Origin of the sequence: Burkholderia ubonensis (assembly GCF_902833085.1) — a bacterium.
Taxonomy (GTDB): domain Bacteria; phylum Pseudomonadota; class Gammaproteobacteria; order Burkholderiales; family Burkholderiaceae; genus Burkholderia; species Burkholderia ubonensis.
Genome location: NZ_CADFEB010000009.1, coordinates 170709 through 281774, shown reverse-complemented (window position 1 = coordinate 281774; position 111066 = coordinate 170709). Strand labels below are relative to the sequence as shown.

At 67.6% G+C, this 111066-nt stretch carries 105 protein-coding genes (2 of these 105 running past the window's edge); 43 read left to right on the top strand and 62 right to left on the bottom strand.

Features of this window, described 5'->3' with window-relative positions; all coding sequences use genetic code 11:
- The 3 genes in view from HWX31_RS25480 to HWX31_RS25470 are tightly spaced (at most 32 nt apart) and all read left to right on the top strand, a layout consistent with a single transcriptional unit that may run on beyond the window.
- Positions 1-16, top strand: partial view of a cytochrome ubiquinol oxidase subunit I gene (locus HWX31_RS25480; protein ID WP_174965790.1) — the 3' end only. It extends 1397 nt beyond the left edge of the window; the window shows 16 of its 1413 coding nt (coding positions 1398-1413); the start codon falls outside the window, past its left edge; it ends in the stop codon at positions 14-16.
- 32 nt (positions 17-48) lie between these two features.
- Complete coding sequence (gene cydB / locus HWX31_RS25475; RefSeq protein WP_010090109.1) at positions 49-1056, top strand: cytochrome d ubiquinol oxidase subunit II; 1008 nt, start codon at positions 49-51, stop codon at positions 1054-1056.
- Entirely contained in the window at positions 1028-1195 is a 168-nt protein-coding gene (locus HWX31_RS25470; protein ID WP_085955376.1) for a hypothetical protein, read from the top strand. Before cydB ends, HWX31_RS25470 begins: the two co-directional genes overlap by 29 nt.
- Positions 1196-1209: 14 nt before the next feature.
- Here HWX31_RS25470 and HWX31_RS25465 read toward each other — a convergent pair whose 3' ends face one another.
- Positions 1210-1845 (bottom strand): hypothetical protein, encoded by a 636-nt coding sequence (locus tag HWX31_RS25465; protein ID WP_174965789.1) that lies wholly within the window; start codon positions 1843-1845, stop codon positions 1210-1212.
- 98 nt (positions 1846-1943) lie between these two features.
- On the opposite strand from HWX31_RS25465, the gene HWX31_RS25460 reads away from it, so the two are divergent.
- A complete protein-coding gene (locus tag HWX31_RS25460; protein WP_244143845.1) occupies positions 1944-2849 on the top strand; it encodes a LysR substrate-binding domain-containing protein in 906 nt (301 codons plus the stop codon).
- A gap of 15 nt (positions 2850-2864) precedes the next feature.
- Here HWX31_RS25460 and HWX31_RS25455 read toward each other — a convergent pair whose 3' ends face one another.
- The 7 genes from HWX31_RS25455 to HWX31_RS25425 form a co-directional block, all read right to left on the bottom strand.
- Entirely contained in the window at positions 2865-3068 is a 204-nt protein-coding gene (locus HWX31_RS25455) for a helix-turn-helix domain-containing protein (protein ID WP_174965787.1), read from the bottom strand.
- Positions 3069-3403: 335 nt separating this feature from the next.
- Complete coding sequence (locus tag HWX31_RS25450) at positions 3404-4603, bottom strand: porin (RefSeq protein ID WP_174965786.1); 1200 nt, start codon at positions 4601-4603, stop codon at positions 3404-3406.
- 69 nt (positions 4604-4672) lie between these two features.
- Entirely contained in the window at positions 4673-5227 is a 555-nt protein-coding gene (locus tag HWX31_RS25445; protein ID WP_174965785.1) for a TIGR00725 family protein, read from the bottom strand.
- The gene (locus tag HWX31_RS25440; RefSeq protein WP_174965784.1) at positions 5205-6035 is read right to left on the bottom strand and encodes an ABC transporter permease; all 831 of its coding nucleotides are present in this window, start codon (positions 6033-6035) and stop codon (positions 5205-5207) included. Before HWX31_RS25440 ends, HWX31_RS25445 begins: the two co-directional genes overlap by 23 nt.
- 10 nt (positions 6036-6045) lie before the next feature.
- Positions 6046-7134: an extracellular solute-binding protein gene (locus tag HWX31_RS25435; RefSeq protein ID WP_174965783.1), complete on the bottom strand. Its 1089-nt coding sequence runs from the start codon at positions 7132-7134 to the stop codon at positions 6046-6048.
- Between the two features lie 36 nt (positions 7135-7170).
- Positions 7171-8202: an ABC transporter ATP-binding protein gene (locus tag HWX31_RS25430; RefSeq protein ID WP_174965782.1), complete on the bottom strand. Its 1032-nt coding sequence runs from the start codon at positions 8200-8202 to the stop codon at positions 7171-7173.
- A gap of 7 nt (positions 8203-8209) precedes the next feature.
- Complete coding sequence (locus HWX31_RS25425; RefSeq protein WP_174965781.1) at positions 8210-9061, bottom strand: ABC transporter permease; 852 nt, start codon at positions 9059-9061, stop codon at positions 8210-8212.
- 162 nt (positions 9062-9223) lie between these two features.
- On the opposite strand from HWX31_RS25425, the gene HWX31_RS25420 reads away from it, so the two are divergent.
- Entirely contained in the window at positions 9224-10120 is an 897-nt protein-coding gene (locus tag HWX31_RS25420) for a LysR substrate-binding domain-containing protein (protein WP_174965780.1), read from the top strand.
- 99 nt (positions 10121-10219) lie between these two features.
- Entirely contained in the window at positions 10220-11338 is a 1119-nt protein-coding gene (locus HWX31_RS25415; RefSeq protein ID WP_174965779.1) for a hypothetical protein, read from the top strand.
- A gap of 102 nt (positions 11339-11440) precedes the next feature.
- Here HWX31_RS25415 and HWX31_RS25410 read toward each other — a convergent pair whose 3' ends face one another.
- The 4 genes from HWX31_RS25410 to HWX31_RS25395 all read right to left on the bottom strand — a co-directional run bounded on the left by HWX31_RS25410 (position 11441) and on the right by HWX31_RS25395 (position 15028).
- On the bottom strand, positions 11441-13102 hold the full coding sequence (locus HWX31_RS25410; protein WP_174965778.1) for an alkaline phosphatase family protein: 1662 nt from the start codon (positions 13100-13102) through the stop codon (positions 11441-11443).
- 182 nt (positions 13103-13284) lie between these two features.
- Positions 13285-14130 (bottom strand): MBL fold metallo-hydrolase, encoded by an 846-nt coding sequence (locus tag HWX31_RS25405; RefSeq protein WP_174965777.1) that lies wholly within the window; start codon positions 14128-14130, stop codon positions 13285-13287.
- Positions 14131-14148: 18 nt separating this feature from the next.
- Positions 14149-14475, bottom strand: a complete 327-nt coding sequence (locus tag HWX31_RS25400; RefSeq protein WP_174965776.1) for a hypothetical protein — start codon at positions 14473-14475, stop codon at positions 14149-14151.
- Positions 14476-14482: 7 nt separating this feature from the next.
- Positions 14483-15028 carry a sugar ABC transporter gene (locus HWX31_RS25395; RefSeq protein ID WP_174965775.1) on the bottom strand — a complete coding sequence of 182 codons (546 nt, stop codon included), beginning with the start codon at positions 15026-15028 and terminating at the stop codon, positions 14483-14485.
- 145 nt (positions 15029-15173) lie between these two features.
- Between HWX31_RS25395 and HWX31_RS25390 the strand changes: the two genes are divergently transcribed.
- Both HWX31_RS25390 and HWX31_RS25385 read left to right on the top strand, forming a co-directional pair.
- On the top strand, positions 15174-16067 hold the full coding sequence (locus HWX31_RS25390) for a LysR substrate-binding domain-containing protein (protein ID WP_174965774.1): 894 nt from the start codon (positions 15174-15176) through the stop codon (positions 16065-16067).
- 104 nt (positions 16068-16171) lie between these two features.
- Positions 16172-16390 (top strand): hypothetical protein, encoded by a 219-nt coding sequence (locus HWX31_RS25385; protein WP_010097438.1) that lies wholly within the window; start codon positions 16172-16174, stop codon positions 16388-16390.
- 55 nt (positions 16391-16445) lie between these two features.
- On the opposite strand, the gene HWX31_RS25380 is transcribed toward HWX31_RS25385, so the two are convergent.
- From HWX31_RS25380 to HWX31_RS25370, 3 genes are all read right to left on the bottom strand, one after another.
- Entirely contained in the window at positions 16446-20228 is a 3783-nt protein-coding gene (locus HWX31_RS25380) for a DUF748 domain-containing protein (protein WP_174965773.1), read from the bottom strand.
- A gap of 149 nt (positions 20229-20377) precedes the next feature.
- Positions 20378-21814 carry a DUF1254 domain-containing protein gene (locus HWX31_RS25375; RefSeq protein WP_174965772.1) on the bottom strand — a complete coding sequence of 479 codons (1437 nt, stop codon included), beginning with the start codon at positions 21812-21814 and terminating at the stop codon, positions 20378-20380.
- A 536-nt stretch (positions 21815-22350) separates the two neighbouring features.
- Complete coding sequence (locus HWX31_RS25370; RefSeq protein ID WP_244143844.1) at positions 22351-23085, bottom strand: PH domain-containing protein; 735 nt, start codon at positions 23083-23085, stop codon at positions 22351-22353.
- Between the two features lie 184 nt (positions 23086-23269).
- On the opposite strand from HWX31_RS25370, the gene HWX31_RS25365 reads away from it, so the two are divergent.
- The gene (locus HWX31_RS25365; protein WP_175933977.1) at positions 23270-26317 is read left to right on the top strand and encodes a heavy metal translocating P-type ATPase; all 3048 of its coding nucleotides are present in this window, start codon (positions 23270-23272) and stop codon (positions 26315-26317) included.
- A gap of 100 nt (positions 26318-26417) precedes the next feature.
- Here the strand turns inward: HWX31_RS25365 and HWX31_RS25360 are convergent, their stop codons facing one another.
- The 4 genes from HWX31_RS25360 to HWX31_RS25345 form a co-directional block, all read right to left on the bottom strand.
- Positions 26418-26654, bottom strand: a complete 237-nt coding sequence (locus HWX31_RS25360) for a hypothetical protein (RefSeq protein ID WP_059661611.1) — start codon at positions 26652-26654, stop codon at positions 26418-26420.
- A 226-nt stretch (positions 26655-26880) separates the two neighbouring features.
- Complete coding sequence (locus HWX31_RS25355; RefSeq protein WP_174963793.1) at positions 26881-27360, bottom strand: GNAT family N-acetyltransferase; 480 nt, start codon at positions 27358-27360, stop codon at positions 26881-26883.
- A 122-nt stretch (positions 27361-27482) separates the two neighbouring features.
- On the bottom strand, positions 27483-27638 hold the full coding sequence (locus HWX31_RS25350; protein WP_174963794.1) for a hypothetical protein: 156 nt from the start codon (positions 27636-27638) through the stop codon (positions 27483-27485).
- A gap of 175 nt (positions 27639-27813) precedes the next feature.
- Complete coding sequence (locus HWX31_RS25345; RefSeq protein ID WP_341829979.1) at positions 27814-29013, bottom strand: flagellar hook-length control protein FliK; 1200 nt, start codon at positions 29011-29013, stop codon at positions 27814-27816.
- A 452-nt stretch (positions 29014-29465) separates the two neighbouring features.
- Here HWX31_RS25345 and HWX31_RS25340 point away from each other — a divergent pair, with 452 nt between their 5' ends.
- Positions 29466-30575: an AGE family epimerase/isomerase gene (locus tag HWX31_RS25340; protein ID WP_059634854.1), complete on the top strand. Its 1110-nt coding sequence runs from the start codon at positions 29466-29468 to the stop codon at positions 30573-30575.
- Here the strand turns inward: HWX31_RS25340 and HWX31_RS25335 are convergent.
- Entirely contained in the window at positions 30548-32167 is a 1620-nt protein-coding gene (locus HWX31_RS25335) for a methyl-accepting chemotaxis protein (RefSeq protein ID WP_174963796.1), read from the bottom strand. The two genes, HWX31_RS25340 and HWX31_RS25335, sit on opposite strands and share 28 nt — an antisense overlap.
- A gap of 247 nt (positions 32168-32414) precedes the next feature.
- Between HWX31_RS25335 and HWX31_RS25330 the strand changes: the two genes are divergently transcribed.
- A complete protein-coding gene (locus tag HWX31_RS25330; RefSeq protein ID WP_010090127.1) occupies positions 32415-32858 on the top strand; it encodes a PaaI family thioesterase in 444 nt (147 codons plus the stop codon).
- A gap of 53 nt (positions 32859-32911) precedes the next feature.
- Here the strand turns inward: HWX31_RS25330 and HWX31_RS25325 are convergent, their stop codons facing one another.
- The 5 genes from HWX31_RS25325 to prpB all read right to left on the bottom strand — a co-directional run bounded on the left by HWX31_RS25325 (position 32912) and on the right by prpB (position 40094).
- Positions 32912-33973, bottom strand: a complete 1062-nt coding sequence (locus HWX31_RS25325) for a CaiB/BaiF CoA transferase family protein (protein WP_174963797.1) — start codon at positions 33971-33973, stop codon at positions 32912-32914.
- A 124-nt stretch (positions 33974-34097) separates the two neighbouring features.
- Positions 34098-35288, bottom strand: coding sequence for a 2-methylaconitate cis-trans isomerase PrpF (gene prpF / locus HWX31_RS25320; protein ID WP_174963798.1), 1191 nt, complete (start codon positions 35286-35288; stop codon positions 34098-34100).
- Positions 35289-35313: 25 nt separating this feature from the next.
- Entirely contained in the window at positions 35314-37911 is a 2598-nt protein-coding gene (gene acnD / locus HWX31_RS25315) for a Fe/S-dependent 2-methylisocitrate dehydratase AcnD (RefSeq protein WP_174963799.1), read from the bottom strand.
- A gap of 63 nt (positions 37912-37974) precedes the next feature.
- Complete coding sequence (gene prpC, locus HWX31_RS25310; protein ID WP_174963800.1) at positions 37975-39147, bottom strand: bifunctional 2-methylcitrate synthase/citrate synthase; 1173 nt, start codon at positions 39145-39147, stop codon at positions 37975-37977.
- A gap of 53 nt (positions 39148-39200) precedes the next feature.
- Positions 39201-40094 carry a methylisocitrate lyase gene (prpB, locus tag HWX31_RS25305; protein ID WP_059610558.1) on the bottom strand — a complete coding sequence of 298 codons (894 nt, stop codon included), beginning with the start codon at positions 40092-40094 and terminating at the stop codon, positions 39201-39203.
- 171 nt (positions 40095-40265) lie between these two features.
- On the opposite strand from prpB, the gene prpR reads away from it, so the two are divergent.
- Positions 40266-42251 carry a propionate catabolism operon regulatory protein PrpR gene (gene prpR, locus HWX31_RS25300; RefSeq protein WP_174963801.1) on the top strand — a complete coding sequence of 662 codons (1986 nt, stop codon included), beginning with the start codon at positions 40266-40268 and terminating at the stop codon, positions 42249-42251.
- Positions 42252-42303: 52 nt separating this feature from the next.
- Here prpR and HWX31_RS25295 read toward each other — a convergent pair whose 3' ends face one another.
- Positions 42304-42945 (bottom strand): CGNR zinc finger domain-containing protein, encoded by a 642-nt coding sequence (locus HWX31_RS25295; protein WP_174963802.1) that lies wholly within the window; start codon positions 42943-42945, stop codon positions 42304-42306.
- A 99-nt stretch (positions 42946-43044) separates the two neighbouring features.
- Between HWX31_RS25295 and HWX31_RS25290 the strand changes: the two genes are divergently transcribed.
- Positions 43045-43428 carry a VOC family protein gene (locus HWX31_RS25290; RefSeq protein WP_059586518.1) on the top strand — a complete coding sequence of 128 codons (384 nt, stop codon included), beginning with the start codon at positions 43045-43047 and terminating at the stop codon, positions 43426-43428.
- A gap of 102 nt (positions 43429-43530) precedes the next feature.
- On the opposite strand, the gene HWX31_RS25285 is transcribed toward HWX31_RS25290, so the two are convergent.
- Positions 43531-44379 carry an ureidoglycolate lyase gene (locus HWX31_RS25285; protein WP_174963803.1) on the bottom strand — a complete coding sequence of 283 codons (849 nt, stop codon included), beginning with the start codon at positions 44377-44379 and terminating at the stop codon, positions 43531-43533.
- 603 nt (positions 44380-44982) lie between these two features.
- Here HWX31_RS25285 and HWX31_RS25280 point away from each other — a divergent pair.
- Both HWX31_RS25280 and HWX31_RS25275 read left to right on the top strand, forming a co-directional pair.
- Positions 44983-45804, top strand: a complete 822-nt coding sequence (locus tag HWX31_RS25280; RefSeq protein WP_174963804.1) for an IclR family transcriptional regulator — start codon at positions 44983-44985, stop codon at positions 45802-45804.
- A 200-nt stretch (positions 45805-46004) separates the two neighbouring features.
- Positions 46005-46556 (top strand): hypothetical protein, encoded by a 552-nt coding sequence (locus HWX31_RS25275; RefSeq protein ID WP_029226267.1) that lies wholly within the window; start codon positions 46005-46007, stop codon positions 46554-46556.
- Positions 46557-47046: 490 nt separating this feature from the next.
- Here the strand turns inward: HWX31_RS25275 and HWX31_RS25270 are convergent, their stop codons facing one another.
- From HWX31_RS25270 to HWX31_RS25250, 5 genes are all read right to left on the bottom strand, one after another.
- Positions 47047-49407: a bifunctional acetate--CoA ligase family protein/GNAT family N-acetyltransferase gene (locus tag HWX31_RS25270; protein ID WP_174963805.1), complete on the bottom strand. Its 2361-nt coding sequence runs from the start codon at positions 49405-49407 to the stop codon at positions 47047-47049.
- A 561-nt stretch (positions 49408-49968) separates the two neighbouring features.
- Positions 49969-50259 carry an H-NS histone family protein gene (locus HWX31_RS25265; RefSeq protein WP_010090142.1) on the bottom strand — a complete coding sequence of 97 codons (291 nt, stop codon included), beginning with the start codon at positions 50257-50259 and terminating at the stop codon, positions 49969-49971.
- Between the two features lie 104 nt (positions 50260-50363).
- Positions 50364-50651: a hypothetical protein gene (locus tag HWX31_RS25260; protein WP_174963806.1), complete on the bottom strand. Its 288-nt coding sequence runs from the start codon at positions 50649-50651 to the stop codon at positions 50364-50366.
- Positions 50652-50712: 61 nt separating this feature from the next.
- A complete protein-coding gene (locus tag HWX31_RS25255) occupies positions 50713-51255 on the bottom strand; it encodes a BON domain-containing protein (protein ID WP_174963807.1) in 543 nt (180 codons plus the stop codon).
- A 42-nt stretch (positions 51256-51297) separates the two neighbouring features.
- Positions 51298-52755 (bottom strand): sigma-54 interaction domain-containing protein, encoded by a 1458-nt coding sequence (locus tag HWX31_RS25250; RefSeq protein ID WP_174963808.1) that lies wholly within the window; start codon positions 52753-52755, stop codon positions 51298-51300.
- 327 nt (positions 52756-53082) lie between these two features.
- Here HWX31_RS25250 and HWX31_RS25245 point away from each other — a divergent pair, with 327 nt between their 5' ends.
- A complete protein-coding gene (locus tag HWX31_RS25245; protein ID WP_059610564.1) occupies positions 53083-54486 on the top strand; it encodes a GntP family permease in 1404 nt (467 codons plus the stop codon).
- A 114-nt stretch (positions 54487-54600) separates the two neighbouring features.
- Here the strand turns inward: HWX31_RS25245 and HWX31_RS25240 are convergent, their stop codons facing one another.
- A complete protein-coding gene (locus HWX31_RS25240; protein ID WP_174963809.1) occupies positions 54601-54966 on the bottom strand; it encodes a 5-carboxymethyl-2-hydroxymuconate Delta-isomerase in 366 nt (121 codons plus the stop codon).
- A 6-nt stretch (positions 54967-54972) separates the two neighbouring features.
- Here HWX31_RS25240 and HWX31_RS25235 point away from each other — a divergent pair, with 6 nt between their 5' ends.
- The gene (locus tag HWX31_RS25235; RefSeq protein ID WP_174963810.1) at positions 54973-55128 is read left to right on the top strand and encodes a hypothetical protein; all 156 of its coding nucleotides are present in this window, start codon (positions 54973-54975) and stop codon (positions 55126-55128) included.
- Here the strand turns inward: HWX31_RS25235 and HWX31_RS25230 are convergent.
- The 4 genes from HWX31_RS25230 to HWX31_RS25215 all read right to left on the bottom strand — a co-directional run bounded on the left by HWX31_RS25230 (position 55110) and on the right by HWX31_RS25215 (position 62939).
- Positions 55110-56678, bottom strand: a complete 1569-nt coding sequence (locus HWX31_RS25230; protein WP_174963811.1) for a thioredoxin family protein — start codon at positions 56676-56678, stop codon at positions 55110-55112. The genes HWX31_RS25235 and HWX31_RS25230 overlap by 19 nt on opposite strands.
- 514 nt (positions 56679-57192) lie before the next feature.
- Entirely contained in the window at positions 57193-58236 is a 1044-nt protein-coding gene (locus tag HWX31_RS25225; RefSeq protein ID WP_059661730.1) for a helix-turn-helix domain-containing protein, read from the bottom strand.
- A gap of 558 nt (positions 58237-58794) precedes the next feature.
- A complete protein-coding gene (locus tag HWX31_RS25220; RefSeq protein WP_174963812.1) occupies positions 58795-61890 on the bottom strand; it encodes a YadA-like family protein in 3096 nt (1031 codons plus the stop codon).
- 521 nt (positions 61891-62411) lie between these two features.
- Positions 62412-62939 carry a GNAT family N-acetyltransferase gene (locus HWX31_RS25215; RefSeq protein WP_059610678.1) on the bottom strand — a complete coding sequence of 176 codons (528 nt, stop codon included), beginning with the start codon at positions 62937-62939 and terminating at the stop codon, positions 62412-62414.
- Positions 62940-63417: 478 nt separating this feature from the next.
- Between HWX31_RS25215 and HWX31_RS25210 the strand changes: the two genes are divergently transcribed.
- Both HWX31_RS25210 and HWX31_RS25205 read left to right on the top strand, forming a co-directional pair.
- Positions 63418-63690 carry a hypothetical protein gene (locus HWX31_RS25210; RefSeq protein ID WP_010095979.1) on the top strand — a complete coding sequence of 91 codons (273 nt, stop codon included), beginning with the start codon at positions 63418-63420 and terminating at the stop codon, positions 63688-63690.
- Positions 63691-63854: 164 nt separating this feature from the next.
- Positions 63855-64847 carry a DedA family protein/thiosulfate sulfurtransferase GlpE gene (locus tag HWX31_RS25205; RefSeq protein ID WP_059618663.1) on the top strand — a complete coding sequence of 331 codons (993 nt, stop codon included), beginning with the start codon at positions 63855-63857 and terminating at the stop codon, positions 64845-64847.
- A gap of 105 nt (positions 64848-64952) precedes the next feature.
- Here HWX31_RS25205 and HWX31_RS25200 read toward each other — a convergent pair whose 3' ends face one another.
- The 8 genes from HWX31_RS25200 to HWX31_RS25165 form a co-directional block, all read right to left on the bottom strand.
- On the bottom strand, positions 64953-66392 hold the full coding sequence (locus HWX31_RS25200) for an OprD family porin (RefSeq protein ID WP_174963813.1): 1440 nt from the start codon (positions 66390-66392) through the stop codon (positions 64953-64955).
- Positions 66393-66546: 154 nt separating this feature from the next.
- Positions 66547-67566 (bottom strand): ABC transporter ATP-binding protein, encoded by a 1020-nt coding sequence (locus tag HWX31_RS25195; RefSeq protein ID WP_174963814.1) that lies wholly within the window; start codon positions 67564-67566, stop codon positions 66547-66549.
- Entirely contained in the window at positions 67563-68555 is a 993-nt protein-coding gene (locus tag HWX31_RS25190; protein WP_174963815.1) for an ABC transporter ATP-binding protein, read from the bottom strand. Before HWX31_RS25190 ends, HWX31_RS25195 begins: the two co-directional genes overlap by 4 nt.
- A 1-nt stretch (position 68556) precedes the next feature.
- Complete coding sequence (locus HWX31_RS25185) at positions 68557-69459, bottom strand: ABC transporter permease (protein WP_174963816.1); 903 nt, start codon at positions 69457-69459, stop codon at positions 68557-68559.
- A gap of 13 nt (positions 69460-69472) precedes the next feature.
- A complete protein-coding gene (locus HWX31_RS25180) occupies positions 69473-70411 on the bottom strand; it encodes an ABC transporter permease subunit (RefSeq protein ID WP_059610573.1) in 939 nt (312 codons plus the stop codon).
- Between the two features lie 11 nt (positions 70412-70422).
- Positions 70423-72036 (bottom strand): peptide ABC transporter substrate-binding protein, encoded by a 1614-nt coding sequence (locus HWX31_RS25175; protein WP_174963817.1) that lies wholly within the window; start codon positions 72034-72036, stop codon positions 70423-70425.
- Positions 72037-72214: 178 nt separating this feature from the next.
- A complete protein-coding gene (locus HWX31_RS25170; RefSeq protein ID WP_059610575.1) occupies positions 72215-72796 on the bottom strand; it encodes a cupin domain-containing protein in 582 nt (193 codons plus the stop codon).
- A 356-nt stretch (positions 72797-73152) separates the two neighbouring features.
- Positions 73153-73299 (bottom strand): hypothetical protein, encoded by a 147-nt coding sequence (locus tag HWX31_RS25165; RefSeq protein ID WP_174963818.1) that lies wholly within the window; start codon positions 73297-73299, stop codon positions 73153-73155.
- On the opposite strand from HWX31_RS25165, the gene HWX31_RS25160 reads away from it, so the two are divergent.
- Together HWX31_RS25160 and HWX31_RS25155 are read left to right on the top strand one after the other, a co-directional pair.
- Complete coding sequence (locus HWX31_RS25160; protein ID WP_174963819.1) at positions 73298-74821, top strand: peptide MFS transporter; 1524 nt, start codon at positions 73298-73300, stop codon at positions 74819-74821. The two genes, HWX31_RS25165 and HWX31_RS25160, sit on opposite strands and share 2 nt — an antisense overlap.
- A 113-nt stretch (positions 74822-74934) precedes the next feature.
- On the top strand, positions 74935-75138 hold the full coding sequence (locus HWX31_RS25155) for a hypothetical protein (RefSeq protein ID WP_042584799.1): 204 nt from the start codon (positions 74935-74937) through the stop codon (positions 75136-75138).
- Positions 75139-75157: 19 nt separating this feature from the next.
- On the opposite strand, the gene HWX31_RS25150 is transcribed toward HWX31_RS25155, so the two are convergent.
- The 3 genes from HWX31_RS25150 to HWX31_RS25140 form a co-directional block, all read right to left on the bottom strand.
- Positions 75158-76279 (bottom strand): OpgC domain-containing protein, encoded by a 1122-nt coding sequence (locus HWX31_RS25150; protein ID WP_174963843.1) that lies wholly within the window; start codon positions 76277-76279, stop codon positions 75158-75160.
- A gap of 323 nt (positions 76280-76602) precedes the next feature.
- Positions 76603-77499 (bottom strand): EamA family transporter RarD, encoded by an 897-nt coding sequence (rarD, locus tag HWX31_RS25145; RefSeq protein ID WP_174963820.1) that lies wholly within the window; start codon positions 77497-77499, stop codon positions 76603-76605.
- Between the two features lie 7 nt (positions 77500-77506).
- Positions 77507-77803, bottom strand: coding sequence for an acylphosphatase (locus HWX31_RS25140; protein WP_174963821.1), 297 nt, complete (start codon positions 77801-77803; stop codon positions 77507-77509).
- A 153-nt stretch (positions 77804-77956) separates the two neighbouring features.
- Here HWX31_RS25140 and hpnA point away from each other — a divergent pair, with 153 nt between their 5' ends.
- Positions 77957-78964 carry a hopanoid-associated sugar epimerase gene (gene hpnA / locus HWX31_RS25135; protein WP_010090176.1) on the top strand — a complete coding sequence of 336 codons (1008 nt, stop codon included), beginning with the start codon at positions 77957-77959 and terminating at the stop codon, positions 78962-78964.
- A 108-nt stretch (positions 78965-79072) separates the two neighbouring features.
- On the top strand, positions 79073-80485 hold the full coding sequence (locus HWX31_RS25130) for a phage tail protein (protein ID WP_174963822.1): 1413 nt from the start codon (positions 79073-79075) through the stop codon (positions 80483-80485).
- A 94-nt stretch (positions 80486-80579) separates the two neighbouring features.
- Here HWX31_RS25130 and HWX31_RS25125 read toward each other — a convergent pair whose 3' ends face one another.
- On the bottom strand, positions 80580-81767 hold the full coding sequence (locus tag HWX31_RS25125; protein WP_174963823.1) for a glycosyltransferase: 1188 nt from the start codon (positions 81765-81767) through the stop codon (positions 80580-80582).
- A 436-nt stretch (positions 81768-82203) separates the two neighbouring features.
- Between HWX31_RS25125 and ispH the strand changes: the two genes are divergently transcribed.
- The 4 genes from ispH to HWX31_RS25110 all read left to right on the top strand — a co-directional run bounded on the left by ispH (position 82204) and on the right by HWX31_RS25110 (position 85025).
- Positions 82204-83145, top strand: coding sequence for a 4-hydroxy-3-methylbut-2-enyl diphosphate reductase (gene ispH, locus HWX31_RS25120; protein ID WP_059711300.1), 942 nt, complete (start codon positions 82204-82206; stop codon positions 83143-83145).
- Between the two features lie 12 nt (positions 83146-83157).
- Entirely contained in the window at positions 83158-84318 is a 1161-nt protein-coding gene (gene hpnH / locus HWX31_RS25115; RefSeq protein WP_059634895.1) for an adenosyl-hopene transferase HpnH, read from the top strand.
- 103 nt (positions 84319-84421) lie between these two features.
- Positions 84422-84553 carry a hypothetical protein gene (locus HWX31_RS35210; RefSeq protein ID WP_279613159.1) on the top strand — a complete coding sequence of 44 codons (132 nt, stop codon included), beginning with the start codon at positions 84422-84424 and terminating at the stop codon, positions 84551-84553.
- Positions 84554-84659: 106 nt separating this feature from the next.
- On the top strand, positions 84660-85025 hold the full coding sequence (locus HWX31_RS25110; protein WP_174963824.1) for a DOPA 4,5-dioxygenase family protein: 366 nt from the start codon (positions 84660-84662) through the stop codon (positions 85023-85025).
- Positions 85026-85080: 55 nt separating this feature from the next.
- Here the strand turns inward: HWX31_RS25110 and trhA are convergent, their stop codons facing one another.
- Complete coding sequence (trhA, locus tag HWX31_RS25105) at positions 85081-85701, bottom strand: PAQR family membrane homeostasis protein TrhA (RefSeq protein ID WP_174963825.1); 621 nt, start codon at positions 85699-85701, stop codon at positions 85081-85083.
- 196 nt (positions 85702-85897) lie between these two features.
- Here trhA and HWX31_RS25100 point away from each other — a divergent pair, with 196 nt between their 5' ends.
- Entirely contained in the window at positions 85898-87328 is a 1431-nt protein-coding gene (locus HWX31_RS25100) for an MFS transporter (protein ID WP_174963826.1), read from the top strand.
- A 140-nt stretch (positions 87329-87468) separates the two neighbouring features.
- Here HWX31_RS25100 and HWX31_RS25095 read toward each other — a convergent pair whose 3' ends face one another.
- Together HWX31_RS25095 and HWX31_RS25090 are read right to left on the bottom strand one after the other, a co-directional pair.
- The gene (locus tag HWX31_RS25095) at positions 87469-87675 is read right to left on the bottom strand and encodes a YbdD/YjiX family protein (RefSeq protein ID WP_006766647.1); all 207 of its coding nucleotides are present in this window, start codon (positions 87673-87675) and stop codon (positions 87469-87471) included.
- A gap of 12 nt (positions 87676-87687) precedes the next feature.
- Positions 87688-89766, bottom strand: coding sequence for a carbon starvation CstA family protein (locus HWX31_RS25090; protein WP_174963827.1), 2079 nt, complete (start codon positions 89764-89766; stop codon positions 87688-87690).
- A 335-nt stretch (positions 89767-90101) separates the two neighbouring features.
- Here HWX31_RS25090 and HWX31_RS25085 point away from each other — a divergent pair, with 335 nt between their 5' ends.
- Positions 90102-90485 carry an SH3 domain-containing protein gene (locus HWX31_RS25085; RefSeq protein ID WP_174963828.1) on the top strand — a complete coding sequence of 128 codons (384 nt, stop codon included), beginning with the start codon at positions 90102-90104 and terminating at the stop codon, positions 90483-90485.
- A gap of 149 nt (positions 90486-90634) precedes the next feature.
- Positions 90635-91336, top strand: a complete 702-nt coding sequence (locus HWX31_RS25080) for a hypothetical protein (protein WP_174963829.1) — start codon at positions 90635-90637, stop codon at positions 91334-91336.
- A gap of 52 nt (positions 91337-91388) precedes the next feature.
- On the opposite strand, the gene HWX31_RS25075 is transcribed toward HWX31_RS25080, so the two are convergent.
- Positions 91389-91853, bottom strand: coding sequence for an ATP-binding protein (locus HWX31_RS25075; protein WP_174963830.1), 465 nt, complete (start codon positions 91851-91853; stop codon positions 91389-91391).
- 596 nt (positions 91854-92449) lie between these two features.
- Between HWX31_RS25075 and HWX31_RS25070 the strand changes: the two genes are divergently transcribed.
- Positions 92450-92725 carry a hypothetical protein gene (locus HWX31_RS25070; RefSeq protein WP_059955263.1) on the top strand — a complete coding sequence of 92 codons (276 nt, stop codon included), beginning with the start codon at positions 92450-92452 and terminating at the stop codon, positions 92723-92725.
- Between the two features lie 101 nt (positions 92726-92826).
- Positions 92827-93207 carry a DUF6697 family protein gene (locus HWX31_RS25065; protein WP_059618628.1) on the top strand — a complete coding sequence of 127 codons (381 nt, stop codon included), beginning with the start codon at positions 92827-92829 and terminating at the stop codon, positions 93205-93207.
- Between the two features lie 64 nt (positions 93208-93271).
- On the opposite strand, the gene HWX31_RS25060 is transcribed toward HWX31_RS25065, so the two are convergent.
- The 3 genes from HWX31_RS25060 to HWX31_RS25050 all read right to left on the bottom strand — a co-directional run bounded on the left by HWX31_RS25060 (position 93272) and on the right by HWX31_RS25050 (position 96580).
- A complete protein-coding gene (locus tag HWX31_RS25060; RefSeq protein WP_059538017.1) occupies positions 93272-93700 on the bottom strand; it encodes a PRC-barrel domain-containing protein in 429 nt (142 codons plus the stop codon).
- A gap of 167 nt (positions 93701-93867) precedes the next feature.
- On the bottom strand, positions 93868-94998 hold the full coding sequence (locus HWX31_RS25055) for a 3-deoxy-7-phosphoheptulonate synthase (protein WP_244143842.1): 1131 nt from the start codon (positions 94996-94998) through the stop codon (positions 93868-93870).
- Positions 94999-95263: 265 nt separating this feature from the next.
- Positions 95264-96580: a lipase family protein gene (locus HWX31_RS25050; protein ID WP_174963831.1), complete on the bottom strand. Its 1317-nt coding sequence runs from the start codon at positions 96578-96580 to the stop codon at positions 95264-95266.
- A gap of 391 nt (positions 96581-96971) precedes the next feature.
- Here HWX31_RS25050 and HWX31_RS25045 point away from each other — a divergent pair, with 391 nt between their 5' ends.
- Positions 96972-97526 (top strand): hypothetical protein, encoded by a 555-nt coding sequence (locus HWX31_RS25045; protein WP_174963832.1) that lies wholly within the window; start codon positions 96972-96974, stop codon positions 97524-97526.
- 17 nt (positions 97527-97543) lie between these two features.
- Positions 97544-98809, top strand: a complete 1266-nt coding sequence (locus HWX31_RS25040; protein ID WP_174963833.1) for a hypothetical protein — start codon at positions 97544-97546, stop codon at positions 98807-98809.
- 18 nt (positions 98810-98827) lie between these two features.
- On the opposite strand, the gene HWX31_RS25035 is transcribed toward HWX31_RS25040, so the two are convergent.
- Positions 98828-99535, bottom strand: coding sequence for a YceH family protein (locus HWX31_RS25035; RefSeq protein ID WP_174963834.1), 708 nt, complete (start codon positions 99533-99535; stop codon positions 98828-98830).
- Positions 99536-99842: 307 nt separating this feature from the next.
- Between HWX31_RS25035 and HWX31_RS25030 the strand changes: the two genes are divergently transcribed.
- Both HWX31_RS25030 and HWX31_RS25025 read left to right on the top strand, forming a co-directional pair.
- A complete protein-coding gene (locus HWX31_RS25030; RefSeq protein ID WP_174963835.1) occupies positions 99843-100700 on the top strand; it encodes a class I SAM-dependent methyltransferase in 858 nt (285 codons plus the stop codon).
- 160 nt (positions 100701-100860) lie between these two features.
- Positions 100861-101628 (top strand): SDR family oxidoreductase, encoded by a 768-nt coding sequence (locus tag HWX31_RS25025; protein ID WP_174963836.1) that lies wholly within the window; start codon positions 100861-100863, stop codon positions 101626-101628.
- An 18-nt stretch (positions 101629-101646) separates the two neighbouring features.
- On the opposite strand, the gene HWX31_RS25020 is transcribed toward HWX31_RS25025, so the two are convergent.
- Genes HWX31_RS25020 through HWX31_RS25010 form a run of 3 tightly spaced genes read right to left on the bottom strand, consistent with a single transcriptional unit; the run spans position 101647 to position 104074 of the window.
- A complete protein-coding gene (locus HWX31_RS25020) occupies positions 101647-102348 on the bottom strand; it encodes an MOSC domain-containing protein (protein ID WP_174963837.1) in 702 nt (233 codons plus the stop codon).
- Complete coding sequence (locus HWX31_RS25015) at positions 102345-103241, bottom strand: dihydrodipicolinate synthase family protein (protein ID WP_174963838.1); 897 nt, start codon at positions 103239-103241, stop codon at positions 102345-102347. The genes HWX31_RS25020 and HWX31_RS25015 overlap by 4 nt, the downstream gene beginning before the upstream one ends.
- 50 nt (positions 103242-103291) lie before the next feature.
- Positions 103292-104074 carry an aldolase gene (locus HWX31_RS25010; RefSeq protein WP_059711293.1) on the bottom strand — a complete coding sequence of 261 codons (783 nt, stop codon included), beginning with the start codon at positions 104072-104074 and terminating at the stop codon, positions 103292-103294.
- 127 nt (positions 104075-104201) lie between these two features.
- Here HWX31_RS25010 and HWX31_RS25005 point away from each other — a divergent pair, with 127 nt between their 5' ends.
- Both HWX31_RS25005 and hutC read left to right on the top strand, forming a co-directional pair.
- Positions 104202-104741, top strand: a complete 540-nt coding sequence (locus HWX31_RS25005; protein ID WP_174963839.1) for a helix-turn-helix domain-containing protein — start codon at positions 104202-104204, stop codon at positions 104739-104741.
- Positions 104742-104773: 32 nt separating this feature from the next.
- Positions 104774-105511 (top strand): histidine utilization repressor, encoded by a 738-nt coding sequence (gene hutC, locus HWX31_RS25000; protein WP_059610595.1) that lies wholly within the window; start codon positions 104774-104776, stop codon positions 105509-105511.
- A gap of 9 nt (positions 105512-105520) precedes the next feature.
- Here hutC and HWX31_RS24995 read toward each other — a convergent pair whose 3' ends face one another.
- Both HWX31_RS24995 and HWX31_RS24990 read right to left on the bottom strand, forming a co-directional pair.
- Entirely contained in the window at positions 105521-106372 is an 852-nt protein-coding gene (locus HWX31_RS24995) for a phytanoyl-CoA dioxygenase family protein (protein ID WP_174963840.1), read from the bottom strand.
- Positions 106373-106411: 39 nt separating this feature from the next.
- The gene (locus HWX31_RS24990; protein ID WP_059610596.1) at positions 106412-107197 is read right to left on the bottom strand and encodes an ABC transporter substrate-binding protein; all 786 of its coding nucleotides are present in this window, start codon (positions 107195-107197) and stop codon (positions 106412-106414) included.
- A 495-nt stretch (positions 107198-107692) separates the two neighbouring features.
- Between HWX31_RS24990 and HWX31_RS24985 the strand changes: the two genes are divergently transcribed.
- The 5 genes from HWX31_RS24985 to HWX31_RS24970 form a co-directional block, all read left to right on the top strand.
- Positions 107693-108172, top strand: coding sequence for a helix-turn-helix domain-containing protein (locus HWX31_RS24985; protein WP_174963841.1), 480 nt, complete (start codon positions 107693-107695; stop codon positions 108170-108172).
- Positions 108169-108522, top strand: a complete 354-nt coding sequence (locus tag HWX31_RS35270; RefSeq protein WP_341829976.1) for a nucleotidyl transferase AbiEii/AbiGii toxin family protein — start codon at positions 108169-108171, stop codon at positions 108520-108522. The genes HWX31_RS24985 and HWX31_RS35270 overlap by 4 nt, the downstream gene beginning before the upstream one ends.
- The gene (locus HWX31_RS35265) at positions 108522-108860 is read left to right on the top strand and encodes a nucleotidyl transferase AbiEii/AbiGii toxin family protein (RefSeq protein ID WP_232430262.1); all 339 of its coding nucleotides are present in this window, start codon (positions 108522-108524) and stop codon (positions 108858-108860) included. The genes HWX31_RS35270 and HWX31_RS35265 overlap by 1 nt, the downstream gene beginning before the upstream one ends.
- Before the next feature lie 73 nt (positions 108861-108933).
- Positions 108934-110016: an IS630 family transposase gene (locus tag HWX31_RS24975; RefSeq protein ID WP_175933976.1), complete on the top strand. Its 1083-nt coding sequence runs from the start codon at positions 108934-108936 to the stop codon at positions 110014-110016.
- A gap of 411 nt (positions 110017-110427) precedes the next feature.
- On the top strand, positions 110428-111066 hold the 5' portion of the coding sequence (locus tag HWX31_RS24970) for a LysR family transcriptional regulator (RefSeq protein WP_174960860.1). Its footprint extends 225 nt past the window's final position; only the first 639 of its 864 coding nucleotides appear in the window; it begins with the start codon at positions 110428-110430; the stop codon falls past the right edge of the window.

The window sequence follows — 111066 nt, the reverse complement described above, 5'->3', positions numbered from 1 at the left end:
GATCGAGACCGTCTGAACGGCCCACCACACACGCATACGAGGATATTCATGGACGTCACCGTAATCTGGGCCGCGATCATCGCATTGGGGCTCTTCATGTACGTCGTGCTCGACGGTTTCGACCTCGGCATCGGCATCGTCTTCCCGTTCTTCCCGGACGAGAAGGAACGCGACCTGATGATGAACACGGTCGCGCCCGTGTGGGACGGCAACGAGACGTGGCTCGTGCTCGGCGGCGCCGGCCTGTTCGCGGTGTTTCCGGTCGTCTACTCGACCGTGCTGTCCGCGCTGTACCTGCCGCTGATCTTCATGCTGATCTGCCTGATCTTCCGCGGCGTGTCGTTCGAGATCCGCGCGAAGGCGCGCCGCACCAAGCAGCTGTGGGATCTCGCGTTCATCGGCGGCTCGGCCGGCGCGACGCTGTTCCAGGGCATCGCGCTCGGCGCGTTCCTGCAGGGCATCGATGTGAAGGACGGCGTGTTCGCCGGCGACGCGTTCGACTGGCTCACGCCGTTCAGCCTGCTGACGGGCCTCGGCCTCGTCGCCACCTACGCGCTGCTCGGCTGCTGCTGGCTCGTCGCGAAGACCGAAGGCGACCTGCAGCGCCGCCTGCATCGCGTCGTGTGGCCGCTGACCGTCGTGCTGCTCGGCTTCATCGCGGTCGTCAGCCTGTGGACGCCGCTGCAGGACCCGGCGATCGCGCAGCGCTGGTTCGATTCGGGGCTGTTCTGGCGCCTGCTGCCGGTGCCGTTCCTCGTCGTCGGCTGCGCGATGTGGATGCGTCGCGCGGTGCGCGACCGGCACGACACGACGCCGTTCGTGCTCGCGCTGGCGCTCGTGCTGCTCGGCTACGTCGGCCTGCTCGTCACGCTGTTCCCGTATGCGATCCCGCAGAGCATGACGATCTGGGAAGCGGCCGCGCCGCGCTCCAGCCAGACCTTCACACTGGTCGGCGCAGCGGTTATCCTGCCGATCATCATCGCCTACACGACGATGGGCTACTGGGTATTCCGAGGCAAGGTGCGCCATGAAGACCAGCACTACTACCACCACTGAGCACGGCGCCGCGCCGCGCTCGAAACTGCGCGGCTGGATGTGGTTCGTCCTGCTGTGGGCAGGCGGCGTCGCCGGCGCGGTCACGCTCGGCTATGCGTTCAAGATCTTCATGAACCTGACGCTGTTCGCGGTGAAGTAGGCGCGTCGCACCGTTCACCGCCCGCACGGCGTCGCGCACATCGCGTTGTCCACTGCCGCGAAAAACGTCTGATAGAAATCCGGCTCGACGACGGTCTTGGTGCGCGAATCGCCGTTGCTGTCCCACACCGTGCGGTCGAACCGCGCGCGCACGACCGTCTCGCGCGTGCTCGTCACCCGCACCGTCACGATCGCCGCTACGCGCTCGTGATCCGGCTTCGCCGGCAAAAAGCCGATGCGGGCCTTCACCGCGCCGCGCACCAGTTGCCGCCACTTCGGGAGCAGCGTGTCGCTGCGGCCCGCCTCGACCAGCCCCGTGTCGCGATCGACCGTCACCGGCGCGTAGCCCTGCGCGCGCAGCACGCCCGCCACCGCGTCGAGCACATGCGCCTGCGTCGCGCCCGCATAGCTGCGATCGCTCAGCATGCGCAGCGTCTGCCGCTCCGCGTCGGTCAGGTCGACCTCGGTCTGGCTCGAGCTGTAGCGCACCAGCGACCCGCCGCTGCCGATCTGGCGCTCGGTCGCCGGTTGTGCCGCGCATCCGGCCAGCGCCGCGAACAGGCCCGCGCAGGCGAGCGAGCGCGTCCGTCGGGCTCGCCGAAAGCGGCGGATTCCAGTTGATCGGACATCGGGCGGCGCTATGATCGTCATCGGGGCATTCTCCTGTCGGCGCCATGATAGGGAGGCGCCCCGGCCTCGACAAACGACATTTTCTGACCGACTGTGTAGCTTTTCTTCGCGATCGCACGATGCGCCGACTGCCGCCCCTGAACGCGTTGCGCAGCTTCGAAGCTGCCGGACGCCTGCAAAGCCTGACCCTCGCCGCCGAGGAGCTGAACGTGACCCAGAGTGCGGTCGCGCAGCAGATCCGCGTGCTCGAAACGTACTTCGGGCAGAAGCTGTTCGAACGCGACGGGCGCTCGCTGCGGCTCACGCCGCGTGCGCGGCATTATCTCGTCGACGTCGCGAGCTGCCTCGGGCGGCTTGCGCAGGCGACCGGGCAGATGTTCGATTCCGTCGGCAGCCCGCCGATCCGCGTCGATACGACCGCATCGTTCGCGCACGGCTGGTTGCTGCCGCAACTGGCCGCGTTCCAGGCCGCGTATCCGGGCATCGACGTGCAGCTCGCCGCGACGCCCGATGCCGAGCTGGACCGGTTCGACGAGACCTGCGACGTCGTGATCCGCCGCTATACGCCGGAGCTGCGCCGCAAGGGCTTCGTGTCGCGGCCGCTGCTCGCGGGCGTCGCGGTGCCCGTCTGCGCGCCCGGCCATCCGCTGCTCGAGCGCGTGCGCGTGCCGTCCGACCTGCGCCATGTGCCGCTCCTGCACTACGAGGCCGTGCCGCAAGCGTGGCAGTACTGGTTCCATCAGGCCGGCACGGACGTCACCGAGACGCTGCGCGGCCCGTTCTATCGCGATTTCTTCCTGCTGCTCAAGGCTGCCGCCAGCGGGCTCGGCGTATGCCTCGCCACGCGCGCCGTCGTGCGCGACGACCTCGCAAGCGGCCGGCTCGTCGCGCTGTTTCCCGAGGTCCGGCTCGAAGGGCCGCCGTTTCATTGCCTGTATCGCGACGACGACGACCGGCCGTTGCGCACGTTCGTCGATTGGCTGTTCGCGCGGGCGGAGGAAGTGGATGGGCCGGTGGCGGTCTGACGACGTGGGCAGGCGCTACGGCGACTGACGCACCACGCCGAGCTTCAGCCCGAGCATGCCGAAGATGCGGCTCATCGTCTGCACGGTGCCCTCGCTGCGCCCCTGCTCGATATCCTGCATCGTTTTCGTCGACACGCCCGCGAGCTTCGCCATTTCGGCGCTGGTCAGCCACAGCGCCAGTTGATCCGGAAGCGAGAGTGCGGTGTAGCGCTTGTCCATGGTGTCGTCGGTAGGATCCGTGCCATTTCGTTGGTAACGCACGTTCGGCTCTGGGCCAAACCGCAGCATTTCGGCAGAAAACTATACAAGTCATGCCGCTTTGTTCGGATGAACTATATAGAAATCTACCGAATCGGAGACGACTTGGAGGCGTTGTCGAAGGGTCATGCGCGATCAAGATGGCGCTGCGTCCGGCGGAATTCAAGCAAGCCTGACGATACGTGACGCCCGCCAGCCTCCGGCACATTCCGCTCCACCCACACGTCAAAAAAACGGCCCTCGCATCACGCGAGAGCCGCATCGAAATCGCTGGAGAAAGTGCGCGCTCGGAAGGCTCAGAACGTATGCCGCACGCCCACCCGCACGAGCGTCTGCGTATCGCCCGCGGACGAGATGCCATTGCCGACGTCGCCGATCGACGCCGTCGCGTCGACGACGTTGCCGTACGGATCGAGCGTCTTGCCGCTCGCCTTCTGGTAGCCGACGAGGCCGTACAGCGCGGTGCGCTTCGACAGGTAGTAATACGACGCGAGGTTCAACTGGTGATACTTCGGCGCGGCGTCGCCGCCGACCGAGCTGCCGCGCGTGAAATCGTAGCCCGCCGCGACGCGCAGCGCGGGCGACGCCTGCCATGACACGGTGCCGCCGACCGAGTTGTAGGTCGCGTTGCCCTTGAACGTCGAAACCGCGCCCGCGTGGTATTGCGTGTTGCTGTACGACAGGCCCATCGTCACCGCGCCGATCTGGTAGGTCGATGCGACCGCAACGATCTGCATGCTCTTCGACGACGCGAAGCCCTCGTTGATCGACGACGCGAATGTGCCGTCATACGAGCCGGTCCACGCGCCGCCGTTCGCGCCGAACGCGTTCGTCGCGTACAGGTACGCGGCGCCGATCGCGAACGGCCCGTTCACGTACTGGCCGCCGACGCTCCACGTGTTCTGGTTCTTCACGCTGCCGGCCTGGTTGCCGAACCCGTACAGCGCGCCGAACGTGAAGCCGCCGAACTTCGGGCTGACGTACTTGACCGAGTTGTTCTCGCGCGACTGGTTGTCGATGTTGTCGAGATCGCCCGGATGCGCGCCCATCCCGGTCAGGAACGAGCCGGGCCCGATCGAGCCGACGAAATCGACGACCGGATCGTACTGGCGGCCCATCGTCAGCGTGCCGTAGCGCGTGCTCGACAGCCCCATCCACGACTGCCGGCCGAACATGCGGCCACCCTGACCGAGCTGGCCGGTGCCGATGTTGAAGCCGCTCTCGAGCTGGAACACCGCGGCGAGCCCGTCGCCGAGGTCTTCCTTGCCCTTGAGCCCCCAGCGGCTGCCGGACCACGTGCCGCTCGCGAAGCTGTAGCTCGATGCGCCGCGATACGCGACCGGCGAGCCCAGCGAGCCCTTGCTCGTCGCGACGCGCTGGTTGCTCGCGTACCCGAGCCCCGCGTCGACGATCCCGTAGAGCGTGACGGTGCCTTGCGCATGCGCCGCGGTGCAAAGGCAGCCGGCGACGCAGAGCGCCAAAGTGATCTTCTTCATGTAGAGGATTCCTGTCTATTGATTCGATGCCACCCGAAACGATGCATCCCCCCCGAGCGAGATGCCGACCTACGCCGAATCGGACAGCCACCGCGCGACACGCGCGACGAGCGGGTCCGCTTCGTCGAAGCACTCGACGCCCGCCACCTGCGGCGCGTCGCAAATCGTGAACACCGGCTTGCCCCATTGCAGGCCGAGCGCGATCTCGGACAGCGTGCCGAGGCCGCCGCCCACCGCGACCAGGCACAGCGATGCGCGCGCGATCAGCGCATTGCGCGTGATGCCGAGACCGGTCGGCAGCGCGACGCTCAGGTACGGATTCGCCTCCTGCGCATCGTCCTCGGGCAATAGCCCGATCGCGCACCCGCCGGCCGCATGCGCGCCGCGCGCGGCGGCCTCCATCACGCCCTGCTTGCCGCCGCCGACGAGCGCGACGCCCGCCGCCGCGATGCCGTACGCGATCCGCTCGGCGACGCGCATTTGCATTTCCGTCGCATCGCGCGGCCCGATCACGCCGACCGGCATCCGGTGCCGGCGTGCGCCGCGCTGCCGCTGCGCGAGCCGCGCGAGCGCGTCACGCGCGTCCTCCGACCATTCACATTCAATGACGCCGTTGCCGAACAAGGCCTTCCCCCAGTGCAAGAACGCAGGTGCAGAGCGCCGTCAGCACGATCGACAGCACGGCCGCCTGCGAGAAATCGGTTTGCCCGTCCGACAGCTTCAGGTACATCAGCAGCGGCAGGATGTTGATTTGCGTGCCGGCCAGCGCGAGCGCCGTGCCGTAGGTGCCGAGCGCGATCGCCGTCACGAGGCACCACGCGGACGCGACCGACGGCCACAGCTCGCGCCACGCGACGTCGAGCCACGCGCGCCACGGCCGCGCGCCGAGCGTCAGCGCCGCTTCGAGCGGCCTGCGGTCGAGATTCGCGAGCGCCGGATAGATCATCAGCGCGACGCGCGGGATCAGGTAGTACGCGTAGGCAACGGCGAGCCCCGGCATCGTGTAGATCGCGCCGCCGATCACGTTCTGGTCGGCCCCCAGCGACGCCAGCAGCGTGGTGACGAAGCCGGCGCGGCCGAACGCGAGGATGAAGCCGTACGCAATCACCAGCCCGGAGAACGCGAGCGGCACGCCGAGCAGCGCGAGCGACCAGTGGCGGCGGGCGGGCGACTGCCCCGCCAGCGCGAAAGCGACCGGCACGCCGACCCCGACCGACAGCGTGCCGGCGCCGACCGCCAGCGCCAGCGAGCGCGCGAGCGCATCGGCGACGAGCGGATCGCGCAGCACCGCGGCGAACGCGCGGCCGCCGTCCGTGAACGCCGCGCCGACGAGCGCCGCGAGCGGCAGCACGAAGAACACCGCGAGCAATCCCGCAGCCGGCGCCGCGCCGAAACGGCGCAGCGCGCCGCGTTCCGGTAAAGTGGCCTGCATCTCGCGCTCCTTACTTGCCGAGCGTCGCCTGCGACCACAACTGGTCGACCTCGGCCTTGCGCGCCGCCGCCTTCGCGACGTCGAGCGGGCGCACCTGCGGCGCATTCGGCAGCTTCGCCGCGACGTCCGGCGCCACCGGCGTACCGGGCACCGCCGGACGCACGTAGCCTTGCGCGAACAGCGCCTGCCCCGCGTCGCTCATCACCAGGTTGAGCCACAGCTGCGCGGCGGCCGGGTTCGGGCCGTTCTTCACGAGGCTCATCGCATACGGCGCCGACACGCTGCCGTCCTGCGGAATCACCACTTCCGCCGCGTCGCCCATCCCGTCCGCGTATTTCGCCTTGAGCCCGTCGTTCTCGTAGCCGATCAGGATCGGGATCTCGCCTTTCACGAACTTCGCGTAGGGCGTCGTGCCCTCGACGCGCAGCACGTTGCCCGCGTTCTTCAGCTTGCCGAAGAATTCCGCGCCCGGCTTCGGGTTCTCGACGCTGCCGCCGTTCGCGTACGCGGCCGCGAACACCGCGACCTGTCCCTGCCCGGTCGAGCGCGGATCGAGATAGACGACCGCGTTGCGGTACTCGGGCTTCAGCAGGTCGGACCAGCGCTGCGGCGCGTTCTTCACGAGCTTCTTGTTGACGAGGAACGCGATGTTCAGCGAGTGCACCGCGAACCAGCGGCCGTCGGCCGCGCGGAACACCGCCGGCAGCTTGTCGAAATTGAGCGGCTTGAACGGCGCGACCACGTCCTTGCCCGCCGCATCGAGCGCCGACGCGGCAAAGTAGTACGCGGTGTCGGCCTGCGGGCGGCGCCGCGACTTGTCGAGCGCGACGACGGTGGCCGCCGAGCCGATATCGTTGTACGTGATCTCGACCTTCGGATAGCGCTTGCGGAATTCGGCGAACAGCGCCTTCCAGTTCGCCCATTCCGGCCCCGTGTCGAACGACACGACGAGCCCCTCGTCGGCGGCCTTCTCGTACAGCGCGTCTTCGCCGGGATAGAGCGGCGCGGCGTGGGCGCCCAACGGCGCGAGCGTCGCGAGCGCGCAGAGCGCCAGCAGGCGGCGGCGCATCGTATTGAGGAACAGGCGGCGTGCAGACATCGTGAATCTCCGTTGAATGAATGGGGTCGCCCGCGCTTACGCGGCGGGCAGCACGAGCAGATGGCGCGGCTCGATCGCGATGCAGCGCGCGGGCAGTTCGCGCCCTTCGCACAGCAACGCGTCGGTTCCGCCCGCCGGCACGAAGTCGAAACGCTGCGTCGCGCCGAAGTAGCGCACCTCGCCGATCCGGCCATCGATGCGGTTCACCGCGTACGCGGGCGGATCGGGCTGCACGTGCTCGGGCCGCACCAGCACGTCGACCGTGTCGCCCGGCCGGTGCGCGCCCGTTTCGACGCACAGCGTCGTGAAGCGCACGTCGATCGCGCCCTGTGCAAGCACGCGGCCGCGCAGCACCGTCGAATGGCCGACGAAGCGGGCGACCTGCGCGCTCGCCGGACGCTCGTACAGGTCGCGCGGCGTGCCGGCCTGCAGCATGCGGCCGCCGTCGACGATCGCGACGCGGTCGGCCATGCTCAGCGCCTCGTCCTGGTCGTGCGTGACGAGCAGCGTCGTCGCGCCGCACGCGCGCTGCAGCGCGCGGATCTCGTCGCGCAGCTGATGACGGATACCGGCGTCGAGCGCCGCCAGCGGCTCGTCGAGCAGCAGCAGCTTCGGTTCGATCACGAGCGCCCGGGCCAGCGCGACGCGCTGCTGCTGCCCGCCGGACAGCATCGCGATGCCGCGATCCGCATGCGCCGACAGGCCGACCCGCTCGAGCATCTCCCGCGCGCGCCGGCGCCGGACGTCCGCCGCGACGCCGCGCATGCGCAGGCCGTACGCGACGTTGTCGACGACCGACAGGTTCGGAAACAGCGCGTAATGCTGGAACACCATGCCCACCTCGCGCTCCCACACGGGCACGCCCGCCACGTCGTCGCCGCCGATCGCGATGCGGCCGCGATAGCCGTCGAGCAGGCCGGCGGCGAGCCGTAGCAGCGTGGATTTGCCGGAACCGCTGCGCCCCATCACGGCGAGCAGCTCGCCTTGCGCAGCGGACAGCGTGACGTCGTCGACGCCGTGACGCGCGCCGGGATACTGGAAACTGACGTGTTCGAAATCGAGACTCATGACGGACTCACTTCAGACGTTGCACGGTGCTGACGGACACGAGCGTCGCGAGCACGGCGAGGACGAGCAGCACGACGGTCGCCGCGCACGCCATCCCCGACGCGCCGTAGAACGCCTGCAGCAGCACGATCGGATAGTTGCGATAGCGGAAGCCCGCGATCAGGTTCGACACCTGGAATTCGCCGATCGACAGCGCGGCCACCATCACGAGCCCGGAAAACAGGCTGTGCCGCAGGTTCGGCAGCACGATCGTGAAGAACTGGCGCAGCGGCGTCGCGCCGAGCGTCGCCGCGCAGGCCTCGAGACGTTCGAGGCCGAGATGGCGCAGATCGCTGAGCAGGGTCTGCAGCAGGTACGGCAGCGTCAGCACCGCGTGCGCGGCGATCATCAGCGGCAGCGTGCCCATCCACGGCAACGTGTCGCCGCTGAAGATCGCGATGTAGCCGAAGCCGAGCGTCAGCGCCGGCACGCCGACCGGCATCAGCATCACGATGCGCGTCGCGACGCCGCGCCCGGCCTGCGCACGGTGATGCAGCGCATACGCAAGCGGCAGGCCGACCACGGCATTGAGCGCGCAGCACGCCAGCGCGACCATCAGGCTCACGCCGAACGCGCGGGTGAAGCTCCCGTTCGCGGCCAGATCGGCGAACCAGTGCACGGTGAAGCCGCTGGGCAGCAGCGTGTTCGTCCACGACTGGCCGACGGAGCCGATCAGCAGCAGCGCGATCGGCAGCAGCAGGTAGACCCCGAACACCGCGACGAGCGCCTGCAGCACGAAGCGCCATGCGCTCGGGCGCACGGCATTGTTACGACGAATCGGAACACCATCGGCCAGTGCCGGGGCGGTAGACGGATGCATGGGTACGCTCGCTGCCGATGAGGAAAAACGTCGCGCAACGCCCGCCGGGCGGGGCCTGCACGCTTGTTCGAGACAGGCGCAGTGTGCGGTTTCGACATGGCATCGTCATGAAAAAAACGTACAAAGCCCGCATCGATCTGTGCGCGCAAGGAATAGTCGGACATGAAGCACCTGTATCCGAACGTGGCGGAACTGCACGCGTTCGCCAGTTCTGCGAAGTACCTGAATTTCTCGTACGCGGCGCGGGAACTCGGCCTGACGCCCAGCGCGGTGAGCCGGCAGATCGCGAATCTCGAAGCGCTGTTCGGCGTGAAGCTGTTCGTGCGCGAGGGGCGCAATCTCGCGTTGACGCGCGCCGGGCAGGTGTACCACGCACGTGTCGTCGGGCCGCTGCGCGAGATCGGCAACGCATCGATCGAACTGCTGAGCGCACGCGACGACAGCGACCTGCTGACGATCGCGAGCGTGCCGACCTTTACGACCAAGTGGCTCGTGCCGCGGCTCGCGCGCTTTCTCGCCAACGCGCCGAGCGTCACGCTGAGCTTTCGCCGCCATCTCGCGCACGGCGACATGTTCCCGTTCGGGCTCGACGCGGCGATCCGCTACGGCGACGGCGCATGGGAAGGCGTGCGAAGCGATTACCTGGACGGGCGGACCTTCGCGCCGGTGTGCACGCGCGAATTCGCGGACCGGCATGCGCTGCGCACGCCCGCCGACACCGCGGCCGCGCCGCGTCTCGTGCACGAGCAGGCCGAGATCGCGTGGTCCGCATGGGCGGAGCGTCATCGCGCGACGCAGATGAACGCGCTCGCGGGGCCGCGCTTCGAACAGTATTCGGTGCTGATCCAGGCGGCGCAGGCGGGGCTCGGAATCGCGCTCGTGCCGCGCTTCCTGATCCTCGACAATCTCGCGGCCGGCACGCTCGTCGAGCCGTTCGACGCGCCGGTCGACGTCGACGCGCAGGGGCACTACCTGTGCTACGCGCCGGAGCGCCTCGAGACGAGCGACGCGTTGCGGCGCTTCAGGGAATGGATGCTGGACGAATGCGCGAACGGGTAAAGCGAGGCTGCCGGCCGTACGCCGTCACGAAGCCGGCCTGAACGCGCCGGCTATACTTGCCGTCTTCCAAAAATCAACAAAACGAATACGGAGAGGGCAATGAACACGCATCGCGCCGGCGCACGCGGTCCAGTCTGGAAACGCATCGCGGCAACCGCGTTCGCCGCGGCATGCATGGCCGGCATGGCCAGCGCCGCGCAAGCCGCCGACAACGCCGCGCCCCGCCACTATCTGAGCCTGAGCCGCGACGGCGCCGGCAAGCTGCCGTGGAGCGACGAGCCCTATAGCTGGATCACGCACGACGGCAAGGTGCTGCGCGCCGGCGTGACCGACGCAAACGGACGCGCGGTCGTCGCGCGCCAAGCGGGCGAGACGCGCTACGCGCTGGACACGATCAATCTCCGCTGGAACTACACGGTCGACGACGCGTGCTGGGCACGCCAGGGCGCCGACTTCGGGCGCTGCGTCAAGATGGTCGACACGGTGGACAAGGTCTCGCAGCAGCGCGAAGAGGAGGAGCGCGCCGAAGCAGAGGAAGCGAAGACGCGGCGCGATGCGGCGCTGGCTCGCTATCGCAACGCCGCGGCCGCCAACGACGATGAACTCGCGTGGCTTGGCCCGCTGCCGGCCGAGTGGTCCTCCGACGAGGTCAGCCGGCAAATCAAGGACGTCTTCCACAAGATCGAGCACGACCTCGACACGATGAGCGCCGACGACGTCGACGTGACGCGCTTCGTCTGCAAGTCGCCGGACCAGATCGGGCCGGCGCCCGACCAGCAGGCCGTCGTCGATTATCTGGACGGCCTGCGCACGCCCGGCGCGACGACGCGCCAGCAATGGCGGGCGCTCGTCGAGGCCGCGCGCAAGGGCAACTGGCTCGCGCGGCTGCAGCTCTACCTCGCGCTCAACTCGCGGCCGCAGGACGATCTCGTCAGCGCATACCGGCGAACGCAATTGATGACGTGGCTGCAGGCCAACCACGTCGGCGCGCTCTACACGCACTACCTGGGCCTGCTTGCCTCGACCGGCTTTTTCGAGGGCCCGAGCCCGGGCCCCAGCTCGCCGATCTACCTGTACGCGGCGATGCACGGCAGCTACTCGGCGATGAAAAAATCCGGTGACGTGCTGGCCGGCGACGACGACCCGAAAATCCGGGCAAGCGGCGAGCGCATGCGCGACTGTGCGGTGAAGATGATGCCGGTGCTGTTCGCGAAGTAACCGCGGCGCCGCGCGTCGTTCGCCAGCACGAGCGCGGCGCCGTCGACCGCCCGGCGCCGCGCAGTGCGCCTGCCGCGCGCGGGCGGCAGGCAATTCACCCGGTCAGTGCTCGATGCCCAGCCCCGGCAGCACGCGCGTGTGCTCGGCGACGACCGCGTGCAGCCGCTCCGGCTCGACGCCGAGCAGCCCGAGGATCGTCGGCGCGACCTGCTTGGTGCCGACGTAGTCGCTGACCGTGCGCGCGCGATGCAGGCCCGGATACGACACGAGCAGGCCGAGGTGGTTGTCGTCCGGCGCATTGCCGCCGTGCTCCTCGTCCTTCTTCGTGCTCGACGTATAGATCACGCCCGGGTTCGGCTGCACGACGATGTCCGGCGTGCGGCCGTTGGCCGGATCGCCGAACTGCTCGGCGAGCGCGGCGCCGTACAGGATGTACGCCTGCGGGCCGTCCGCGCAGATTCCCGGCGCGTTGCAGCCGAGGTTCGCCTTCAGCGTCTGGACGACGGCGGTGCGCTGGCTGCGGTCGCGCAGCCAGATCAGGCCGACGTCGTCGGTCTGCACGAAGCCCGTGCCGACGAGGCCCGTGCCGTCGTTCAGGTTGCCCGTCGTCGTATTGTTCTGGCCGAAGTTGCCGTTCGGGTCGAGATAGTTGTTCGCTTCGAGCAGCTTCGTCAGCGTGTCGCCGTTCTTCACGAGCTTCGTGTGATCGGTCGGCGACTGGCCATGCTTCGCCGTCACGATCACGGCCGTCGTGTCGTACAGGCTGCGCTGCTTCAGCTCGGCGACGATCCGGCCGATCGAGTTGTCGACATACGTGATCGCGTTCGCGACTTGCCCGTTCGGCGTGAAGTTCGCATCCAGGTAGCCGCCGCCCTTCGTCACCGCCGCCTTCTGCGCGACGCTCAGCGTCTGGAAGTTCGTGCCGAACAGCGTCGGCACCGGCGCGGCCGACTTGCCGGTCGAGTCCAGGCCGTCGATCTGGTTGATCAGCGCCTGCACGTGCAGGTTGTCGAACTGCGCGGTATGCGAATAGACGTCGGTATAGTCCGTCTTCGTCACCGGGTCGATCGAGTTGATCTCGGTGCGCGCGAGATCGTCGACGCCCTTGCCCGACGGGCCATTCAGCCAGTCGTAGCCCCATGCATGCTTGTCGGCCCATGCGGTGCGCGCGTTCGGGATCGCGGACTTCACGGCCTCGAACACGGTGTTCGTCTTCACGTAGTTGTGCGGATAGACCGGCACGCACTTGCCGCCGACGAGCGCGTTCGGGATCGCCTGCGGGTTGAACGCGCCGCCGCCGTCGAGGTGCACGAGCGGGCCGCCGTTCATCGCGTCGATGCCCGTCGTTTCGTCGAACACGACGTTCCAGCCCTGCTTGCCCGAACAGGTCGTGTCGGTCGGCGCGTACAGGTTGCGGTCGTACGACACGTCGTAGAACAGGCCGGCCGTCTTCGGCGAGCCGCCCGTCACGAGCGCCGCGAGGCCCGGGAACGAATCCGACAGGCCCGGCGTGTGCGCATTCGTGTACGTCACGCCGCTTTGCGCGAGCGCCGCCACGTTCGGGCACGTGTTCGCGCCGATGCAGCGCGCGAGATCCTGCTCGTGCAGGCCGTCGATGCTGAGCAGCAGCACGTGCTTCGCCACGCGGCGGCCGTGCTCATGCCGTTCGTTGTCGCCCTGCGCGTGGACGCCCGCGCTCGCGAGCGCCAGCGCGCCCGCCACCATCACCGCCACCTTCCGCTGCTTACCGAAGAACGAATTCATCACCCCACCTCATCGATAGACGTTGAACTGCATGGCCTGCGAAACAGGCGCGTCAATATCGCCGAGCCGTGCGGCGGCTCCGTGAAGCAAGGCTTTCTGTTTTCTGTCAAACGTAACCAATCGCAAGTGACATCAGGGGGTCGTGATGTGATGGGTGCGACCCGTTGCGTCTGCGCGCGGCCTCATGCGTCGGTCTCGTAACGCAGACCGTATTCCCCCCGCGTTCGCCTGATTCGCGCGAAACCGGGTTCCCCCAGATGCATGCCGGCGATCAACAGCCCCTCCGAACTGACCAGGTCCAGAAGCCGTGAGCGTGTGGCGGCTGCCAGGGACGGGTCTTGATCGAATGCAATCGATACGTCCGGCCGCTTGATCTGGACGTGAGGAAAATGAACGATATCGCCCCAGACAAGCAGGCTCCGATCACGGGATTCGACGATATATCCGGTGTGTCCATCCGTGTGTCCCGGCAGCGACATCGCTCTGATACCGGGAAGCACTTCCCCGTCGTCGAAAGTGCGAAGCTTGTCGCCGTAGCCGCCGAACACCTGGCGCGCTATCAGGAAGTTGCCGCGGGCCCGCTCGCTGGCACGACTCAGATTTCCGTCATCCTGCCAAAATTCGACCTCGCGCTGATGAGCCACAAGCTCCGCGTTCTGAAAGGCAATTTGCCCGTCTGCATTCACCAGCCCGCCGACATGGTCGGGATGAGCGTGTGTGAGCAGGATCGTGTCGATCGTGGATGGTTCGATGCCGGCCAGCGATAGATTGGTCTTCAGGCGGCCGCCCCATTGCTTGATCCCTCCAGCCCCACCGTCGATGAGAATCGTGCGGCCCGCTCCGCGCACCACGTAGCAGTTGATATGCACGGCGGTGGGCTGCTCTTGCCCTGCATCACGCTGCATTCCGGCGGCCTCGGACATGTCGATATTCGACAGGAAGTCGAGGCTGGCGGTGAGGTAGCCATCGCTGATGGCGGTAATCGTGAAGTCGCCAGCTTGCTGGCTTGGAAAGGTAACGGTGGACACGACGCTTCTCCAGACCGGCTAGTTTCGGGCGTGAATGTTCGACGCGGCGTAACCGAAGCAACGGATGCGCGCCGTGAGGCCCGTGCAGCGAGCGATGGCGTTCTCCAAGGCTTCCATGAACCGGTTCATTAGCGCGGGCGTGCGCAACGTCTCGACGCGATATTGGACTTCCGCGAAGACGGGATGTCCGTGCCCATGCCGAACGTCGACAAAGTTGACGTGAACGTTCTTGAGTGCCGCTTCAAGGACGCTCGTACAGAGTTTGACGCAGTCGCGGGAAAGCTCCGCAAGCCGCTCATCAGACGGCATTTGCCCCGCAGGAATATAGATCGTGACATTGGGCATCGCGGACCTATTTTTGCTGTTCGGTCGAAGCGGGGCGAAAGCTTGTCAGTTGCTCCGCCATCGGCGAGTAGAGGTGAACGCCTTCGGACATGCTTTCGACAAGCCGAGCATGTTGCCGAGGCAGCGTCGCGAGCCAACGGCGTTCCGGAAATTTCTCCAGCGCAACCGCATGCATGGCCAACGGTGTGAGGCCCATCCGGATCAGGGGTTCGGGGCCGCTTGCACAAAGCGCGAGGAGTTCGTCGGCATTGACCGCCGGCGCAAGGCCGATATCGCTGTAGAGATTTCGATGCCAGTCGGTGATGTGTTGCTGCCACCGAGCGAAATTGCCGCCGCCTTTCCGGCGATATTCGTCTCCCGTCAGGACATCGAGACCGTCAATCGTGTGGACGGCCAAATAGACCGGGCAATCATCGCTCAACGACTTGAAGCGCTGCGACGTATGAAAGCCGGCAACCGATATGAGGGCGGGCAGCTTTTCGTGGCTGTAGAAGTCGTTCCATTCGGCTTCGCTGTCGGGGTCGGCAAAGCTGCATTCCACGGTGTAGATCATCGGATTATCCTTCGCGACGGACGCGCATTCATTGCAGTTATGTAATGCTAGCCGGCTGCATCTCAGTTAGATATCGAATTAAAATCAGCCTTCCGTGACATTTACTCAAGCTGGCGACGAACGCATTCCGATCGGAGAGACTCCAATGCGACGCAAGATTCCAAGCAATTCCGCGCTCCTGGCTTTCGAGGCTGCGGCTCGACACGGAAGCTTCGCCCGCGCCGCCGAGGAGTTGGCCCGGACCGAGGGCGCCGTCAGCCGTCAGATCGGCCGGCTGGAGGCGTTCCTGGGCGTGACCCTGTTCGAGCGCGTTGGAAATCGGGTACGGCTTGCACCCAACGGCACGCGATACGCGGTGCAGGTTCGCGAGATCCTGGATCGGCTGGAACGGGACAGCCTGTATCTGATGGGGCAGCCCATCGAGGGCGCGAGCATTGATATCGCGGCAATTCCGACCTTCGCCACCCGTTGGCTCATTCCGCGACTGAAACATTTTCAAACCCGGCATCCGAACATTACCGTGCATATCGCCGAACGTATGGAGCCCTTCCTTCTTGCCGGCAGCGGTTTCGACGCGGCCATTCATTTTGAGCATCCGGCATGGGCGGGCATGCACCTGCATCCCCTGCTGGAAGAGGTGCTGGTGCCCGTCTGTAGTCCGGCGCTCCTCGCAGACGCCGGTGCGAACACATCGCTGGATGCGCTGCCACGCCTTCACCGGCGGCAAAATCCGGACGCGTGGCAGATTTATGCACAAGAGTCCGGCATCGTGCTGACCAATTCCGCGGTTGGCGCACGTTACGATCTCCATTCCATGCTGATCGAGGCGGCGCTAGCCGGCCTGGGTGTCGCATTGGTGCCGCGTCTTTACGTCGAGACCGAGCTCGAACAAGGCCGCTTGGTCGCGCCTTGGCCGGACGGCAAAGCAATTGCCAAGAACTTCTGCCTCGTTCTTCCCGAGCCGATCGAATTAAGTGAGGGGCCGCTACAGGCGTTTGCGAAATGGATTCTTGACGAAGCCCGAGACTTGGCGCGTTAGCGCCGCCTGACGCTCATCACGAACAGCCATCAGCACTTTTTTTCCACCTTGGCGCCCGACTATTGTCATGCGATAAAGGGTTTTCCCTGACCCGGAGCACGAGAATGTCGACCCTGGAAGCCCTCCGGTTCGTGCTGGACGATGCACGCACCCCTGAAATCATTCGTCATCACGTCGTCGACGCGTTGCAGTACGCGCTGCGCAACTACGGACAGGTGTTCACGGCGAAGGAAGTGCAGTGGCTGACGCAATGGGACGATCCGCGCCTGCCGCTGGCGGCGAGGAAGGAACTGGACAAGCGCGAACCCGAAGTCACGCGCTGAACGTTCCGCTGCCGCGCCCGAACCGACGGACGCGGCAGCGGAAGAACGGCAAGGCTCACTTCAAACCGAAGTCGACGCGCGTCGTCGCGCCCTTGTCGTCGATGCCCTTCGCATCGAGCTTCGGCGCGACGATGAACATCCGGCTCGAATCGATCTTCCCTTCGAGGTACTGACGCACCGACTGCGCGCGCGCCTGCGCGAGCGTGCGCAGGCTGCCCTCGTCGACCGGCGCGTGCTCGGCCAGCGCCTTTCTCATGTCGTCGTCCGGCAGCGTCTTCTGCAGGCCGACCAGGTTGCGCGGCTTCTTGAAGTCGGCGGCCTTGTACGCACGCGTCAGATACGTGTGGTACTCGGCAGGCTCGACCTTCACCGAGCGCGGATCGATGCTCTCGCCCTGCCCGACGACGTCCTTCAGCTTCTGCTGGCGCACGAGCCGGTCGACGTAGGTTTCGCGCAGCCCCGGCATGTCCTTGTCCGGATCGACGCGGCCGATCAGGTCGAGGCGAATCGACGCCTTCTCGTTCAGCATCTTCACGACCGTGTCGAGCTTCTTCTGCTGCGCGTCGGCGAGCTCGTCCGAGCCCGGCGCGAACTCGACGTAGCCGAGCTCCTCGCCGCCGCCGCCGAACGCGTGCGCGAGCAGCGAGAACGGCGACGTGACCGCCTTCGCGATCAGGTTCAGCACCGCGCGCCAGATCAGCCCGCCGACGCTGAACTCCGGATTCGACAGCGAGCCCGACACCGGCAGGCTCACGTCGATCTCGCCGCGCGAATTCTTCAACAGCGAGATCGCGAGCTTCACCGGCAGCTTGGTCGCCGTGTCGTTCTCGACGTGGTCGCCGAACGTCAGCTGGTCGATGAAGATGTGGTTGTTCGCCGACAGCTGGTCGTTCGCGAGCTGGTAATGCAGGTCGACGTTGAGCTTGCCCTTCGTGATCGGATAGCCCGCGTACTTCGCGGAATACGGCGTCAGGGTGGTCAGCTCGATGTCGTGCGCGGTCGCGGTGAGGTCGAGCGCCGGCTTCGCGATCAGCGGATTGACCGTGCCCTTGATCGTGATCGGCCCGTTGCCCGCGAGGTTCGCGGCGACGTCGACCGGCGCGGACGTCGTCGAATCGGTGCCGAACGCGCCGATCGTGCCCTTGATCGCGACTAGGTTCGCCGTGTAGTTCGGCTTGATGAAGTTGTCGGTGTAGTTCACGCGGCCGTTCTGCAGCACGAACTCGCCGAAATGCACCCGCACCGGGTTCTGCGGCGGCGGCGCGGCCTTGACGACCGCCGGCGCCGACGCGGCGGCCGGCGCGGACGCCTGCTGCGCGACCGCGGCCGACGCGGCGGCCGGCGCCGGCTCGCCCTTGCTCGTGTCGCGCGTCAGCGACTGCGCGGGGCCGGATTCCTTCGCGACGATGTCCTTCAGGTTCAGCCGCCCTTGCGCGTCGAGCAGCACGCGGCCGTAGAAGTTCGAGAACGTGACGCGCGCCGCGTCGACGTCGGTGCCCTTCTCGTCGTAGGTCGCCTTCAGGTTCGACAGCGCGAGCGAGCGCCAGCCCGCGAACGGGTCGGACGTCGCCTTGTCGAGCATCCGCACGTCGACGAGCGCGGCGTCACCGCGATACGACGCGCGTGTCGCTCCGTTCGCCTGCGCGAACGCCAGGTTGCCGTTCGCGTTGAGCAGCGCGCTCGCGACGGTCGCGTTCAGCGCGCTGCCGAAATACGGCTCGAATGCGGCCGCGTCGAGGCGGTTGCCGTTGATCTTCAGGCCGAGCTTGAGCGGCTGCGCGGTGACGTCGCCCGACACGTTCAGCGAGCCCTTGCGGTTCAGGGTCGCCGTCAGCTCCACCGGCAGCGGCTTCGTCAGGTCGTCGCTGATCTTCTGGACGGACAACGCCAGCGGCTTGATCGCGAGCTTCACCGGGCGCGGCGTCGACAGGTCCGTGTAGTTCGCCGCCGAATCCTTCACGTTCAGCGCGTCGATCCGGTAATGCCACGACGGCGCGGCGGCCTCCGCCTTGCGCGCAACCGTGCGCGCGGGCAGCGCCTTCTGCTCGGGGCTCGCCAGCGCCGCGAGATCGATCGTGCCGTCCTTCAGGCGCGTCACGTCGAGCGCGAGCCCGCTTGCGTCGACGCTCGCGATCTGCGCGGTGCGCGTCGCGAGATCGACCTTCGCGATCTTCGCGCTCGCGTCGGGCAGCACGATGGCCGGCGTCTTCGCGGCCGGCGTCGCGATCTTCAGCGATTTCAGGCTCACCTCGCTGTCGGCGACCTGCGCGTCGAGCGGCGTCTTGCCCCAGTCGGCCTTCGCGTTGAGCGTCGCGCCGAGCGTGCCGTCGAGCACGCGCGCGCGCGTCGCTTCGCCGAGGTACGGCTGCAGCACGGGCAGCGCGAGCGCATCGACCGTCAGCTTCGTGTCGGCCCGCTTCGCCGCGACGCTGAACGCGCCTTCGGCCTTCACGTCGCCGCCGCGCGCGAGCGACGTCGACAGCGTGTACTTCGCCGGCGTGTTGCCCTGCAGCGTGAAGCCGTCGAGCGTCGCCGCCAGTTTCGTGAGCGACAGCGTGGTCGGCGTCGCGGGCACGCGGTCGTCGAGGTTGATCGTGCCGCCGTCGATCGCGAAGTGGCGGATCGTCAGGTCGAGCGGCGGCGTCTTCGTTTCGGTCGGCGCTGCGGCGCCCGATGCGGCCGATGCGGCCGTCGCCGCGCTCGCCGCGGCCGGCACGGCCACGCCCGACGCCGCCGGCGCGGCCGACGGCGCCTTTGCGTCGGGCGCCGCCGCGGGGTGCGCGGCCAGCTTCTCGACGTTCAGCACGCCCTGCCGGTCGCGCGCGAGATCGACGACCGGCTGGTCGACGCGGATCTCGTCGAAATGCAGCGCGTTGCGCAGCGGCTCGAGGCCGGCCGCCGCGACGTGCACGCCGCGCGCGGCGAACAGCGGCTCGGACGCCGCGCTCGTCACCTTCGCGTCGTTCAGGTCGACGGTGCCCGACACGCGCAGCGCCGGCGTCGCGCCGCTCATCACGAAATTGAGCTTGAGGTTGCTGCTGAGCAGGCCGCTCGTCACCGCGACCGGCAGCTTCGCCGGCACGTACGAGATCAGCTGCGGCACATCGAGCCTGTCGAACTTCAGCTCGATCTCCGATTCGCGCGACTGCGCGAACGGCTTGGTCCGGCCTTCGATCGCGATCGGGCTGCCGTCGAACCGCAGGCGCAGCTTCGGCTGGACGAAGATGTCGGTCTTCGACGGCAGCGTCGCGATGTACGGAATGCCGAGCGTCCAGTTGTCGACGACGTGCTTTTCATTGAGCAGACGATCGTCGAAGTCGATCCGTCCATCGTTGATCTGGATGTTCGACACCGAGAAGTGCGTCGGCTTGCTTTCCGGTTTCGACGGCGTCGAGAACTTCTCGATCAGGTCGGTGAAGTTGAAGCGCTGCGCGTCGTAGCGCACGACGTGAAAGCGCGGCGCATCGACGCGGACTTCGTTGACGATCGGCGCGCCGCGAAACAGCGACGTCCACGACGGGCGCACGACGAGCTTGCCGATGTCGATGAAATCGCCCTGGCCGCCGCGCTCGCCGAGATGGATGCCGTCGGCTTCGAGGTTCAGCGTATACGGATTGAGCGCGATGCGCCGGATGGTCGCGGGACGGTCGAGCTGCCGGCTCAACTGCTGTTCGGCGATGTGACGGATCAGCGGCGGCGCGGCGAAGAACCCGAGCAGTCCGAACAGAACGACGAAGATCAGCACGCCGAGGCCGATGCGCCGGGTCCGGCGCGCGCGCGCAACGTCGCGCAGCGCATGCAGCGTCGAGGAAACGGTGTCTTTGTTGAGGCTTGCCATGCTGGATTGCCTTGGGAGCAATATGTCAGGGAATCCGGGGAATCGAAGCGATCCGGCCCGTTTCCCGCAAGTATAGGCTCAGGGGGTGACGGAACGCAGATGGGGTCGCCGCCGCGCCTGCCGTTCGGACCGGCGCGGCGGCGGTGCGTTCACTTGCGCACGACGACGGGCGGCATCCAGGCGCCGTCGTTCGCCTTCGGCTTCGGCGCGTAGAGCCGCAGCGCCAGCGCGAAGTCCGCGCGCGGCGCCGGCAGCCAGTTCGCCGCGTTCGCGCCGCCCGGCGACGCCGCGGAGACGACGATGTCGATCGAGCCGTCGCGGTTGCGGCGCAGCCGGTCGCGGTCGCCGAGCGAGCGGCGGGCGGCGCCGACGTCGGGCAGCGCGCCGCCCGTCGTGTAGGGCGTGAGCGTCCAGAACGCGCGCACGGGCGGCAGCGCGCCCGCCGCGAAATGCAGCGTGTAGCGGTTCGCGCCGTTCAGCGCATGGCCGTCGCTGTCGACGCGCACGACCGCGAGCGTCTCGTCGTCGCGCGTCGCGGTGCCGAACTGCGTGTAGGCCGCGTAGGCGCGCAGCGCGTAGTCCTGGCCGTACTTGCCGGCGGTGTCGCCGATCCAGCTCCAGCCGTTCGCGTTCAGCAGGTTCGGCGGCGGCGCCGCGAGCCGCGCGCGCGCTTCGGCGACGCCCGCCGTCGCGGCCGTGAGGCGATCGCCCGTCCACAGCACCGGATAGCCGGGCATCACGCCGATTTCCTCGAGCTGCTGCTGCGCGTGCGCGTCGTCGGCGGGCGCCGGGTTGTCCTGCAGCGCCTGCGCGAAGCGCGTGAAGTACGCCTTCGGGTCGAGCGCCGCGACCTGCTCGGCCGGCGTGCCGCCGCTCGCCGCCTCGGCGGCTGCGCTGCCGGCGTGCACCGCGACCGACGCGCCGCGCGCCGCGCCCGTATACACCGACAGCGGCACCACGCGGATCGCGCGCTGCAGTTTCTTCACGGCCGTCAGGTCGCGGCCGCCGCTCGTCTGCAGGCGCACTTCGAGCCACACGTTGCGCGACGGCGCGTCGACGCGCGTCACGCCCTTCGGCAGCGTGCCCTGCCAGTCCTTCGCGGCGAAGGCAATCGTTTGCGATCGGGGGCCGCCGCGCGGGCCGCGCGCGGCCGCATTCGACGACCACAGCACATTGGTCCACATGTCGAGCGCGCGGGCGTCCCAGTAGCGGCCGCGCGTGTCGGGCAGCGTGACGATCACCGGTTCGGCGGCCACGTCGAGCCAGCCGGTCGAATCGAGCGTGTCGACGCCCGGCAGCGGCGGATTGACTGCGCCGACGGGCGGCAGCGCCTGCGCATGGCGCAGCGTGTTGACGGGCGCCTGGCCGGGCTGCGCGCCGTCGCCGCCGGTGGCGGCGTCCTTCGCGACGTCCATCATCACGAGCGGATACGCATATATATAGGCGTCGGCCACTTCGGCACGCATCCAGCCGGTCTTGCGCGGGATCGCGTCGGGCTGGGTGGCGCATCCGGCCAGGAGGGCCGCAATGGCCAGCGACGCGCAGGCGCGCCGCAGAGAAACGGATTCTCGTCGGGTTTTAATCATTGATTCGTGGCCGTATCTAATTCTTTATAAATCAGTGCCTTGTGCGATTCGCAACTTGCGAATCCAAGGCCAAACAAGGTCAATCGAGGCTGCCCCGGCCTCGCCGCGCGGCAATTTCGCTGCAACGGGCGCTATCGTCAGGCCGGTATCATAGCGCCTCGGGGCATTCCCCAATATGCCGGGTGCCTCATATTGCCGCCGTTGGCGGCATGAAGGCTGCGGAAGACTCGCGTTGTTACATGGCCCGCTCCCGCGGCCGGTAATTTTGACAGGGAGTCGTGCTTTTAGAGTGCGTTGATTCGAGGGTGGGGTGACGGAATCGCGCACACGCCGGTCGGCAACGGAGGTTACACGTCGGATCTCGACGTGGAGGTCAAGGCGCGCGAGGTGCCGGAGATTTGACTGTCCGGGCGTGGATTAAAAAGTGCCGCCTTCCCCTATATGGGGTGGAACGGTCGCAGGCGGCGCCGGATTTGAAAAGACCCATCGCTTGCAGGGATGCAATGGGCCTCCATATGTCACCCGCCACGGTGCCTTTACGCCAGGATCTTCGCCTTCTGCTCTGCGAATTCCGCGTCGGTCAGTATTCCTCGCTCTTTCAGCGCTGCGAGTCGCTCCAGTTTCGACACAACGTCGTCCGCGGTCGGCGCGGACGCGGCGGCGGCGGGGGAATTCGATGCGCGCGAGTACTCGTGAATCGCATCTCTCACCTTGTTCGTGAACGGCACGACCGTCTTCTTCCAGACGTTTTTGATGATCCGCTCGCTGGCGCCATCCTCGATGCGAATTTCACCGAGCATCATGCCGGTCTTTCCCGACACCGCATTGATCTTGTTGAGGTTGATCGAGATCTGCTTGAGGCCGTAAATGAACCCCTTGTCGAGGAACAGGATTCGGTGGTCGGTCAGCACGATCAGCCACGTATTGCCATCCATCAGTCCAGACGAGAAGGCCAGCACCTGCTCACCGTCCATCAGGATTTCGGGAAGATGATTCAATTCCTTTTTCGTAAAAAATTGATCGTCTCCGATTTCACGAGCAATGCGGTCATACTCGATCTTCAGTGCTTCTTTGGTGGAATTCTTGAAATCAAACATCCCGCGGCCCTTTTGTTTGTATAAAGCATCGGATTTTACAGCCGGAACCGTTGCACTGCCCTGTTGCGGTGTTGGCCACAACCTGCTCGTGAAGCGGGTGGCGAGCGCAGCGCAAAGGTCAGGAAAAATGCCCGATGCCGTCTGCCCGTCCCCGGCGCCGCGAAGAACGGGCATTCGCCGATAGCGGCTATCTTTGGAATAAGTGGCGTCCGTGACGATTCACCCTCGCCTTGGTCGGACGCGGACTCCCGGCGCGTCGCGCCCGCGACACATCGTCGCTGCCGCTTGACCTTCCCATGATGGGAATGTTGATACTTGACCTGTCTGCGGCTCAGACCGCGCTTTTGGGGAACCCGACATGACAGAACCTCTCGCCTCGGCGGCGCTGAACACGACCGTGCTGACGGTGGAAGGCATGCATTGCGGCGGCTGCACCGGGCGTGTGCAGCGCGCGCTGGCCGGCGTGCCGGGCGTCGTCGACGCCGCCGTCGATCTCGACGACCACTCGGCCACCGTGAGCGCGCACGACACGGTCGATCCGGCCCGGCTGATCGAAGCGATCGGCGACGCGGGCTATCGCGCGACGTTGCGCGAGGCAGTCGACACGGGCGAACGTCGCGCTGACGAGCCTGTGCCGACGTCGCCGGCCGCTCCCGCGACGGCACCGATCGAACTCGAAATCGAAGGGATGACCTGCGCATCGTGCGTCGCGCGCGTCGAAAAGGCGCTGGCCGGCGTGCCGGGCGTCACGCGCGCGTCGGTCAATCTCGCGACCGAGCGCGCGACGGTCGACGCGGCGGGCGTTCCGGCGTCCCGACTGGCGGACGCGGTCAAACAGGCCGGCTATCTCGCGACACCCGTCGCGGAACCGGACGCGGCCGTCGCACCGCCTCCCGCTGCCGTCCATGCCGAACTCGACATCGGCGGGATGACGTGCGCGTCCTGCGTCGGCCGAGTCGAAAAGGCCCTCGCGAACGTGCCGGGCGTCACGCGCGCGTCGGTCAATCTCGCGACCGAGCGCGCGACGGTCGACGCGGCGGCCGGCGTAACGACCGCCCAACTGGTCGACGCAGTCAAGCAGTCCGGCTATCAGGCGACGCCGGTCCCGGAACCGGAGCCCGCCATCGCGCCGGACGCCGCGTTCGGCGCGGTCGAACTCGACATCGGCGGGATGACCTGCGCGTCCTGCGCCGGCCGCGTCGAAAAGGCCCTCGCGAACGTGCCGGGCGTCGCCCGCGCATCGGTCAATCTCGCGACCGAGCGCGCGACGGTGCACGGCACCGCCCCGCTCGACCCGGCCGCGCTGATCGCGGCGGTCACGGCCGCCGGCTACCGGGCGTCGCGCGTCGCCGCGCCGCAGGCCGGCGCATCCGGCTTGCCCACCACGGCCGGCGCGACCGCCAGCCAGAAACCGGAAGCCTCGGACGCCGACACGCGCAAGCGCCGCGACGCGATTCGCGAACGCAACCTCGTGATCGCCGCCGCGCTGCTGAGCGCGCCGCTGATCGCGCCGATGTTCGCCGCGCCGTTCGGCGTCGACGCGATGCTGAACGGCTGGCTCCAGTTGGTGCTGGCGTCGATCGTCCAGTTCGGCTTCGGCGCGCGCTTCTACCGCGCGGCCTGGCACGCGATCAAGGCACGCGCCGGCAACATGGACCTGCTCGTCGCGCTCGGCACGTCGGCCGCCTACGGCCTGAGCCTGTGGATGCTGCTGCGCGACCCCATGCATCCGGGCCATCTGTATTTCGAGGCGTCGGCCGTGATCATCACGCTGGTGCGCTTCGGCAAATGGCTCGAAGCGCGCGCGAAGCGCCAGACCACGGAAGCGATCCGCGCGCTGAACGCGCTGCGGCCGGACCGCGCGCGCATCGTCGAACACGGCGTCGAACGCGACGTGCCGCTCGCGCAGGTGCGCGTCGGCACGGCCGTCAGCATCCGGCCCGGCGAACGGGTGCCGGTGGACGGCCGGGTCGTGTCGGGCCGCTCGCACATCGACGAATCGCTGATCACCGGCGAAAGCCTGCCGGTCGCGAAGGACGGCGGCGATCCGGTGACGGCCGGCTCGATCAACGGCGAAGGCGCGCTGGTCGTCGAAACCACCGCGATCGGCGCCGAGACGACGCTCGCCCGCATCATCCGGCTCGTCGAATCCGCGCAGGCGGAGAAGGCGCCGATCCAGCGGCTCGTCGACCGAGTCAGCGCGGTGTTCGTGCCGGCGATCCTCGGCATCGCGGCGCTGACGCTGATCGGCTGGCTGATTGCCGGCGCGGGCGCGGAAACCGCGATCCTCAACGCGGTCGCGGTGCTCGTGATCGCGTGCCCGTGCGCGCTCGGCCTCGCAACGCCCGCCGCGATCATGGCCGGCACCGGCGTCGCCGCGCGTCACGGCGTGCTGATCAAGGATGCGCAGGCGCTCGAGCTCGCGCAGCGCGCGACCGTGATCGCGTTCGACAAGACCGGCACGCTCACCGAGGGCAAGCCGTCCGTCACCGCGTTCGACGCGGTCGGCCTGCCGCGCGACGAGGCGCTCGCGCTCGCCGCGGCGGTGCAGCGTCACAGCGATCATCCGCTGGCGCGCGCCGTGGTTGCCGCGCACCATGCCGACGTCGCGGCGCGTGGCGGCGCGACGTCGGCGCCCGTCGCGACCGACGCGCGGGCGGTCGCCGGACGCGGCGTCGAGGCGCGCGTCGCCGGCCGGCTGCTGGCGCTCGGCAGTACGCGCTGGCGCGACGAGCTCGGCATCGCCGTGCCGCCTGCGCTCGACGCGCGCGCGGCCGAGTTCGAACGCGCCGGCAACACGATCTCGTGGCTGATGCGCGCCGACGCGCCGCGTGCGCCGCTCGCGCTGATCGCGTTCGGCGACACCGTGAAGCCCGGCGCACGCGACGCGATCGCGGCGCTCGCCGCGCGCGGCGTCGCGAGCGTGCTCGTGACGGGCGACAACCGCGGCAGCGCGGCGGCGGTCGCGGCGTCGCTCGGCATCGGCGAGGTCCACGCGCAGGTGCTGCCGGACGACAAGGCGCGCGTCGTCGCGGAGCTCAAGCGCACGCATGACGGCATCGTCGCGATGGTCGGCGACGGGATCAACGACGCGCCCGCGCTCGCCGCGGCCGACGTCGGCATCGCGATGGCGACCGGCACCGACGTCGCGATGCACACCGCCGGCATCACGCTGATGCGCGGCGACCCGAGCCTCGTCGCGGACGCGATCGACATCTCGAAGCGCACGTACCGCAAGATCCAGCAGAACCTGTTCTGGGCGTTCGTCTACAACCTGGTCGGCGTGCCGCTCGCGGCGCTCGGCTGGCTGAACCCGGTGATCGCGGGCGCGGCGATGGCGTTTTCCAGCGTGAGCGTGGTGACGAACGCGCTGCTGCTGCGGAGATGGAAGGGGCGGGCGCGGTGAGGCGGCGCGCCACGCGGCAGAGCGCGGCGCAATAAAGGGGAAGAAAGGACGGGCCCGGTTTCGCCGGGCCCGTTTGCATGGAGACGTGTGGAGGGGCGGTTCATCGACGCCGACGAATCCAGAAGAAATACGCTCCGATCGCGACCAACATCGCTCCATCGACGATACCGAGCATCGGAAGCGGGTCCGTCCATTTGTCCATGTTGGTTGTGCGTGCGTAGTAGGGCGGACCGTCGCCGTACGCCTCCTCGAGGTTGATCGCGTTGAACGCGAAAACGAGCACGAGCATGACCAGCAGTGCCGCACCGGTCAACATGCGCAATGGGTGCTTTCGCATTTATCCTCGGTTTTTTTAGCAACTTGAGTGTGCCAAGCCATTGGCCTGCCGATCATAAGCTGCGCCGCAGGATTCCAGTTGGTCTGCGGATTCGAGCGCGCCACCCTCAAGATGTCAAATCGAGCTCACAGGCCTATACGAAGCGAACTGCTAGCCAACCTGCGCTCTGACGCGAAAGCGTGTCGTACTGCAAACGCTGCACGTGCGAGCATTCAAATCTTCGTCGTTAGCCCGACACGACCGGCTTGATCAGCGTCGTCGTGATCGGCACGAAGCCGCACGCGCGATACAGCGCCCGCGCCGCCGCATTGTGATTGAACACGGACAGGCCGATCTCGGTCACGCCGTACCGGCGCGCCTCGGCCTCGAGCGCGTCGATGACGCGCGTGGCCCAGCCCTGGCGGCGCCTGGACGGTGCGATTTCGAGATCGTAGATGAACAGCGTGCGATTCGGACCTTCGGTCACGATCGCGTACCAGAGATCGCCGAGCGCATCGCCATCGGCGGCGTCGACGAGGGAGACGAGTATCTGGCCGGGTGTCAGCAGGCCGTCCGGCAGCAAGGTGTCGAAACAGGCCCTGGCGCGGGCGGGCGCGTCGTCGACGGCGTTCTGCCCGGATGAGACGAGATCGCGCGCGTAGCCGTCGATGGCTCGCGTGCGGTACGCATGAAATTCACCGGCCGTCATCGGCCGCATCTGCAGCATGGCCCGGTCGTCGTGAGAGGAATCGAACTTCCAGTGTAGCGGGACGGTCGCGCACGCACACGTACGGTGCGGCGGCGGAAACGGGCGGGCAGGTGCGGCGGGTGCCGCGCTGAATCAGCGAATCAGCGACGGTACAGGCAAAGCGGCACGAGGTGCGACCGGCGCACGCGCTCGGCTTCGGCGCGACGCGCGGCGTACGAGTATTCCGCATCGAGCGGCAGGTGCGGCGAAACGAACAGATCGTCGATCTTTTGCAGCAGGGCGAGGATGAAGCTCATGTGCGACTCCCGACAGGGTTGGCTAGGGTTTTCCCTTAGATGGACTCCATTCTAAGGGTTTTCCCTAGACTCTGCCAGCGTGCCGCAGCAATTTGCCGCAACCGGCCGACGACGAGCCAAGCACCGCAAACGCCGATCTCGGCGTGGCGGGGCTGTCCAGGTAGGGTCGAAACGTTCAGCGACTCCGACGAACGCGCTTCCCCGCCGCCGTCTGGCGGCTCACGTTGCGTTCCAGGCGGTCGACCTGCGACAGGAGCGCGTCGTTGTGCTGCTCGAGCGTCGTGACCGTGGCCTGCTGCGTCGCCAGATCGGCGGTCAGGCGATCGATTCGCTGCTGCTGGGCGATGGCGCCGAGCTTCAGGCGCGACACCTGCATCATCTGCATCACCAGCGCGACGAGCCCCGCCAGCACGACGACGGCCAACGCCAGCAACAGGCGGTTCACCCGGCGCATTTCCCGATCGGCCGCGCGTCGCAGCGCGGTCGTTTCCGCCTGCAATGCGGCAAGACGGTCGGAGAGCGGCCGCAGCTGCGTATCTGCATCGAACGACGGCCCGGCGTGGTCCGACGACGGTTTCGTGACGAACGTCGCCGCGGACGCCGCCGGCCGCGCAGCCGACGCAGCCGACGCAGCCGACGCAGCCGACGCAGCCGACGCAACCGACGCAACCGACGCAACCGCATCGTCGCGTTCGGGCGCGGTGACGGAAGGCTCGACGCTCACGGCAGAGGCGGTCATGCGCGGCGGCGTGTCTGCCTTGCCCGGCTCGGGAGCTTCGTCGGCCGCTCCCGGCGCGGGCGGTGCGGTCGCTTCGCGGGCGGCTGCCGCCGACGTGCGACGCTTCGTCCCCGTCGATGAGCGCGCGCCTGCCGCGCGCGGGGGCGCCGGCTTCGTGGCCGCGTCGCCGTCATCTTTCGTGGCAACAGCGGCAGCCGCTGCAAGCGGCAGCGTCGCCGCCGCGCCGGCCGTCGCGATGTCCTCGGCACGGCTCGGCGCGCCGCTGTCCTGCGCTGCCGATGCGGCGTCGGCGATGCGAGCTGATGCATCCTGCGCCGTCGCGTCGGAGGCGACTTCCAGCGTCGCCTCGGCGGCTGGCGCGCGCTCGGCGCCAGCCGGCATGTCTTTCTCCGTCGGCTCGAACGCCGCCCCGGATGCAGCGTCGGCAGCCGCCGGCACATCTCCGGCCTCTGCCGTCGCGCCGTCGGCGACAACCTCGCCACCAGCCGCCGCCGGGACCGCCACCTCCGGCGCGTCGAACCCGTCGAGCGTCGCTTGCTGATGATCCGGCGCATCGCTTGCCGCGTCGACGACTGCCGCGACCTCGGCCACCCGACCGCGGGCGACCGCCGACGCCCCTTCTCCGGCCTCGGGCACCGGATCGCCGAACAGGTCGAGCGTGCGCTCGTCGCGAGGCGCGCCGGTTGCCTGCGCGTCGCCGCCGGGCTGCATCGTCGCGCGGGCCGGAGCGCGGCTCGCGGCAGCGGCAGCGGCAGCGGCAGCGCGACGGCGCGGTTTCGCGGACGGACGGTTGGAACGGGAACGGGGCGTGGCTACGGATTCGGTCATGGAGGTCGGGATGCGAGGCCCCGCGAACGCGGAGCCGGAGCGTCAAACGGAATCAGTGACCGCGCATTGTCGCATGACCTGTCGCCTATTCGTCTCAGGCCCCGCCGCTTCCGTCGTCGCCGCGCGTCACACCGGGCAGCCCGCGCGCAGCGGATTTCCGTCCTTTTTGTGGTGCCGGCCGCCGAATGCTTTATCCTTGGCCCCGGCCGCGCGCATCCGGCGCGCGCCGACACGATTCGATTCACGCGCTCAACCCCGTCATGTCCGATTTCGACTCCGCTTCCGCCCAGGCCGCTCAACTGCGCCGCCATTTCGCGCACGTCGTCTTGCCGATCTGGCGGGGGTCAGGGTTCGACCGCACGCTGCAACTGCCGTTCGAAGCCGTCGATCCGGCCACCCACGCGCCGCTGCCCGTCGCGCGCTATCGCGCGATGGCCTGCGCGCGGCAGTTGTTCGTGTTCGCGCAGGCGGGCGAGGCCGATCACGCGGCGACGCTGTTCGACGCGCTGTGCCGCCATTTCCGCGACGCCCGCCACGGCGGCTGGCACTACAGCATCGACGCGGCCGGCGCGCCGCTCGACACGACCAAGGACCTGTACACGCACGCGTTCATCGTGTTCGCCTGCGCCGCCTATCACGCGGCCTCGGGCGAGCGCGCCGCGCGCACGGTCGCCGAAGACACGGCCGCGCTGATCCAGGATCGCTTCGCGCCGCAGCGCGGCGATGCACTGCTCGACGCCGCGCGTCATGCCGATTTCTCGTCGTCGGGCAGCGGAGCGCTGCAGAATCCGCTGATGCACCTGACGGAAGCGTGGCTCGCCGCGTCCGGCGCGTTCGGCGACGCCGCGTTCGACGATGCGCTCGCGCGCACCGCGCAGGCGGTCGAGCGCACGTTCGTCGACGCGGCCACCGGCTGCGTCGCCGAGCTGCCGCTCGGCTCGGCGGACAACCGCTTCGAGCCGGGGCATCAATTCGAATGGTTCTATCTGGTCGACGCGGCCGGTGCGCGGGTCGCGCATACCGGCCTGCGCGACGCGCTCGCGCGGGCCTTCGCGTTCGCCGAACGGCACGGCGTCGATGCGCGGACGGGCGGCGTCAGCGCCGCGCTCGACGCGCAAGGCGCGTGCCTGGACGGCACGCAGCGGATCTGGGCGCAGACCGAGTATCTGCGCGCGCTCGCGACGCACGGCGGCACGCCGGCGTCCGCGCCGCTGGCGGCGCAGATCGAGCGCTTCGCCGCACGCTTCCTGCATCCGCGCGGCTGGTTCGAGTGCAAGACGGCCGATGGCCAGGTGTCGCGCGCCGACATGCCGTCGACGACGCCTTATCACCTCGCGACCGCTTACGCGGCGCTGCCCGCCGACGCATAAGCCGGCGCGCCGAACGACGGCGCGGCACGCCCGCCGAGCGGCGAGCGCACGTCGCCGAGCTCGAACACCGACACCGCCTGCATCAGGTGCGTGGTCTGGTCGCTCAGCGACGAGGCCGCCGCGGCGACCTGCTCCACCAGCGCCGCGTTCTGCTGGGTCAGCTGGTCCATCTGCGTGACGGCCTGATTGACCTGCTCGATCCCGACGGTCTGCTCGACCGACGCCGACGTGATCTCGGTCATCGTCTGCACGACGCGCGAGATCGACGTCGACACCGTGCGCATCGCTTCACCCGCGCGCTCGACGAGTTCCGCGCCGCCGCTGATCTGCGCGACCGAATCCTCGATCAGCGTCTTGATTTCCTTCGCCGACTGCGCGCTGCGCTGCGCGAGCGAGCGCACCTCGCCCGCGACCACCGCGAAGCCGCGGCCCTGCTCGCCCGCGCGTGCGGCTTCCACCGCCGCATTCAGCGCGAGGATGTTGGTCTGGAACGCGATCCCGTCGATCACCGAGATGATTTCCGCGATACGCCCCGAGCTTTGCGCGATGCCGCGCATCTTGTCGATCACGCTGTCGACGACCCCGCCGCCGTGGCTCGTCGCCTTGAGCGCGTCGTCGGCCAGCACGCTCGCCGCGCGGGCGCTGTCGGTGTTCTGGCGCACGGTCGCGGTCAGCTCCTCCATGCTCGCGGCGGTTTCCTCGAGCGACGCGGCCTGCGTGCCGGTGCGCGCCGACAGGTCCGCATTGCCGCTCGCGATCTCGCCCGCGCCGAGGTGGATCGCGTCGGACGCGTGGCGCACGACGCGCACCGTCTCCGCGATGCTCGCCTGCATCGTGGCGAGCCCGCGCAGCATCCGGTCGATCTCGTATACGCCGCCCGCGCGCACGTCCTCGTCGAGCCGGCCCTGCGCGATCCGCTCGAAGTGCAGGCCCGCCTCGTCGAGCGGCGCGACCACCGCGCGCCGCGCGGCCGCGTAGATCGCCACGCTGCTCGCCAGCATCGCGGCCAGCAGCACGATGCCAACCCACTTGAACCAGCTCATGCCCGCGTCGATCGTGCCGAGCGCGGTGCGGCTCGACGCGCTGCCGTACTCGACGAAGCGATGCAGCTCGGTCAGGTACGCATCCTGGATGCTCTGGGTCGGCTGGTCGAGAAACGCCTGGATGTTGTCGCCGTCGAGAAACTGCACGAGCTCCGCGAGCGCCGCGTGGACTTTCCGGTAACGGTCGGTGAGCGCCGCGACGCGCGTGCGGTTTTCCTCGTCGACCGGCTGCGCCGCGGCGAGCGCGGCGAACGCCTTGTCCGCCTCGGCGAGCGAATCGCTCGCATGGCGGATGATGTCGTCCGGCTTCGGGCCGCCGCGCACCATCCGCGTGCCGGCGCGCGACAGGTTGATGCGCGCGTCGAGCAGGCGTTCGGTCGCCTGGTTCGCCGCGCCGACCTGCGCGATCGCGACGTTCGACAGGTCGTCGACGCCGCTGCGCGTCGACGTGAACGACCAGAAGCCGAGCGCCTCGACCGCCAGCATGAAGAGACAGAACATGGTCAACACGCCGAGCAGACCCGACGCGAGCTTGATTTTGCTGAACATGGAAATTCCTGGAAAGCGACGATGGAGCAATGCCCCGGCGTTAGCGGCATTTCCCGGGCGGACTTTAGGCTTGCCGGCCAGGTGCGGCCGAGAATCTCCTCCAATTTACGGAGGTCGCGCGCGAGCGACGCAATAATCTCATTGCGCGGCGCCGCCAATCGCGGGAAATGCGGACAGATTTCCTTGCTTATCCGCGCCCCGCTTCCTAGAGTTCAGCGCAAGCGGCCACTCATTGCGAGGCAAGTCGATGACGGACATCGTGGATCACGCCCGCGGCGCATTGCGGGCGCAACCGTTCAGCATGCTGCTCGGCACGGAGCTGATGCACATCGGCGAGCATGAAGTGTCGCTGTGCCTGCCCGTGCGCGACGAGTTGCGGCAGCAGCACGGCTACGTGCACGGCGGCGTCATCAGCTACCTCGCCGACAACGCGCTGACCTTCGCCGGCGCGCTCGCGCTCGGGCCGCGCGTGATCACGGCCGAATACAAGATCAACTATCTGCGGCCGGCGGTGAACGGCACGCTCGTCGCTCGCGCAAAGCTCGTCTATGCGGGGCGGCAACAGGCGACCTGCCAGTGTCACGTGTTCGTCATCGACGGCGATCACGAGCGGCTGGTCGCGATCGCGCAGGGCACGATCAACCGCGTCGGCGACGGGAAGGTGCCGGGGGCGCCGGAGGAAGCGGCATAGCCCACGCAGAGGCCGGTTTTGCGCCGGTCGCGGGTTTGCACATGGACGCGCCCCTAATCCGCGTCGCCGCCCGCCAGCGGCAGGAAACGCGGCGCAACGCGCGCGCGCACGACGCCTTGCGCGTCGGTCTCGTAAATCCCGCGCGCGACATTGTGCGGATGCTCCGCCGCCTCCGCGACGCTCAGCACCGGCGCGAAGCACGCGTCGCTGCCCTCCAGCAGCGCGCGCCAGTGCGCGGACGGCTGCCGGGAGAACACCTCCGCGAAACGCGCCTTCAGCGCCGGCCACAGCGCGCGGTCGTACTGCGACGCCGGATCGACGTCCGTCAGCCCGAGCCGTTCGACCAGCAGCGCATAGAACGGCGGCTCGAGCGCGCCGATCGTCACGCATTCGCCGTCCGCGCAGCGGTAGACGTCGTAGAACGGCGCGTCGTGGAACAGGCTCGGCTGCGCGCCGTCGAGCTGGCCGTTCGCGCGTGCCCACAGCGCGAGCGTGCCGAGCATCGCGACGATGTCGACGATCGCGCCGTCGACCACCCGTCCCGGACCGCCCGCGCGCACGTCGAACAGCGCGCAGACGACCCCGAACGCGAGCCCGAGCGCGCCGCCCGCGTCACCGAGGACGGTCGGCGGCAGGCCGGGCTTGGCGCTGTCCGTGCCGCGCGGCGCGGCGAGCGACAGCAGGCCCGTCAACGCGACGTAGTTCAGGTCGTGGCCGGCAGCGGCCGAGAGCGGGCCCGTCTGGCCCCAGCCGGTCATCCGGCCGTAAACAAGCCGCGGATTATGCGGCGCACAGTCCCGCGGCCCGAGCCCGAGCCGCTCCATCACGCCGGGCCGCAGTCCTTCGATCAGCGCGTCGGCGCGTGAAATCAGCGCGAGCGCTTCGTCACGCCCCGCCGGCGTTTTCAGGTCGAGCGGGACGATCGTCTTGCCCTCGCGCAGCAGGTCGCCGTCGCGGCCCTGCAGCGCGTCGGGCGCGCTCGTGCGGCCGGCCGGACGCGCGATCAGCGTGACCCGCGCGCCCATCCCGGCGAGGATCCGGCCCGCGAGCGGGCCGGGGCCGAGACCTTCGAATTCGACGATATGAACGCCTTTCAGCGGCGAATCGAGCGGCATGCGGTTCTCCATGCTTGGCGGTCGGAGGGCGTTTGCGACGGACGCCCTCTCAAACGAAAAATCCCTGCTCGGCGGGGTCCGCTTCGCAGGGATCGGCAGGGCTGTTCACACTGAACGCGCCGCGTCAGAACGCATCCCCCGGCACGCGCACCCAGCCTTCCATCAACACGCGCGCGCTGCGGCTCATGATCGCCTTGGTGACGGTCCATTCGCCGTTTTCCAGTTTCGCTTCCGCGCCGACCCGCAGCGTGCCCGACGGATGCCCGAAACGCACCGCCTGGCGCTCGCCGCCGCCCGCCGCCAGGTTGACGAGCGTGCCCGGAATCGCGGCGGCCGTGCCGATCGCGACCGCCGCCGTGCCCATCATCGCGTGATGCAGCTTGCCCATCGACATCGCGCGCACCAGCAGGTCGACATCGGCGGCCGCGACGCGCTTGCCGCTCGACGCGATGTAGTCGGCCGGCTTCGCGACGAACGCGATCTTCGGCGTGTGCTGCCGCGTCGCGATCTCGTCGAGCGTGTCGATCAGGCCCATGCGCAGCGCGCCGTGCGCGCGAATCGTCTCGAACTTCTCGAGCGCCTTCGCGTCGCCGTTGATCGCGTCCTGCAGTTCGGTGCCCGTGTAGCCGATCGCCTCCGCGTCGACGAAGATCGTCGGAATCCCCGCGTTGATCATCGTCGCCTTCAGCGTGCCGATGCCCGGCACCGCGAGATCGTCGACGAGGTTGCCGGTCGGGAACATCGCGCCGCCCGCGCCTTCCTCGTCGGCGGCCGGGTCCATGAACTCGAGCTGCACCTCCGCCGCCGGGAACGTGACGCCGTCCAGCTCGAAGTCGCCGGTTTCCTGCACCGCGCCGTTCGTGATCGGCACGTGGGCGACGATCGTCTTGCCGATGTTCGCCTGCCAGATCCGCACGGTCGCGATGCCGTCGCGCGGCACGCGCGCCGGATCGACGAGGCCGCCGCCGATCGCGAACGGGCCGACCGCCGCCGACAGGTTGCCGCAGTTGCCGGTCCAGTCGACGAACGCGCGGTCGATCGCGACCTGCCCGAACAGGTAGTCGACGTCGTGGCCGGGCCGCGTGCTCTTCGACACGATCACCGTCTTGCTGGTGGACGACGTCGCGCCGCCCATCCCGTCGATCTGCTTGCCGTACGGGTCGGGGCTGCCGATCACGCGCAGCAGCAGCGCGTCGCGCGCGGCGCCGGGCGCCTGCGCGGCCTCGGGCAGGTCCTGCAGGCGGAAGAACACGCCCTTGCTGGTGCCGCCGCGCAGGTAGGTCGCGGGAATCCTGATTTGAGGGATGTGAGCCATGTGTGGTTTTCCTGATGTGCTCCGGTCAGGCCGCCGCCTGCGACGATTCGAGGAAGTCCTGCGCGAAGCGCTGCAGCACGCCGCCCGCATCGTAGATCGACACTTCCTCGGCCGTATCGAGCCGGCACGTGACCGGCACCTCGACGCGCTCGCCATTCCTGCGATGGATCACGAGCGTCAGGTCCGCGCGCGGCGTGCGCGCGCCGACCACGTCGAAGGTCTCGGTGCCGTCGATGCCGAGCGTCGTCCGGTTCGTGCCCGGCTTGAACTCGAGCGGCAGCACGCCCATCCCGATCAGGTTCGTGCGGTGAATCCGCTCGAAGCCTTCGGCGACGATCGCCTCGACGCCCGCGAGCCGCACGCCCTTCGCGGCCCAGTCGCGCGACGAGCCCTGGCCGTAGTCCGCGCCGGCCACGACGATCAGCGGCTGCTTGCGATTCATGTACGTCTCGATCGCTTCCCACATCCGCATGACCTTGCCTTCCGGCTCGACGCGCGCGAGCGAACCCTTCTTCACCGCGCCGTCGACCACCGCCATCTCGTTGACGAGCGTCGGGTTCGCGAAGGTCGCGCGCTGCGCGGTCAGGTGGTCGCCCCGGTGCGTCGCGTACGAGTTGAAGTCTTCTTCCGGCAGGCCCATCTTCGTAAGGTACTCGCCGGCCGCGCTGTTCGCGAGGATCGCGTTCGACGGCGACAGGTGGTCGGTCGTGATGTTGTCGCCGAGCACCGCGAGCGGGCGCATGCCCTTGAGCGTGCGCTCGCCGGCCAGCGCACCTTCCCAGTACGGCGGACGGCGGATGTACGTGCTCTGCGCGCGCCAGTCGTACAGCGGCGCCGCGCGCTCGCCCGCATCGGCGCTGCGCGCGAACATCGGCTCGTAGACCTTGCGGAACTGCTCGGGCTTCACGCTCGACGCGACGATCGCGTCGATCTCCTCGTCGGTCGGCCAGATGTCCTTCAGCGTGACGGGCTGGCCGTCCTGGTCGTGGCCGAGCACGTCCTTCTCGATGTCGAAGCGGATCGTGCCCGCGATCGCGTAAGCAACGACGAGCGGCGGCGACGCGAGGAACGCCTGCTTCGCATACGGATGGATGCGGCCGTCGAAGTTACGGTTGCCGGACAGCACGGCGGTCGCGTACAGGTCGCGATCGACGATCTCCTGCTGGATCTTCGGGTCGAGCGCGCCCGACATCCCGTTGCAGGTCGTGCACGCGAACGCGACGATGCCGAAGCCGAGCTTCTCCAGCTCCGGCAGCAGGTTCGCTTCTTCCAGATACAGCTCGACCGCCTTCGAGCCCGGCGCGAGCGAGCTCTTCACCCACGGCTTGCGCACGAGGCCGCGCGCGTTCGCGTTGCGTGCGAGCAGGGCGGCTGCAATCACGTTGCGCGGGTTGCTCGTGTTCGTGCAGCTCGTGATCGCGGCGATGATCACCGCGCCGTCGGGCATCTCGCCCGCCTTCTCTTCCCACTGGCCGGCGATCCCGCGCGCGGCGAGGTCCGACGTCGGCAGCCGCTTGTGCGGGTTCGACGGGCCGGCCATGTTGCGCACGACGCTCGACAGGTCGAACGTCAGCGTGCGCTCGTACTGCGCGTGCTGCAGCGTGTCGGCCCACAGGCCCGCTTCCTTCGCGTAGGTCTCGACGAGCTTCACCTGCTCGTCGCTGCGGCCGGTGAGGCGCAGGTAGTCGGTCGTCTGGCCGTCGATGAAGAACATCGCGGCCGTCGCGCCATATTCGGGCGCCATGTTCGAGATCGTCGCGCGGTCGCCGAGCGTGAGGCTCGCCGCGCCTGCGCCCCGGAATTCCAGATACGCGCCGACCACCTTTTCCTTGCGCAGGAACTCGGTCAGCGCGAGCACGACGTCGGTCGCGGTGATGCCGGGCTGGCGCTTGCCGGTCAGCTCGACGCCGACGATGTCGGGCAGGCGCATCCACGACGCGCGGCCGAGCATCACGTTCTCGGCCTCCAGCCCGCCGACGCCGATCGCGATCACGCCGAGCGCGTCGACGTGCGGCGTGTGGCTGTCGGTGCCGACGCAGGTGTCCGGATACGCTACGCCGTCCTGCGCCTGGATCACCGGCGACATCTTCTCCAGGTTGATCTGGTGCATGATGCCGTTGCCCGGCGGGATCACGTCGACGTTCTCGAACGACTGCTTCGTCCATTCGATGAAGTGGAAGCGGTCCTCGTTGCGGCGATCCTCGATCGCGCGGTTCTTCGCGAACGCGTCCGGATCGAAGCCGCCGCACTCGACGGCGAGCGAGTGATCGACGATCAGCTGCACGGGCACGACCGGGTTCACCTTCGCCGGGTCGCCGCCGCGCTCGGCGATCGCGTCGCGCAGGCCCGCGAGATCGACGAGCGCCGTCTGGCCGAGGATGTCATGGCACACGACGCGCGCCGGGAACCACGGGAAATCGCGTTCGCGCTTGCGCTCGACGATCTGCTTCAGCGAAGCGGCGAGGATCGCCGGATCGCAGCGGCGCACGAGGTTTTCGGCGAGCACGCGCGACGTGTACGGCAGCGTGTCGTAGGCGCCGGGCGCGATCGCGTCGACCGCGGCGCGTGCGTCGAAGTAGTCCAGCGACGTGCCGGGCAGGGGTTTGCGGTAGGCGGTATTCATGATGTGGGGGAAAGCTGGGAATTCATGAGCGGGGAAGCCGACCGGCCTCCCCCGGGCGCCCGATCAGCGCTTCTCGATCGGCACGAACTGCAGGTCTTCCGGACCCGTGTAGTTCGCGCTCGGGCGGATGATCTTGTTGTCGATGCGCTGCTCGATGACGTGCGCGCTCCAGCCGGACGTGCGCGAGATCACGAACAGCGGCGTGAACATCGCGGTCGGCACGCCCATCATGTGATACGACACCGCGCTGAACCAGTCGAGGTTCGGGAACATCTTCTTCGCATCCCACATCACCGATTCGAGACGCTCGGCGATGTTGTACAGCTTCAGGTCGCCCGCTTCCTTCGACAGCTTGTGCGCGACGCCCTTGATCACCTTGTTGCGCGGATCGGAGATCGTGTAGACCGGATGGCCGAAGCCGATCACGACTTCCTTGTTCTCGACGCGGCGGCGGATGTCGGCTTCCGCCTCGTCCGGCGAGCGGTAGCGGCTCTGCACTTCGTACGCGACTTCGTTCGCGCCGCCGTGCTTCGGCCCGCGCAGCGCGCCGATCGCGCCGGTGATCGCCGAGTAGATGTCCGAGCCCGTGCCCGCGATCACGCGGCCGGTGAACGTCGACGCGTTGAACTCGTGCTCAGCGTACAGGATCAGCGACGTGTGCATCGCGTCGACCCACGACTTCGACGGGGCCTTGCCGTGCAGCAGGTGCAGGAAGTGGCCGCCGATCGAGTCGTCGTCGGTTTCGGTCTCGATGCGCTTGCCGTTGTGCGAGAAGTGATACCAGTACAGCAGCATCGAGCCGAGCGACGCCATCAGGCGGTCGGCGATGTCGCGCGCGCCCGGCAGGTTGTGATCTTCCTTCTCCGGCAGCACGGTGCCGAGCACCGACACGCCCGTGCGCATCACGTCCATCGGGTGCGCGGACGCCGGGATCTGCTCGAGCGCCGCCTTCAGCGCGTTCGGCAGGCCGCGCATCGCGCGCAGCTTCGCCTTGTACGCGGCCAGTTCGGTCAGGTTCGGCAGCCGCTCGTGCACGAGCAGGTGCGCGATTTCCTCGAACTCGCACGACTCGGCGACGTCGAGGATGTCGTAGCCGCGGTAGTGCAGGTCGTTGCCGGTCTTGCCGACCGTGCAGAGGGCCGTGTTGCCGGCCGTCACGCCCGACAGCGCGACCGACTTCTTCGGCTTGAACGCGCCTGCGGCGGCCGGTGCTGCTGCGTCTTTCGTCTCGCTCATGTTTCCCTTCTCCAGTATGTTTCCGATACGTGTCTCGTGGGCGGCGGGCCGCGTTACTTCTTGCCCTGCGCGAACAGCTCGTCGAGCTTCTGCTCGTAAGCGTGATAGCCGAGGAAGTCGTACAGCTCGGCGCGCGTCTGCATCGTCGGCACGGCCGCCTTCTGCGTGCCGTCGCGGCGCAGCGTCTCGTAGAAATTCAGCGCGGCCTTGTTCATCGCGCGATAGGCGCCGCAGCAGTACAGCGCGATGTCGACGTTCGCCTCGCGCAGCTCGTCGAGCGTGAACAGCGGCGTCGAGCCGAATTCGGTCAGGTTCGCGAGGATCGGCACCTTCACGGCCGCCTTGAAGCGGCGATAGTCGTCGAGCGTCTTCATCGCTTCCGGGAAGATCATGTCCGCGCCGGCTTCGACGTAGGCCACCGCGCGCTCGATCGCCGAGTCGATCCCTTCGGCGGCGGCCGCATCGGTGCGGGCCATGATCACGAACTGGTCGTCGGTGCGCGCATCGACCGCGGCCTTGACGCGATCGACCATTTCCTCGGCCGGCACGACCTCCTTGCCCGGACGGTGGCCGCAGCGCTTCTGGCCGACCTGGTCCTCGAGGTGCACGGCGGCGACGCCGGCCTTGATGAATGAGCGGACCGTGCGCGCGATGTTGAACGCGCCGCCCCAGCCCGTATCGATGTCGACGAGCAGCGGCAGGTCGGTCGCATTGGTGATCCGGTTCGCGTCGATCAGCACGTCTTCCATCGTGCTGATGCCGAGGTCGGGGATGCCGAGCGAATTCGCGGCGACGCCGCCGCCCGACAGGTAGACGGCCTTGAAGCCGACGGCCTGGGCCATCTTGGCCGCGTAGGCGGTGATCGCGCCGACCACCTGCAGCGGCTGCTCGGCCGCGACTGCCGCGCGGAATTTCGCGCCGGCGCTTTGAAGATGCGTGTTGCTCATGAACGGCCTCCTGATGGAATGCCTGCTACACAGCAAGTACCGGGCCAGCTCGCGTGTCGCCGCTAACCCACTGATTCTTAAGCAACCAGCCGCGTGCTACCCCAGCCGATTGATTTCAATTTGGAAATTCCACGTTCCAAAAATGAAATCGCGCGCGCATAATCGTTCGTCATGGACCTCTCCTCGATCAAGCCCATCGGCCCCGCCGACCGCGCGGTGCGGCCGCGCATCTGGGCGATGGGCATCAGCCGCCTGCGGGACCTCTTTCGCGAGATCGCCGGCGAATTCGACGAACGCGCCGACGTGCGCATCGTGTCGCGCGCGTATGAAGAGGCGCTCAACGCGATCGCCGAGGCCGGCGCCGCGCGGCCCGACGTGATCGTCGCGGCCGGCTCGAACGGCAGCTTCCTGAAAACGCGTGCGCCGGTGCCGGTCGTAGTCGTCACGCCGACCGGCTTCGACGTGATGCAGGCGCTCGCGCGGGCCCGGCGCGACGCGTCGCGGATCGCGCTCGTCAGCGTCGGCGAGACGCCGCCCGAGGTGCGCCGCTTCGTCGCCGCGTACGGCCTCGACGTCGAGTTTGCGTCATATCAGTCCGCGCAGGAAGCGGAAACCTGCGTGCACGACCTGCGCGACCGCGGCATCGAGACGATCGTCGGCCCCGGCCTCGTCACCGACCTGGCCGCGAGCGCCGGCATGGGCGCCGTGTTCCTGTATTCGCATGCGTCGGTGCGCAAGGCCGTCGACACCGCGCTCGAGGTCGCCTATGCGACGCACGCCGAGGCGCTGCGCCGCCAGCGCCTCGACAACCTGCTCCAGCACCTGCGCGACGGCGTCGTCGCGCTCGATGCGCGCGGGTGCGTCGAGGCGATCAACGAACGGCTCGCGCTGGCGCTCGGGGTCGAACCCGCGGCGGCCGTCGGCCGCGCGCTGGTCGACCTGACGCCGGAGCTGCGCACGCTGCGCGGCGACGACGGCGACGCGCTCGCGACCGTGCGCGGCGTGCGCTACGTCGTGCACCGCGGCCCGCTCGTCGATCGCGGCGTCACGTCGGGCAGCGTGCTGACCTTCCAGGAATCGCGCGCGGTCGAGCGCCTCGACCGTGCGCTGCGCTCTCAGCCGGGCACGCAGCAGTTCGCGGCGCGCTATACGCTCGACGACGTGGTCGGCGCATCCGCGCCGATGGCGCGCGTGCGCGACCTCGTGCGCCGCTACGCGAAATCCGACGCGACCGTGCTCGTGCTCGGCGAGAGCGGCACCGGCAAGGAGATGATCGCGCAGAGCCTGCATGCGCTGTCCGCGCGGCGCAGCTATCCGTTCGTCGCGATCAACTGCGGCGCGTTTCCGGAAGCGCTGCTCGAAAGCGAGCTGTTCGGCTACGAGGAAGGCGCGTTCACCGGCGCGCGGCGCGGCGGCAAGACGGGCCTGTTCGAGGCCGCGCATCGCGGCACGCTGTTCCTCGACGAAATCGGCGAAATGCCGCCGTCGCTGCAGAGCCGGCTGCTGCGCGTGCTGCAGGAGCGCGAGGTGATCCGGCTCGGGTCGACCGAGCCGATCCGCATCGACGTGCGCGTGATCGCCGCGACGCACCGGCCGCTGCTCGCGGCCGTCGAGGACGGCACGTTCCGCGCGGATCTCTACTACCGGCTCAACATCCTGAACGTCGGGCTGCCGCCGCTGCGCGAGCGCCCGGACGACATTCCCGCGCTCGCGGCCGCGCTGCTGGTGCAGGCCGCGCGGCGCGAGCCGCGGCTGGCGGACAGCCTGCGCGATGCCGGCGACGCGGCGCGCGTGCTCGACGCGGCGCAGGCGATCCTGATGCGCTACCGGTGGCCCGGCAACGTACGGGAATTACAGAACGTGATCGAGCGGATCGCGGTGGAGCTGGCGGAGGAAGCGGGCGACGACGGGCAGGCTGCGCCGTGCGGCGTGCTCGATCCCGACGCCTTGCGGGCCATCGCGCCGGAGCTGTTCGCGAGCCCGGCCGACGCGTGTGCCGATCCGGACGACGCGCCGACGCTGCAGGCGCGCCGCCGCCGCGCGGAAGCCGACGAGATCCGCGCGGCGCTCGACGCATGCGGCGGCGATCGCGACCGCGCGTGCGCGATGCTCGGCATCAGCAAGACGACGATGTGGCGAAAGCTGTCCGGCAGGTAGGCGACGCCTGCCGCGACGCGGCCGTGCGCGCCGGTCCGCCGCCGGTCCCCGGTCAGTCCGCCTTGTAATAGTGACGATGGGCCTTCGCGCGATTGCCGCATGACGCCATCGAGCACCAGCGGCGACTGCCGTTCTTGCTGTCGTCGACGAACAGCCATTGGCACGCGTCGTTCGCGCACCGCTTGACCTTCGCCAGGCGCGTGCCGCCGAGCAGGTCGATCGCCGACCACAGCACCGGGCTCAGCAGCCCGCCGAGCGTCGCGGCCTCGCGCCCGACCTGCCACGCGTACCGGTCGTTCGTGCGCACCAGCGCGACCCGCGGCGCCGCTTGCGCGAGATGGCCGCGCAGCGCCGCGACGTCGCGCGCCGGCGGCTCGCGCTGCTCCGCCTGCGCGAGGTAGAGCCGGTAAAGCGTCTCTCGCAGCGCCAGCGCGCCGTCGAGCCATGCCGGCCCGGCATCCGCGGTCGACGCGCGGCACGCGTCCGCCAGCGCGGCCGGCACGCCCCCCTGCTCGCGGCACCATGCCAGCAGGTCGTCGACCGTCCCGAGCGTTTCCGTCGGCGTCTCGCTGCCCCGCCAGTAACGCGTATTCGCGAAATCGATGCTCAGCGCTTCCGGCGGCGCCGGAATCAGGAAGTCCGCGTCGGCGGAAGGATGCATATCGCTCATGTCGCGATCGTATCTAACCACCATGCCGGTTGACAAGCGCAAGGACGTTTCCTAGCATAACCGGCATGGTGGTTAAAACTCGCTTGCCGCACTGACACCCACGCAGTCTCAAGGAGCAATGACATGATCGATCACCTTTCCTTCGGCGTCGCCCAAATCGACCGCAGCCGCACGTTCTACGACAGCGCGCTCGGCGCACTCGGCTACAAGCGGCTGTTCGGCGACGCGTCGTCACTCGGCTACGGCACGGCCGAACCGGTTCTGTGGCTCACGTACACGGCGCGGCCCGTGGCGGCCGATCCGGAATCGGGGCTGCATGTGTCGTTCAAGGCGTCGTCACCGGTGGAAGTCGACGCGTTCTACCGGGCCGCGCTCGCGCACGGCGGTACGGACAACGGCGGGCCCGGCAGGCGCGAGCACTACGGCCCCGGTTATTACGCGGCGTTCGTCACGGATCCCGACGGGTATCGGCTGGAAGCGCATTGCGAACTGGACAACATCGTGTGACGGGGGAGACGCGTGCATCGCGCTCGATCGGCCGCCCGTCGACCCAAGGCCCGATTCCGTCGTGCGCGGAATCCGGCCTCTGCTTTTCGCATCGCCGAACGGCTACTGCGCGGCGCGCGTGCGCTGCAGCTGCTCGCCGAGCCCTTCGACGCCGAGCCGCACCGTTTGCCCGGGCTTCAGGTACACCGGCGCCGGCTTGATGCCCATGCCGACGCCCGGCGGCGTGCCGGTCGTGATCACGTCGCCCGGCTGCAGGCGCATGCAGCGCGACAGATACGCGACGAGCTGCGCGACGGTGAACACCATCGTGCGCGTGTTGCCTTGCTGGTAGCGATGGCCGTCGACCTCGAGCCACAGGTCGAGCCGCTGCGGATCGGGCACGTCGTCGCGCGTGACGAGCCACGGGCCGATCGGGCCGAACGTGTCGAAGCCCTTGCCCTTGTCCCACTGGCCGCCGCGCTCGAGCTGCCATTCGCGTTCGGACACGTCGTTGACCACGCAATAACCGGCGACGCAGTCGAGCGCGCGCGCCTCGTCGACGTCCTTGCACGGCGCGCCGATCACGACGCCCAGCTCGACTTCCCAGTCGGTCTTCACCGAGCCTTTCGGAATGTCGATGCCGTCGTTCGGGCCGCAGACCGAGCTCGTCCACTTGCCGAACACGACCGGCTCGGCCGGCACGGGCATCCCCGCTTCCGCCGCGTGATCGGCGTAGTTCAGCCCGATGCCGATGAACTTGCCGATCCGCCCGACGCACGGGCCGATGCGCGGCTCGCCGGGCACGAGCGGCAGCGTCGCCGGATCGAGCGCGCGCAGCCGCGCGAGTCCGGCGTCGGACAGCACATCGCCGGCGAGATCGTCGACATGCGCCGACAGATCGCGAATCCGGCCGTCCGCGTCGAGCAAGCCGGGTTTTTCCTGGCCGGGCGGGCCATAGCGAAGCAGTTTCATCGAACTCAACCTCCCTGATCGGATGTGACAGGATGCCGACGCACGTATAGGCGTGCCGCCACGCGCAACGGGCGGGCCACCGTCGGTTTGCGGATCGGCGCCGGCGCAACGGCGCTCGCGCGCAGCGGCCAGCGTTGCCCCGCCGGCCCGCATGGCGCCGCTTCCGCGCTTGCCCACCGCTCTTTGTACCACCCGCCGCCGGCCATGAAATGACGCGCGACGGATACCGACTATTGAAGCGCGCGCTGGCCTTGCGGCGCAGCATCGCGGTTACGCGTCGCCCCCCGCGCCGGCCCGATCCGCTCCGGGCAACACGACGCGGATACTCGCCATACGGGCGTCATCGGTTCACTGCGACTATTTCATCTAATAAAATAAACATGCACTTTCTTGTCATATTTATCAATGAAAGTGGTCGCTCATACGCTCCCAATTGGTAATAATCCGTAAGAATCTGCCGAATTAATTCCAATTTGTTTATTGTTATGCTCGATCGAAGTGCGCTCGCCGGCGCGTACAGGCTTTGCACATGGGCGTTGCAGAGCCGTTGCGCGTGCGCTGCCGACCGATCGTGCGCATTCACCGACCCACGATACCAAGACGATGCAGATGATCAACGACCGGTCCCCCGGTAACGACGCCCATGGAGACGGCGGGGGGCTCGAACGCTATCGCGCCCCCGCGCTCGACAAGGGGCTCGACATCCTCGAACTCCTGTCCGAGCAGAAGGAAGGGCTCACCCGCACCGAAATCACGAAGGAACTCGGCCGCAACGCGAGCGAAATCTACCGGATGCTCGAGCGCCTGGTCGCGCGCCGCTACGTGATGCGTTCGACGGGCGGCGACCGCTACACGCTCAGCCTCAAGCTGTTCGCGCTCGCCCACCGCCATCCGCCGATGAGCCGCCTGATCGCCGAAGCGCTGCCGCCGATGCAGCGCTTCGCCGATGCGGCGGAACAGTCCTGCCACCTGGCCATCTACGACCACGGCAACCTGCTCGTGATCGCGCAGGTGGACGGCCCCGGCCCGTGGGGCGTGTCGGTGCGGCTCGGCTCGCGCATCGGGCTCGCCGATACCGCGTCGGGACGCGTGACGCTGGCGTTCCAGGCCTCCGAGCAACGCGCGCACATGCTGGCCGAGCACCGCAAGGTCAAGGGCGAAGCGCCGCTCGACGAGCAGGAGCTCGCGCAGGCGTGCCAGGCGATCCGCGGCGACGGCTTCCTGTGCCGGGACAGCCGTCAGGCCTATGGCGTCGTCGACATCAGCGTCCCGATCGTCGGCCCGTCCGGCCACGCGATCGCCGCGCTGACCTGCCCGTACATGCGCCGCATCGACGCGCACGCGGCGCCTTCCGTCGACGCGACAGCCGAGCGCCTGCGCGCCACCGCCGCGACGCTGTCGATGAGCCGCATCGAGCTGAACTGACCGGCGCACGCGAGCGCATCGGAGCGATGCGGGTGCGGCGGCAACGCGCGCCGCGACGCGGCACGCGCGGCGGCGCCGCGTACTGAGCATGTTGCGCGTGGTCGCGATGCTTCGCCCGGCCGCGCCATGCAGGGTCGCTACGCTAGAATAGCGGCCCTCTCCAAAACTACGACGGCCGGCGGCGCCGGCTGTCGTGTCTGATGAATGTCATGGCCAAACTTCTGAACGATCTCGAATTCCAGCGTTTCTCCGAACTTCAGCAGAAGCAGGCAAGCTTCACGATCACGCCCGAAGAGGCGGACGAACTGCGCGACATCGTCGCGCGTGCGCAGAAGAAGCGCGACGACCGCGCTGCCGCGATGCAGGCGATCGAAAACTACATCGAGCAATTCGACATCACGCCCGACGAGCTCTTCTCGCCCGACCAGATCGGCGACGCCGCCCGCACCTATGGGCTCATCACGGCGACCAAGAAGGAGCGCACGCTGCCGCCGTCGATCACGTTCAACGGCAAGCCGTATCAATGGACCAAGACGCTGCCGGACGACGTCCGCGGCGCGCTGTTCGAAGCATTCAAGGCCGGCGAGTCCGTCAAGCGCTTCATCGCGATGCCGAAGGACGTGGCCCGCTGCGCACTGACGATCGCCCGCCTCGAACGCGAAACGGGCGCCGTATACGCGGACGCGCACCTGACCGAACTCGCCATCTCGCGCGAGCAGGTAAACGACGCGGCGACGAAACTGGCCGCCTGACCGGTCCGCCGGGCACGGCCGACACCGGCGCGCGCATCGCGACAGCCGGCGCCGTGCCCACGGGAGCACCGCCGGCGCGGGCTCCCGAAAAATCTCACCTCAGCCTCCCGCAAGTGCTCACCCGCACGCCCCGAAAGTGCTCACCCGCACATCCCGAAAGCGCTCACCGAGGGCTCCCGGATCAGCTCACCCGCGCTTCCCGCAGACCCTCACCACGGCTTCCCGCAGAGGCTCACCATTGCGTCCCGGAAAGGCTCACCGGCGTCTCCCGGAGACGCTCACCGCCCCTTTCCCGAAAGGGCTCACCGAAGGCTCCCGAAAAAGCTCACCCGTGCATTCCCGGAAAGGCTCACGCACGGCCCCCGAAAAAGCTCACCTTTGACTCGATAGGGGCGTAAAGACATCGTTGCCCGCCTTCGCTCGCGCCGCGGCCGAGGGCGAATGTGCGCGCGACATGCCGTATCCGGCAAAGGGGGAGAAGCGCCGCGCGTCACGCCTGCAGCTTCATCTTGAAGCCCACGATGCCGGGCTCCTCCGTCGCGGTGACCGTGAATCCGCATGCGCGCGCGAGCGCAATCATCGCGGTGTTCTCGCGCAGCGCCTCGCCGATCATCCATGCGGTGCCGCGCGAGCGCGCGTACTCGATGATGCGCGCCATCAACAGACGCCCGAGCCCCTTGCCCTTCTGGTCCGGCCGAATGCCGATCGCGAACTCGGTCGTCTCGTTGTCCGGGTCGGTCACCGCGCGTACCGCGCCGAGCGTGTGCGACCGGCCTGCCCCGTCGTCGACCGACGCGATGAACGCCATCTCGCGGTCGTAATCGATCTGCGTCATGCGCGCCAGCTGCGAATGATCGAAGCTGCGCACCGCGCCGAAGAAGCGCATCCGCAGATCCTCCGGCGTCATCGCGCCGAGCAGTTCGTTGTGCGCGGCCTCGTCTTCCGGACGGATCGGCCGGATCGTCATCGTGTCGCCCTGCCATGCAAGCGTCTGCTCGAGATGGCGCGGATACGGCATGATCGCGAGCCGGCTGCGCCCCTCCGCCAGCGTGACGCGCGGCGCGATCACGCGCACGCGGTCGGGCAGCACGCGCAGCGTGAGCGACAGCGCGACCACCTCGCGCACGTCGCACACCACCTGCGACAGCGCCGTGAATGCGCCGAGCGCGGGTTCGACCGGCGCGCGGCGCGCATACGGCGAGCGCTCCATCACCGCGCGCGCGAGCACCGTGTTCAGCGGCGGCAGCCCGAAGACGACGAACGGCGCGGACACGCCGTCCGCCGAAGGCACCAGGTAGCGGAATACCGGACCGAAATTCGGGTCGTCGTGCATGTCGACCGTCACGTCGACGACCACGGCATCGCGCGGCTCGTCGGACGGCGCCGCGCCTTGCAGGCCGAAGTGCGCCAGCCATTGCAGCGCGGGCTCGCCGGCGAGTTCGTGCCGCCCCGCGTCCAGCCACCCGCGCGCCTCCTCGCGCGCGGATGCGACGCATGCCGCCGGCTGCGGCGGCGTGCCTTCGGGCGTCTGCATCAGCAGTTCGCGGCCGAGGTTGTAATCGACGAGGCGCGCATACGCGCGCGCCAGCCGCTGCGGCGTCGTGTGCACGGGAATGCCGTTCGCATGCAGCGCGTCGCGCGTCGACGCATCGACCGCGCCGAAGAAGCACGCGAGGATGCCGCGATGCGCATGCTGGCGCGTTTCGATCAGCATGCGCGCCACCGCATCGGCCGGCGCACTGTGCGACGTCGAATGCACGACGAACAGCGTGCCGGTCTGCGGAAACGGCGCGAGCGCGCGGATCACCGCGCCGAAATGCTCGGGGCGCGCATCGTCGCCGAGCGTCAGCGGATTGCCGGGCGCGTCGAGATGCGGGAGCGCTTGTGCGACGGCCTCCGTTGCCGCCGCCGGCCATTCGGCCAGCACGTCGCGCACCTCCGCGACCGCATCGACCGCGAGCTTCGCGACGCCCGCGTCGCTCGTGACGAGCGTCGCCGCGCCGCGCGCGGCGACACGGCCGACGCCTAGCGTCTCGATCTCGTCGAGCAGATCGTCGAGCGCGTCGACGCGCACCATCCCCGCGCGCTGGAACGCCGCCGTATACAGCGCGTCGCCCGGGTCCGAGCGGCCGGTGCGCAACGCGAGCACCGGCTTGTTGCGCGCGGCCGCGCGCGCCGCCGACATGAACTTGCGCGCGGCGCGCACGCTGTCGAGCTCGAGCAGGATCGCGCGCGTGCCGGGATCGCTCGCGAGGTAGTCGAGCACGTCGCCCGCATCGACGTCGGCCTCGCCGCCGAGCGCCACGACGTGCGAAAAGCCGAGCCCGCGCGCATCCGCCCAGCCGAGGACCGCGTTCGTCAGCGCATTCGACTGCGATACCCACGCGACGCCGCCCGAGCGCACCGTATACGCCGGCGCGCCGAAATGCGCATGCCGCGCCGGCGACAGAACGCCGAGACTGCCCGGCCCGACGATACGGAGGACGAACGGCTTTGCCGCCTTGAGCGCGCGATCGAGCGCCGCACGATGCGCACTGGTGCGCGCCTCGCCGACGATCACCGCGACGCGCGCGCCGAGGACGCCGAGCTTGTGCACGATGCCGGGCCACGTCGCGGGCGGCGTGCAGATCACCGCGACCGACGGCGGCGCGGGCAACCGGTCGACATCCGGCACGACCTCGTAGCCGTTCAGCGCGTCGTATTTCGGATTGACGGGCCACACGGCCCCATCGAACGCGCCGTCGAGCACGCGCGCCCATACCATCGCGCCGATACTGCCAGCGCGCGGCGACGCGCCGACGACCGCAACGGATTTGGGCTGAAACAGCGCATCGAGATGGCGAACGGTCACATCGGCTCCATACGGTAACGAAAGATGGCCGGACCCGGATGCGGCTCGACGAGCCGCCGTCCGGCCTGCGCGAATTCAAAGCATAGGCGAACCGCTCGCGGCTGCCTATATGCCGAATGGCCGGCTACTCGACCTCGGTCAAGCCGTGCACCATGCACGGGCGTCCGGCATGCAGCGTCACGCGAAACGCGAACGCGTTCGTCCGCGCCGGTTCGGCAATGGTGAGGATTTACAGGAGCCAAGGTGAGAACGTTCGGGAATTGCGCACGTGAATGCGCGAAACGGCGAAAGGTGATGGAAACATCCTCGGCGCATGCACCGCGCAATTCGCCTGCGGATACGCACACGCGACACGCGACTGCGCGGCGGTTTACCGGAAATCGGCGCGAAACGCGGATAAATCGCGGCGATTTGCCGAAACGGCACGCGGTAATCGCGCAGCAGCGCGCCATGCTTCGGAGGATTCAAATGATCCGCACGCGCACAAAAACAAAACGGTGCGATGGCCATCGGGCCATGCGCACCGTCAGTCAGCGCGGAAAAGGTGAGACTTTTCGGGAATCAGTCCTTGATCAGGAAACGCGCGCGGTTCTTGCCGAGCCATGCCGGCGCGCGGCCGCGGCCGCTCCACGTTTCGCCGGTCTTCGGATGGCGATATTTCGGCGGCAGCGGACGCTTGGCCTTGACAGGGGCGCCCGTGGAACGGAAGCCGAGCTCCTCCGGCGTAATGTCGAATTCCTCGATCTTCGCCCGGATCGCAGCGATCGCGTCGGCGATCGCCTTTTCGCGTTCCTTATCGATCTTCTGCTGAAGTTTTTCGAGTTGCGCTGTCAGTTGCCGGTAGGTCGCCATATGGATGGGATTCCCTGAGTGTTATTTATGAAAAATAGGTGACTCGAAGCAAATAGAAAAGGGGCCTGCGCGATCGGGAGATTTCTCCGGCTGCGAAAACGGGATCAATAACCGCTTTTTCTCTTGCATGCGAAGAGAAGACTCCGCACGCCGCTGTCGACCGATTGCTGAAGCACGTCGAATTCACCGTTGCAGGTGACGCGCGCGTTGTCCATGCAATTGCCCCATGAATCGCCGCTCGTGCATTGCACCAACGTGGTCGGACGGCCATCCGAAGTAAACAGCGGGGCACTTCCGCCACATCCCCCGAGTACCGCCAGCAAGACAATCGCCCCGGCCCGCCGCAACAACGCTTCGGGCCTTCGACAGACCGACGCAAGCATGTGTTTCATTATTCTTTCCGTCAACCTTTTTTTAAATGTCGCGAGTATGCCATGCGCCCGTGCACGCTCGTCAATTCGGCGCCCGGTCGGGTTGCGCGCGGGTCTTGTACGGCACCGTCCGGCGCGGATCGTCTGTGATGCGAACGAAAACCTGCTCGACGTCGGGCAGCGCCGCCAATTCGCGTTGCAGCACCGCGCGATCGAACGACTCGTCCGCACACCCTTCCACGTAGACGAAGCGCCGCTGCACGGTGATCCACAGGCTCGTGCCGCCCAGCCGCGTCGCGCCGGCAAAGTGCGCCTTCGCCGCAGCCGCGATCGGCGCGTCGTACATATAAGAATTCGGCTTCGTGCAGCGATGCGCGAGCCAGCAGGTCGTGCCGCGCTCGGCGCGGTAATGCGCGTCGTCCTCCATCTCCGCGCGGGTCATCCACGGCCCGAGCGGCAGCGGGCACTCGGCGACGTCGCGCGAGAGCGCGACGAACGGGTCGTTGTACCAATTGCGTCGCATCGTCTGTTCGCCCGCCTCGTCCGGTTGCGCGAGCGCGGATGCCGCAAGCGCGGACGCCGCCAGCGTCACGCCCAGCCACCACGCGATGCAGGTTCGCTTCATCGCCGCCTCCTCGTTCGAGCCGCGCCGGAAACGCGCGCGCTGTCAGCCGATGCCCAGCGCCGCCAGCTTCTTGTAAAACGTCGCGCGCCCGATGCCGACGCGCGCGGCGGCGTCCACCACCTTGCCGTTGCAGGCGGCGAGCGCGTCGGCGAGGAACTGGCGCTCCCATGCCGCCAACGCGTCCGCGTACGACACGGCGGATGCGGCAGGCGCCGCGCCTGCTTCAGGTTCGGCCTGCGCGGGCGGCATGCCGTCGGACTGTGCGCGCGAAGGCCCGAGAAACGGCGCGAGCGCCCGTGCGTCGATCACCGAGCGGTCGGACAGCATCAGCGCACGCTCGAGCGTATTGCGCAACTCGCGCACGTTGCCGGGCCACGGATACGCGCACAGCATCCGCAGCGCATCGTCGGTGAGCTCGCAGTGCGCGGCGCGTCCGTGCTGGGCAGCGAGCTCCTCGAGCGTCGCGTAGACGAGCGCCGCGATGTCGGACGCGCGCTCGCGCAGCGGCGGCGCGTGAATCGTCAGCACGTTGAGCCGGTAATAGAGATCGGCGCGAAAGCGGCCGGCCGCCACGAGCGCGGGCAGGTCGGCCGAGGTCGCCGCGATGATCCGCACGTCGGCGCGCACGATGCGGTTCGAGCCGACGGGCTCGAATTCCTTGTCCTGCAGCACGCGCAGCAGCTTGCCCTGCAGCGGCAGCGGCATGTCGCCGATCTCGTCGAGGAACAGCGTGCCGCGGTCGGCCAGCTCGAACTTGCCGACCCGCCCCTTGCGGTCGGCGCCCGTATAGGCGCCGGGCGCCGCGCCGAAGAATTCGGTCTCGAGCAGCGCATCGGGAATCGCGGCGACGTTGACCGTCACGAGCGGCTGAAGCGCGCGCGCCGACGCCGCATGGATCGCGTGCGCGAGCAGTTCCTTGCCGGTGCCGGTTTCGCCGAGCAGCAGCACCGGCGAATCGACCTGCGCGGCGCGGCGTGCCTGGCGCTTCGTCTCGAGGCTCGCCGGGCTCGTGCCGACGAAGCTCGCGAACGTGTATTTCGCGCGACGCGCCTGTGCAAGCGAACGCTGCGTCGCGAGCAGTTGCTGCTGCAGCTGCACGTAGCGGGAAAAGATCGGCGTGAGCGTCTTCAACTGGTCGAACAGCGCGAAGCCGATCGCGCCGACCGTCTCGCCCGCCTCGTTCTTCAACGGCAGGCGGGTCACGACGAGCGGCTCGCGGCCCGTCTCCATGATGTCGAGCAGGATCGGCTGCCCGGTCGACACGACCTCGCGCATCAGGCTGTGCGGGATCACCGCCTCGCAATCGAGGCCGACCGCCTGCTGCGGATCGGCGAAACCGAAACGCGCCGCATAGCGCTCGTTCATCCACACGATGCGCGCGTCACGGTCGACGATCAGCGTGCCGGCGCTCGAATCCTCGAACGTCCTGAACAGCGATTCGGCGGCGCGCAGCAGCACGTCGCCATAATCGACGGGCAAGCGGGGCCAGTCGTTCATCATCGTGTCATCGTCTCCGTGTATTGCTTTTGGGTATCGTCCGGGCCGTCTCCGGAACGAGACGGATTATCTCATTCCGGAGACGGCCCGCAACGCCTTGCCCGTTCACGTTTGACAAGCATGTCCGGGTCGTCCGGACGGGAAATTCGTCTCCATACGGAGACGATTTATGTAGAATCGCCTGAAGATTGGCCGGCGTGGGCCCGCCGGCCACCGGCGGACCCGCGTCCGGCGGCGCATCGCGGCCGGTGGCACGAAACCTGCACGAACCTGAGCCGGTCCGCGGCGCGCCGCGCGACCGAACAAAACCAAAGCCATTAGGAGACTCTCTTGTCCTTCGTGATCGTCCTCGCCGCGCTGGCGTTCCTGATGTTCGCCGCGTACCGCGGCTACAGCGTGATCCTGTTCGCGCCGATCGCCGCGCTCGGCGCGGTCCTGATGACCGAGCCGGCTGCCGTCGCGCCGGTCTTCTCCGGCATCTTCATGGAGAAGATGGTCGGCTTCGTCAAACTGTATTTCCCGGTGTTCATGCTCGGCGCGGTGTTCGGCAAGGTGATCGAACTGTCCGGCTTCTCCGAGTCGATCGTCCACGCGGCGATCCGCTACATCGGCCGCTCGCGCGCGAATGCGGTGATCGTCGCGGTGTGCGCGCTGCTCACCTATGGCGGCGTGTCGCTGTTCGTCGTCGTGTTCGCGGTCTACCCGTTCGCGGCCGAGCTGTACCGCCAGAGCAACATTCCGAAGCGGCTGATGCCCGGCGCGATCGCGCTCGGCGCGTTCTCGTTCACGATGGATTCGCTGCCCGGCACGCCGCAGATCCAGAACATCATCCCGACCACGTTCTTCAAGACGACCGCATGGGCCGCTCCGGCGCTCGGCACGATCGGCTCGCTGTTCATCATCGTCGTCGGCCTCTCGTATCTCGAATGGCGCCGCCGCTCCGCGATGGCGAAGGGTGAAGGCTACGGCACGTCGCTCGTCAACGAGCCGGAGCGCGTCGCGACCGAATCGCTGCCGAGCCCGTTCCTCGCGATCCTGCCGCTGATCCTCGTCGGCGTGTCGAACTTCGCGCTCACCAAGCTGATCCCGACGTGGTACGGCGCCGCGTCGTACACGGTCGCGCCCGACGTGCTGCCGGGCGTGCATACGCCGGTGACGACGTCGATCAAGACGGTCGTCGCGATCTGGTCGGTCGAGGCCGCGCTGCTGCTCGGCATCCTGCTCGTCGTCGTCACCGCGTTCAAGCGCGTCAGCGACCGTTTCGCGGCCGGGTCGAAGGCAGCGGTGGGCGGCGCGCTGCTCGCCGCGATGAACACCGCGTCCGAATACGGCTTCGGCGGCGTGATCGCCGCGCTGCCGGGCTTCCTCGTGGTCGGCGACGCGCTGAAGAGCATTCCGAACCCGCTCGTCAACGCGGCCGTGTCGGTCAGCTCGCTTGCCGGCATCACGGGCTCGGCGTCGGGCGGCATGAGCATCGCGCTCGCCGCGATGTCGGACCTGTTCATCAAGGGCGCGCAGGCAGCGAACATCCCGATGGACGTGCTGCACCGGATCGTCGCGATGGCCAGCGGCGGCATGGACACGCTGCCGCACAACGGCGCGGTGATCACGCTGCTCGCGGTGACCGGCCTCACGCACCGCGAGTCGTATCGCGACATCTTCGCGGTGACGATCATCAAGACGCTCGCGGTGTTCTTCGTGATCGCGGTGTATTACACGACGGGGCTCGTGTAAGCGCGACGCCGCCTTCAGCCGGTTCCTCGGCTGAAGGCGGCGTCATCGATCCGGGCAGCGGTTCAGCCTGCGATCACCCTGCCACCCACTCCTTTCGCGCGTCCCACAGCCCGGTCAACGCGGCTCGACGATCGCCTTCGCGTAAGTCTCGCGCTCGAGCTCGAGTATTTCCACGCTCAACTGCAGATGCGTTCCGGACGGCGCGCGGCAGCATTGCGCCAACACCGACAACACCCGCTCGGACAGGCTGCGCTTCACGTCGGCGGACCGGCCGCTCAGGATCGCGAGTTTCGCGTGCGCGAACGCGCGCGGCGCGCTCGCCGTGCCGATGACGAAATCGTCGAAGCGGGTCGCGCGGCTCTTGATGTCGAGTTCAGTGAAATGCCCGGAAGCGGCGAGCGCTTCGTTGAGCGCGACGAGCGTCGCGTTGACATCGAACCCGTCGAGGTTGCAGGAGTATTCAAGCGTCAGATGTGGCATGGCGTCATGGTCGTGATTGAAATCGCCGTCGCGCCGGACCGCTCATGTCGGTCCGGCGCGCGGAAAGACGCCCATGTTACCCGTGGATACGACTCGCCCGCATCGCACGCCGACGCGGATGCCAACGCATCCGCCGACGAACCCTACGCCTTCACCGGCTGAATCAGCCGCTCGCACGTGGCCGCCTGCGGATCGCCCGCCGGCAGCTTTCCGCATACGCCGTCGAATTGCTTCACCACCGACCTGACCGACGTATCGTGCGCGCCGCCGTTACGCCAGCGCGTCAGCTGCGCGACCACCTTCGTCAGCGCACGCAGGTTCGCGCCATAGAACGCGTCCCGGGTCTGCCCGGCCTGCGCGAGCACGCTGCTCGCGATGCCTTCGATCCGCGCCGCGTCGTCCGGCGCAAGCTCGACCGCGTTCGCGAAATAGGTGGCGCCCCAGCGCAGCCGCGTCGCGGTCCCCGTCGCGCTGTCGTAGGCTTTGCGGTACCAGTCGAGCGCCGCGGCCTTGTCGCCGCGCGCCTTCGCATTGGCGGCAAGCCCGGACATGAAGTAATAGGGCGTCGCTGAGCGCGGCAATTCGGCCTTCAGCAGCGTATCGGATTCGTCGAGCAGCCCGGCGTCGGTGAGCGTGTCGGCCGCCTCGCTGATCAGCGCCTGGCGTTCATAGACGTTCGCCGCGCCCTGGATCGCCGCGGCCGTTTGCCGGCGCACCGTCGCGACGAGCGCCGGCGCATCGAGCGGTGCGCCCTTGCGTGCGTCGCCGCGCGCGAGCAGCACGCGCCCGTGCAGCGCCATCAGGCGATCGATCGACGACAGCGTGCGCTCGACCGACAGCCGCGCGAGCGCCGCGTCGTATGCGTCGCGCAACTGCGCGCGCCGGGCGTCGTCGCCGCCGAGATACGTGACGACGCCCGCGGGCGCTGCAACCAGCACATCGGCATTGGCGCGCGACAGCGCGGCATCGCGCAACACCGCGCGCAGCACGTCGGCGCCCGCCGCCTTGTCGAGCGCGCCGGCCTGCACCGGATCGCCCGACGCCGCGATCACCACGGACTTCAGCTCGAGCCGCTGCGCGTCGCCCGTCGCGCCGGCGGCGCGCGCGCGTTGCGCGAGCGTCTGCAGCGTTTCCGCGACGCGCTCGCCCGGCACCGGCAGCGCGCCATCGGTCTCCCACGAGTAGTCGGCCAGCATGCGCCACTCGTCGCGCGTCACCGGGGCGCCGCCCTTCAGCGCATTCGCGAGCGTCTGCCGCACCGGGTGCGCGGCGTTCATGCCGAGCGACAGCGCCCGCATGTAGCGGTCGAGATCGGCCTCGCCCGGCAGCCGCGTGACCTCGGTGCCGTCCGGGCGGAACAGGATCATCGTCGGATAGCCGTGCACCTTGAAGCGTTCGCCGACCTTCTGCGCGCTCTCGGTGTCGCCGTCGAGATAGACCGGCACGAAGAACGACGAGCGCGCCCGGAACGCCTGCTGGCTGAAGACCGTCGACTTCACCTGATTGCACGACGGGCACCACACCGCGCCCCAGTACAGCAGCAGCGGCTTGCCGGTCCGCTTCGCCAGCGCGAACGCGGCGTCGACGTCGCCCTGCTGCCACGCGATGCCGGGCGGCACGTGCACCGGCTCGCGCGGCGTGTCGGCCGCGTATGACGCGCTCGCCATCGCGAGCAGCCACGCGGCGGCGAGTTTCCGAAGAGAAGTTTGCATCGATGCGGTCTCCGTTGATCGTGACGGCCGCGCGTGCGCGGCATTCCATTCTCGAACGCCGGCGCATTGACATCGGCGTTCCCAATATTTGGCAGGCATCCGGCATCCGCCAGGCCGACAAATCGTAGAACGATACGGATCGCGCATCCAGAAGAAAACGATTGAATTCTCGAATGGATATGAAGTGGCTTCACTCCGGCATTCGCGCGAATCGAAATCTGAAATATTCGGCTGCATTGAGCCGTGTATCGTTGCGCCGTCGAAAATTCGCGCACGCCGGCCCGCAGCAGCGGCCTGAATCCGCATCGCGTCGATATGGGACGTCATCAGGGTAAACACGAGACAAATCGAAGCGCGCCGTGATTCAACCGATGCGGAAAGAATGTGACAATTCGGCACCCGGACGCTCCCCGCGCCCGGGAATATTTGTGCCATTCTTGAGCCACCTTCGCGTGGCTTCTTTTTTGCCGCTCTCCCTTACCTCTCACGTTTCCCGCCGCATCGCGAACAGTCCCTAGTCCCGCCCTCCCTGCAGCGGGATCACGGGCATCGCATGGCGCGCGAAGTGCACGTGCAGGCTCGACAGGTCATGGGCCGCCTCGAAGTGCTCGCCGTGCTCGGTGCGGATCTCGCGCGCGGTTGCGCCGAAGCGCTGGCGCATTGCCCGCACCAGCATGTCGCTGCTCGAAAAGCCGTAGCGGAACGCGACTTCCTTGATCGTCTGCCCGTTCGAGCGCGGATCGACGAGCGCCCGGTACGCAAGATCGAGACGCCGGTCGCGAATGAAGCGCGCGACGCCGCCGTCCGCCTCGAACACCCGGTACAGGTGCGCGCGCGAAATGCGGAAGTGCGTCATCAGCGTGTCGGGACTCAGGTCGCGATCGGTGACGTGTTGCGAGATGTGCTGGACGATCCGCCGGCGCAGCGCGGCGCCATGCGTGACCGGCCGCCGGCCGGCGGGCGGCGCCGCCTCGGCGAGCGCGGCCGCGAGCAGCGCCACCATCGCGTCCTGCACCGCGATCGCCTGCGCCGGCGACGCCTGCTCGCCCAGTTCGTACATGCCCACCAGATAATCGGCCAGCAAACGCGTGATCGCCCGGTTCGCATGCAGCACCACGCCGTGCAGGTCGCGCCCGCCCGACGCCTTCTCGAGCCCCTCGCGCGGCACGAACACGGCGACGCTCTCGCCCGCGTCCACGCGGCTGCACAGCGGCTGGCCGAGATCGATGATGTAGATGTCGCCCGGGCACGCGCGCACTTCGACGCCGTTGAAATCGCCGACGAGCGAGCCCGAGCGCACGAGCTGCACGACGTACTGGTCGAAGCCGCTCTGCTGGATGGTCCGGCGGTCGCGCCGGTATTGCTGCGCATTGAACGACGTCCGCCACATCAGCAGCTCGCCGAGCATCCGCGACGCCAGCGTCCCGGCCAGCCGCGCGTCCCCGTGCCCGGCAATCGGCGTCGTGTCGACGATGGGCCGCGTGACCTGGCGCCAGTATTCGTCGCGTAACGCCGGCTCGACGCGTTCGGTCGATAGAAAGACTTCCCCGGAAGCCATGATCCCCTCGCATTTCTGTTCTCTATTGCGATCTTTCTTGCCGTGAATCGCGAGCGGCGACGCGGCACGGCCGCCGACGCGCAGATTCACGGTCCAGCGCCGCGAATCCGGCGCCGCAAGCCGTTGCCGAAAGGCCGGCCTGCATGCGCCGCTCTCAGTCATCGCGGCACGATCGTCCGGGGAATGCACGCGATGCGTGCAGCCGGTGAAGCGAACGGCAGCGGCCCGAACCATCCGCTGCCGTCGCCGGCAGAGCCGGGGGATCGCCACACTCGGCGACACACCCGGCGACACACCCGGCACCCGCTCCCGTCGGGTGCCCATGCACGCTGATCGCGCGCGCCGCGATCGCGTCCCGTTCGATCCCGACGGATGCGCGGAGCGACGGAGCGCAGCGGCTGCCCGGTTGCACGAAAGACGACCGGCGGCGGGATTGTGCAGCCAATCCGGCGTTAGGCCCTTTGCTGCAGCGCGCAGAAACATTGCTCGCCCGAACGGGCACGCAACATCGGCGGGCCACGCACTCGACGGAAACGCGTCGTCACGAGTCGGCCTGCGTCAGAACTGGTAGCCCGCGCCGACGACCGCACCGAAGTCCGAGCGGGTGTTGCCCGTCACGGACGCCTTGACGACCCACTTGTCGTTTTGCGTCAGGTACGAGTAACCCGCCGCGAAACCTTGCTGGCCGCGGTAGTTCGACGTGGCTGCCGACACCATCGAGCGCCCCGGCGCAGTCGGTTGCGGAAGGCCGGCAACCGCCATCGCCGACGCAACGCCGCCGAACATGTCCTTCTTGACGGTATTCAGGTCGTTGTAGACCTGGCCGATGCGTTGATCCGTGTAGCCGCGCGATGCCGCCGATGCGGCGGCGACGTTGTCGTTCAGCTGCTGCACGTTCACCGCATCGGTCGGCGCCGTACCGGCCGCGACGTTGGTGACCTGGCGCTCGTTGCCCTTCGCGCCGACCGAGAACGAATTGTCGCGATCCGCGACCGAGCCCTGGCCGACCGCGACGGCGTTCTTGCCGCTCGCGGTTGCCGTCGACCCGAACGCGCCCGCATCCGCATGCGCGATCCAGCTCGTATTCGCATCGGTGGCTGCGGCCTTGATCTCCTGGCTGGTCCTGACGTCCTTGAGCACGCTGTTGAGCTGGCCGACGTTCACCGCGTCGTTGTTGTTGACGCCCGCCGCCACGCCCGTCAGCACGCGATCCGCGTTGGCGCTGTTGGCGAAGTTCACCGACGTGCCGCCGCTGCCCGCGCCGACCGTGACCTGGCCGTTCGGGTCCTGCTGCTGCACGAGGCCCGCCTTGCCGTTCGTGACGTTGGTCACGTTCTCCTGCAGGTTCGTGATGTCGGTCGTGTTCTTCGCGACCTGCTGATTCGTCGCGTGGAGTTGCGAGCCGTTCACCGCGTCCGTGCTGGTTGCGCTGAGCGTACCGGCCTGCAAGTTCGTGATCCTCGTGCCGCCGGCGCCGCCGCCGAGCGTGATGACACCCTTCGAGCCGTCGTCGTACGTGACGGCCATCGCGCCCAGCTGGTTGACGCTCGACTGCACGCTCTTCAGCTGCTTCACGTTCACCGCATCGGTATCGTCCACGCCGGCCGCGACGTTCTTCAGCACGACGGGCGACGCGGCGTCGCCGCCGACGAGCGAAACGGAATTCAGACGGTTGCCGTTCGCGTCCACGTCGTATTTCACGACGTTCTTCACGGCCTCGCCGGCCTGGTTCGACACGTTCGTGATCTGCTGCTCGAGGGCGGATTTCACGCCGTACAACTGGCCGCCATTCACGGCGTCCTTGCTGCCTGCCGCGATGCTGCCGTCCGCCACGTTGGTGATCTGCGTCGCCGCGCCGCCGCGCGCCGCGTTGTACGCGCCGACGGCCGGATCGAATTGCAGCGCATCCTTCTGCAAGCCCGAAATCGCCGTCGTGTTGTTGGCGAGGTTCGTTTCCGCGTTGCCGAGGCGGGTTTCGTGGTTCTGGAGCGTCGTCGTGTTGCCCGCCACGCGAGTGTCGAGATTGCCGAGCGCGTCGCCGACGTTGTTGAAGGTCGCACCGCCGACGTCATACTTCGGCGCATTGATCGAGCCGTTCGCGTTCGCCGTCGCGCCGCCGCCGAGCGCCGCCGCCACGCCGTCGGTCGCATAGCGCAGTTGCGAGCCGTTCACCGCGTCGGTGCTGCCGGCGGAGACGCCGCCTTCCGCGACGTTCGTCACGCGCACCGGCGCGCCGCCGTTGCCGCCGCCGAGCGAAACCTGCTGCTTGCTCGCATCGTCGTACTTCACGGCGAGCGAATCGAGCTGGCCGACACCGGTTTTCACCGCGGCATTCAGCTGATCGACGTTGACCGCATCGGTGCCCTTCACGCCTTGCGCGACGTTGGCAATCTGCTGCGGCGCGCCGCTGCCGTGGCTCGCGTCATACGCGCCGAGCGTCGCATTCCACTGCAGCGCGTCCTGCTGGAGCGCCGCGATGTTCGTCGTGTTGCCCGTGACCTGCGTACTCACGTTCGACAGCTGCTGATTCGTCTGATAAAGCTGGCTGCCGTTCACCGCGTCGGTGCTCGTCGCCGATACGGCGCCGCGCGCCACGTTCGTCAGCTTCGTGCCGCCCGTCACGCCGCCGTCCGTGCTCGTTGCGCCGCCGAGCGTCACGTTGCCCTTGGTCGCGTCGTCGTATTGCACCGCGCTGTCCGCGACCGCGGCCAGCTGGTTGACGTTGACCGCGTCCGTGCCCGCCGTGCCGCCCGCGACGTTGCGGACCTGCCGCTCCGCTCCCGTGCTGCCGACCGACAGCGCGCCGCCGGACGCGATCGCATCACCGCTGAACCGGGCCGGGCCGGTCGCGTTGGCGGCGCCCACGCTGTTCGCGCCCAGTGCGATGCTGCCGTCAGGCGCTGCCACCGCGCCCGCGCCGAGCGCGACGGCCGCGATGCCGCTCGCGCGGGTCTGCGTCGCCGGGTTGTAGGTCGCGCCGCTCGACACGCCGTCGTTGCCCGCCGCCCTCGAATCGGACGAGCCGATCGCGATCGACCGATAGCCTTGGGCGAACGCCGAATGCCCCATCGCGATCCCGCTTTCGCCGCTCGCGTAGGCAACGTTGCCGATTGCCGTCGCGTAATCGGCGGTCGCCGCCGACTGGCGGCCGAGCGCGAAGCTGGTGTTGCCGGTTGCCAGCGCGACCGTGCCGATTGCGATCGCCGAGTTCTTCGTCGTGCTCGCGCCGACGCCGATGGAAATGCCGGAATCCGATGCGCTGGCGCGATCGCCGATTGCCACCGATGCCTTTTGCGCATTCGCGTTATTCCCGATGGCCGTACTGCAGCCGTTTTGCAGAATATATTGCGAACCGGATGCGCTGGACGGGTTGCCGGGATTCTGGCGATCGACGAAATTCTGCGAACAGGTCGAATCGACGCTGGCCGCGGAACCGGATCCGCCACCATTAGCGGAAGTTCCTGAAACCGCGGTTTGTGCTTCCGAATATGCAGAGAGCGTCAATCCGGAAATCGAAAATGCAATGCCCGCAATCACGCGAAGGCCCCGTACGCGCTTGCGGCCGCCCGTCCTGCCGTGCGATGCGGCCCCTTCCTGCACCGCCACCCAGGCGCCCGATGATTCGTTCCAGATCGTTTTATAGCATTTATTCATCATTGGAATCCATTATTTTCATCGATAAATCGGAGACGATTTAAATCGACTCCGTACTAACCGGAAATGGATTCTATTTATTACCTCACCGATTAATCTTCAAAAAATGTAAAAACCGGCTGCAATATTTGTCATACATGGTTAAATTTGCAATCAAAATCCATTATTTAAATGAAAATCTTTCATTAAACGAAATCATAGAAAAATAAGCAATTTCGACCCCATCGTTTTGTCTCATTTGGTGCTTTAAAAAATCTCATTTCGAATTCGGATGCCGATGCGCGTGAACGCCGCCCGACCCTGCCGGGACGAAGCTTCGGAACGGAGGAAGGAGGGAAGACGGAAAAGGTGGGGGCGACGTCGAATCGACGTCATTCAGATCGATAAGGTCGCTTGCCGGGCGCGGCGTCGATTCTGTTGCTACCGGTACGCCGCCGAATACCGCGCGCGGTGTCCGGAACCGGTTCAGGCGACGAGCAGCGCGCCGCGCGGACGACCGCCGGCGCGCCGGCCGCGCTGGGTCATTCGCGACCGCCGCCGGCCGCCGGGCCGGCGTCACGCTTGAGCCGCGCCATGTGACACACGGCGGCATACACGCCGTCGCGCAACGCGAAGTCCGGCGATTCGCCCTCGATCCGGAAACCATGCCTTTCGTACAGCGCGATCGCACTCCGGTTATCGGCGAACACCGTCAGCTCGATCCGCGTGACGTTCAGCCAGTTCTCCGCGAGATCGATCATCGCGGCGAGCAGCCGGCCGCCGATGCCGCGCCCGTGGTGCGACGCCTTGACCATCAGCCCGAACCCCGCGACGTGGCGGCGGCGCGGATTCGCCTCGGGCTGAATCCCGAGATGGCCGACCACCTCGCCGTCGATTTCGGCGACGAGGCTGAAGCCCTTCTGACGTATACCCTCGATGCGCTCCTGCCATTTCTCCAGCGACGGAAACGGCGCTTGCAGCGTATTCGCATAGACCGCGGGGTGCGCGGCGATCTGGCGGATCGCGTCGATGTCCTTCGTTTCGCTGTGTCGAATCGTGATGTCGGTCATGAGGCTGTCAGGCAAACGGGGCACGCGAACGTCGCGGCGGCGCAGGACGTCGTCGGCATGCCGGGGGGGAAAACGTCGAGCTTATCCGAAGTCGCCATGCCGGATACGGTCGCGAACCGACGAAATCGCGCTGCATCGCGCGACAGATCGTGCATTCCCGCTGTTCGTAGTTCGTTGCGTGCGCAACATCATGCGCGGCGCGCATTGACGTTTCATCATCACGCCGACGTCATGACCTTGCCCCGCCCGGCCGCCGCGCGCTTCGCCGCACCGCAGCGCGCGCCGGATGTGCCGGGCGCTGCGATCGCAGCGCCCGCCCGGCCCGCGCCGATCATCAGACGGATGGCTGGTGCCGCCCTGATTTCGCACTGCACGAAAATGCTCCTTGTTCGTCGCCGGTTCGCGTTAAACTCCGTCAAGCTGTTTGCAAAAACGACATCTTCGCCTTTACGGCACACACGACACGAGGATACGTTCGATGCGCACATCCGGCTCATCCGGGGCAATGACCCTGCTCACCGAACACGACCCGGCCGACGGCCGAGAACTGCGTTCGTTGCGACTCGAAGCGACCAGCGACGGCAAGAGCGTGCTGCTGATCGAGATCGACGAGCGCAAGCCCGGCATTCACCGCGAGGTCCGTTACGAAATCACGCCCGCCGAGCTGGTCGCGGCGATCCGTTCGCACGGCGCCGAACTGCCGGGCGAGAACCACCACGGCGCGGCGTCGCTCGCGCGCAGCCCCTCCTGATCCGGCCGGTGAGCCGCGCACGATGCGCCGGCTCACCTCCGCACCGTTTCGCCCGCTTCAACGTTTCCCACCACTGTCTTGAAAATGGCCGATAATCGGCCCATCCATGCGCATTCCGCGCATTGGCCGGCCTTTGCCCGCCTTTTCCTTTTCGGACAGCCGTGATGCTCCGTGACCTCGTCGCCCAGTACGGGCCGCTCCTCGTATTCGCCAACGTGCTGGCCGCCGCGGTCGGGCTGCCGGTGCCGGCGATGCCGACGCTGGTGCTGTTCGGCGCGATGTCCGCGCTGCACCCGGAGATGATCGGTTCGCAGCTCGTGACGGTGCTGGCGCTGTCGGTGCTGGGCGCGCTGATCGGCGATACCGTGTGGTACGTCGCCGGACGTCGCTTCGGCGGCGCCACGCTGAAGACGATCTGCCGGCTGTCGCTGTCGCGCGACAGTTGCGTGAGGAAAACCGAGCGCTTCTTCGGCCGCTACGGCGTGCGCGTGCTGGCCGTCGCCCGCTTCATTCCGGGGCTGTCGCTCGTGTCCGTGCCGATGGCCGGCGCGCTGCACACGCGCTATCGCACGTTCGCCGGCTACGACGCGCTCGGCGCGGCGCTGTGGACGATCGTCGGCCTCGCGGCCGGGCTCGTGTTCTATCGGCAGATCGACTGGCTGTTCGCCGGCGCGAGCCGGCTCGGCCGCGCGGTACTGCTGGTCATCGTTGCGCTGCTGGCCGCCTACGCGGCGGTGCGCTGGATGCGCCGCCGCGCGCTGATCCGCCAGCTCGCGAACGCGCGCATCGGCGTCGACGAGCTCGACGCGCTGCTGCAGGACGCCGCCGCGCCGGTGGTCCTCGACGTGCGCTCCGACGAGCACCGCAAGCTCGACCCGTTCGCGATTCCGGGCGCGCAGTTCGCCGACGAGCGCCATATCGGCGACATCGTCGCGCGCTATCCGCTGACCCAGAAGTTCGTCGTCTACTGCTCGTGCCCGAACGAGGTGTCCGCCGCGCTGATGGCGAAGCGCCTCGCCGACGCCGGCTTCACCGACGCGCTCGCGCTGCGCGGCGGCCTCGACGCGTGGCGCGACACCGGCCGCCAGCTCGCGTCGCTTGCGGAAGATACGCCGGCGGCGAACGATCCCGTCGCCGGCTTTCACAAGCCTGCTTAGGTCCTTGTAAACGCAAGCAGCGGACCCGCGATCGCGCGGTGCCCGCTGCACGACGCGCGCCGCCGTTGCAGCGCACGTGCCCTTCCGTCTCTTTCCGCGTGGCGATCAGAACGCCTTCACCGGCACGTTCACGACGAGACGGTACTCGCGGTTGGTCGCGTCCGAGTAGTGCGTCGAGCCGACGTGCCACATCGCGATGAAGGTGACCTTCGTGTCCTTCAGCTTGCCGCTCTGGAACGTGTACGACGGGATGAAGCCGAACTCGTGGTGACGGCCCTGCACCGGCGCGCCGTTGACCCAGTAGATGCCCGACTGGTTCGGACTCTGCGACGCCATCTTGCTGCCGTCCGCGCCCCAGCCCGTCACGCCCCACACCATCGCCTTGAAGCCCGGCAGGCCGGCGTCCTTGCCGTAGAACGTGTAGCGCAGCTGCAGCGACTTCTCGTGCGGCGCGTTGTAGTCGACGTCCATCGAGTTCGTCAGGAAGATGCCGTTCGTCTCGTTCAGGTAGTCGAAGAACTGGTCGCCGAGCACCTCCTGGTAGCCGAGCAGCAGTTCGTGCGGGCCGTGCTGCGCGGCCAGCGACAGGCTGTACGCATTGCTGTTGATCTCGCCCTGGCGCTTGTCGCCCGTGTCGTGCGTCGAGTAGATGTTCGCGAAGCCCGTCCACTTGATCGTCTTCGGGCTGCCGATGCTGTGCTTGATCGACGCGTAGTACTGGCGCCACACGTCGTCCGCCTGGTTCGCGTACAGCGCGACCTCGCCGTCCGGCGAGTAGTCCCACGTGCCGCCGGCGTAGGTCAGCCGGTTGATGCGCGTGCCGCCGTACTGGCTCGTCAGGTTGGTCAGCGTCGTGTGGCCGCGCGCGTCGGTCTTCGTGAAGCTGCCCGCCTCGAGCATCACGTTCTTGAATTCGTTGCTGACGATCGTCGCGCCGAGGAACGTCGGCGGCAGCGCACGGTTGTCGTGCTGCTCCATGAACGGGTTGTCGACGGCCTGCAGACCGTACTTGACCACCGTGTTCGAGATCCGCGCCTTCACGTCGTAGATGCCCGGGTACGCCCACGCGAGCTGATTGCCGCCGCCGCCGCCCTTCGCGATGTGAACCATGCTGCCCGCGCCGTTGCCGCCGTCGAGCTTCAGCGCCGCGTACACCGACGCGTCGACGCCGAAGCCGATCAGGCCCTGCGTGAAGCCCGACTCGAAGTTCGCCATCGCGCCCTGGACCCACGCATGGCGGTGCGGCCCGCCCTTGCTGTCGAGCACGTCCGCATAGTTGCGGAACAGGAAGTTCAGATGGCTGTCGGCGATGAAGCCCTTCGACGTCGACTGCGCCGACGGCTCGTCCGGCGGCGTGACGGCCTGCGTGGCCTCGGCGTTGATGATCGCGTTCGGCGTGGACGCCTGCGCGACGGTGGCGCCGGGCGCTGCCTGCGCCACCGTCAGCGGCGCTGCGTCGTCCGCATAGGCCGCGCCCGTCAGCGAGACGCCGGCCAGCGCGAGCAGCATTTTCGATGTCGTTCCGATCTTCCTGTGTTTTGTCATCGTGGTTCTCTTCTTGTGTTGATGTCGTCTGCGCCGGTCGCGATACGCTTCCGGTCCCACCCCGGCGCGCCCGGTCAAGGACGCGCCTGTCCCCGCGGCGCGAAGGTCGTTCGCGCCGCACCTACCCCTGTCGACCTGCCTGCTTATTGGTGTTTCAGCCCGCACCCGCACGGATGCAGGCGACCTTCGCCGCAGAACCGTGCCGTACTTCCGGCCGCGGGATGTCCCGTGCGCACGCGTCGATCGCGTCCGGACAGCGCGTGCGGAACGCGCAGCCGGACGGCGGATTGAGCGGCGACGGCATCTCGCCCGCCAGCAGCATCGGCCGCCGCGCGCGTTCCCGCGCGGGCTCCGGTGTGGGCGCCGCGTCGAGCAGCGCCCGCGTGTACGGATGCTGCGGCACACCGTACACGTCGTGCCGCGCGCCGAACTCCATCACGCGGCCGAGATACATCACCAGCACGCGCTGGCTGATCGCCTTCACCACCGCGAGATCGTGCGCGACGAACAGATAGGACAACGACAGTTCGCGCTGCAGATCGCGCAGCAGGTTGACGATTTGCGCCTGGATCGACACGTCGAGCGCCGACACGGGTTCGTCGCAGATCACGAGCTTCGGCTCGCCGATCAGCGCACGTGCGATTCCGACGCGCTGGCACTGCCCGCCGGAGAATTCGTGGGGATAGCGCAGCAGGTGATGCGCGTTGAGGCCGACCCGCTCGAGCATCGACACCACGCGGCGCCGCACCTCGGCGCGGCCGAGGCCCGGCTGGTGCGTGACGAGCGGCTCGGCGACGATCTGCTCGATCGTCATGCGCGGATCTAGCGACGCGAGCGGATCCTGGAAGATCATCTGCACTTCGCGCCGCATCGCGGTGCCGCGCAGATGGTCGGGCGCGACCGCGTCGCCGCGCCAGCGCACCGTGCCGGCCGTCATCGGCACGAGGCCGATCAGCGCGCGCGCGAGCGTCGACTTGCCGCAGCCGGACTCGCCGACGAGCCCGACGGTCTCGCCGCGCTTCACGTCGAACGACACGCCGTCGACCGCGCGCAGCGTCCCCTTCGGCGACCACGGATAGCCGCCGAGCGGCACGCGGAAATGCACTTTCAGATCCTCGACGGACAACAGCGTGTCGTCCGTCGCGCCGGCATTGCGGCGTTCATCGACGCTCATCGCAGTCCTCCCGTCAGATCGGCCACCGGCCGGTGGCACGCACGCACCGCGTCCGCGGCGCCGTAGGTTTCGAGCGCCGGGCGCGCGGTGCCGCACTGGCTCTGCGCATACTGGCAGCGCTTCGCGAACGCGCAGCCGGCGCTCGCCACGCCCGGCATCGGCGGGTTGCCCGGAATCGCGACGAGCGGCGCGTCGTCGGCATCGGTCAGGCGCGGCAGCGCGTTGAGCAGGCCGATCGTGTACGGATGCGACGGCGCGGCGAAGATCGACTCGGCCGGCGCATATTCGACGGTGCGGCCCGCGTACATCACCATCACGTCGTCCGCGAGCCCGGCAACCACGCCCATGTCGTGCGTGATCAGCACGATCGCGGTGCCGCGCTCGCGGTTCAGCTCGCGCAGCAGGTCGATGATCTGCGCCTGCACGGTCACGTCGAGCGCGGTCGTCGGCTCGTCGGCGATCAGGACTTCCGGCTCGGACAGCAGCGCCATCGCGATCATCACGCGTTGCCGCATGCCGCCCGAGAACTCGTGCGGATACATGCGGATGCGGCGCGCCGCGTCGGGAATGCGCACCGCCTCGAGCGCCTCGATCGCGCGCTTCGTCGCTTCCTTGCGCGACAGCTTGCGATGCAGCTGCAGCGTTTCGGTCATCTGCCGCTCGATCGTCAGGAACGGATTGAGCGACGTCATCGGGTCCTGGAAGATCATCGCGATCCGGTCGCCGCGGATCGCGTTCAGCGCGCGCGTATCCATCGCCAGCAGGTCCTGCCCGCGATAGCGGGCCGCGCCGCTCGTCGTGCCGTTGCCGGCGAGCAGGCCGAGCAGCGCCATCACCGTCTGGCTCTTGCCCGAGCCCGATTCGCCGACGATGCCGAGCGTCTTGCCCGCGTCGAGGGTGAACGACACGCCGCTCACGGCGTCGATCGGCGCCGCGTCCTTGCGCGTGAAGCGCACGCCGAGGTTGTCGACTTCGATTAGTGCAGCCATTTCAGCGATCCTTCGGGTCGAGCGCGTCACGCAGGCCGTCGCCGACGAAGTTCACGCAGTAGAGCGTCACGCACAGCATGACGGCCGGGGCCAGCAGCAGCCACGGCATCGATTCGAGTTTCTGCGCGCCGTCCTGGATCAGCACGCCCCAGCTCGTCATCGGCTCCTGCACGCCGAGGCCGAGGAACGACAGCACCGATTCGGTCAGCACGATGTTCGGCACCGAGACCGTCGCGTACACGACGACCACGCCGAGCAGGTTCGGCACGACGTGGCGCCGCACGATCGACGCCGGCGACACGCCGATCGCGCGCGCCGCATCGACGAATTCGCGGTTGCGCAGCGACAGCGTCTGGCCGCGCACGACGCGTGCCATGTCGATCCACGAGAACGCGCTGATCGTCAACACGACGAGGATGAACGAGCGGCCGAACAGGGTCATCATCAGGATCGCGATCAGCAGGTACGGGATCGCATACATCATGTCGACGATGCGCATCATCACGGCGTCGACGCGGCCGCCCGCGAAGCCCGCGGTCGCGCCCCACGCGACGCCGAACAGGCCCGACACGAGCGTGCCGAGCAGGCCGACCTCGATCGACACGCGTCCGCCGATCAGCGTGCGCACGAGCAGGTCGCGGCCGAGCTCGTCGGTGCCGAACCAGTGCTGGTTCGCCCAGGTCGGCGGCAGGCTGATCGACGCCCAGTCGCTCGCGGCCGGATCGGCCGACAGCACCCACGGGCCGACGAAGCACGCGAGCGTGACCAGCACGAGCAGCACGAGGCTCAGCACCGCCGCGCGGTTGTGCAGGAAGCGGGAGAGGGCCAGCGCGAGCGGCGAGCGCGAGCGTGGCGGCGTATCGGTCTGCGCGGGCAGGCCGACGACGGGAGAAGTCGGGGTCATCGCTGTGCCTCGCTCAATAACGGATGCGCGGATCGAGCCACGCATACGCGAGGTCGACCAGCAGGTTGAACAGCACCGCGCAGACGGTCGTCAGCACGACGAGGCCGAGCACCAGCGTGTAGTCGCGGTTGATCGCGCCGTTCACGACGAGCTGTCCGAGCCCCGGCAGCGCGAACACCGATTCGGTGACGACGGCCGCCGTGATCGACGAGATGCAGACCGTGCCGAACAGCGACACGACCGGCATCAGCGCGGGCTTGAGCGCATGGCGCAGCACGATCGTCGAGCCGGGCAGCCCTTTTGCGCGCGCGGTGCGGATGTAGTTGCTCGACAGCGTCTCGATCATCGAGCCCCGCATCACGCGCGCGAGCAGCGACACGTTGATGAACGTCAGCAGCACGATCGGCAGCAGCCGGTACTGCCAGCCGCCGTCGCCCCAGCCGCCCGCGGGCAGCCAGCCGTTGCCGGCCGACGTCTTCAGCAGGATCGCGAAGATCCACACGAGCACCGGGCCGAGCACGAACGGCGGCACGACGTTGCCGAAGTTGCCGATCAGCATCACGAAGCGGTCGATGACGCTGTCGCGGCGCACCGCGGCGACGGTGCCGAGCAGCACGCCAAACCCGATCGAGAGCGGGATCGAGATGCCGCCCACGCCGAGACTCACCGGCAGCGCCTTCCTCACGAGATCGTTGACCGACCAGTCGACGTAGCGGAACGACGGGCCGAGATCGCCGTGCAGCAGCGAGCCGAGATACAGCAGGTACTGCTTCCACATCGGCTCGTCGAGGTGGTACTTGGCGTTCAGGTTCGCGAGCGTCGCGGCGGACAGCTGCTTCTCCGTATCGAACGGGCCGCCGGGCGTGAAATGCAGCAGCAGGTAGCAGACGGTGATGACCGCGAGGATCGTCGGCACCGCCCACAACGTGCGTCTCAAAGCGTAGGCCAGCATGTTCGCTCCGCTCAGCGCTTGATCAGGTACATGTCCTGCGAAGCACGCATGTCGATCACGTTCTTCAGCGAGTAGCCGCCGACGTACGACTTCACGAGACGGTCGGCCGTGTACTGGAACAGCGGCAACATCGGCGTGTCGTTCATTGCCGCGTCGTGCGCCTGCGTGAGCAGCGCGGCACGCGCCTTGTCGTCGAGCTTCTGGTTGCCTTCGTCGACGAGCGTGTCGGCCTGCTTGTTGCAGTAGCCGACCGTGTTCTGCGAGCTGCCGCAGCGCAGCAGGTCGAAGAACGTCATCGCGTCGTTGTAGTCGGCGAACCAGCCGTCGCGCGCGATCTGCACCTTGCCGTCATGCCGCTGCTTCATCAGCACCTTGAACTCGACGTTCTCGAGCTTCGTGTTGACGCCGAGCTTGGTGCGCCATTCCGATGCGGCAAACAGCGCGACCTTCTTGTGCAGGTCGTTGGTGTTGTACGTCAGCGTGAACGACAGCGGCTTCGCATCCGAGTAGCCGGCCTGCTTCAGCAGGTTCTTCGCGGTCTCGACGCGCTTGGCCATCGGCCACGACGCCCATTCCGGCGTGAACGGCTGCACGCCCTTCGTGCCGCTCGGCATCAGCCCGTACATCGGCTTCTCGCCGGACTGCGTGAGCTTCGAGGTCAGCACGTCGCGATCGATCACCATCGACAGCGCCTGGCGCACGCGCTTGTCCTTCAGCGTCGCGTCGCTGTTGTTCAGGTAGTAGTAGTACGTCGCGAGCTGCAGGCCCGGGCGCAGTTCGCCGCCGAACTGCTTGCTGACCTGCTGGAAGATGCCCGACGGAATCGTGTAGGTGTAGTCGACCTGGCCGGCCTGGTACATGCGCATCGCGGTCTCGTCGCTCTCGATCGGCAGGTACGTGACCTTGTTGATCACGACCTTGGGCGCATTCCAGTACTTCGCGGCCTTCGTCATCACGATGCGGTTGTTCGGCTGCCAGTCGACGAGCTGGTACGCGCCGTTGCTGACGATGTTGCCCGGACGCGTCCATGCGTCGCCGAGCTTCGTCACCGTGTCCTTGTTCACCGGCGCGAGCGGCACCATCGCGGTCAGCTCCGGGAAGAACGCGACCGGCGCGTCGGTCGTGACTTCGAGCGTGTACGGGTCGACGGCGCGCACGCCGAGCGTCGACGGCGCGGCCTTGCCGGCGATGATGTCCTTCGAGTTCTTCACGAACTCGACGAGGATCGTGTACTTCGAGCCCGTCTTCGGATCGACGAGTCGCTGCCACGCATACACGAAATCGGCCGCGGTGACGGGCTGGCCGTTGCTCCATTTCGCATCGCGGCGCAGCTTGAAGACCCACGTTTCCGGTGTCTTGCGCTCCCACGACAGCGCGACGCCCGGCACGATCTGGCCGCCTGCATCGATGCGGGCAAGCCCTTCGAACAGGTCGAGGCCGATCGTGTTGCCGGTCCATGACTCGATGTGCGCGGGGTCGAGGGATTCGACTTCGGCCGGCACCTGACGCGTCAGGTCCTGTTGCGCGGCGAGCGCGACGTTCGACGGAACGGTAACGGCGGACGCGGACTGCGTCGTCAGGGCGAGCGCGGCCAGCACGGCCGACATGGCATGCAAGGATTTCATCGTGTCAGTACTTGGTGGGTTTTCGGTGCGTGTGTCGCGGCGGGACGCCGCGGGTTACACGTAGGACGCTGCCGTATGCAGCGATTGAGGAGGCCCGTGGATCTCGTATGGCATCTTAGTATTCCTTACGTTCCTTTCGACAGGTAATCCGTCGCTGGAACGAAGGAATACCTGTGCGTTAGAACAGCCTCGGCGTTCCGACCCAGACCACCACCGACTCGATCTTCGCGGTGTTGGCCCAGCTGTGCGGGACCGTCGACTGATAGTGCGCGCTGTCGCCGGCCGGCAGCACGAACGTCCTGCCTTCCAGCGTCAACGACACTTCCCCTTCGATCACATACAGGAACTCCTCTCCTGCATGCGTCGTTACTTCCGACCGCGTCTGTCCGGGCGGCAGCCGCACGAGAATCGCCTCGAGCTGGCGCCCTTCCGTCACGTTCGTGAGCCGCGCGAACAGGTTGGCCGAATCGGCAAACCCGAAGAAGCGCAACTGCTCGCCGCGGCACACCGACCGCTCCTCGCTCGGCGTTTCGACGAAATACTGCACCGTCACGCCGAGTGCCTGCGCGATGCCGGCCAGCGACGTCAGCGACGGCGACGCGAGCCCGCGTTCGACCTGCGACAGAAACGGTTTCGAAATACCCGCGGCTGTTGCCGTTTCATCGAGCGTGCGTTTCAGTCGCTGGCGCAACGCGCGAATCTTGCTGCCCAGAGCGGCGCCAGCTTCGGCTGGCCGCGTGTTTTCAGTGGGGGGAACCATAACAGGCCGAAAAGGGGTCGTCAAAAAATGTTTGATGGAAAATAACTAAGTTAGATCGATATAGCTTAGTCTTCGGGTTTACGTGCGTCTCAAGCGTTGCGCGCGGTGTCCTAAACACCGTTCGGCCCAGGCCGCGAAACGCGCTATCTTGCCAGACTCGACGCCTTCACAGGCAAGCTGCAAGCGGCTCTCCGGGATATTGCCGAGGCCCTTGACGCAAGCTTACAAAGACATGACGAGACGAATCTTCCTGAAAACTCCTGACACGTCAGGGATTTCCCGGTGTGGCGCGGACCTGACGCGGCGCACCTGTCAACGTTACCAGTCGCGCGCCGGCCGAGGCCTCGCGCCGCCTGTCACAGGAGCCGACTGACCCCGACGCGGGCCAGTTCGCCCGATTTTGCCGCCGCCTTCGCGCTGCCTACCCGGCCGATACGCGCGGGCACCAGATCGACCCTTGGCAGCGCGCGATCCGCGCCGCCCGCTTGAACCGAGATTGACATGCATTCACCTTCAACTGTTTCGCAAACCCGATCGTTTACGACGGTCTTCCTCATCGAGATGTGGGAGCGCTTCGGCTATTACGGCATGGCGGCGCTTCTCGTCCTCTTCATGGTCGACAAGCTCGGCTTCACCGACAGCCATGCGAACCTGACCTGGGGCGCGTTCACCGCGCTCGTCTACGCGTCGCCGTCGATCGGCGGCTGGATCGGCGACAAGGTGCTCGGCGCACGCCGCTCGATGATCATCGGCGCCGCGGTGCTGTGCGCCGGCTACCTGATGCTCGCGGTGCCGAACGACCGGCTCGCCTACATGTACATGTCGCTCGGCGTGATCGTGGTCGGCAACGGCCTGTTCAAGTCGAATGCCGCGAACCTCGTGCGCCGGATTTACGAAGGCGACGACGCACGCATCGACAGCGCATTCACGATCTACTACATGGCCGTCAACATCGGCTCGACCGTGTCGATGCTCGCGACGCCGTGGATCAAGGACCACTGGGGCTGGCACGCCGCGTTCGCGGTCTGCTGCGGCGGCATGCTGCTCGCGATCCTCAACTTCGTGCTGATGCATCGCACGCTCGCGCACATCGGCTCGCAGCCCGACGACGCGCCGATCCGCTGGAAGCGCCTCGGCGCGGTGGCGGCCGGCGGCGCCGCGCTCGCGCTCGTCACGCTGTACGTGCTGCAGCACAAGCAGCTCGCGGTCGCGAGCGTGTGGACCGCTGCGTTCGCGATCCTCGCGATCTTCGCGTACATGATCGCGAAGTCGGAGCGCTCGGAGCGCGCCGGCCTGATCGCGGCGCTCGTGCTGATCGGCCAGGTGATCCTGTTCTTCATCTTCTACGTGCAGATGTCGACGTCGCTCACGCTGTTCGCACTGCGCAACGTCGATCCGCGCTTCATCCTGTTCGGCACGACGCTGTTCACGTGGAGCGCCGCGCAGTTCCAGGCGCTCAACCCGATCTGGATCATGGTGCTGAGCCCGGTGCTCGTGTTCGTCTACAACCAGTTCTCGAAGCACGGCCGCGATTTCCCGGTCGCCGCGAAATACGCGCTCGGCTTTGCCGTGGTCGCGCTGGGCTACCTCGTGTTCACGATCAGCGGCCGCTACGCGGTGGACGGCCGCGTGTCGTCGTGGTTCATGGTGTGGGGCTACGGCCTCTACTCGCTCGGCGAGCTGCTGGTGAGCGGCCTCGGCCTCGCGATGATCGCCCGCTACGTGCCGGCGCGCATGAGCGGCTTCATGATGGGCGCGTACTTCGTCGCGACCGGCGTGTCGCAGTACCTGGGCAGCGTGGTCGCGAACTTCGCGCAAATGCCGTCGCACGACCTGCCGGCGACCGAATCGCTGCCGCTCTACCTGTCGCTGTTCGAGAAGCTCGGCTGGCTCGCCGCGATCGGCATGCTGCTCGCGCTGCTGCTGCTGCCGATGATGAACCGCCTGTCGCGCCAGCATCAGCGCTGCGTCGAAGAGCGCCGCGAAGAGGCAACGTCGGCAACGGCGGCCGTCGCGGCTCAGTGAAATCCCTTGGCGCGCTGCGTGCGCGCCACATTCTCCTGCCGATTCCCCGCGCCCGTCCTACACTGGTTGCAAGGAGCGCTTCCGACGAGACGCGCGACAGGCAGGAGAACATCATGAAAAGCAAGACGACGCGGCTCTTGAGGATGCTGTCGGATATCCGGCGCGCGCAACGCTGCACCGCGCTGCGCGCCGCGAAGGCGGCCGCCGAAGCCGACGCGGTGCTCGCCGAACGGAACGACGCCGACGACGATCGCGGCGAAGCGGACACCGACGACGCACCGCCCACTCCCCGCTCCCGTATCGGCTCACCTCACTAGGGCGCGCCCGTACGCACCCTTACGCGGCCGCCCCGCGCCGCCGCGCGAGCCACGTCCCCGAACTCGCGAGCGCCATCATCAGGCCCAGCGCGCACGCATCCGCGGCCAGTCCGACGCCGAGCACATGCAGCAGGCGCGTGCCATGCGCCGCCGGATGCAGCAGCGAATCGAGCGTCAGCGAGATCGCGGCCCCCGCGACGAAGCACATCAGCCCGCGCTGGCCGACCGCGACGACCGGGCGCACCGCCCGCGCGATCCGCGCGACCCAGCCGTAGCGCACGCAATCCGCCATCAGCCACGCGATCGCCGCGAAGTTCACGACGCGCGCGAACGCCAGGTCGCGCTTCATCATCCCCTCCGGCAGCGGCAGCCCCGAGAACAGCTTGACGCTCGCGCAGGCCAGCACGATCGCGCACGCGACGCCGGTCGCCGCGGCGGCCCACCGCCCGAGCGCGACGCGCCGGTAGACGGGCTGGCAGCGCGCGAGCACGCCGGCCACGAACACCAGTTGCCACGCGAACGGGTTGAAGCTCCAGTGGAACGTGTCGCTATCCAGCAGCTCGGGGCCGAGCCAGCCCGCGGCGAGCCACGACGACACGCTCGCGGCGGCGAGCAGCCACGGGCGCCGCCGCGCCCACGGCATGAGCGCCGGCGCGGCCAGCGCGAACAGCACGTACATCGGCAGCACCGCCGCGAGATACGGCTGGCGCTGGAACGTGAGCAGCTCGGCGAGCCCCGTCAACGGCGTCGCGAGCATCACGCTGACGTCGTCGAGCGCGAGGTTCGGCGCATCGATGCCGTAGTGGTCGAGCACCGCGGACACGACGAGCATCAGCGTCGACGTCGCGAGGAACGCGCGATAGATCTGCATCGCCCGGCTCACGAACCGCCGCTGCGCGGCGCGCGCGCCGTGCCGTTCCGCGATCGCGCCATACGCGCTCGCGGTCGCGAAGCCACCGAGAAACACGAACACCTCGGCGGCGTCGCACAGCGCGAACGCGTGCAGCGTCACGCGCGACAGCACGCTCGCGTTGATGTGATCGACGACGATCATCAGCAGCACGACGCCCCGGAAGAAGTCGACTTCGATCAGGCGACCGCCGTGCGGCGCATGGGAGGGGGACGGCGCGCTCACGATCAGGTTCGCGCTCGCCGATCGGCGGCGATACGCGTATGCTCGTGTCGCGCCGACCCGGCCGGCCGGGCATGGAGAGGACCGTTCATCGGAAGGCGGCATACGAAGGAATGACGGTCAGGTCAGTCTAGTAGCCGCTCAGGGGAGACCCTAAGTAACAAAGTGCAACCGAATCTTCTATTCGATTACAGGCGCGAGACCCGCGGAGGACGACGTGGGAGAAGCGGGCGGCGCGGTCAGCGCAACGTCAGCGGGTGGTCAGTTGGCGGTCAGTCTGCCGACAGCGTGCGATCGCCTCGCGCATCGACGCCGCGGCAGTCACGCCACGTTCAGCGAGCGGGCAAGCGCCGCATCAGCATCGCGCTGTGCCATGCGGTCAGCGCGACCGCGACCCAGATCGGCCCGTAGGTCGCGAGCTTCGCGACCGTGAGCGTCTCGCCGAGCAACAGCAGCGACACCACGACGAGCAGCACCGGCTCGACGTAGCCGAGGATGCCGAACAACGCCATCGGCAGCATCCGGCTCGCCTTCAGGTAGCTCGCCAGCGCGAGCGTGCTGAGCGCGCCGAGCCCCGGCAGCAGCGCCGCCCACAGTGCGGGATGGCCGGCGAGCGGCGTCGCGCTCGTCGCGGCCATCACGGCGGCGACCGGGCACAGCAGCACCATCTCGGCGGCGAACGCGGCCAGCGAATCGGCATTGATCCGCCGGCGCAGCACGAAATACGGCGGATAGCCGAGCGCGACGACGAGCGTCGGCCACGCGAACGCGCGCGTCGCCCACACCTCGTGCGCGACGCCGAGCGCCGCACACGCGATCGCCGCCCATTGCAGCGGATCGAGCCGCTCGTGATAGTAGAAGCGGCCGACGAGCACCATCGTCAGCGGCAGCAGGAAGTAGCCGAGCGACACTTCGAGCATCCGCCCGTGCAGCGGCGCCCACAGGAACAGCCAAAGCTGCACGCCGAGCAGCGCGGCGCTCGCGGGCAGCGCGACCAGCAGGCGCCAGTCGCGCGCGGCCCGCCCGAGCAGCGCGACCAGGGCCGGCCAGCGGCCGCGCAGCGCGATCAGTGCGAGCGCGCCCGGCGCGGTCCACAGGATCCGCCACGCGAAGATGTCGAGCCCCGTGAGCGGCGCGAGCAGCTTCGCATACGCGGACAACAGCGCGAACAGCATCGACGCCGTCACCGACAGCACGAGCCCGCGCCCGGCCTCCGGATACCCCGTCATCGGCCGCTCACTGCTGCTGGAAGCGTTCGTAGCGCTTGTCGGTCTGCCGTTCCTCGAACGTCACCTCGGTCACGCGCGCCGCCGGCGGCCCGTGCCGCAGCCACGCGAGCATCCGGTCGACCTGCGCGCCGGGGCCCTGGAGCATCGCCTCGACGCTGCCGTCTTCGAGATTCGCGACCCAGCCGCGCAGCTTCAGCGCGTGCGCCTCGCGCACCGTCGCATGACGGAAGCCGACGCCCTGCACGATGCCGCGCACCCGCACGTAGTAGGTTTCAATCCGTTCGTCATGGTCGTCGCGGCTCATCGTCGTCACCTTGCTGTTGCATCCAAGCCCGGCATTGTAGTCGCGCGCGCCGCACCATGTCAGTGCCCGTCTCCCCCCGCGCCGAACACGTACAATCTCGCACGATGCACAACCGCCGCGCCGCCCGCGCGCGGCCATGAGGACTCGACTTGCATGACTGATACATCCCGCGATCTCGTTCTGGTCACCGGCGCGTCCGGTTTCGTCGGCTCGGCCGTCGCGCGCATCGCGCAGCAGAAGGGCTACGCGGTGCGCGTGCTCGTGCGCCCGACCAGCCCGCGCACGAACGTCGCGGATCTCGACGCCGAGATCGTCACCGGCGACATGCGCGACGAAGCATCGATGCGCACCGCGCTGCGCGGCGTGCGCTACCTGCTGCACGTCGCCGCCGACTACCGCCTGTGGGCGCCCGATCCGCTCGAGATCGAGCGCGCGAACCTCGAAGGCGCGGTCGCGACGATGCGCGCGGCGCGCGCCGAGGGCGTCGAGCGGATCGTCTACACGAGCAGCGTCGCGACGCTGAAGGTCACGAGCGCGGGCGACCCGGCCGACGAGAACCGGCCGCTCACGCCCGAGCAGGCGATCGGCGTGTACAAGCGCAGCAAGGTGCTCGCCGAGCGCGCGGTCGAGCGGATGATCGCCGACGAAGGGCTGCCCGCGGTGATCGTCAATCCGTCGACGCCGATCGGCCCGCGCGACGTGAAGCCGACGCCGACCGGCCGCATCATCGTCGAGGCGGCGCTCGGCAAGATTCCCGCGTTCGTCGACACGGGGCTGAACCTCGTGCACGTCGACGACGTCGCGAACGGCCACTTCCTCGCGCTGGAGCACGGCCGCATCGGCGAGCGCTACATCCTCGGCGGCGAGAACCTGCCGCTGCAGCAGATGCTCGCCGACATCGCGCAGATGACCGGCCGCAAGGCGCCGACGCTCGCGCTGCCGCGCTGGCCGCTGTACCCGCTCGCGGTGGGCGCGGAGGCGGTCGCGAAGTTCACGAAGAAGGAGCCGTTCGTCACCGTCGACGGGCTGCGGATGTCGAAGAACAAGATGTATTTCACGTCCGCGAAGGCGGAGCGGGAGCTCGGCTATCGCGCCCGGCCGTACCGCGACGGGCTGCGCGACGCACTCGACTGGTTCCGCTCGGCGGGCTACCTGAAATAACACAAAGCGGCGCACATCGCGCCGCTTTGCGCACTTTGTTACACGCCGCACGCGGACCGGCATCGGCGCAGCAGGTAAAATCGCGGGTCTTACGTAGAGAAAGCACGCATGAACCTGAACGATCAGATCGATGCGCTCAATGCCGGCGTCGATCAGCTCCTCCACGATCAACACGCCGCCCAGCAGGCGGCACGCAGCGCCGAAGCATTCGCGCGCGCGGCCGCGGCAGAAGCCGACGCGGCCGCCCAACGTCATGCCGCGGCCGAGGCCGATGCGCAAGCTGCCGCGCAGCGCCATGCCCAAGCGGCCGCCGAGGCCGAAGCCGCGCTGCAGCGCCACACCGCGGCAAGCGCCGAAGCGCAAGCCGCCGCGCAGCGCCACACCGAGGCCGCCGCGCAGGCCGATGCCGCCGTGCAGCGCCACGCGGAAGCGACCGCGCTGACCGAAGCGCTCGCGCAACGCCACGCGGACGCCGAAGCCGCATCGCAGCGCCACGCGGCTGCGATCGCCGAAGCCGAGGCCGCCGCGCAGCGTCACGACGCCGCCGCGACCGAAGCGGAAGCCGCCGCGCAGCGCCATGCGGCAGCCGCCGCGGAAGCCGACGCCGCTGCGCAACGTCACGCGGTTGCGATAGCCGAGGCTGAGGCTGCTTCGCAGCGCCACACGAGCGCGATCGCCGACGCGCAAGCCGCCGCACAACGCCAGGCCGACGCGGCCGCGCAGGCCGAAGCCGTCGCGCAGCGCCACGCCGAAGCCATCGCCGAAGCCGAAGCCGCCGCGCAGCGCCATGCCGACGCGGCCGCGCAGGCCGAAGCCGTTGCGCAGCGCCACACCGAAGCGATCGCGCAGGCCGAAGCCGCCGCGCGGCGCCATGCCGAGGCGACCGCGCAAGCCGACGCCATCACGCAGCGCCACACGTTGGCGCTCGCGGAAGCCGAAGCCGCCGCGCAGCGTCATGAAAAGGCCATCGCCGACGCCGAAGCGCTCGTCGAAGCCGTCGTCAACGGGGCCGCGTCGGCGGAAGCCGTGGGCGCCGTGGAAACTGCGGAAGCCGTTGAACCCGCGGACGCGCCGCAAGCCGCAGCCGCGCCGGAAGCCGACACCCATGCCCCCGCGGCAACCGAAGCCGAAGCCGCCGCGGAACCGGAATCCGCGTCGGTGCCGGCGACTTCCGAAGCGCCCGCCGCTGCTGCGGACAAACCGACGCTGCATGTCGCCCGCCCGTCGCAGAACGAGATCACGCTGAGCGTCAACGGCGAATCGATCACGCTGCAGCCGGAACAGCTCAGCCAGTTGATCGAGGAACTCGCGCACGCGCGCGCGTCGATGCAGCCGGAACAGCCGGCGGGCATCCCGTCCGGCTGGCGGTTCGTGTCGACGAAGAATCCGATGATGGCGGTGCAGAAGCAAGCGAACGGCGACCGCCTGCTGGTCGCGCGCCACACCGGCTTCGGCTGGGTGCCGTTCACGTTCTCGCCGGACGTGGTGATTCAGATGTACATGATGCTCACCCAGCGGTAAGCATGGGGCGGCCATCCGTGGGATGGCCATCGAAGGGCGGCCTTGCGCCGCCCTTTTTCACATCGGGCCCGCCGCGCCGCGCGGGCCGAGGCGCTCAGCGCTCCACCGGCGCCTGCACGCGTGCCTTCCACTGCCCGCCCTTGCCGCGCCAGTAGCGCCACGCGGACGCGAACGTCGCGCCGACGTAGAACGCCGCGACGAGCGGCAGCGCGGGCGCCCACCACAGCGAGCGCCGGTAGTAGCGCAGCATCGGCGCATAGGCGGTGCACATCGACGCCCACGCGAGCCAGGCCGGCCATGCGTGCGCGCCGTAGGCCAGCGCCGCGACGGGCGGCACGAGGTAGATGATCGTCATGCCGAGCAGCGTGCCGGCCAGCAGCCACGGCGAATAGTGGAGCTGCGTGAACGCGGTGCGCGCGATCATGTTCCAGATGTCGCGCCAGCTGTCGTACGGGCGCAGCGACACGCTGCGCTCGGCGAGATCGAGCCGGATCGGATGGCGGCCGCCGCCGCGATGCTTGATCTGCGCGGCGAGGCTGCAATCGTCGATCAGCGCGTTGCGGATCGACTCGATGCCGCCTGCCTCCTCGAGCGCCGTGCGCTTCACCAGCATGCAGCCGCCGGCGGCGCCGGCCGTCTTGTTGCGCGGATCGTTGATCCACGAGAACGGGTAGAGCTTCGCGAAGAAGAACACGAACGCCGGGATCAGCGCCTTTTCCCAGAACGAATCGCAGCGCAGCCGCACCATCAGCGACACCAGGTCGCGATGCTCGGCCTGCGCGCGCGCGACGAGCTGCGCGACGGCGTCCGGCGGATGGCCGATGTCGGCGTCGGTCAGCAGCAGGTAGTCGGCCGGCAGGCCGAGCGCGCCGACCGCCGCGATCCCCTGCGACTGCGCCCACACCTTGCCCGACCAGCCGGCCGGCAGCGGCTTCGCTGCGAGCACGGTCAGGCGGTCGGCGCGGTTGATCGCGAGCGCCGCCGCGCGGGCCGCGTCGGCGGTGCCGTCGTCGCTGTGGTCGTCGACGATGATCAGGTGAAACGCGCCGGGATAGTCCTGCTCGAGCAGCGAGGTCGCCGCGCGGGCGATCACGTCGGCTTCGTTGCGCGCCGGCACGACCGCGACGACGGCCGGCCAGCCGGCCTCGGCCGCCGCGCCGCGTGCGCCGGGCGGCAGCGGCCGCGCCGGCTGCGCGCGCCAGAAGCCGCCGCGCGCGACGAGCAGGACGATCCAGATCAGCAGCGACAGGCAGGACAGCAGGAACACGATCGCCAGCATCATCGGCGCGCCTCCCGGCGGGCACCGCCTGCGGCGAAGCCGGACGCTGCAATCAGGGTCGGATTTAAAACGCCGGAGGCGGCGCGTGCGGCCTGCGGCGCCGCAGGGCAATACTCGTAGGAATCGACGGTCATCGAGGAGGCCTTGAAATGTGCTCGACGTCAGGCAACCGAAAGGAAGCCTGCGAAACCGCCTAGTTTACTGGGTTCCGCGCCGGCGGGCGCCGACCCGGCCGTCCCAGGCTTGCAACGCGATTGCAACACGTTCGAAACAGCACCAGAGCAAGGACCTGCCGATAGAGTTAAAATGCGCGATTAATTCGGGGTGCCGGGCCCTGGCCTGCCGGGTCGTTCCTGCATTCATAACATCAAGTCGGGACGATCGAGCTGGCATGCCGGCTCCCTCGAACCCCGCGTCTGTCGTCGGAGTTCGCTCAATTATGCGAGTCATCCTTGCCCAGCCCCGCGGCTTTTGTGCGGGAGTTGTCCGCGCGATCGAGATCGTCGATCGCGCGCTGCAACAGCACGGCGCGCCGGTTTATGTGCGTCATGAAATCGTCCATAACCGGCACGTTGTCGAAAATCTGCGTAATAAAGGGGCGCGATTCGTTGAGGAGCTCGACGAGGTGCCCCACGGCGCTGTCGCGATCTTCAGCGCGCACGGTGTCGCCCAGACGGTCGAGCGCGATGCGGAAACGCGCGGGCTCGACGTGCTCGACGCGACCTGCCCGCTCGTCACGAAAGTGCACGTGCAGGGCCGCCAGTACGTCGCGGCGGGCCGCCGGCTGATCCTGATCGGCCACGCGGGCCATCCGGAAGTCGAAGGCACGATCGGCCAGATCCCGGGCGAGGTCACGCTCGTCCAGAGCGAGGCCGAGGTCGACACGCTGACGCTGCCGGTCGACACGCCGGTCGCGTACGTCACGCAGACGACGCTGTCGGTCGACGACACGCGCGGCATCATCGAGGCGCTGCAACGCCGGTTCACCGACATCGTCGGGCCGGACACGCGCGACATCTGCTACGCGACGCAGAATCGCCAGGCGGCGGTGCGCGAGCTGAGCGCGCAGGTCGACGTGCTGCTCGTCGTCGGTGCGACGAACAGCTCGAACTCGAACCGGCTGCGCGAGATCGGCACCGAAAGCGGCGTACCGAGCTATCTCGTCGCCGACGGCTCGGAAGTGAAGGCCGAATGGTTCGCGGGCGTGCAGACGGTGGGGCTCACCGCCGGCGCGTCGGCGCCCGAAGAGATGGTCGAGGATGTAATCGGCGCGCTGCGCGCGCTGGGGCCCGTCGAGGTCACGACGATGGCGGGCCGTGAAGAAAAAGTCGAATTCAAGTTGCCGGCGAAGCTCACGCAAGCTGTCGCCCGCGAAGTTTAAGGAGGACAACTCTTGTCTATTCCGCTGCTCCAGCAAGTCCGCGTCGGCGCATACATCATGCGCCAACACCTGTCCGGCAACAAACGCTATCCGCTCGCGCTGATGCTCGAGCCGCTGTTCCGTTGCAACCTCGCCTGCAACGGCTGCGGCAAGATCGATTATCCGGACCCGATCCTGAACCAGCGCCTGTCGGTCGAGGAATGCCTGCAGGCCGTCGACGAGTGCGGCGCGCCCATCGTGTCGATCGCCGGCGGCGAGCCGCTGCTCCACAAGGAGATGCCGGAGATCGTCAAGGGCATCATGAAGCGCAAGAAGTTCGTGTACCTGTGCACGAACGCGCTGCTGATGGAAAAGAAGATGGACGACTACCAGCCGAATCCGTACTTCGTCTGGTCGGTCCACCTCGACGGCGACAAGGACATGCACGATCATTCCGTGTCGCAGGAAGGCGTGTACGAAAAGGCGGTCGCGGCCATCAAGGAAGCGAAGCGCCGCGGCTTCCGCGTGAACATCAACTGCACGCTGTTCAACGATGCGATCCCCGAGCGCGTCGCGAAGTTCTTCGATACGCTGGGGCCGATCGGCGTCGACGGCATCACCGTGTCGCCGGGCTATGCGTACGAGCGCGCGCCGGACCAGCAGCACTTCCTGAACCGCGACAAGACGAAGAACCTGTTCCGCGAGATCCTGAAGCGCGGCGAAGGCGGCAAGCGCTGGTCGTTCAGCCAGTCGTCGCTGTTCCTCGACTTCCTGGCCGGCAACCAGACCTACAAGTGCACGCCGTGGGGCAACCCGGCGCGCACCGTGTTCGGCTGGCAGAAGCCGTGCTATCTGGTCGGCGAAGGTTACGTGAAGACCTTCAAGGAGCTGATGGAAGACACGAACTGGGACAACTACGGCGTCGGCAACTACGAGAAGTGCGCGGACTGCATGGTCCACTGCGGCTTCGAGGCGACCGCCGTGATGGACACGATCGCGCATCCGCTGAAGGCGTTCGCCGTGAGCCGGAAGGGCATCAAGACCGAAGGCGCGTTCGCACCGGACATTCCGATCGACAAGCAGCGTCCGGCCGAGTACGTGTTCTCGCGCCACGTCGAGATCAAGCTCGAGGAAATCCAGCGCGCCGGCAAGGGCAAGCTGCAGAAGCCGGCGAAGCCGGCCGCGGCGGCCTGACCGGACGCATCGCCGTGCTGGGCTGATGCCCTCGGCCGGTGAGTATGAACGAAGCGCCACGGAGTCGATCCGTGGCGCTTTTTTTTTGGCCGAGCGACGCGCCGTGCAAGGCGAGACGGCCGTGAAGACGTTCGGGATTCCGCACGAGGCGGTGGCGTCGCTCGACGAGGCCGTCGCGCTCGCCGCGCGGCTGACGGATGCGGACGGCGCGGCGTCGCCGGTTCGCCCGGCGTGACGCGCGCCGCCGTGCATGACGTGCGTCACTGCAGGCGGCGCCGCACGGCGCGATAATGGCGCTCCGGCCGTCGCCGACGTGACGGCGCCCACGCTCGTCCATCCGCATGCACGCTCACGCCCCTTTCATCGACGTCGCCGCCATCGACAGCTGGCACGCGCACGTCTACTTCGACGCCGCCGGCCGCGATGCGGCCTGGGCCTTCCGGCAGATCGTCGAGCAGCGCTTCGGCGCGATCATCGATCTCGGCCGTTTCCATGAGCGCCTGGTCGGGCCGCATCCGGCCTGGTCGTACCAGATCGCGTTCGCCGCCGCGCACTTCGCCGAGATCGTGCCGTGGCTCGCGCTGAATCACGGCGCGCTCGACATCTTCCTGCACCCGAATACCGACGACTCGCTGCGCGATCATCGCGACGCGGCGGTGTGGATCGGGAAGTCGTATGAATTGAATCTGGCCGGGCTGGCCGATTGACGCGCGACGCGCTGTCCGGCGGCTGGCGGCCGACACGGCGCGGCCGCGGCATGCGTCACGCGACGTACAGCGCAATGCTGACGAACTGGCACAGGCTGCCGGCCAGAACGAACATGTGCCAGATGCCATGCCCGTGGCGGATGCGCTCGTCGTTGATGAAAAAGTAGATGCCGGCGCTGTAGATGACGCCGCCCGCCACGAGCCAGGCGGTGCCCACCGGCGGCAGCGCATGAATCAACGGGCGGATGGCAACGAGCGCGAGCCAGCCCATCAGCACGTACAGCACCATCGACACGGCACGGGTGCGCCGCCCGAGGGTCAGTTCCTGCACGATGCCGAACGCGGCCAGCCCCCAGCTCACGCCGAACAGCGACCAGCCCCATGGCCCGCGCAACGTGACGAGGGTGAACGGCGTATAGCTGCCGGCAATCAGCAGGTAGATCGCCGAATGGTCGCATTTCTGCAGGATGGCTTTCAGGCGCGGCTTGCGCACGCTGTGGTAAAGCGTCGAGATCGCGTAGAGCACGCAGAGCATCGCGCCGTAGACGCTGAAGCTCACCACCTTGTAAGCGTCGCCCTGGAGCGCGCCCATCGTCACCAGTGTTGCCAGCCCCGCCATCGATAGCACCGCGCCGACGAGATGGGTAATGCTGTTGAAACGCTCACCGACATGCACGACGTCGTCCTCCTGCGCGGGTTCATCGGGGCAAACGAATCATATGATACCGGCCGTGACATGACGCCGGGGGCGGGCAGATCAAGCTCGGCACACGAGCGGCGACGCGGCGACATCCACGTTTCGGTCCGCGGTGAAACGTCGTCGCCCATCGCGTCGATACATTGGCTTTTTGCTCCTCCCGCGCGGAAATCCGATGAAAACCAACCTGCATGCCAACGCCCGCCGGGTCCTGGCGGCGACCAGCGTCAGCTACACGCTCGTCCTGCTCGACGCGTCGATCGTCAACGTCGCGCTGCGCGAAATCGCCCGAACGCTCGACAGCCAGGTCGCCGGGCTGCAATGGATCGTGAACGCCTACACGTTGACGTTCGCGTGCCTGCTGCTGACGGGCGGCACCCTGTGCGACCGGCTCGGCGCACGCAACGTCTACATTGCGGGGCTCGCGGTGTTCGTCGCCGCGTCGGCACTGTGCGGCTTCGCGCCGAACCTGACGGTCCTCGCGCTGGCGCGCGTGCTGCAAGGCGTCGGCAGCGCGATGCTGGTGCCGTGCTCGCTCGCGCTGATCAACCGCGCGTATCCCGAGCCGGGCGAGCGCGCAGCGGCGGTCAGCGTCTGGATGGGATGCGGCGGCGTCGCGATGGCCGCGGGCCCGCTGATCGGCGGGCTGCTGATCCAGCTGTTCGGCTGGCGCAGCATCTTCTTCGTGAACCTGCCGATCGGGCTGGCCGGCGTCTGGCTCGCGCGCTCGGCTGCGCGCGCCGATGCCGGGCAGACCCGGCACTTCGACTGGACGGGGCAGGCAGCGGCGATCGTCGCGCTCGGCACGCTGATCGGCGTGCTGATCGAGGGGCCGTCGCTCGGCTGGCGTGCGACGCCGATCGTCGCCGGCATCGTCGTGTGCTGCGTCGCATGGATCGCGTTGATCGCGATCGAGACGCGCGGGCGCAATCCGATGCTGCCGCCGGCCTTCTTTCGCAGCCCGCTCTTCGCCGGATCGACCTTCGTCTCGATGGCGTCCGCGTTCGTGTTTTACGGCCTGCTGTTCACGTTCAGCCTGTTCTACCAGCAGGTGCGCGGCGAGTCGCCGCTCGATGCCGGGCTCGCGTTCCTGCCGATGACGGCGATGGTCGCGACCGGAGGCCTGCTGTCGAGCCGGCTCGTCAGGCGCTTCGGCGGGCGCTGGCCGATGTGCGCCGCGTTCGGCCTGTATGCGGCAGGCGCGCTCGGGATGATGCTGTCGACCGCGACGTCGCCTTACTGGTTCGCGGTCGGCCCGATGCTGGCGATCGGGTTCGCGTCGGGCTTCATCTCGCCGGCCGCGACCTCGCCCGCGCTCGGCACCGTCGGGAAAGGCCGCGCGGGCATCGCGGCGGCCGTCCTGAACGCCGCCCGACAGAGCGGCTCCGCCCTCGGCGTGGCGGTCTTCGGCGCGTTCATCGCGACGCTGCAGCCGTTCCGGTTTGCGATGCACCTGACGCTCGCCGTCGCGATCGGGCTATCCGTGCTCGCCGCCGCGGTCTGGTGGGCAACGTCCCGCACGGCTGCAACGGCCGGCGCGACGCATGGCGGCGCCCCGGCCACGCCGCAGCCGGTCCGCTACACTGGCGAACGTGACCCGGCGTAATGGCCGACCACCACCGGCCGCTCCAGCGCCGGCGCACGGGTAGCGAACCAGACCGGCAACAAGAACAAGCAAGCGTGAGCAACAAAAAAGCGCCATGACTCGCGTCATGGCGCTTTTGCATCAGTTGCCGCTTCAGCCGCTCAGCAACACTTCCCCGCCCCCGATCCATACCGCGCGTTCTGACGTTCGCGGAAGAACTCCTCGTACGTCATCGGCTCGCGGTCCGGATGCGTATCGCGCATGTGCGCGACATAGGTGTCGTAGTCGGGCAGGCCGACCATCAGCCGCAACGCCTGCCCCAGGTAGCGGCCCGCGCTGCGCAGATCACTGCCGAGATCGGAGAACATCGCGGCTTCTCCTTAGCGACCGCTGCCGAGCGCCTGCGCCGCCGGCATCGCCTCGTACGGCGTCTCGCGCACGGTCGGCTTCGCTTCGTTGCGCGCGCGCCGGATCGCGAGCACGCCGTACACCGCGATGCTCACCACGACGAGAATGAACAGCCCCGCGAGCGCGGCGTCGATGTAGTCGTTGACGATGATCCGCTTCATCTGCGCGATCGACTTCGCCGGCGCCAGCACCTTGCCTTCGTCCACGGCCGCCTGCAGCTTCGCGGCATGCGCGAGGAAGCTCACCTTCGGGTTCGCATCGAACACCTTCTGCCAGCCGGCCGTCAGCGTGCAGATCAGCAGCCATACGGTCGGCACGAGCGTGACCCATGCGAAACGCTCACGCTTCATCTTGAACAGCACGACGGTGCCGAGCACCAGCGCGATCGCCGCGAGCATCTGGTTCGAGATGCCGAACAGCGGCCACAGCGTGTTGATGCCGCCGAGCGGATCGACCACGCCCTGATACAGGAAGTAGCCCCATGCGGCGACACACAGCGCGGTCGCGATCAGGTTCGCCGGCAGCGACTCGGTGCGCTTGAGCGCCGGGTGGAACGTGCCGAGCAGGTCCTGCAGCATGAAGCGGCCCGCGCGCGTGCCCGCGTCGACGGCCGTCAGGATGAACAGCGCTTCGAACAGGATCGCGAAGTGATACCAGAACGCCATCATCGCCTCGCCGCCGATCACCTGGTGCAGGATGTGCGCCATGCCGACCGCCAGCGTCGGCGCGCCGCCCGCGCGCGCGATGATCGTCGTCTCGCCGACGGCCTTCGCGGTTTGCGTGAGCATGTCCGGCGTCAGCATGAAGCCCCATTGCGTGACGGTGTTCGCGACCGCTTCCGGCGTCGTGCCGAGCACGGCGGCCGGCGCGTTCATCGCGAAGTAGATGCCCGGCTCGATCACGCAAGCGGCGACCAGCGCCATGATCGCGACGAACGATTCCATCAGCATCGCGCCGTAGCCGATGAAGCGCGCGTTGGTTTCGTTGTCGAGCAGCTTCGGCGTCGTGCCCGACGAGATCAGCGCGTGGAAGCCCGACACCGCGCCGCACGCGATCGTGATGAACAGGAACGGGAACAGGTTGCCCGACCACACCGGGCCCGTGCCGTCGACGAACTTCGTCAGCGCGGGCATCTTCAGTTCCGGCGCGACGATCAGGATGCCGATCGCGAGACCGACGATCGTGCCGATCTTCAGGAACGTCGACAGGTAGTCGCGCGGCGCGAGCAGCAGCCACACCGGCAGCACCGACGCGACGAAGCCGTAGCCGATCAGGATCCACGTGAGCTGCGTGCCGCTGAACGTGAACCATGCAGCGAGCGTCGGCGAAGCGCTCACGTTCTGGCCGAACGAAATCGCCGCCATCAGCCCGACGAAGCCGATGATCGACACTTCGCCGATGCGGCCCGGACGGATGTAGCGCGTGTAGACGCCCATGAACAGCGCGATCGGAATCGTCGCGGCGACGGTGAACGTGCCCCACGGCGAGTTGGTCAGCGCCTTCACGACGATCAGCGCGAGCACCGCGAGGATGATCACCATGATCAGGAACGCGCCGAACAGCGCGATCACGCCCGGCACGGTGCCGAGCTCCATCTTGACGAGATCGCCGAGCGAGCGGCCGTCGCGGCGCGTCGAGATGAACAGCACGATGAAGTCCTGCACCGCGCCCGCGAACACGACGCCCGCCAGGATCCACAGCATGCCGGGCGTGTAGCCCATCTGCGCGGCGAGCACCGGCCCGACGAGCGGCCCGGCGCCGGCGATCGCGGCGAAGTGATGGCCGAACAGCACGTACTTGTTGGTCGGCACGTAGTCGAGGCCGTCGTTGTGCCGGACGGCCGGCGTCATCCGCAGCCCGTCGAGCTGCATGACCTTGCTGGCGATGAAGCGGCTGTAGAAGCGATACGCGATCAGATACACGCAGACTGCGGCGATCACGATCCAGAGGGCGCTGACCCGCTCGCCGTGCGCGAGCGCGATGGTGCCGAACGCGAACGCGCCCAATAGCGCGACCGCAATCCAGATCAGGGTGCTGGAAGCCCGATTCATGGTGTCTCCTGTGGTTATTGATAGCGCGCGGCGCTTGGGCCGCCGCACGCTCGTGTGTCGGTATGGCACGTCATGCCGACCTCGCAAAGGCCGGCATGATGGGCTCGTAGTATTCTCGTTCGGGGGGCCGCTTACAAGCGGATAATTACGTATGCATGGCTACGTAGAATTACGTAGATCGAATGCACGCGTTGGCCGTCAGTGTGTATCTTGAAACGAATTCGCTGAAGCACATGCGGTATTTCTGATTGGAATTTCCGCTTTGCCTGCCGTTAAACTTGCCGGCTTTTGATGACCGGTCGAAGACTTGCCTTGCCCTGCCTCCTCGGAAAACCATGAATACCAAGATTTCGAAAAGCATCCGGGCAGCCGCCCTTTTCGCGCTGTGCGCAAGCATCGCCCCGATGTACGCCCATGCAAAAGGCCCGGTGAATTGCCGTCAACTCAACGAAGCGGTCGGGGGCCCCGACGACAATTTCAGGCCGCCGGTTTCCGCGACGGTCATCGGCTCGGGGCGCGCCTATTTTCATTCGGCTCCCGACGCGCAGTGCGTCACCAAGCGAACCTTCATCATTCCCGGCGACTCCGTGACCGTCTATAAGCCGTACAAGGGCTGGTATCAGATCATGTACGTGAACGGCAAGACGGGGGAAGATTTCGAAGGGTGGGTCGAGAAAGGTCGCCTGAGCTTGGGCGGTACTTTGGGAGGCGGTCAATAGTCGAGTGCGTTCGGCAGCCGCCCATCCGGAAACAACCGCTCCCGGCGGCAAGCAGTTCCGTGGAATAGAACCTAGAATTGAACGCAGCGCCGGCCGTCGCTGTGCCCCCGGCCGGGCGCTTCCCGTTCCCATCGTCGGAAGCAGCCGCCATGAACCTTCACGATGCGCGCGTCATCCGCCCCGCACTGGGCGCACTCTGCGTGGCTTCGCTCGCGACGCTGTCCGCGTGCGGCGGCGAAGCGTGCTTCGGCTTCAACGATGGATGTTTCAACGGAAACGGAAACGGCACGCAGACCATCACCGTCTCCGGCACGGCCGCCACCGGCCCGGCGCTGGCCAGCGCGACCGTCATCGCCCGCTGCGCGCAGGGTTCTGGCTCCGCGCTGTCGGACGGCGGCGGGAACTACAGCCTGACGTTCAACGCGACGCTCCCGTGCGTGCTCACCGCGACTTCCGGCGGCACGACCCTGCATTCGCTCGCGTTCGCCGGCGGCACCTTCAATACGACGCCCGAGACCGACCTGATGCTCGTCTACCTCGCATCGCAGCTCGGCACGACCACGGCCGGCCTGATCGCCAACCTGCCGAACAGCGCGCATGTCCAGCAGGTGCTGGAAAACCAGTCCGACGTGCAGGCCGCGCAGGTGGCGGTCGTCGCGAATCTCCAGCAGCGCTACGCGGTCACGCTGACGACGCAGGCGTTCCTGACGACGCCGTTCGTGGTCGGCCAGCCGGGCGTCGACAGCGACCTCGTCGCGCTGGCGACGGCAGGGGCGATCGACGCCAACGGCATGCCCGACCCGGCCGCCGTGCAGCTGCTGGCGCAGGCCGGCGCCGCACATCCGCTATGAACGACGCCGCGCCGGCGGGGCAACGAAAGGCGTGAACCGAAACGCCTTCGCGTCAGGCCTGCGTCGAGACCAGGCCACCCGTGGGGTTGCTCGACGACTTGCGCAGCTGTTCCACCATCTTGGCGACCGCGGATTGCAGCGCGGCGGACACTTCGCCGGCCTGCGCGACCAGCGCCTGCTGTTCGATCCGGGCCGCAGGGTCCTTCTTCGCCCGCTCGGCCGCCCTTGCAATCTGGGCTTCCAGCTGCGCGAGCTGCTTCTGCAGCTTCTCGATCAACTCCTTCAGCTGCTTGACCGCCGGGTCTTCGGCCTTGCTGTTCGCACCGCCCAGCGGCGCGGAGCCTTCGGCCGACGCGGGCTGCGCGGCGTTCGCCTTCGCGCCTTCGCTCGTGCCCGACGATGCCGTGGAGCCGGCAGCGGTGGCGGCGGTGGCTTGCTGATTGCCCGATGCGCCGGCCGTCGTCGGGTTCGCCGCGGCTTGCGCCGGGCCCGCGACCAGGGAGGAATCGATCTTCATGACGTGCTTCCTTGTGTTTAGTGAATGAACCGTGACAGCTGAACGTGAGGTTCCATACAGTCGGATTACGGCATTCGTCACACGAAACTTGAGGGAGGCGGCGCGTCACAATAAGCGATGAACTTTTTTCGTATCGATATCGCCCGCCGCAACGGATAAGGTGAGCTGATTCGGGAGCCGCCCTTTACAACCTTTTTACTTGCCATCGGATGGCGACTCACTAGAATGCTTGCGTAATCCCATCGAGAGTTGGTGACATGACCATCCGAAGTCCTCGCCCCCCAAGTCGCTTCCCCACCTGACAGGCAGGACGCCTGCTCTTTCCCGAGCCATCGTCTTGCCGAAAGGCGAGCGGTGCGCATCCGTCGTTACTCTCCCGAGCGTTCTTGCGCGTGCACGGTTGACCGGGCCGCAGCGATTCAGGCGGCCTATGCCGGGCGCTTCATGCGCGCATGGCCACCGCGATTGCAGCGCCCGCATCGCGACGCAGCCCCTTGCCTTTCGTCCGCCCTCCAAGGCATCGCTTCGTTCGCGCATCGCGTCGCGAACGACATGATCCGCACGCTCGTCGTGCGCGGTTAAAGAAAGGATTACTGATGAACGAGCTACACGGAATTTCGGCGCCGGCCGGCATGCCGCGGCTGAGCGCGCACGAAATGGCGGCATTGATGCTGCTTGAACAGGCGCCGGTCGAGATCGAGCGGGGAACGCTCGACATGACCATGCTCCGCGACGTAGGACTTGCCGAACTCATTGATCGGGACAAGGGCGACCCCAAGTTCTCGATCACGCGCAAGGGCAAGGTCATGCTGCGGATGCTGAGCGAGTGGATCACGCGGGAGCGTGCCGTTTCACCTGCCAATCCGGCCTGACTTCGGCCTGACTTCAAGCGCGCGTCGAACGACGCCGACGATGCGATCCGCGGGCATGCCGGCGTGCATGCCTCGCATTTGACGACCCAGGAGTTTTTGACATGTTTGAACTCAACAAGCATTACACCCGCGAATTCATCCACACGGCCTGCGGCGGCAGCAAGCAAGCGTTTCTGCCCACGAAGAACGGCAAGGTCGTCGCCGCGTGCCTGCGCACCGACCTCAATCCGCATGCGCCGGACGTCATCATCTGCGACGGCAGCGCGTCCGCGCGCGCCGCCGGCAGGACGCTGGCCAATCAGGGCGGTGCGATTCCGGTGTTCATCAAGATGGCAACCGACGCGTTTCGTTTCGTCGGCATGTTCGCCGTCAGCGAATCCTTGACCATCCCGCTCGACTACCAGCAGCTCGTGCGCAACAGCGGCTTCACGACCGGCCAGGTGTCGCGCGTGCTGAAGATGAAACGCCACGACCACGCATGAGCGAAAGCGGCGCGCGGCCCGGTGCATTGCGCACCGGGTCATTCGCGCCGTCCGCGCATCAGGTTCAGTGCTTCTCGTCGACCTGCTTCGGCTTCGGCGGCGCCGGCACCTTCGCGTACTGGAACGCCGGCGTCGCCTTCAGCGCTTCCTTCGTCGCGCCCGGCAGATAGATGTTGCCGTTGCGCACGTCGAGCGACGCGATCGGCACCGCGACGTCGTGCGCCGCGACGCCGAGGAAGCCGCCGGCCGCGACGATTGCCGCCGACACCGAGCCGTCCGGCGCGACGATCAGGTCGCGGATCGTGCCGACCTTCTGGTTCTGGTCGTTGTACACGGGCTTGCCGAGCACGCTCTTCTTCACGCTCCAGCCTTCGAGCAGCGCCTGCGATTGCTCGACGGTGACGCTGAGCGGCTGCGTGCCCGCGATCTGCGCGTGTGCGCCGATGCTCGATGCGAGCACGGTCATTGCGACGAGGGTCTTGTAGAAAGCCATGTTGTCGGACTCCGGTTCGTTTGTCGTTGGTGTCGGGCGCGTTGCATGACGCAACACTGCCGCCATGTTAGCGCCGCTAGCGTGGCGCTGCATCGGACACCATGCCGCAGCAATGCTGCGGCGACGCACGCAGATCAGCGTCGATGCTCAGGCCCGCCGCCCTCGCATCACGCGTTGCGCGAATACACCCTGCGATGCCGCACCGCCTCGGCGAGCACGTCGAGCACCGGCTCCGTCTGCGTCCAGCTCAGGCAAGCATCGGTGATCGACACGCCGTATTTCAGCGGCACGCCCGCCTTCAGATCCTGCCGCCCCGCCTCGAGATGGCTCTCGACCATCACGCCGACGATCCGGTGCTCGCCCTGCGCGAGCTGCCGCGCGAGATCCTGCGCGACGTCGATCTGCCGCTCGTGAGACTTGTTCGAGTTCGCATGCGAACAATCGACCATCACCTGCTCGCGCAACCCCGCCGCGCGCAGCACCGCGCAGCTCGCTTCGACATGCGCGGCGTCGTAGTTCGGGCCGTTCTTGCCGCCGCGCAGGATCACGTGCGCATCGTCGTTGCCGCGCGTCTCGAAGATCGCGGCCATACCCATCTTCGTCATTCCCATGAACGCGTGACTCGCGCGCGCGGCGACGATCGCGTCCGACGCGACCTGCACGCCGCCGTCGGTGCCGTTCTTGAACCCGATCGGGCAGCTCAGGCCCGATGCGAGCTGGCGATGGCTCTGGCTCTCGGTCGTACGCGCGCCGATCGCGCCCCACGCGATCAGGTCGGCGATGTACTGCGGGCTCAGCAGGTCGAGGAATTCGGTCGCGGCCGGCAGGCCGAGCGCGTTGACGTCGAGCAGCAGCTGCCGCGCGGCGCGCAGCCCTTCGTTGATGCGAAAGCTGCCGTCGAGCCGCGGATCGTTGATGTAGCCCTTCCAGCCGACCGTCGTGCGCGGCTTCTCGAAATAGACGCGCATCGTGATCAGCAGGTCGTCCTTCAGCGCGTCGGCGGCGGCCTTCAGGCGATGCGCGTACTCGAGCGCCTGGTCGTGATCGTGGATCGAGCACGGGCCGACGACGATCAGCAGCCGGTCGTCGCGGCCGTGCAGGATGTCGCCGATCGCCTTGCGAGTGTCCTCGACGAGCGCCTGCGTAGCGGCCGGCACCGGCAGCTCGTCCTGCAGCAGCGCCGGGGAGATCAGCGGACGGACGGCGCCGATGCGGACGTCGTCGATGCGTGTGGTGTCCTGCGTCGCGTCGGCGACGCCGACCTCGCGATCGTGTGAAGGATTGTCGAGGTTCTGCATGGTAATTCTCCGGGGGACGTCTTCTGGAATGGTCAGCAGGCTCGATTATGGCACTCGGCCATGACGGCGGCGATCGCGGGCGGGGCGGCGAAGGGGTGCGGCGCAGGGACGCGGGCGGCGGCGGGCGGTGTGCGGGACGCCCGGCGCCCGCGCCGCAACGCAGGACGAAAAGGCGATCCGCGGAGGATCGCCTGTCCCCGTCGAAAACGAGACAGCGCGCGATGAATCATGCGTTGGCGGCCATTCGCCGCATCGCGCGTCGCGCCTAGTGCAGCGTCTCCGGCGCCAGCGAATTGCTCGGCAGGAGCGCAGTCAGCGCGCAATTGCTCGGTGCGGCTTTCCCGGCGAAGCGGTCATAGAGCCAAGGCAACATCCCGGCCACCCATGGCACGATGGCCCCGGCATGTTCAAGCGGATATTCGGTGTACACGACCGGCACGCCGCTCGAGCAGAACTTCTGTGCAAGGGCGCGCACGTCGTAGGCCAGCATCACGCCGTCGCCCACCTGGCTGCTGAACGTGCCGTCCAGCACGCCTGCCGTTCCCTGACCGATATACATCGGGATCGTCGGCGACGCGGCAAGCCCGGCATTCACCTTGTTCGCATACGTCACATACGCCGGAATGCTGTTGATGTCGTTCGCGTATTGCGGCTTGAACAGCGTTGCCCAATGCAGTCCCGTGTATTTCGGCAGGATATAGGCAAGCGACTGATTCCGGATATCGTTGAATACCGCAACGCCGGTGTCGCTGAGATAGGGCGTCAGGTCGAAGTCATAGCCTCGCGACAGCCCGGCGAGCGCAGCCGCGGCGACTCCGCCCCAGACGATGCCGCCGTCGACGTAACGCAGATTGTGGGCGGGGTCGACGAGTACGCCCCCTTCCGCCGCGCCGACGAGCTGCCTGTTGATGTCCGGCGCATAGCTCGGCGCCAGTTGCGCCGCCCAGTTCGTGGCAATTGCGCCGCCGGAATAGCCGATCATCGCGACCTTGCTGGACGGAACCAGCCCGGTCGACGGCGTATTGAGCGCCGCGCGGATCGAATCGAGGGTCGCCATGCCATATTCGGGGCCGGCAGCGAAATCCGCCGTCTGTCCTTCCGTATCGGGCACGATGATGTTGTATCCCAGCAGCAGCAGCGTCGACAGCGGAATGGATTCCGCGCTGTAGAGCAGGGTCCCCACGTTGATGATCTTCGTGACGTCCCGATCTCCGGCGATCACCTGCGAGGGCTCGTCGTACGGGTTCAACGAATCGTAGGCCGACTGGTACGAGATGGCCCGGCCGTTGCTGACCTGGCTCCGGATGACCGAAGTCACGTTGACGACGGGCTGGTTGCGCGCGTTATTGGTGCGATACAGCAATTGCTGGGCGGTCACCGCGGTCGGAATGCCGGCCACGTGATAGGTGACGTTGCGCGTCTTGAGTACCGTGCCCGGTGGAATCGATGCCAATGGCGTGGTGCCGGTATAGGTGTAGAACGGATCGGACACGGTCGGCACACCGGCGCTGGCCGGCGGCGCGGCGATGGCCAGCAGGATGGACGCGGCGGCCGCAATGGCCATGAAAAATTTGGAGGACATTGGGGGTAGTCCTTGTGTGAGTTCGTTCTGGATGTGCCGTTTTAGTAGGAGTGCCAACCGGATTAATTGAAGCACAACAGGCGCGCGGCCGAAGGCGTTTTCGGTTGTTTGAAGGGAAACATCTAAATCCCGTGGCGTTGATTCAGGTCGACAGGTCGGCGAAATGCCGACCGTCATCAAACACTTTTTTGAAACGGTCCCCGGTGTCTTGTGTCATGCATGTCGTCGCGGTCGCATATCGCAAAGGGCCATGCATGCGACCTGGCCGTTCGGCCGACTGCGCACGCGCGGCTGAAGTGCCGTACGATCACGGCTGTCCGGTACCTACGCGCGCCGTCGTTCGACGCGGGGCGCACGGGTGCCGGCCTGCTGACCCATCCGACATGCCACGATGACCGTATCCGAACTGCTCCGCGCCATCCGCCAGCCCTATGCCGACCTGCTCGCGAAAGCAGCCGCGCAATCGGCCGCTTGCGTCGAACCGGCCTACCGGCACGCCGACGGCACGCTGGCCACCGAAGGGCCGCTGGCGCTGCCATGCCGTGCCGACACCATTCCGACCGAAGGCGAATCGGCCGGCCGGCCCGCGATGGTCGACTCGGTCACGCAACTGGATTTCGAACCGTTCACGTTCGATCTCGATACGGCTGCCGTGTCGATCCGCCCGTTCGTGTGGGACTGGGCCACGATCGAAGCCGACGGTCTCGACGAACGCGCGGCGACCGACGCATTCAAGACGTGGTTTTTCGCGTGGTTCGACGCCGACGACGAGAATGCGCCGGCCGAGGACGGCCTGCACGGCATCGTCCACTATCTGTCCGAACCGGCTCGCACTGAACAGGGATGGCGCGTCAACGCGGATCTCGGTTCGGCGCCCGGGACAGCCGTCGAGGATCTGCTGTTCCGGCTCGTCGATGCGGGCGCGACGCGGATCGGCCTCGGTTGAATCATCCGTCACCCACCATGAGACTCCCGCTTCGGATTGCGCTGCTGTGGCTCGCACTGCACGCAGGTTTCGCGGATGCCGCGCCGCGCATCGTCTACCAGGGCACGCTGCAAGGCGCCGGCGAGGTCGTGATGGAACTCGACAGCCGGCCGGCGGCAGGCGGCGCGATCTCGGGCCGCTATTGCTACGCGCAGTACGGCATCGACATTCCGCTGCACGGCAAGCCGGCGCGGCTCATCGAACCGTTCGCGCGAACGGATTTGCCTGACGACGCGCGCGCTGCATTGAGATACGACGAACACGCCGACTTCGACCATGCCGCCGCAACCTGGCATGGCACGCAGGACAAGGACGGTTATCGCGGCCGCTGGACCGACGCACGCTCCGGCAAGACGCGCGCCTTCGCACTGCGTCGTGTCGCCGAATACGATCCCGACGCGGTTGCACCCGGTTCCGTCGAAGCCGTCACCGATCGCATCGCCGGCGGCGTCGGCAGCGGCATCGCGCGCGGCGCGGAAATCGACATGAAGCACGCGCCTTACGCGGCGCTGAAGCTCGCCGGCCATGCGCAACCCGCCGGCCCCGAGATCGGCGACGGCACGGTCGGCTACCGGATGTGGCGCGACCCACGCACGCAGTTCATGTATCCGCGGCTCAGCCGCCATCCCGATCCGGCCGTGATGACGCGAGTCAACCGCCTGCTGGAGCAGCGGCACGGGCAGATGAATCTCGCCGCGCTCGAATGCGCGTCGACGCGCTATACGGACGACGGGCCGGCAGCCGGTTCGCTCGGCGGATATGACGACGAGCACGTGACGGTCACGTGGCTGTCATCGGCAGTACTCGGCATCGTGGAATCGGGCAGCACATTCTGCGGCGGCGCGCACCCGAACAATCACTACGACCCCGTGACGTTCGACCTGCTGCGCGGCGCGTATCTCGACTGGAATCGCGTCATCGACGCTGCTTCGCCGGGAAAGGACGATGTACCGGAAACGAGCCCCGCGCTGGCGCGCCTCATCGCGCGGCTGCGCGACGAAGCCAAGTCCGGCGAGCGGCCGACGGACGGCGAAGGCAATCCGATCTCGTGCGCCGACATGCTTCCCGACTATCTCGCATTCGAGTTCGATGTACCCGGCAAGCTGTCGTTTACCGTCTCCGGCATCGGGCACGCGTTGGGCGCCTGTCTCGGACCGCAGCTAGAAGTGCCGTTTGCGGCGCTGACGCCGATCCTGAAACCAGGTGGTACGCGCTATCTCATACCGGGCGTCAAGTTGCCGTAAAGCGTTACCGGCGCTGTGTCAGGAGGCGTCGCCCGCCGGATCGACTTCGATCCCCAGTTCGGCGGCCATCCGCTCGACGAGCGCCTGCAACCGGGCGACCTCATCCGCGAGACGCTTCTGCTCTGCCTTCAGCGCCTCGAACTCGGACGGCGGGACGGAATCGGCCCCGCCTGCATCCTGCCCCGCGAAGTCGCTCACGCTCACCTCGCCGCACATCAGGTGCGTCCAGCGGTTCTCCCGCGCGCCGGCCGCGCGCGGCAGCTTCACGACGAGCGGGGGCTCGCGCGTCGCCAGCTCTTCCAGGAACGCCTCGACCGACGAGATGTCCGCGAAGCCGTGCAGGCGCGCGGTGTTCAGGCGCAGCTCCGCGGCGGTCTGCGGGCCGCGCAGCAGCAGGATCGTCAGCAGCGCGATCGCCTGGCTCGGGACGCCGAGCACGCGGTTCATGTTGTGCTCGAAACGCGGCACGCGGCTGCTGCTGCCCTCCATCACGATGCTCAGATGCTTCAGCCCGTCGATCGCGGTCGTCACCTCGGCCTCGGTGACGTTCATCACCGGCGAGCGCGCGGTCTTCTGATTGCAGCCCGCCGTCAGCGCGTTGAGCGACAGCGGGTACGTATCCGGCACCGTGTGCTGTTTCTCGACCAGCACACCAAGAATGCGCGCTTCGAGCTGCGTCAGTTCGCGAAGGGGGCGGGGCGAAGGAGTATCCGGAGTGGTGTTCATGGGTGGCGTCGCGGCATGCTGCGTGTGAAAGGGAAGCGGATCGCGGCCCGGCGGCGCGCCGGGCGGGCGAGCCATATGATAGCCGGTGCCGCGCTGCGTGGGCGTGCGGTCGCGTGTCGCGGCATTCGTCACATTCAACGCATTCGTTGCGCTGGTCGCATCGATCGCAATCGCTGCATGCGATGCGTCAGTCGCGTTCGCCGAATGCGCTGCCCGAATCGCGCGTAACGGCCGGCTTGGAACCGCCGCGCACGATGACTACACTTTGTGCGCGGCTCAAACTTTCGCCACCAGACAGGAGAACGTCATGCCAGACAAGCAGTCCGTCGCACCGGAAAGCACCGCATTGCGCGTCGCACTGTGGCGGGCCATGCACACGGAGGTCGACGCGCCGCCGTATGTGCTCGAAGACGATATCGGCCTGCAACTGATCGCGCCGGACGAAGACTGGCGCGACCGTCCCGACATGCACCCGCAGGGCACGCGCGGCTTTCGGGCGTCGGTCGTCGGACGCGCGCGCTTCATCGAGGATCTGGTGGCCGAGTACGCCGATCGCGGCATCGCGCAGTACGTGCTGCTCGGCGCGGGCCTGGACACCTTCGCGCAGCGCCGGCCGGGCCTCGCGTCGCGCCTGCAGGTGTTCGAAGTGGACCAGCCGGGCCCGCAGGCATGGAAGCGGCAGCGCCTGATCTCGCTCGGTTTCGGCGTGCCGGAATGGCTGCATCTCGTGCCGGTCGACTTCGAGGCCAGAGAATCGTGGCTCGAGAAACTGGCGGCGGCGGGTTTCGCGGCCGACCAGCCGGCGGTCGTCGCGTCCACCGGCGTGACGATGTACCTGAGCCTCGACGCGATCAAGGCGACGCTGCGGCAGATCGCGTCGCTCGCGCGCGGCACGACGCTCGCGATGACGTTCCTGCTGCCGCCCGAGCTCGTCGAGCCGGCGGACCGCCCGATATATGAGGCAGTGCTGAACCGCGCGCGCGATTCCGGCACGCCGTTCGTGAGCCTGTTCAGTCCGTCCGAAATCCTCGCGCTCGCAAGCGAAGCCGGCTTCGGCAAAGCCCGCTGCGTGTTGCCGGCCGATCTCGCGCAACGCTATTTCAGCGGACGGACCGACGGGTTCCGGCCGGTCGACGGCGAAGTGTTCCTCGTCGCGACCGTGTAGATCGCGCAACGGCGTCCGCGTTTGCGCGACGCGGACGCCGGCGCTACGATACGCGTTCGTCAGGCGGGGCACGACGCGTCGGAGCAGCCGCTTCCGGCGCCCCATCGCCGTGAACGATCGGCCATCGCGTCCGTTCAACCCCCATCCGCATTTCATCGACATGACCAGCCCGTCCACTCCATTCCCGTCCGTTCGCGCGATCGTCACCGGCCACACGCGCGGCCTCGGCGCCGCGCTCGCCGCGCAACTGCTGGCGCGCGGCATCGCCGTGCTCGGCCTGTCGCGCAGCCGTCATCCGTCGCTCGGCGCGCAAGGCGGCGAGCGCTTCGCCGAAGTCGAACTCGATCTGTCGGACCCGGCACGCGTCGAAGCATGGCTCGCCGGCGACGCATTGGCCCGCTTCGTCGACAGCGCATCCACCGTGCTGCTGTTCAACAACGCCGGCACCGTCGAACCGATCGGCCCGCTCGACGCGCAGGACCCGGCGGCCATCGCGCGCGCGGTCAGCCTGAACGTCGCGACGCCGCTGATGCTGTCGAGCGCGCTCGCGCAGGCCGGCGCCGACACCGTCGAGCGCCGCATCCTGCACGTGTCGAGCGGCGCGGCGCGCAATGCGTACGCGGGCTGGAGCATCTATTGCGCGACCAAGGCCGCGCTCGACCATCACGCGCGCGCGGTCGCACTGGATGCAACGCGCGGGCTGCGCATCTGCAGCGTCGCGCCGGGCGTCGTCGATACCGGCATGCAGGCAACGATCCGCGCGACCAGCACCGATCGTTTCCCGCAGCGCGAGAAGTTCGACCAGCTGAAGGCGAGCGGCGCGCTCGCGACGCCGGACGCGGCCGCGCGGCAACTGATCGACTACGCGCTGAGCGATGCGTTCGGCGCCACGCCGACGGCGGACGTGCGCGAGCTGGCAGCCGGATAAACCGCGCGCCGCCGCCCGTCACCCTTCCAGCCGCTTCGTCCAGTCTTCGACCGTTCGTTCCGTCCGGCGCCGCTCGAGCATCTTGCGCCAGGCGGGCGGCAGCGTCCCGATGCCGCACAGCGCGTCGAGCGCCGCCATGTCGAGCGTGCGCCGGTACAACACGTCGAGCACCGTCGACAGCGGCCATTCCGGATGGGGGCGCGCGTGCAGCGCCAGCACCGCGCCCGGCTCCACCCACCCTTCCTCCAGCACGCGGTAATACCATCCGGTACGCCCGCTTTGCTGCACGAGCGCGGCCATCCGCGGATGCTCGAAACGCGCGTTGAGCTTCCAGCAGGGTTGCCGGGACTGCGATAGCTGAAGCACGGCGCCGCCCAGCGTGAAGACGTCGCCGATGCAGACGTCGCGCTCGGTCATGCCCGACGTCGACAGGTTCTCGCCGAATGCCCCCGGTTGCGCGAGCACGTCGCGTGCGCCGATCTGCGTGGACCACCACGCATAGTGGTCGAGCGCGTAGTGGTGGACCGCCTTGTCGGCGCCGCCATGATGCCGGCGGTCCGCCTGCTCGTCGCCCGCGAAGCCGAGCGCGCCCAGCCACAAGCGCGCCGGCACCGGCCGCTTGGCGATCGCGCTCGCGTGGGGCGTACCGGCCAGCGGCCGGCACGCCCCGACGAGCACGGCCCCGATCCCCGCCTCGATCGCCGGATGCGCGTCGCTCATGCCTGCACGCACGCCGGCAGTGCGGCGAGCAGGCGCGCGAGTTCGCGCGTCCTGTCCTCGCCGAGCGGCAGCAGCGGCTTCCTCGGTTCGCCTGCGTCGAAGCCGCGCAGACGCAAGCCGGCCTTGACGGTAACCGGCAAGCCGCCACTGACGATGAATTGCAGCAGCGGCAACTGCGCGTGGAAGACCTCTCGCGCCCGCGCCAGGTCGCCCGCCCGAACGGCCTCGACCAGCGCAAGCGGCAAGCGCGCGTTCAGGTTCGGCGCGGCCGTGCACCACCCGGCCGCGCCCGCTGCCAGTGCGGCGAGCGCCATCGGATTGCTGCCGTTGTAGAACGGAATCGCGCCGTCGCTCAATTGCGCAAGACGGTGCATCCGCATGATGTCGCCCGTGCTCTCCTTGACCATCGTGACGTTGTCGACGGTGCGGCAGATCGTGGCGATCAGCTCGGGCGACATGTCGACGCCGCTGGTCGCCGGGTTGTTGTACAGCATGACCGGAATGCCGATCGCATCGCCGATCGCGCGATAGTGGCCGACGATCTCGTCGTTGCCGAGTTTCCAGTACGACACCGGCAGCACCATCACCGCGTCGGCGCCGGCCCGCTCGGCAAAGCGGGCGCGGCGCACCGCACCCGCGGTGGTCAGGTCGGAAATGCCGACGACCGTCGGCACGCGTTTGCGGACCGCACGAATCGACGTGTCGGCGACTGCCTCCCATTCGGCGTCGGACAGGTACGCACTCTCGCCCGTGCTGCCGAGCGGCGCGATGCCGTGAACGCCATCGGCGACCAGACGCTCGATCAGCGCGTCGAGCGCTTTCAGGTCGACGTCGCCGTCGGCGGAAAAAGGGGTAACCGGGTAGGCAATGATGCCTTGCAGCAGGATTGACACGATTTGCACTCCAGAATTAAAAGCCAATGCGGATCGATGGCATCGATGGTTCAGGCGACGCAATCGGGATGCGTGCGAAGCGCGCGGCGGGCGTAATAGTCGAACGTCACGGCGTCGCGCTTCGGCTTCGAGATCCAGTCGTGCGCTTCCCGCGCGAGCGCCGGCGGAACCGGCCGGATCGTGCCGGCCGACATCGCGAGCAATTGCAGCTTCGCGGCGCGTTCGATCAGCAACGCGAGCACGCAGGCCTCCTCGATCGTCGTGCCGACCACGAGCTGGCCGTGGTGCGACAGCAGGATCGAGCGCTTGTCGCCGAGCGCCTTCGAAATGATTTCGCCTTCCTCGTTGCCGACGGGCACGCCGGGCCAGTCTTTCAGGAACGCGCAATCGTCGTAGAGCGGACACGTATCCATATGCGATACGACGAGCGGCTGCTCGAGCATCGACAGCGCCGCGACATGCGTCGGGTGTGTATGGATGATGCAGTTCACGTCGGGGCGCTGGCGATAGATCCACGTATGAAACCGGTTGGCCGGATTCGGAATGCCTTCGCCGTCGACGACATCGAGATCCTCGTTGACCCGCAGCAGGTTCGCGGCCGATATCTCGTCGAAGCCGAGCCCCAGCCGCTGCGTATAGTAGGTGCCGGCCTCATCCGCGCGGCAGGTGATCTGCCCGGCCAGGCCGGAGTCATGCCCCGCGTCGAACAGGATCCGGCACGTGAGCGCCAGCTTCTGCCGCACAGTCCAGCCGCTCTCGCCCACCTCGCTCTCGAGACGCCGCTCGGCAAGCGCAACGAGCGCCGCCTTCGGCAACTGCAATGTTTCCGCCATATAGCCTCCTCAATCGAAAGGACGTGCCCGTCATACGCATCCGTTTGCGCACTCATGACACGAGGCCGATTATATGACACATTGTGTCATGCGTTACAATCGGTTTTCCAAAAGAAACCTCTGCACCATGACGATTCGCCTGAAGCTGTTGAGAAAGCAAAAGGGCTGGACGCTCGATGTGCTGGCCGATGAGACCGGTCTCACCAAGAGCTATCTGTCGAAGGTCGAGCGCGGCTTGAGCGTGCCGTCGATCGCCGTTGCGCTGAAGCTGTCGAAGGCGTTGAGCGTCGATGTCGAGCAACTGTTTTCGGAACGCCACAATCGCGAGCTGATCACCGTGACGCGCGCGGACGAGCGCGCCGCGCCGGGCGGCAGGTCCGCCGGGCATGCGCAGTTCGACAGCATCGCGGCCGGCGTCGCGCCGAAGAAGATGCTGCCGTTCATCGTCCGGCCGCCGCACGAATTCGCCGCGTCGACGTTCCGCGAGCATGACGGCGAGGAATTCCTGTTCGTGCACAAGGGGCGCGTCGAGATCGAGTTCCCGAACGAAACGGTGCAGCTCAAGGTGGGCGACTCGGTCTACTTCAATGCGCTGATTCCGCACCGCACGCGAAGCCTCGGCGCAGCGCAGGCGGAGATTCTGGTCATCGTGAGTCACGAAGACTAGAATCGTCGCTTCTCCCCGCCCAAGGACTCTCGATGGTCAAGAAGGCCGCCGCGCCGTTCCAGCAGATCAAGACGCTCGTGCGCCGGAACATCGAATCCGGCGACTGGCGTCCCGGGGATCGCATCCCGTCCGAGCTCGATCTCGCCGCGCAATTCGGCGTCGCGCGCATGACGGTGAACCGCGCGCTGCGCGAGCTGACCGACGAAGGCGCGCTGAAGCGCGTGGCGGGCGTCGGCACCTTCGTCGCCGAGAACAAGCCGCAATCGAACCTGCTGATGATCGCGCACATCCGCGACGAGATTCGCGCGCGCGGCCACGAGTACCGCTGCCGCGTGCTCAGCCGCGCAAGCGAGCCGGCATCGTTCGACGTCGCGGCCGCGTTCGGCCTGCCGGTGAATACGCCGGTGTTTCACGTCGTCTGCGTGCACGAGGAGAACGGCCGGCCGATCCAGCTCGAGGATCGCTACGTGAATCCCGCCGCCGCGCCGGGCTTCATCGACCAGGATTTCCAGAGCGAGCCGCCGTCCGAGTATCTGTACAACAACGTGTCGCATGACGAGCTGGAGATCGAGCACGTCGTCGATGCGTCGCTGCCGACGCACGAGCAGGCGCAACTGCTCGACATGCGCACCGGCGAGCCGTGCCTGACGCTCACGCGGCGCACCTGGACCAACGGCCTGCCCGTCACGTTCGTGCACTTCCTGCATCCGGGCAATCGCTACCGGCTCGGCTCGCGCTTCAAGCCGGGCGCGGGGCACAAGCAGACCTGAGCGGCGCGCTCAGAGCGCCGACGCCTGCCCGGCCGCCTTCGACCACACGACCGGAAACAGCGGATGCGCGAGCGGCGCGCCGTCCGGCAGCTCGTCCGCGAGCCCCGGGAAATCCGGCGACGTCTTCCAGCGCCGCGGCGCATGGCGGACATCGTCGCCGACGAAGCGGATCGAGAACGCGCGCCGGCGGTTCCGCGTGCCGCCCGACGCATGCAGCGTCAGCATCCGGAAGCACACCATGTCGCCCGGTTCGAGCGCCCAGCGCCGGATCGGAAACGCGGCGCGGTCCGCTTCGATGTCGGGCAGGTCGGCGAGGCTGCCTTCCGGAAACCATTTCGCTTCCCGGTCCATGAACGTGCGCGGCATCAGCCACGGGCCGCGATGCGAGCCGGCAATGAATTCGAGCGTCGATTCGATCGGCACCGGATCGACCGGAATCCACATGCTGACGTTGTCGTCGCCTTCGATGTTGTAGTACGGCTGGTCCTGGTGCCACGGCGTGCGCTGCCGCGTGCCGGGCTCCTTGACGAGCAGGTGGTCGTGATGGAGCCGCACGGTGTCGACGCGCATCAGCGCCGCCGCGACGGACGGCGCGGGCGAACGCACGATGAAGTCGCGATACGCGGCGTTGTGCTGCCAGTTGCAGAAATCCTCGAAGAACCAGCCGGGATCGTCGGGCCGGCTCGCGACCTTCGCACGCGTGCTCGGGTGCGCGAGGTTGTCGTCGATGCCGGCCTTCAGCGCCGCGATCTCGTCCGGCGAGAAGATGCTCTTGACGCATACCGCGCCTTCCGCGCGAAACGCATCGATCAGCTCGGGCGTGACGGCCTTCGCGACGCGGTCTCGGATACTCATGGTCATGGCTTGCCTGTCGGTGAGTTGAGTCATGGGTCCACGTCATCACGGCTTCGCGCCGTAGATGTCGAAATCGAAATACTTCGCGGCGATCTTCTGGTACGTGCCGTTCGCGCGAATCGCGGCGATCGCCGTGTTCAGGCGGTTCTTCATGTCGGCGTCGCCCTTGCGCAGCCCCATCGCGACGCCGTAGCCGGTGATGCGCACGTCCGTCACGTCGGGGCCCGCGAACGCGAAGCCCTTGCCGCGCGGCGTCCTGAGGAACGAATAGCCGGCCTGCGTCTTGTCCTGGAACGTCGCGTCTAGGCGGCCGTTGACGAGATCCTGGTACACCTGGTCCTGATTCTGGTACGACACGATCGTCACGCCCTTCGGCGCCCATTCGGCCTTCGCGTAAGCCTCCTGCGTCGTGCCCTGGTCAATGCCGATGCGCTTGCCCGCGAGCGACGCCGCGGTCGGCAGCAGCTTCGAGCCGGCCGGCGCGACGAGCGCGGCCGGCGACGCGTACAGCCTGTTCGAGAAGTCGATCTGCTTGAGCCGCTCGTCGGTCGCCGTCATCGCGGACATGATCACGTCGAACTTCCGTGCGCGCAGCGCCGGAATCATCCCGTCGAAGCCCTGCTCGACCCACACGCATTTCGCGCGCAGCTGCTCGCAGATCGCATTGCGCAGGTCGATGTCGAAGCCGGCGAGCGAGCCGTCCGGCTGCTTCGCCTCGAACGGCGGGTACGTGGGGTCGATGCCCCAGCGGATCGTCGTCGCGTCCTGGGCAAACGAGACGAGCGGCGCGAACGCCAGCGCGGTGACGAGAAGCTTTGCAGTCCGGTTCATGGCATGTCCTTCAGTGTCTCGACGCGGCGGGCGGCTGCCCTGGCGTCCGGTGCGAAGCGCCGCGCCGGATGGCCCGCGCGGCGCGCGAACAGTTTGTTTTCCGATGAAGCCGGGTGCAGTCTAGACCGCTAGTTTTTTGAGCGCAATAGGAGAGGATACGGGTTGATCCGGGCGAGGTGGCATATGAGCCAGATCTGCCGATAACCGAAGGAAGACAGCCATTTTCGTACCGGATTACGCGATAAATCCGGCAACATTTCGGTATTAGCCTTCCGCGAGGTTTGCACGCCACGGAGCCATGTTTTCACCGATATTCCTTGGACGGAGAAGTCCATATACGCCGCGACGGCGGCTCCCGACGTCCTGGCGAAAGGGGGATTTTTGATTTGCAGTCTATACAGCAAGCGAGGCGAGGCACGACGGCCGTCTATCCATTGATGTAGGATATACTTTACATTGATGGGCCACCCATCGTCAGATGGCCGGGAGGTCAGCATGCAACTCTACGAGATTGGTCGGGCTGTCGCGAAACGGCGGATGGAACTCGATCTCACACAAGCTCAACTGGCAAAGCTCGCCGGCCTGTCGCGTTTCACCGTCAATCAGCTCGAAACCGGCAAGGTCAAGGATCTCGGCATCAACAAGCTGATTCCGCTGCTGAGCGTGCTCGGCATCGAACTGACGACCCAGCCGCGGCCAGACCAGAAAGGCCTCTACAAGGCCGCAGTGAGTGCGAACGTCAGCTACAAAGGTGACCTGACCGAACGTCTGCTGGCGGACGCACTTGCCACGGGGCGGATCCCGGAAGGCTATCAGTCGCAGCTGTCAGTCGTGCTCGACGAGGTTCCGGTGCCGGTCGTGGTGAAAGCGGCCGAGGAGGCCGCCACACGTTCGGGCACGCCGCTCAGGCAAATCTGGAAGCACCTCGCAGCCTGGTCGAAAGATCTTCATCTTTATCGGGGAGTCTGGAGATGAACGCACCTGTGCCTTTGCCCGACGGTCCTTGGCAGGGCCTGTTTCGCCACGCATTGACGCTCATCGACGAGATACGGACACATGGCACGGCCAATCCGTTCTGGACGTTCGGTGGCGGCACCGTCCTGATGCTGCGTTACGGTCATCGCATGAGCAAGGACATCGATATCTTCGTTCCCAATCCGCAGTACCTCGGGTACGTCAATCCCCGCATCAGCGACGCAGCGTCCGATATCACGACCGACTACGAGGAACACGCCGAGTTCGTGAAGCTCGTGTTGCCTGACGGCGAGATCGATTTCGTCGTGTCCCGGAACCTGACTGCCCCGGATTTGACGAGTGGACGCTGATGGACCATCCAGTGAAGGTCGAAACTGCTGCGGAGATCGTCGCAAAGAAAATGTGGCATCGCGGCGATCGCCCGACTGCGCGGGACTTGTTCGATCTGAGTCTGGTAATCGAACGGGAACCGGACAGCTTGATGGCAGCGGGCGAGTTCCTGATTCGCCATCGCGAAACCTTTCTGCGAATCCTGGACGAGCACCGCGATTTCCTGCTGCCGCGCTTCAATGACATCCGGACGCTTGGTTACGCGCCGTCGTTCGACTACTGCGCCGGACTGGCGACCGAATTCCTGCGGCAATTTCCCAAGTCAGCGGCTGATCGCAAATCGCGCTCCCGGCCCTAGTGTTCCGTCCCAAAAATAACTTTACATGGAATTGTGTTGCTCTATGATCAAGCGAAATTGAGTGGAGGTGATCATGGCGCGCAAGAGAATCGAGGTGGTGATCTCGGAACTGGAGCGGGAGCAATTGCTGTCGATGAGCCGCTCGCGTTCGCTGCCTCATTCGTTGGTGCGCCGGGCAAAGATTGTCCTGATGGCGGCTGACGGTCGTACGAACCAGGAAATCGCAGCGCAATGTGAAGTAACGTCTCCTGCGATCACGCACTGGAAGAAGCGGTTTGTCGCGCATGGGCTCGCCGGTCTGCATGACGAAGCACGCCCGGGGCGACCGCGCGCGCATGACGATGAAGCCGTGGCGGAGTTGCTGGCGAAGGTACTGCATGAGAAGCCCGACGGGGCAACGCACTGGAGTGTGCGTTCTGCTGCTGCGCAAACGGGTATTTCGAAGAGTTCGGTGGCCCGGTATTTGTCGCTGTTCGGTGTCCAGCCTCATCGCTCGAAGAGCTTCAAGCTTTCGACTGATCCGTACTTCGTCGAAAAGGTGCGCAATATTGTCGGGCTGTATCTGAGCCCGCCGACCAACGCCTTGGTGCTGTGTGTCGACGAGAAAAGCCAGTGCCAGGCGCTGGAGCGTACGCAGCCGGTGTTGCCGATGGGGCTGGGCTACCTCGAAGGTGTTACGCACGACTATATACGGCATGGCACGACAACCTTGTTTGCTGCGCTCAATGCGGCGACGGGCGAAGTCATCACGCAATGCAAGCCGCGTCATCGACATCAGGAGTTTCTGGCGTTTTTGAATCACATTGATCAAGCGGTTCCGGAAGATCTTGACGTGCATCTGATCGTCGATAACTACGCAACGCACAAGCACCCGAAGGTAAGGGCATGGCTGGCGAAGCACCCGCGTTATCACATGCACTTCACGCCGACGTATTCGAGCTGGCTCAATCAGGTGGAGCGCTGGTTTGGCCTGATCACACAGCAGGCCATCCGGCGCGGCTCGTTCAAAAATGTGCGCCAGCTGATTGCCAGCATCGAACGCTACGTTGAGCAGTACAACCAGCACAAACGTCCGTTCGTCTGGACGGCAACCGCCGATTCCATCCTTCAGAAAGTGGCTCGGCCATGCAAAGTTATTTCTGGGACGGAACACTAGGGTCTGTTTACATACGGAACGCACATGCGAATGCCCGAAATCGCTCGTAGGGCAAGAAGTGAGGAGCGCCGTTTGGCCGTGCCAAACAAGCGACGAGCGACGCCGCCATACGGGCGATTTCGGGCATTCCCCTGGAATGGTTTTTTCAATTTGGGGTTGCCACGAGAACGGCCGCTCGCCGCGTTGCGCTCCTTGGCGATACGTCCAAGTATTCGCGGCGTCGCGCGCCTCGCGAGCGGCCGTTCTCGTGGCAACGCATGTGCGTTCCGTATGTAAACAGACCCTAGCCATTGCACCACCCGCACACAGCACCCGCCCGGGTGAAGCAGCGATTGCCCGTCGCGTCAGCGCATGCTAAAAATCGCAGCACGTATTGGGAAATGAAATGCTCGAACCCGCAGAAGTGCAGAAATGAATAGACCGCTGTTCGACCTGGACCTGCTGCGCGCACTCGTGATGGTCGCCGATTGCGGCAGCTTCACGACCGCGTCCGCGCGGCTGCATTCGACCCAGTCGACCGTCAGCCAGAAAGTGCGGCGTCTGGAGGACATCGCCGGGCACCGGCTGCTCGATCGCGGCGCGCGCGACGTGCGCCCGACCGACGCGGGCGTGACCGTGCTCAGCTATGCGCGCCGGATGCTCGCGCTCAACGACGAGATGCTCGAGGCGCTGTCGGGCGCGACCGTCGCGGTGACGATCCGGCTCGGCGTGCCCGACGATTTCGCGGCGGGCAACACGACGCACGCGCTCGCGGCGTTCAAGCGCCGGCATCCGCAGGTCAAGCTCGAAGTCACCTGCGGGCTGAGCCGCGACGTCAGCGCCGCATACGACCGCGGCGACCTCGATCTCGTGCTGATCAAGCAGCGGCGCGACAGCCGCGAAGCGGTCGTGCGCTGGCCGGAGAAGCTGAAGTGGATCGACAGCGCGAAGCATCCGTCGATCGATCTCGACCCGGTGCCGATCGTCGCGTTTCCGCCGCGCGGGCTGTACCGGGACGACATGATCAAGGCGATCGAGGAACGCGGCCGCCGCTGGCGGATCAGCTTCACG

What these genes read in the sequence shown, in the direction of transcription:
- cydB (WP_010090109.1), top strand. Translation starts at nt 49, where the DNA reads ATGGACGTCACCGTAATCTGGGCCGCGATCATCGCATTGGGGCTCTTC.
- HWX31_RS25470 (WP_085955376.1), top strand. Translation starts at nt 1,028, where the DNA reads ATGAAGACCAGCACTACTACCACCACTGAGCACGGCGCCGCGCCGCGC.
- HWX31_RS25465 (WP_174965789.1), bottom strand. Translation starts at nt 1,845, where the DNA reads ATGACGATCATAGCGCCGCCCGATGTCCGATCAACTGGAATCCGCCGC.
- HWX31_RS25460 (WP_244143845.1), top strand. Translation starts at nt 1,944, where the DNA reads ATGCGCCGACTGCCGCCCCTGAACGCGTTGCGCAGCTTCGAAGCTGCC.
- HWX31_RS25455 (WP_174965787.1), bottom strand. Translation starts at nt 3,068, where the DNA reads ATGGACAAGCGCTACACCGCACTCTCGCTTCCGGATCAACTGGCGCTG.
- HWX31_RS25450 (WP_174965786.1), bottom strand. Translation starts at nt 4,603, where the DNA reads ATGAAGAAGATCACTTTGGCGCTCTGCGTCGCCGGCTGCCTTTGCACC.
- HWX31_RS25440 (WP_174965784.1), bottom strand. Translation starts at nt 6,035, where the DNA reads ATGCAGGCCACTTTACCGGAACGCGGCGCGCTGCGCCGTTTCGGCGCG.
- HWX31_RS25435 (WP_174965783.1), bottom strand. Translation starts at nt 7,134, where the DNA reads ATGTCTGCACGCCGCCTGTTCCTCAATACGATGCGCCGCCGCCTGCTG.
- HWX31_RS25430 (WP_174965782.1), bottom strand. Translation starts at nt 8,202, where the DNA reads ATGAGTCTCGATTTCGAACACGTCAGTTTCCAGTATCCCGGCGCGCGT.
- HWX31_RS25425 (WP_174965781.1), bottom strand. Translation starts at nt 9,061, where the DNA reads ATGCATCCGTCTACCGCCCCGGCACTGGCCGATGGTGTTCCGATTCGT.
- HWX31_RS25420 (WP_174965780.1), top strand. Translation starts at nt 9,224, where the DNA reads ATGAAGCACCTGTATCCGAACGTGGCGGAACTGCACGCGTTCGCCAGT.
- HWX31_RS25415 (WP_174965779.1), top strand. Translation starts at nt 10,220, where the DNA reads ATGAACACGCATCGCGCCGGCGCACGCGGTCCAGTCTGGAAACGCATC.
- HWX31_RS25410 (WP_174965778.1), bottom strand. Translation starts at nt 13,102, where the DNA reads ATGAATTCGTTCTTCGGTAAGCAGCGGAAGGTGGCGGTGATGGTGGCG.
- HWX31_RS25400 (WP_174965776.1), bottom strand. Translation starts at nt 14,475, where the DNA reads ATGCCCAATGTCACGATCTATATTCCTGCGGGGCAAATGCCGTCTGAT.
- HWX31_RS25395 (WP_174965775.1), bottom strand. Translation starts at nt 15,028, where the DNA reads ATGATCTACACCGTGGAATGCAGCTTTGCCGACCCCGACAGCGAAGCC.
- HWX31_RS25390 (WP_174965774.1), top strand. Translation starts at nt 15,174, where the DNA reads ATGCGACGCAAGATTCCAAGCAATTCCGCGCTCCTGGCTTTCGAGGCT.
- HWX31_RS25385 (WP_010097438.1), top strand. Translation starts at nt 16,172, where the DNA reads ATGTCGACCCTGGAAGCCCTCCGGTTCGTGCTGGACGATGCACGCACC.
- HWX31_RS25380 (WP_174965773.1), bottom strand. Translation starts at nt 20,228, where the DNA reads ATGGCAAGCCTCAACAAAGACACCGTTTCCTCGACGCTGCATGCGCTG.
- HWX31_RS25375 (WP_174965772.1), bottom strand. Translation starts at nt 21,814, where the DNA reads ATGATTAAAACCCGACGAGAATCCGTTTCTCTGCGGCGCGCCTGCGCG.
- HWX31_RS25370 (WP_244143844.1), bottom strand. Translation starts at nt 23,085, where the DNA reads ATGCCCGTTCTTCGCGGCGCCGGGGACGGGCAGACGGCATCGGGCATT.
- HWX31_RS25365 (WP_175933977.1), top strand. Translation starts at nt 23,270, where the DNA reads ATGACAGAACCTCTCGCCTCGGCGGCGCTGAACACGACCGTGCTGACG.
- HWX31_RS25360 (WP_059661611.1), bottom strand. Translation starts at nt 26,654, where the DNA reads ATGCGAAAGCACCCATTGCGCATGTTGACCGGTGCGGCACTGCTGGTC.
- HWX31_RS25355 (WP_174963793.1), bottom strand. Translation starts at nt 27,360, where the DNA reads ATGCTGCAGATGCGGCCGATGACGGCCGGTGAATTTCATGCGTACCGC.
- HWX31_RS25350 (WP_174963794.1), bottom strand. Translation starts at nt 27,638, where the DNA reads ATGAGCTTCATCCTCGCCCTGCTGCAAAAGATCGACGATCTGTTCGTT.
- HWX31_RS25340 (WP_059634854.1), top strand. Translation starts at nt 29,466, where the DNA reads ATGTCCGATTTCGACTCCGCTTCCGCCCAGGCCGCTCAACTGCGCCGC.
- HWX31_RS25335 (WP_174963796.1), bottom strand. Translation starts at nt 32,167, where the DNA reads ATGTTCAGCAAAATCAAGCTCGCGTCGGGTCTGCTCGGCGTGTTGACC.
- HWX31_RS25330 (WP_010090127.1), top strand. Translation starts at nt 32,415, where the DNA reads ATGACGGACATCGTGGATCACGCCCGCGGCGCATTGCGGGCGCAACCG.
- HWX31_RS25325 (WP_174963797.1), bottom strand. Translation starts at nt 33,973, where the DNA reads ATGCCGCTCGATTCGCCGCTGAAAGGCGTTCATATCGTCGAATTCGAA.
- prpF (WP_174963798.1), bottom strand. Translation starts at nt 35,288, where the DNA reads ATGGCTCACATCCCTCAAATCAGGATTCCCGCGACCTACCTGCGCGGC.
- acnD (WP_174963799.1), bottom strand. Translation starts at nt 37,911, where the DNA reads ATGAATACCGCCTACCGCAAACCCCTGCCCGGCACGTCGCTGGACTAC.
- prpC (WP_174963800.1), bottom strand. Translation starts at nt 39,147, where the DNA reads ATGAGCGAGACGAAAGACGCAGCAGCACCGGCCGCCGCAGGCGCGTTC.
- prpB (WP_059610558.1), bottom strand. Translation starts at nt 40,094, where the DNA reads ATGAGCAACACGCATCTTCAAAGCGCCGGCGCGAAATTCCGCGCGGCA.
- prpR (WP_174963801.1), top strand. Translation starts at nt 40,266, where the DNA reads ATGGACCTCTCCTCGATCAAGCCCATCGGCCCCGCCGACCGCGCGGTG.
- HWX31_RS25295 (WP_174963802.1), bottom strand. Translation starts at nt 42,945, where the DNA reads ATGGTGGTTAGATACGATCGCGACATGAGCGATATGCATCCTTCCGCC.
- HWX31_RS25290 (WP_059586518.1), top strand. Translation starts at nt 43,045, where the DNA reads ATGATCGATCACCTTTCCTTCGGCGTCGCCCAAATCGACCGCAGCCGC.
- HWX31_RS25285 (WP_174963803.1), bottom strand. Translation starts at nt 44,379, where the DNA reads ATGAAACTGCTTCGCTATGGCCCGCCCGGCCAGGAAAAACCCGGCTTG.
- HWX31_RS25280 (WP_174963804.1), top strand. Translation starts at nt 44,983, where the DNA reads ATGCAGATGATCAACGACCGGTCCCCCGGTAACGACGCCCATGGAGAC.
- HWX31_RS25275 (WP_029226267.1), top strand. Translation starts at nt 46,005, where the DNA reads ATGAATGTCATGGCCAAACTTCTGAACGATCTCGAATTCCAGCGTTTC.
- HWX31_RS25265 (WP_010090142.1), bottom strand. Translation starts at nt 50,259, where the DNA reads ATGGCGACCTACCGGCAACTGACAGCGCAACTCGAAAAACTTCAGCAG.
- HWX31_RS25260 (WP_174963806.1), bottom strand. Translation starts at nt 50,651, where the DNA reads ATGAAACACATGCTTGCGTCGGTCTGTCGAAGGCCCGAAGCGTTGTTG.
- HWX31_RS25255 (WP_174963807.1), bottom strand. Translation starts at nt 51,255, where the DNA reads ATGAAGCGAACCTGCATCGCGTGGTGGCTGGGCGTGACGCTGGCGGCG.
- HWX31_RS25250 (WP_174963808.1), bottom strand. Translation starts at nt 52,755, where the DNA reads ATGATGAACGACTGGCCCCGCTTGCCCGTCGATTATGGCGACGTGCTG.
- HWX31_RS25240 (WP_174963809.1), bottom strand. Translation starts at nt 54,966, where the DNA reads ATGCCACATCTGACGCTTGAATACTCCTGCAACCTCGACGGGTTCGAT.
- HWX31_RS25235 (WP_174963810.1), top strand. Translation starts at nt 54,973, where the DNA reads ATGGTCGTGATTGAAATCGCCGTCGCGCCGGACCGCTCATGTCGGTCC.
- HWX31_RS25230 (WP_174963811.1), bottom strand. Translation starts at nt 56,678, where the DNA reads ATGCAAACTTCTCTTCGGAAACTCGCCGCCGCGTGGCTGCTCGCGATG.
- HWX31_RS25225 (WP_059661730.1), bottom strand. Translation starts at nt 58,236, where the DNA reads ATGGCTTCCGGGGAAGTCTTTCTATCGACCGAACGCGTCGAGCCGGCG.
- HWX31_RS25220 (WP_174963812.1), bottom strand. Translation starts at nt 61,890, where the DNA reads ATGAATAAATGCTATAAAACGATCTGGAACGAATCATCGGGCGCCTGG.
- HWX31_RS25215 (WP_059610678.1), bottom strand. Translation starts at nt 62,939, where the DNA reads ATGACCGACATCACGATTCGACACAGCGAAACGAAGGACATCGACGCG.
- HWX31_RS25210 (WP_010095979.1), top strand. Translation starts at nt 63,418, where the DNA reads ATGCGCACATCCGGCTCATCCGGGGCAATGACCCTGCTCACCGAACAC.
- HWX31_RS25205 (WP_059618663.1), top strand. Translation starts at nt 63,855, where the DNA reads ATGCTCCGTGACCTCGTCGCCCAGTACGGGCCGCTCCTCGTATTCGCC.
- HWX31_RS25200 (WP_174963813.1), bottom strand. Translation starts at nt 66,392, where the DNA reads ATGACAAAACACAGGAAGATCGGAACGACATCGAAAATGCTGCTCGCG.
- HWX31_RS25195 (WP_174963814.1), bottom strand. Translation starts at nt 67,566, where the DNA reads ATGAGCGTCGATGAACGCCGCAATGCCGGCGCGACGGACGACACGCTG.
- HWX31_RS25190 (WP_174963815.1), bottom strand. Translation starts at nt 68,555, where the DNA reads ATGGCTGCACTAATCGAAGTCGACAACCTCGGCGTGCGCTTCACGCGC.
- HWX31_RS25185 (WP_174963816.1), bottom strand. Translation starts at nt 69,459, where the DNA reads ATGACCCCGACTTCTCCCGTCGTCGGCCTGCCCGCGCAGACCGATACG.
- HWX31_RS25180 (WP_059610573.1), bottom strand. Translation starts at nt 70,411, where the DNA reads ATGCTGGCCTACGCTTTGAGACGCACGTTGTGGGCGGTGCCGACGATC.
- HWX31_RS25175 (WP_174963817.1), bottom strand. Translation starts at nt 72,036, where the DNA reads ATGAAATCCTTGCATGCCATGTCGGCCGTGCTGGCCGCGCTCGCCCTG.
- HWX31_RS25170 (WP_059610575.1), bottom strand. Translation starts at nt 72,796, where the DNA reads ATGGTTCCCCCCACTGAAAACACGCGGCCAGCCGAAGCTGGCGCCGCT.
- HWX31_RS25160 (WP_174963819.1), top strand. Translation starts at nt 73,298, where the DNA reads ATGCATTCACCTTCAACTGTTTCGCAAACCCGATCGTTTACGACGGTC.
- HWX31_RS25165 (WP_174963818.1), bottom strand. Translation starts at nt 73,299, where the DNA reads ATGTCAATCTCGGTTCAAGCGGGCGGCGCGGATCGCGCGCTGCCAAGG.
- HWX31_RS25155 (WP_042584799.1), top strand. Translation starts at nt 74,935, where the DNA reads ATGAAAAGCAAGACGACGCGGCTCTTGAGGATGCTGTCGGATATCCGG.
- rarD (WP_174963820.1), bottom strand. Translation starts at nt 77,499, where the DNA reads ATGACGGGGTATCCGGAGGCCGGGCGCGGGCTCGTGCTGTCGGTGACG.
- HWX31_RS25140 (WP_174963821.1), bottom strand. Translation starts at nt 77,803, where the DNA reads ATGAGCCGCGACGACCATGACGAACGGATTGAAACCTACTACGTGCGG.
- hpnA (WP_010090176.1), top strand. Translation starts at nt 77,957, where the DNA reads ATGACTGATACATCCCGCGATCTCGTTCTGGTCACCGGCGCGTCCGGT.
- HWX31_RS25130 (WP_174963822.1), top strand. Translation starts at nt 79,073, where the DNA reads ATGAACCTGAACGATCAGATCGATGCGCTCAATGCCGGCGTCGATCAG.
- HWX31_RS25125 (WP_174963823.1), bottom strand. Translation starts at nt 81,767, where the DNA reads ATGATGCTGGCGATCGTGTTCCTGCTGTCCTGCCTGTCGCTGCTGATC.
- ispH (WP_059711300.1), top strand. Translation starts at nt 82,204, where the DNA reads ATGCGAGTCATCCTTGCCCAGCCCCGCGGCTTTTGTGCGGGAGTTGTC.
- HWX31_RS25110 (WP_174963824.1), top strand. Translation starts at nt 84,660, where the DNA reads ATGCACGCTCACGCCCCTTTCATCGACGTCGCCGCCATCGACAGCTGG.
- HWX31_RS25100 (WP_174963826.1), top strand. Translation starts at nt 85,898, where the DNA reads ATGAAAACCAACCTGCATGCCAACGCCCGCCGGGTCCTGGCGGCGACC.
- HWX31_RS25095 (WP_006766647.1), bottom strand. Translation starts at nt 87,675, where the DNA reads ATGTTCTCCGATCTCGGCAGTGATCTGCGCAGCGCGGGCCGCTACCTG.
- HWX31_RS25090 (WP_174963827.1), bottom strand. Translation starts at nt 89,766, where the DNA reads ATGAATCGGGCTTCCAGCACCCTGATCTGGATTGCGGTCGCGCTATTG.
- HWX31_RS25085 (WP_174963828.1), top strand. Translation starts at nt 90,102, where the DNA reads ATGAATACCAAGATTTCGAAAAGCATCCGGGCAGCCGCCCTTTTCGCG.
- HWX31_RS25080 (WP_174963829.1), top strand. Translation starts at nt 90,635, where the DNA reads ATGAACCTTCACGATGCGCGCGTCATCCGCCCCGCACTGGGCGCACTC.
- HWX31_RS25075 (WP_174963830.1), bottom strand. Translation starts at nt 91,853, where the DNA reads ATGAAGATCGATTCCTCCCTGGTCGCGGGCCCGGCGCAAGCCGCGGCG.
- HWX31_RS25070 (WP_059955263.1), top strand. Translation starts at nt 92,450, where the DNA reads ATGAACGAGCTACACGGAATTTCGGCGCCGGCCGGCATGCCGCGGCTG.
- HWX31_RS25065 (WP_059618628.1), top strand. Translation starts at nt 92,827, where the DNA reads ATGTTTGAACTCAACAAGCATTACACCCGCGAATTCATCCACACGGCC.
- HWX31_RS25060 (WP_059538017.1), bottom strand. Translation starts at nt 93,700, where the DNA reads ATGGCTTTCTACAAGACCCTCGTCGCAATGACCGTGCTCGCATCGAGC.
- HWX31_RS25055 (WP_244143842.1), bottom strand. Translation starts at nt 94,998, where the DNA reads ATGCAGAACCTCGACAATCCTTCACACGATCGCGAGGTCGGCGTCGCC.
- HWX31_RS25050 (WP_174963831.1), bottom strand. Translation starts at nt 96,580, where the DNA reads ATGTCCTCCAAATTTTTCATGGCCATTGCGGCCGCCGCGTCCATCCTG.
- HWX31_RS25045 (WP_174963832.1), top strand. Translation starts at nt 96,972, where the DNA reads ATGACCGTATCCGAACTGCTCCGCGCCATCCGCCAGCCCTATGCCGAC.
- HWX31_RS25040 (WP_174963833.1), top strand. Translation starts at nt 97,544, where the DNA reads ATGAGACTCCCGCTTCGGATTGCGCTGCTGTGGCTCGCACTGCACGCA.
- HWX31_RS25035 (WP_174963834.1), bottom strand. Translation starts at nt 99,535, where the DNA reads ATGAACACCACTCCGGATACTCCTTCGCCCCGCCCCCTTCGCGAACTG.
- HWX31_RS25030 (WP_174963835.1), top strand. Translation starts at nt 99,843, where the DNA reads ATGCCAGACAAGCAGTCCGTCGCACCGGAAAGCACCGCATTGCGCGTC.
- HWX31_RS25025 (WP_174963836.1), top strand. Translation starts at nt 100,861, where the DNA reads ATGACCAGCCCGTCCACTCCATTCCCGTCCGTTCGCGCGATCGTCACC.
- HWX31_RS25020 (WP_174963837.1), bottom strand. Translation starts at nt 102,348, where the DNA reads ATGAGCGACGCGCATCCGGCGATCGAGGCGGGGATCGGGGCCGTGCTC.
- HWX31_RS25010 (WP_059711293.1), bottom strand. Translation starts at nt 104,074, where the DNA reads ATGGCGGAAACATTGCAGTTGCCGAAGGCGGCGCTCGTTGCGCTTGCC.
- HWX31_RS25005 (WP_174963839.1), top strand. Translation starts at nt 104,202, where the DNA reads ATGACGATTCGCCTGAAGCTGTTGAGAAAGCAAAAGGGCTGGACGCTC.
- hutC (WP_059610595.1), top strand. Translation starts at nt 104,774, where the DNA reads ATGGTCAAGAAGGCCGCCGCGCCGTTCCAGCAGATCAAGACGCTCGTG.
- HWX31_RS24995 (WP_174963840.1), bottom strand. Translation starts at nt 106,372, where the DNA reads ATGACCATGAGTATCCGAGACCGCGTCGCGAAGGCCGTCACGCCCGAG.
- HWX31_RS24990 (WP_059610596.1), bottom strand. Translation starts at nt 107,197, where the DNA reads ATGAACCGGACTGCAAAGCTTCTCGTCACCGCGCTGGCGTTCGCGCCG.
- HWX31_RS24985 (WP_174963841.1), top strand. Translation starts at nt 107,693, where the DNA reads ATGCAACTCTACGAGATTGGTCGGGCTGTCGCGAAACGGCGGATGGAA.
- HWX31_RS35270 (WP_341829976.1), top strand. Translation starts at nt 108,169, where the DNA reads ATGAACGCACCTGTGCCTTTGCCCGACGGTCCTTGGCAGGGCCTGTTT.
- HWX31_RS35265 (WP_232430262.1), top strand. Translation starts at nt 108,522, where the DNA reads ATGGACCATCCAGTGAAGGTCGAAACTGCTGCGGAGATCGTCGCAAAG.
- HWX31_RS24975 (WP_175933976.1), top strand. Translation starts at nt 108,934, where the DNA reads ATGGCGCGCAAGAGAATCGAGGTGGTGATCTCGGAACTGGAGCGGGAG.